Source organism: Pseudonocardia sp. CA-142604, assembly GCF_050948475.1.
Lineage (GTDB): Bacteria > Actinomycetota > Actinomycetes > Mycobacteriales > Pseudonocardiaceae > Pseudonocardia > Pseudonocardia alaniniphila.
The window spans coordinates 2,283,080-2,394,863 of record NZ_CP192045.1 but is presented as its reverse complement, the minus strand read 5'-3'; the positions used below and the strand labels follow the sequence as shown (position 1 = coordinate 2,394,863).

Genomic DNA, 111,784 nt, shown 5'->3' with positions numbered 1-111,784 from the left:
ACCACCTTCCTGCTCGCGGGCCGCTACTTCGAGGCGCGGGCGAAGCGGTCCGCCGGATCCGCGCTGCGGGCGCTGCTGGCGATGGGCGCCAAGGACGTCGAGGTGCTGCGCGACGGCGAGGCGCGCCGTATCCCGGTCTCGGAGCTGGAGGTGGGCGACACGTTCACCCTCCGGCCGGGCGAGATCGTCGCCACCGACGCCGTCGTGATCGACGGCAGCTCGGCCCTCGACCTCAGCATGGTCACCGGCGAGCCCGTGCCACAGGAGGTCGTCCCCGGCACCGCGGTCGTCGGCGGCGCGGTGAACTCCGGTGGACGGCTCGTGCTGCGTGCCACCCGGGTCGGGGCCGACACCCAGCTCGCGCGGATGGCGCGACTCGTCCAGCGGGCGCAGGAGGGCAAGGCAGGCGCGCAGCGGCTGGCCGACCGCGTTGCCGGGGTGTTCGTGCCCGCGGTGCTTGCCCTCGCCGTGCTCACCCTGATCGGCTGGCTCCTCACCGGGCACCCGGTCGGGCTGGCGGTCACCGCGGCGGTGGCCGTGCTCATCGTGGCCTGCCCGTGCGCACTGGGCCTCGCCACGCCCACCGCGGTGCTGGTCGGCACCGGCCGCGGCGCCCAGCTCGGCGTGTTCATCAAGGGCCCGCAAGCGCTGGAGGCCACCCGCGTCGTGGACACGATCGTCCTCGACAAGACCGGCACCCTGACCGAGGGGCGCATGCGGCTCGTCGACGTCCGCACCGCTCCCGGCGTCACGCGCTCGCGGCTGCTCGCCATGGCGGGCGCGGTCGAGGCGGCGTCGGAGCATCCGATCGCGGCGGCGGTCACCACGGCGGCCACGGCCGAGCTCGGGACCCTTCCCGCCGTCACCGAGTTCGCGGCCCAGCCGGGTCTGGGCGCCCACGGGCTCGTCGACGGCGAGCGGGTGGTCGTCGGCCGAGCGAAGCAGTTCGCCGAGCACGGGCTGCGCGTGCCGGAGGACGTGGAGGCCGCCCGCGACGAGCTCGAGACGCGCGGCGTCACGGTCGTCCTGGTCGGCTGGGGCGACGCGGCACAGGGCCTGCTCGCCGTGGCCGACACGCTGCGGTCGACGAGCGTGGCCGCGGTCGCGGCGTTGCGGCGGCTGGGGCTGCACCCGGTCCTCGTCACCGGTGACAACGCTCGCACGGCGGCCACCGTCGCCGCCGAGGTGGGCATCGACGACGTGGTCGCCGAGGCGCTGCCCGAGGGCAAGGTCGAGGTGATCCGGAAGCTCCAGCAGCAGGGCCGGAGCGTCGCCGTCGTCGGTGACGGGGTCAACGACGCCGCGGCGCTCGCGGCGGCCGACCTCGGCATGGCCGTGGGCGACGGCACCGACGCCGCGATCGAGGCCGCCGACATCGTCCTCGGCCGCGAGGACCTGCTCGTCGTCGCCGACGCCGTGGAACTCGCTCGCCGCACCCACCGCACCATCCGCGGCAACCTCTGGTGGGCGTTCGGGTACAACACCGCCGCTCTGCCGCTGGCGGTGCTGGGCCTGGTCAGCCCGCTCATCGCCGCTGCGGCGATGGCCCTGTCGTCGGTGTTCGTCGTGTCGCACAGCCTGCGTCTGCGGCGCTTCCGGCCCACCGCGGGTGGCACGCTGTGACGACGTCCGACCGGCATCGCGTGACGACGCGGGATCGGCCCGGCGTGATCATCCCGGATCAGCGCGGCGCGGCGATGCCGGGCGGGTCCATGCGGGCGGCTCTGATCCTCGGGGTGGCGGTCTCGGCCGTGCTCACCGGCGCACTGCTCGCTGCGCTCGCTCCCAGCGTCGCCGTGCAGTACGGGCTGCCGGACCTGGGCCCGATCGTGGACGCCGGGCTGCCGGCCGCCCGGGTCGTCGCGGTGGGCGCGGCCGCGCTGAGCATCGGGAACCTGCTGCTCGCGGCGGTGCTGGCCCCCGGGGACGTGCACGGTGTCGTCTCTCCCAGCGGCTACGCGGGCCTGCGGGCCGCGGCACGCTGGGCGCTCGTGCAGGCCGTGGCGTCTGCCGTGGTCACGGGGTTGCTCGTCGCGGAGAACAGTGGCGTCCCACCGCAGACGCTGGCGGGCCGTCTCGACGTGCTCGTCGTCGGCGTCGGTCAGATCCAGCAGGCGGGCGGCTGGGCGGTCTCGGCTCTCGCCGCGCTCGCCGTCGCGGTGCTCGCGGCCCTCGCGCTGTCGTGGCGCAGCGCCGTGGGGCTGTTCGTGCTGGCCATGGCCGCGCTGCTGCCCGTCACCCTGACGGCCGCCACGAACGCCGAACGCTCCCACGACATCGCCGGCGACGCGGTCACCCTCCACGTGCTCGCCGCCGTGCTGTGGCTGGGCAGTACAGCCGCCACCGCGGTGCACCTTGCGCGGCGCGGTCCGGCCGCCGACGTCGTGCTGCGCCGCCATCGCACCGTCGCCCACGGTGCGCTCGTCGTGGTCGCCGCATCCGGCGTCGTGTCGGCCGCGTACGCGCTCGCGCCGTCCGACGTGTTCACGAGCGGGTACGGGTGGCTGGCCGTGGTCGGAGTGCTGGCGGTGCCGCTGCTCGCACTCGCCACGCACCGGCTCGCTGCGGTCGGGCCGGGGATCGCCGGGCGGCGGGCGGCGCTGCGGGTCGTCGCCGTGGAACTGGTGCTGCTCGCACTCGCCTTCGCGACCGGCACGGCGTTGACGCGGGTGCCGCCGCCGAGCGAGACCGGCTACGAGGCCACCCGGTACGTCTACCTGATCGGTTACGACCTCCCCGCACACCTCACCGCGGCCGATCTCGCCATGCGCTGGCGGCCGGACCTGGTGTTCGGCCCGCTCGCCGTGCTCGGGGCGGTCGCCTACCTGATCGGGGTGCGCCGGCTGCGCCGGGCCGGCGGCGAATGGCCCGCCGGGCGCACGGTCGCGTGGCTGGCCGGCTGCGTCACCGTGCTGGTCGCCACCTGCTCCGGCATCGCCACGTACGGCGCGGCCGTGTTCAGCGTCCACATGGTGGAGCACATGCTGCTCGCCACCCTCGCGCCGGTGCTGCTCGTCCTCGGCCACGGCGTGACTCTCGCCCTACGGGTGGCGGAGCCCGGCCCGGCCGCCCGTCTCCTCGGGATCCTCGACAGTCCGGGGGTCCGGTTCGTTCGCCACCCTGTGGTCGGCTGGCTGGCGGTCGCGGCCACGCTCTTCGGGCTCTACCCCACCGGGTTGTACGCCGCGATCGTGCAGGAGCACTGGGCGCACCTCGCGATGAACGTCGCGTTCTTCGTCACCGGCCTCGCGCTGTTCTGGCCTGTCCTCGGCCGTAGCCTGCCCAGCCGCGCTCTCCCTGCGATCGCGCGCATCGTCATGGTGTTCGCGGTGATGGCGCTGCACGCAGGGTTCTCGGTGTGGCTGCTCGGCCTGTCCGCGCCCGTGGCCGGCGGCTTCTACGGCGCGCTGCAACTGCCGTACGTCCCGAACCTGCTCGCCGACCAGCGGCTCGGCGCGGTGCTGGCGTGGGTGCTCGCGGAGCTCCCGGTGATCCTCGCGGTGCTTGCTCTCGTCGCCCGCTGGGCCCGCGACGACCGCGCTCCCCGCACCGAGCCCGAGACGTCCTACCCGGACCGGTTCCGGCACCAGCGGCTGGAACGGTTCGTGGCCCGCGAACCCGGCTGACGCACACGAGAACCCCGTCGGCGCTCTACGTCTGGCTACTCGGGATCAGCCCCGATGAGGCGCAGCGGCAGTGTCTCGAAACCGCGCAGCGAGTTGATGAGCACCCTGCGGGCGGCGACCCGTCGCCGCAACAGGGCCGCAACAGGGATGCCGAGCCGAGAGTCGCCGTCCTGTCCGAGGCGTGGTCGGGAACTCGTGATCATCATTTCGGGCCCCGCTGCAGGGCATGACCCGGTTCTCGACCCCGAACCGGTGATCATGGGGACGGAGAGTCGGCCCCGGCGGCGCAGCTCGCGGTCGCCGCTGCATAGTTGCCGAGCAGCCACCCGCGGATCTCGGCCCCGTGGGCGCCGAGCGCGGGCGGCGGCAGGCGGTAGGACGCAGCCGTGTCAGTTCCCGTGCCGGGTGACAATCGTGCCGAGCTGCGGGCTGTCGCCGGGTTCGGTCCAGGTGCCCAGAAGGTCCAGAGCATGCCGTGCGGGCGACGCCGGTGCGGCGAGGAAGACGATCAGCATCTGGTCGGGATCGCCGGGGAAGGTCATCGCCTCCGTCTCCAGGTGGATCTCCCCGACCTGGCCACCTTCGACGAGCACGGGCGACCGACCCGGATCACGAGCTTCTTCAACAGCATGCTCCCGTTCACCACGTTGCGGGAGCGCGCAAAGCTGGCCTTCGACGATCTGCCTGCCGAGGCCTGGGACGTGCCTCGCCTACCGGCTGACACCGGCGAGTATTCGGCCAAGCCCAACTTCGCGTACAGCCCGGCACTCAGTTTCGACAGTCCGGTCCTCCGCAAGAACGTTTCTCCCGAGCCGGTGTCGAGCCGGGTTCTCGGACACGCGACCTCGGTCTACGGGGCGAGGCAGTGGAACGAGTTCAGCCTGGTCCGCGGCGAAAAGCGCATCGGCTACTTCGACGGCGACATCAAGGGGCGGCCGGTGTCGATCGCGTGCGTCCTGAGGTTCGACGAGGGCAACCTGGCTGACATCACCGCTTGTGCGCGGCCCTGGTCGGCGGCCCTGGCGATCTATTCCCGCATCAAGGGACGGCTCGGCGAGGAACTCGGCCCCGAGTACTTCTGGGCGGCACAGCCGGACTACGAGTCCTATCTCTGAGCCCCGCGGTGCCATCTAGCGGCTACACGCTCGTGTAGCGTACTGTCCGTGCGTACAGCAAGTCGTTCGCGCGTGCAGGGGGAAGTGTGGCGTCACCGGGAATCGATCCTGCGGACCTGACCGCACGCGCTCGCATCAGGGACGCCGCGCTGCTGCACTTCGGTGAGCACGGGTTCGACCGGGCCACGATCCGTGGGATCGCCGAGACGGCAGGCGTGTCGTCCGGGCTGGTACGCCACCACTTCGGCTCGAAGCAGGCCCTGCGCGAGGCGTGCGACGCGCACCTGGCATCGGTGATCCGCCGGCTCAACGACCAGGTCCGGTCCGACTACACGACCAGCCGCGTCAACCACGTGGCCGGCGCCCGCGCTGCGATGGCGCCCTACCAGCGCTATATGGCGCGTGCCCTGGCGGAGGGATCCGCTACGGCGCTGTTCGACGTGATGGTCGAGCTGAGCGAGCAATGGCTCGCGGAGGCCGACGCCGCCCGGCCCGATCCTCCCGGCGTCGATCGCCACACGCGAGCCGCGGTGATCACCGCGATGGCCTTGTCCGTCCCCGTCCTGCACGAGCACCTGTCGCGCGCCATCGGCGTCGAGGTGTTCAGCCCGGACGGCGACCTGCTGCTCGCGCGCACGCTGATCGACATCTACTCCCACGCCATGCTGAGCACGGAGGACGCGGCCAAGATCCTGGCCGCTCTCCCCGAGCCCCGGAACACCTGAGAACCACCACCACAGCCAAGGGGGGCACGTGGAAAGGATCATTCGAAGTTTCGAGGAACTGGGCCGCGACGACGTGGACGTCGCCGGCGGCAAGGGCGCGAACCTCGGCGAGCTCACACGGGCCGGGCTGCCCGTGCCGCCGGGGTTCGTGCTGACCACGACGGCATACCGCGAGTTCGTCGCGTCGAGCGGGATCGGCGACCAGGTGCTCGGCCTCGCCGCGTTGCCCGCTGACGCGGAGCCCGGAGCGTACGAGGAGCCGTCGGCACGCATCCGCGAGCTGTTCCGCTCGGCGGCGGTGCCCGACGCGGTGGCGAAGGAGGTGCTCGACGCCCGGTTGCTGCTCGGTGACGCACCGGTCGCTGTCCGCTCGTCGGCCACCGCCGAGGATCTCGAGGGCGCGAGCTTCGCAGGCCAGCAGGACACCTACCTCAACGTCCGCGGCACCGACGCGCTGCTGGTGGCCGTCCGGGACTGCTGGGCGTCGCTCTGGACGGCGCGGGCGATGGCCTACCGGGCACGCCAGGGCATCGACCCGTCCGCCGTGGCTCTCGCCGTCGTCGTGCAGCGGATGGTCGACGCCGACGCGGCCGGGGTCATGTTCACGGCCAACCCCACCAACGGACGGCGCAACGAGACGGTGGTCTCGGCCGCGTGGGGCCTCGGCGAGTCCGTCGTCAGCGGTTCGGTGACCACCGATGACGTCGTCGTGGAGATGCCGAGCGGTCGGGTGCGCTCCCGCACCACGGCGGAGAAGGCGGTGATGACCGTCGCCACCGAGCAGGGCACCGAGGAGCACGCCGTGCCGGCGGCGCAGCGCGCCCGCCAGGTGCTCGACGACGACGATGCCGCCGCCCTGGCCCGGCTGGGCGCTCGGATCCAGGACCATTTCGGCGCGCCACAGGACGTCGAGTGGGCGCGGGCGGGCAGCGAGGTCTGGATCGTGCAGGCCCGGCCGATCACGGCGCTCCCCGAGCCGGAGGCCGACGCGCCCACCGACTGGTCGGTGCCGGACCCCAAGATCGCCTACTACATGCGAGCGAGCATCGTCGAGCAGCTGCCCGACCCGCTCTCGCCACTCTTCGCCGACCTCGTCGACTCCTCGGTCACGCGGTCCCTGCAGGCCCTCTTCCGCGAGTTCCTCGGTGCGGACGTGGTGCGCGACGGCGACGTCAGCATGCCCACGATCAACGGCTACGCCTACTACCGGTACACCCGCGCGGGGCTCACGCGGCTCATGCTGCGCAGCCCGGCGGTCCTCAAGGTCCTGACGACGTCCGGCAACAAGGGCGCGCAAGCACGGTGGCGCATGTACTCCCACCCGCGCTACCAGCAGGTCGTCGAGCGCTGGAACGCGCGACAGCTGGACGGGCTCACCGTGCCCGAACTGCTGGCGGGCGTCGGCGAGCTGCTCGACGCTGGCACGGAGTACTACACGGCGGTGCAGACGATCATCCCGATCGCCGCCGGCAGCGAGGTGACCTTCACGCAGTTCTACGAGCGGCTCGTCCGCAGGGCCGGGGACCCACCTGCCGCGACGTTCCTGCTCGGCTTCGACAGCGCGCCGATCCGGGCGGAGAAGTCGCTCTACGACCTCGGGACGTGGGTCCGCGAGCACCCGGGCCTCGCGGAGTACCTGCGCACGACGGCGTCGCCGGACGTGGTTGCTCTGCTCGACGGCGGCGGAACACCCCCCGGCGTGGAAGCGGCGACCTGGCAGGACTGGCGGAGCCGGTTCCAGGCGCACCTCGACCGCTACGGGCACACCGTCTACAACCTCGATTTCCGCAACGCCGTGCCGGCCGACGACCCCGCCCCGCTGCTGGACACGCTCCGCTTCTACCTGGGCCGGTTCGATTCGTCGTCGGCCGGCGCGCCGAGCGGCGGTGGCCCCGACCCGTACGAGCGGCAGCGCCGCACCAGCGCGCGCCGTGAGGAGGCGACGGCGGCCGTGCTCGCGCGGCTGGACGCGCCGCGGCGCGCCACGTTCACCCGGCTGCTCCGGTGGGCGCAGGGCATCGCACCGGTCCGCGAGGACGCGCTCGCCGACATCGGCCTGGCCTGGCCGCAGCTGCGCCGGATGCTGCGCGAGCTGGGCGAGCGGCTCGTGGCGGCCGGGACGATCGACCGCGCCGACGACGTGTTCTGGCTACGCCGCGACGAGGTGCTCGGCGAAGCCGCACCGCTCGGCGAGGCCGTCGAGGAGCGCAAGGCCCTCTGGCGCGGGCAGCGGCGGGCCACTCCGCCGCAGATCCTGCCGCAGGGCACCTCGTGGGACCGCTGGGAGAGCCTCATGCCCGCGGCGTCGGCCGACCAGGCGGGCCCGGTCCTGCGCGGCACCGGCGCCAGCGCAGGGCAGGTGACGGCCGCTGCTCGCGTGCTCGGCGGCCCGGAGGACTTCAGCCGGATGAGGCCGGGGGACGTCCTCGTCGCGAGCATCACCACCCCGGCATGGACGTCGCTGTTCGCCATGGCGTCCGGCGTGGTCACCGACGTCGGCGGACCGCTCTCCCACAGTTCGATCGTCGCTCGCGAGTACGGCATCCCGGCCGTGCTCGGCACCGGTGTGGCCACCCGGCGCATCGCGGACGGCTCGCAGATCCGCGTCGACGGCGACGCGGGCACGGTGACCCTGCTCGACGAGGCCGGGGACGACGCAGCACCGCCCGCGGGCGATCGACCGGCGTCCCGGCGGCGACCGGCGCTCGCCGCAGTTGCAGTGGCCGGCGCGGCGGCACTCGTTCTCGCCCGCCGTCGGCGGCGCCGCCGCTGAGCCAGGCCGCACACCCTGACGCTCACCGCACACGTGCACCGTGTGCGGTGAGCGTCGGGTGTGGCGGCTACTTCGTGCGGTACTCGGTGGGCACGTCCTCGAGGATCACGGTCTTCGACTCGAGGTAGGGCAGCAGCCCTTCACGGCCGCCCTCGCGTCCGATCCCGGACTGCTTGAACCCGCCGAAGCCGATGCTGAGCTCCATGCGGAACGCGTTGTGTCCCACGGTGCCGGACCGCAGCTGCCGGGCGACGTGCCGCGCCCGGTCGACGTCGTTGGTGAACACCGAGGCGTTGAGCCCGTAGATCGTGTCGTTCGCGATCGCGACGGCGTCCTCCTCGTCCTCGGCCGGGATCACGGTCAGCACCGGGCCGAAGATCTCCTCGCGCGCGATGGTGGACGAGTTGTCGACGTTCGCGAACACCGTGGGCTCGACGAAGAACCCGCGGTCCAGGTGCTTCGGCCGGCCACCGCCCGTGGCCAGCACCGCTCCCTCCTCGATCCCCTTCGCGATGTAACCCTCCACCCGGTCGCGCTGGCGCCGCATCGCCAGCGGGCCCATCTGGGTGCTGTCGTCGAACGGGTCGCCGACCTGCACCTGCGAGAAGGTCGAGGAGAGCGCCTCGACGAGCTCGTCGTGGCGCTTGCGGGTGACGACGATGCGGGTCAACGACGCGCACACCTGGCCGGTGAGGCGGCACTCGGCACTCGAGAGCACCTCGGCCGCCCGGCCCAGGTCCATGTCGTCGAGGATCACCGCAGCCGACTTCCCGCCCAGCTCGAGCGTGAAGCGTGCGATCCGCTCGCCGCACAGCGAGGCGATGCGCCGCCCCGCCGCCGTCGACCCGGTGAACGCGATCTTGTCGACGCGGGGGTCGCGCACCAGCAGTTCGGAGACCTCGCGATCGGCCGTGACGACGTTGAGCACCCCGGCAGGCAGACCGACCTCCTCGGCGATCTCCGCCATGAGGTAGCCGGCCCCCGGCGCCTCGGGAGAGCACTTCAGCACCACCGTGCACCCGGCGAGCAGCGCGGGAGCGAGCTTGTGCGCGGTGAGCGCCATCGGGGCGTTCCAGGGAATGACCGCCCCGACGACCCCGACGGCCTCACGAACGAGCAGCCCGAACTTGCCGCCGGCCACGGGCTCCCTGGGCGTCTCGAACGGATAGTCCGACGCGAGGTCGGCGTAGAACTCGTAGGTCTTCGGGATGCCGCCGATGCCGGCCCGCGCCGCCGCGTAGAGGATGCCGGACTCGCGCGGCCAGATCTGGCTGGCGTCCTCGGCCCGCCGGCCGATCGCCGCGGCGATCGCCCGCAGGTACCCGGCGCGCTCCTCGTGGGTCATCCGCGGCCAGGGGCCGCTGTCGAAGGCCCTCCGGGCCGCCGCGACGGCCGCCGAGATGTCGGCCTCCCTGGCCTCCGCGACCTGGAAGAACAGCTCCTCGGTGGCCGGCTCGATCACGTCGATCATGGCGCCCGACGAGGGGGCGGCCCACTCTCCGTCGATGAAGAACCGGTCCGGACGCCGCAGCGGCGCCCTCGTGTCACTGGTGACGCTCATGCCCGATCTCCCTCCGGCCAGACATCACCGCTCCTACGGAGCCATCTGGCAATCAGACCCGCATCTGCGGAATCCATCCGAGAGTAGACGGCGTGCGCCCGCCCCGTCAGGACTCAGTCGTGATCACGCAGCGAGCCGGGGCCGACCACCCGCCGAGCCCATCGCGGCCATCCGGGTCGCCGGAGACGAGCCGGGCGGAGTCGTCCACCCGGGAGGACGCCGCCGGGGACGAGGTGCGACCGGACACGTTGGGATGCCGCGTCATGCGGCGCTATGTAGCGTGCCGAAATGGCCAGGGCCACCCGAGACATTCTGCTCGCCACGCTCCATCGCCACCTTCCCGAGATAGCCGATCACGTCTCCGAGGCGGCGCTTGCGGCGATTCCCGCATATGCCGAGTTCGACGAGGACCTCCGGTGCCCCACGAGCCTTGCCGTGCGGAGCTTCATCGAGCATGTGGAGGGGAAGCGCAACGAGATCGACCACTCACTCATCGAGTACGCACGCCAACTCGCCCTGCGCGGCGTCGACGGTGCAACGCTCGCCCATTGGTGGCGGGTCGTGAACCATGAGCTCTGGGTCTGGCTGACCACGAGGTGCCCGACGGAATTCGATCTGCAAGGCGACGGGCTGGCCGTCTGGAACGAGTTGCTCGACATCCACGAGCGTTATGTGGGCGCCAGCATGGATGCCTTCTTCGAAACCCAGAGCGAACTGCGCGCGAGCGAACTCGCATGCCGTCACGCATCGCTCGATGAACTTCTCGACGGTCGGGCGTCGGATCAGACCGCCACCATGCTGAAGGTGCTGGGCATCCGGTCGGAGAAGGTGCTCATCGCCCGGTTCTCGTCCACCGGCACAGGACCGAACGACCCGGCCGAGCCGTCATCGAGGTTCGAGCCGTTGATCCGGGACATCCAGGCACACACCCGTCGCCTGCCGTGGACGGTGTCCGACGGACGCCTGATCCTCTGCCTGCCGCACGACGAACACACAAGGGAGAGCCTTGCGAGGCTTGCGGATCGACTCGAGCCCACCGTGCGCGTCGGCGTCAGCCGGCCGTGGCCCATCACCGGAAACCTCGCGGTACCCAACAGACAGGCCGAGCTTGCTCTCCGGGGAGCCGGCCCGACGACGCGTCTGGTGGACTTCGGCGCGCTCTCGCTCGTGCAGATCGCCGCGCTGCAGGTCGATCTGAAAGCCGAGGACGTTCCCCCTGCGCTCGACACGCTCCTGGCCGAGGACGCCAGGTCAGGCCACGAGTGGGTGCGCACCGCCGAGGCTCTGACGCAGTCCCACGGAAGCATCTCCGGTGCCGCCAGTGCCCTGCAGGTCCACGCGAACACCATCTACTACCGGATCACCGCGGCCCGCAGCGTCAGCGGCCTCGACCTTCGCAACCCGACGGTCCTGGCAGACATCCAGTTCATCCAGGCCTGCCGCACCTTCGGGACCTACGACGGCGCGGGGCCAGTCGCTCCGCCCGACTGACCACGGCAGCCGGGGACGGGGTGGGGGCCTCGTCCCCGGCTGCGTGGTCTCGAACCACGGACGCGACAGCGTCAGTGGCCTCGGCTACGGGGAAAGGGACCCAGGAACCTCATCCCGGGCACGAGAAAGGAGCTCTTCAGCGGTGTCGAGCATCCGGCCCGTGTCGGTGAACCACTTCTGGAGATTGAGATCGATGATGACCTCGTCCGCGCCGAGCGCGATCGCTGTGGCGATGTCCTCGACAACCTCGTCGAAGGTGCCGATGAACGGCACGCGATCCCGGCCCTGCGGCTGCGGAGTGAACGTGACGTTCCCGACGACGATGTGCTCCATACGGTCCACATCACGGCCGTGCTGGGCGGCCAGGTCACGGATCTCGTTCCAGGTCCGGGCGGTGGCCTCGAGCCCGCCCGCGTCCGCGACCGACAACCAGCCGTCGGACCGTGTGGCGATGCGCTTCAGTGTCGACGCCGTCGCGCCTCCCCCGAACATCACCGGGATCTTCGAAACCGGCTTGGGCAGCACGAGGGCGTTCTCGATGACGGCGCGCCTACCCCGGTAGGTGACCGGGTCCGGGCCCCAGACCGCGTCGAACACGTCCAGCAGCTCGTCCACGAAACGGCCGCGGTCCGCCCGCGTGGTCCCGGTCGCCTGCAGCTCGTCGGTGGACCAGCCGCTGCCGAGACCGGCGATCAGCCGGCCGCCGCTGATCTGGTCGATCGTGGCCAGGCTCTTGGCCAGCTGGAAGGGTGCGTGCGCAGGGGCCACCAGCACGGCGGTGCCCAGCCGCGCCTTCGTCGTGACGACCGCGGCGGCCGTGAGCACGGCCAGTGGGTCCGCGGCCTGTTGCTGGGACTCCTGCCAGGGCTGGCCGAAGTAGCTCTCCCTGGGCTCGATCGGAAAGAGCACCCGCTCATACGTCCACAGACTCGTGTAGCCCGCGGCCTCGGCCCTCCGGGCCGCCTTGACGATGTCGTTCTGCAGGTTCACTCCCGTGCGCTGCGGGAGCCGAAGGCCTAATTTCATCGGTCGCTTCACTCTCCGGTCCGGTCTCGGACGCTTGTCAGGCAATCTGCAACGTGGTGACCACGGGTACGGCTCGGACCAGCGTGTCTCGTATGGGCGAGCGGCGTTCGACCACGGCGATCAGCTCGCGAATCTCCTCGGGGGCGTGCCCCGGCGCATCCAGCGTCACCTGCACGCGTACCTCGCTCGCCCCGACCGGCGCATCGGATGCGAGCCCCAGGAAACCCCGGAGGTCGAAGTCGACCTCGACCTCCACCGACATCGAACGGACGCCGATTCCCAGGGCTGTCGCATTCGTGACCAGCGTCGCTGTGTAGCAACCGGCGAGGGCCTGCGCGACGTACTCGCCGGGCGAAGCGGCGGTGTCCGCGCCGAGCAGCGAGGTCGGCTCGTCGCTGGACATCGTGAACCGCCCGGTCCGCGACGCGTCGGTCGCATCACCCTGGCGAAGCTTTCCGGTCGTGGAGTCGATCCGAAACCCACCAGCCCACTGACCCGCGACCGCGAATGTGACCCGGGCCAGTCCCGGATCATTACGTACGGCATCGGTGGTGGCCTCGACGGCCTGCCGATCGATCATTTCATGTTCGCCCATGGTGTCCTTCTCGTTCGCGGTCGGGGAACCTTTCACCACAACTCTGCTAGCGGGCTGAATTGACGTCACTGGAGACCGTCCAAGAATTTTCTCCGCCAGACTGTGGGATCACACTGTCCGGTTTCGGAGGCGGGACGCTGTGCCGGCGCCCGGAACCCGGCGAGCCAGCGCTGGCCGCGAATGTGACCGCTCCGGCAGTCTGACAGCGGGGGACCGCCGCACCGGAGGGGATTACATGGTCGTCGATTCGGTCAGGGAGCGCTGGGAGACATTTTCCCGATCACCGTTCCTTCCGGGCACGGTGATCATTTTTGTCGCCGCCATCGCGGCAGGCCTGTTCGCCGGTGCATACACCTACGCGATGGCCGATCCGACCCCGCACGACATTCCCATCGCCGTCACGGGCACCTCGACCTCCGAGGCCACGCACGTCGCGTTCGTCGAAGGCATGGACCGGGCAACCGGCGCCTCACTGCGCCTGCAGCAGTACGACTCCTACGAGCAGGCCCGGGAGGCCGTCGACCGGCAGGAGGTCTTCGCCATCCTGCAGCTGCGGCCGGAGGGTCCCGAGCTGGACGTGTCCAGCGCCTCGGGTGCCACCGTCGCGCAGCTGCTGGCGCAGGTCACACCCGCGGTCAGCGCGTCCGTGGGCGCCCACTTGACCGTGCGGGACATCAACCCTCTGCAGCCGGGCGATCCGCACGGACTGGCCATCTTCTACATCACGTTGGCCTCGGTGGTGGTGGGCTTCGTGGGAGCGACCCAGCTCACCGTGCACGCGGCCCGCTTGGGGCCCGGACAGACGCTGGCCTTCACCGCGGGCTATGCCGTACTGGGCGGACTGGCGATCATCGCGCTCGTCGACTGGGTGCTGGGAACCCTGCGGCTGCCGCTCCCCGAGTCCTGGCTGATCCTGTCGCTGACGATGTTCACCTGCGGCGTGGTCTTCCACATGTTCACCTCCCTGATCGGGCGGTGGGCGATCGCGCCGACGTGGGTCCTGCTGGTGATGCTCGGCAACGCCTCGTCCGGCGGTGCGGTGGCCTGGCCGCTGCTGCCGTCGCTGTTCGCCGCCGTGGGCCAGTGGCTGCCACCCGGCGCCGCGGTGAACGCCCAGCACACGGCCATCTACTTCGGCGCGAACCAACACGCGTTCCCCTTCATCGTCCTCATCGTGTGGGCGGCTGTGTGCTCCGCTGTGTTCGTGTACCGCTGCCACCGAAAGCAAGCGCAGAGGGGTTGACGTCAGGCATGCATATCGCCGTCGCCGTCGTGGTGGGGCTGGCCGGCGCGGCCTGTGTCCTGCTGACACTGGTCTCGGCCGTGAAGACCGTGGTCGTCCCCCGCGCCACCCCCGTCCTGATCACCCGGTGCGTGTTCGCCGGAGCACTCGCGTTCTTCACCCTCGCGCTCCGGCGCCGCCGCGACTACCTGTCCCGTGACCGGGTCATGGCCCTGTACGCACCCTTCGGCCTGCTGGCGCTTCCCGTGGTGTGGCTCGCGCTCGTCGCTGTCGGTTTCATGGCGATCTACTGGGCGTTGGGCGCGCACCCGCTCTGGGAGGCGTTCCTGGAGAGCGGCTCCTCCCTCCTCACGCTCGGCTTCCGCACGCCCGCCGACACGGTCGGTGCGATCCTGACGTTCTCCGAGGCGATTCTCGGGCTGGGCCTGCTCGCGCTGGTGGTGTCCTACCTTCCGTCCACGTACTCCTCGTTCTCCCGCCGCGAGCTCATGGTCACCTCGCTCGACACCCAGGCCGGAAGCCCGCCATCGGCGGCAGAGCTGCTGGAACGGCTGGCACGCATCGACGGGATCGGCGAGCTCGACGCCTTCTGGCAGGAGTGGGCCCGCTGGTTCGCCGACATCGCGGAGACGCACACGTCGACGCCGACGCTGGTGTTCTTCCGCTCGCCGCAACCCGAGCGGTCGTGGGTGATCGCGGCAGGCACGGTGCTCGACGCGGCGGCGCTCGTGTCGTCCACCCTGGACGTGCCCAATCAGCCGTCTGCGGCGCTCTGCATCCGTTCCGGCTACCTGGCGCTGCGGAACATCGGCGACTTCTTCGCCATGCCGTACGACCCCGACCCGGCACCGCACGGCCCCATCTCGGTCACGCGCGCCGAGTACGACGCCGTGTGCCGACGGCTGGATGACGCCGGTGCGACTCTCAAGCCCGACCGCGACCAGGCATGGCGGGATTTCGCGGGCTGGCGGGTGAACTACGACGCGCTTCTGTTGCGCTTCGCGTCGCTGTGCATGGCCCCGCCCGCGCCGTGGTCGTCCGACCGTGCCATTCCGTTCCAGCGCCTGCCGATCGCACGTCGCCGGTCGCGGCCCCGTATCTGACCCGAGCCCGGCGGCGGTCCCACGTTCTCAGGCGCTGCGCCTGGTCCGGATCGTGCATCAGCACGCCTTCCCTTTCCTCGCCCTCATGGGCCACAGGACATCACACAATGATCCTGTAATAGCTCGCGCCATTCCTGCCACAAGCAGCGCGAGCACCGTCCTCCACAGATAGAGGAACGATTCCGTGGTGATCGCCGTCATGCCGTCCGCTGCCGGCGCGCTGCGACCGTGGCCACGGCGATGTCGATCTCGTCCGCCCTTCCCGGCCCGCCGCTGCCCGGTGCCGGGCTCCGGCCACGCCCACTCCCACCGTGGACCCGGTATGAGCCGGAATCGATGTGAGCCGACTCGTTGTCCGAAGATATCCGAGCTGACGTTTTCAGAACGATTCATCCGACCCGTCACCCTCCGATTCACACGAGAGGTCCGAAAAAGCCGCTCACAACAGTCTCACAGAATCTCGAGTGGTCCTTGACACTCGAATAACAGGGGATGCACCGTGTGCGACATGCACAAGACGACGACGTCGAACATCGGCCGGAACGATCCACCCCCGCGGGACGTATCCGGACGCAGAGGAACGCGTTACCCGGTGCCACCCGCATTTCCCGAGCGAGGTGGAATCGGTTGACCGCACCAGGTGGTGCCATGCCTGTCGAGCCGTCCGCCGAACGGATCGTGGATCAGGCCGCCGCGTACGCGTCGCCTGCCCTCATCGCGCTTCGCGACCGGCTGCTCGTGGCGTTGGCCTTCGCGTCAGGGATCTACGAGGCGATCTGCTTCCTCTCCTTCGGAAAGGTCTTCACGGCGTTCCAGACCGGAAACATCGTCTTCCTCGGGCTCGGTATCGCAGGAACTCGCCCGCCCGATGGGCCCGACACAGTGCGGGTGATCATCTCTCTCGTCGCGTTCGCGGTGGGGGCGATGGCGGCCGTGCGGATCCTGCAGGCGTTCGACGGCGACGACGAGGTGGAGGACCACGAGGTCTTCCAGGTGTGGCCGCGCCGCGTGTCCATCGCGCTGGGGGTCGGCCTGGCCGTGCAGGTCGCCTTCCTCGCCGTATGGATGGCCTCCTCGCTGACGAGTAGCGCGGAGAACATCCTCGTCGCGCTGAGCGCGTTCGCGATGGGCGTCCAGATGAACTCCATCCGGTTCCTCAGGGTGCCGGGCGTCTCCACCACGGCCGCAACCGCCACGTTCATCAGCCTGGCAACCGGTATCGCGACGTGGTCCCACAAGGCCCCCGCGGCACGCCGGCTGACCGGGGTGGTCGTGAGCATGGCCGTGGGTGCCGCCGTCGGAGACTGGATGCTCAACCACGCGCATCCCTATGCACCACTCCTTCCGGTGCTCGTGATAGGGGTCGTGATCGTGATCGCGACGATGGCGCTGCGGCAGGAACCCGCACAGCTGCCGACGCGTACCCGCTGATCGTGACGACGGTTCTCAGGCGCTGTGCCTGGTCCGGACCGTGCGTCCGCCGAGGAACGACCACGTCAGCACCCAGGCGGTGCCGAGCGTCAGCGCGAGGGCGAGCGGGACGTGGACGGAGAGCACTCCGACGTCCCCGAGATAGGCCTGCAGCAGGCCGATCAGGAACACCACGGCACTGACCACGGTGGGCCAGATCGACCCACGCGTGGCCCGCCACAGCATGACAGCCGAGATCAGCATGAGCGCCGACAGCACGTGGAAGGCGATCGCACCGGCGCCGTGCACGCCCTCGGCAGCTCCGGTGCCGCTGAGGATCTGTCCGGCAGTCGCACCCTGGAAGAGGACCTCGATGGTGCTCAGGACCGCCGTGACCTGCAGCGCGGTCCGCGCCCCGGCCCCGGATCTGCGAGCTGACTCGATCTGCGACATCAGTACACCCTTCATTTCGCCGGACGATCCGGCCATCCCCCACTACGCCGTGGCAGCCCGCCCGGTTCAACACAGATGCCCGCGAGAAGAGGAAGCACGACGCAAGCTCGCCGGGGCCGCCCGGCGGGCGTCCCCTTCCGCCGGCCGCCGATGGACGTGTGCACTGCTCAGGAGGTCAGGAGCTGGGTCTTCTGCGAGGTGAACTCCTCATCGGTCAGGACGCCTGCGCTTCGCGCGTCACCGAGGCGCATGAGCAGGTCGAGCTTGCTGCTCATCGCCGAGATGCCCTCCGGCGTCATCGGCTGGTTGGCCGGGGGCTTCGCGACGGTCGCCGGAGCGGCCTCCCCGTCCTCCCTCGGTGGGGCGTCATTCTTCGCGCCATCGTTCTTCGCGCCAACCCCCGAGCGGGCCGCCGAGGGCGGGAGCACCGCCGAGGAATCGGCGTCGCCGCCCGCCGTCACGCCGCCGTTCGTGGTGACGGGAATCGGGCTCGTCTCCTCGGCGGAGGCGGTCTCGGATCGGGCGGCCACGGCCAGTACGAGCTCGATCAGCCCGATGTACAGGGCGACGCATGCCACGACCCAGATGAACACCGACAGGGACGGGGCGGGCCACAGCAGCAGAACCAGGGCTCCGACCGCGATCCCGGCCCACCGGACCGCCCGCAGGTTGCGCCGGAGGAACGCCGCGAGACGGGCGAGCCGCTCCGGCAGGTTCATCCCGTCGACGAACGCCCTGGTCTCGTCCGCGATCCGGGTCGGCCACGACCGCGTCGGCTCGGCGGCTTCCCCGTCCGTCCCGGCCACCGAAGCGGTGGCTGCCCGCGCCGTCCAGCGCTGCTCGGCCTTGGCACGGGCGGCGTCGTAGCCACGCCGGACGGCCCGGACGATCCCGGTCCGTCCCCAGAGCAACGTGAAAGCCGTGATTCCGGCCATGATCAGAACGAGCCAGAGCGTCCAGCTGCGCAGGCTGGCGGTGACGCCGTCATAGACCGCGTTGGCGACCTCGACGTTGGCAGGCTTCACGTCACCGAGCAGAGGTCCGCGGATCAGGACGAGGGAGAAGACGAGAAGCAACGCGATGACCCCGGTGGTCACTGCCCAGGCCCGAAGCGTCCGCATGCGCTGGCGCGACACCGCCAGGGCCCCGGCGAGAATGCCGAGCGCGACCAGGCCGACCCACAGCCACAGCGACTTCAACACGTCGATCGCCGTGTAGACGCGAGGAGCCTCCTGCGGGGTGAGCACGGTGAAGCCCACATCGTCCGGGATCAGGTTGATCACCTGCCCGGCCAGGCCCGTCCGGTCCTCGGCCGGTATCCGTGCCTTCGCCTGCCCCAGCGTGAGCCCGACCGGTTCGCCGTTCAGTATCTGCGTCTGAGCGGTACGCAGGGCGGCGCCGGTCAGCCCGGCGAACCGGGGTGAGGTCAGGATCAGCTCCACGCCCCTGGACAGCAGGTTCCTCGTTCCCTCCTCCACGGAGGGCCGGAACACCTGCAGCCTCGGCGGAAGCACCGAGACGGCCTGGTCGATGGCCTGTTGGATCTCGGGCTTGGCCATGATCGTGTCGACCACCTGGGTCTCCACCCGGGCGGAGACGGTCGGATCGGTGATGATCCTCTGACCGTTCGCCACGAAGACGTCCGTGTTCACCACGTTGTGGCGTGTCCACAACGACGTGCTGGACAGCACGAGCAGCAGCGCGCTGACGAGTACCAACAATCCCACGCCGAAACGACGCATCGGTGTCACCTCCGGGCGCCAACGGCTGATGGCGCGAAACGCCCCGGCCCGGGCCGGCTCCCGATACCGACACGGGAGACGAGCTCGGTGAGGCGCGCTGACTGTTACGCCCGCACGCCGCACGCGCATCACCCACGACGGGGGATGCGACATTTGCCGGTGATCAATTTTCGATGCGGAACAGCCCACCCCGATAGGGCGTTTCACCTGCGGAGGTGGGCACAACGACTCCCGAAGAAAAGATCTGCATCGGTTGCGGCGAGGGGATGCCCGAGGAACGGGCAGAACTCGGCTACCGCTACTGCACCAAGGATTCCTGCCAGGCCCAGTACCACCGCGGTCTGGCCGTCACAGCCTTCGGGTTGAACAAGAGCGGCGAGACATTCGTGGTCGCCGACGCCGACGAGATCCGGCGCCGGGGCGAAGCCGGGGAGTTCAGGAAGAAGGACTCCGGTGTGGGGCTCGACTACCGCCCCACCGGGGCTCCCGCCGCGCCGCGTCCGCGAGTGCCGCAGCAGCGGCGCAGGCAACCGGCGCCGCGGCGACCGTGGACCGCGGAACAGGAGAAGATCACCCGGCTCTATCACGACATGGGACTGAGTCCGCGGCAGATCGTCGCGCGGGCTCGCGAGAACGCACCGCGGCTGCAACTGACGGAGGCTCTGGTCGTCAAGATTCTGTCGTCGCTCCCCCGATGATTCTCGCGCGTGTTCGCGGTCTCACCTCCGAAGCGACCGAGCGCATCGGAGGACGAGCCGTGAACGACACCGACCGCTGTCACACCCTGGAGCCGGACGAGATCGATTCGGCCGTGCGAACCCAACGGCTGAATCTGTGCGACTACCTGGACGGGTTGGACGACTCCGAATGGACGGTTCAGTCCCTGTGCTCCGCATGGACCGTGCGTGAGGTGGTCGCGCACCTGACGCTCACCACCAGAACCACGATCCCTTTCATCATCACGTCCGCGATCAAGGCCCGGGGCAGCTTCGACCGCATGGAAGAGAAGATGGCACGTGACCGGGCAACACGATTCACCACCACAGAGCTCGTCGAGCAGTTGCGCGAGAGCGCCGATTCGTCCCGCAGGACCGTCGGCAGCGGCCCCATGGACCCCCTGGTGGACCTGCTCGTTCACGGCCAGGACATAGCCCGCCCGCTGGCACGGCCGTACGAGATGCGGCCGGACCTCGCGCTACCGGCGCTGGCTTACGTCGTGCCCAACCGCTTCCTCGGCGGCCCCAAGCGGGTGGCGGGGCTGACGATGGTCGCAACAGACGTGGAGTGGTCGACGGGCGACGGACCGGAGGTAGCGGGAACAGCCGGGAACCTGCTCCTGGCGGCCGCCGGACGATCCGCCGCCCTGGCGCACCTGGCGGGCGCAGGCGTCAACCGCCTCACCGAGCGCCTCAGAGCAGCGTGAGGCTGATCAAAAGTGGGGGGTCCGATGTTGGACGACGAGAGTGCTGACGTTATTCCGTGGCCTTCGGATGACCGGCACCAGCGCTGACCACCCAGACGATCCGGCGCTCCCAATCAGGGCAATACCAGATCCGGCCGCCCGCCGTCACCTCGTACTGCCACTGCTCGAGCTCTCGACCACCGATCTGACGGCTAGCCAACGGACCGCGCAGCCGATGCTGTCGCGACGGGTTCTCCGGGCGGGTGGGGCGCTCGGTCAACACGACCCAGGCCTCCCACGTGTTGGCCCGCGCCGCGCGACACAACTCCTCCCATCCCTTCGCAGCCTCCGACGTAGCGAAACGTGCTTCACACGCCTCAGGACCGGCCGGCGGCGCCACACGGTCACCCGGCTTCGCCGGCAACGTCAGGATCCCTCTGGGGCCGGAACCGGCCCGAAGTCGTCGTCGAGTGGCCGGCTCAGCTCTTCGACAAGCGCGGGATCCGCGTAGATCGCGGCCGTGGCCTTCCATTCGACGATCACCTGCGTCAGCACTGACCACCGGCCCAACTCCGCAGAGGCCTGAACGGCTCGGACGAAGTCGGCGGCGAATCGGCGACGATCATGTTCCGGCAGCAGATCCGCCCACGGGAACTCCTCGGTCAGCGTGTCGCTGGCATCCTCGACCGAGAGGTGGGCCAGCGCGTTACGCAGAGCCCGCGCTGCGGTGAGCGCACCCTCGGCGGCGGAGCTGGCGCTGTCCTCGCGGACCAACAGCAACGGCACACCGTCCCGTCGCCTGACCCGGACATCACCCTGGTCAGCAAGCGCTGCCACCCCTTTGGGGTCGCGCTGTAACTCGCTCCACTGCACCTCAGTCGTCACACACACCATTCTGAACTTTTTCAGAACTCCGTGCAAGTACCGCCAGGCACACCGCTGGTCTTCGTCAGCGGGTCGACGTCGGCATGGACGCAATGCAGGCAGACATCCTGGTCGGGCTGGTGGGCGCGGCAGGGTTCGAACCTGCGACCGCTCGGGTGTAAGCCGAGTGCTCTTCCGCTGAGCTACGCGCCCGGGAGCCCGGTGACCCGGGCTGATCGAACTGGGGAAGGTCAGGCGGCCAGCTCCGCCACGGCCTTCTTCCAGCCCCCCTGGTCGCGGGCATCACCGGGCTGGTTGACCTCGCTGAACCGCACGATGCCGTCCTTGTCCACGAGGAACGTGCCGCGCAGGGCCATCCCCCGCGTGTCGTTGAACACGCCGTACGCCGTGGCGACCTCGCCGTGCGGCCAGAAATCAGCCAGCAGCGGGAAGTCGTAACCTTGCGCATCCGACCACGCCTTGAGCGTGAACGGGTGGTCGACGGAGATCGCGAGGATCTGCACGTCGTCGTTCTGGAAGTTGGGGAGGTCGTCGCGGACGGAGCACAGCTCGCTCGTGCAGATGCCGGAGAACGCGAAGGGGTAGAAGACCACCAGGACGCTGCGCTTCCCCCGGAACGACGAGAGCGTGACCTCCTGGTTGTTCTGGTCCTTCAGGCTGAAGTCAGGGGCCTCGGTGCCGACCTCGGGCGCCATGGGCTGGTCTCCTCGGATTCGAACGATGCGGTCATGGCGAGCCTAGTCCCGCCCCGCCCAGCCGTGACCGGGCCTTCCCCAGCACGGACGGTCCGGAGTTGATAGTGCGCGCCGAAGACTGGTTCCTGTCCGACGCGGAGCGGGGCAATCCCGCCCACCGGCTGCCCGCGTGGACCTCCGGCAACCGGGTGGTGCCGCTCGTGCACGGCGCTGCGTATTTCGCCCGTCTCGTCGAGGTCCGCGCCCTGCAGCCGGGCCCGGACGGGGAGCGGTCGGTGGCACGTGGGTACGCGAAGGCCCTGAGACGGGCGGAGCGGCTCGTCTATCTCGAGGACCAGTACATGTGGTCCCCGCCCATCGCCCGGCCCCTCGCGGACGCTCTGCGCCGCAGTCCGGGGCTGCATCTCGTGGTGGTCGTGCCGCGCCACCCGGACGTGGACGGGCGCCTCGCGCTGCCGCCCAACGTGGTCGGCAGGCTCCAGGCGATCCAGGTCTGCCGAGCGGCCGTCCCCGACCGGGTGCACGTGTGCGACCTCGAGAACCACGAGGACACACCGGTGGACGTCCACGCCGAGGTCGCCGTCATCGACGACACCTGGGCCTGCGCGGGCAGCGCCAACCTCAACCGGCGCTCGTGGAGCCACGACAGCGAACTCTCCGTGGCCGTGCTCGACGAGACCCGCGACGAGCGGGAGCCCACCGCCCTGGGAGGCCACGGCGACGGCGCCCGCGCCTTCGCCCGCAACCTACGGCTGGAGCTCCTGCGCGAGCACCTCGACCGCGCCCCGGGCGACGACGAGGACCTCGTGGACCCCGACGACGCCGTACGCGCCGTGAACGCCGCTGCGGGCGCCCTGGACGCATGGCACGGGGACGGGCGGGTGGGACCACGCCCACCCGGCCGCCTACGCCGCCACGAACCCGAGCGCATGCCGCTCCGCACGAAGCTCTGGGCCGTGCCGGTCTATCGCCTCGTCTACGACCCGGACGGGCGCTCGTGGCGCGACCGCCTGCACGACCGGTGGTGACCGGCCTGCAGACATCTGCGCGGTGGGGTCACCGCCGCGACTTCGCCGCCTTGGGTGCCACGAGCCGTGATCCCGTCCAGCCTTCGCTGACCGTGATGTTGGACGTCTGCGCCAGCCCAGCCGTGGGCGCAGCCTCGGCGATCTCGCTGGGATCGACGTGCCCGGGGCGCCCCGTCTTCGGGGTGAGCACCCAGATCACGCCGTTGTCGGCAAGCGGGCCGATGGCGTCGACCAGGGCGTCGACGAGGTCGCCGTCGCCCTCTCGCCACCACATGAGGACGAGGTCGACAACCTCGACGGCGTCCTCGTCGAGCAGTTCGTCCCCGGCTCTCTCCTCGGCGGCGTCACGCACCGCTTCGTCGACGTCTTCGTCCCAACCGAGTTCCTGGACGACCATGCCCGGCTCGACGCCGAGCTTGCCCGCGATGTCGGACGTGCGTCCGGCATCATCCGCGGCGACCACGCGTGTACCTCTTTTCCTCGTGCCTCACCCGGGCGTACAGCCCGGGGCCTGCTCATCGGGTTGCGGAATCCGAACACGACGACTCACCGACGCGCAACCACTCGTTACGAGATCGCATGCCGAGGGGCACGATAGGGGATACCTCAGACGTCTACTCGGCACGAGCCACCAGGGAGAACCCCTTGACCCGGCAGACCAGCGACAGCACGAACCATGATCCCACGCAGCCGCGGCGGGTCCACGTCATCCGCGATGGGCTCGCTGCGCACCTGCCGGACATCGACCCCGAGGAGACCGCGGAGTGGCTGGACTCCTTCGACGCGGTGCTCGATGCCGCGGGCCAGCAACGTGCGCGCTACCTCATGCTCAGGATGCTCCAGCGGGCACGGGAACGCCACGTCGGCGTCCCCTCACTGACCAGCACCGACTACGTCAACACGATCCCCACCGACCGCGAGCCGTGGTTCCCCGGCGACGAGGAGGTCGAGCGCACCTATCGGCGCTGGATCCGCTGGAACGCCGCCATGACGGTCCACCGCGCGCAGCGGCCGGGCATCTCCGTCGGCGGCCACATCTCGTCCTACGCGTCCTCGGCCACGCTCTACGAGGTCGGTTTCAACCACTTCTTCCGTGGCAAAGACCACCCGGGCGGGGGCGACCAGATCTACATCCAGGGCCATGCGTCCCCCGGCATCTATGCCCGCGCGTACCTCGAGGGGCGGCTGTCGGAGGATCGGCTCGACGGGTTCCGGCAGGAGCTGTCGCACGGCGGGCCGGGCCACGGCCTCCCGTCCTACCCGCACCCCCGGCTGATGCCGGACTTCTGGGAGTTCCCCACCGTCTCGATGGGGCTCGGCCCCATGAACGCGATCATGCAGGCGCGGTTCAACCGCTACCTGGGCGACCGCGGCTTCTCCAACACCGACGACCAGCACGTCTGGGCGTTCCTCGGCGACGGTGAGATGGACGAGCCGGAGTCACGCGGTCTCATCCAGATCGCGGCCACCGAGGGACTGGACAACCTCACGTTCGTGGTCAACGCCAACCTGCAACGCCTCGACGGGCCGGTGCGGGGCAACGGGAAGATCATCCAGGAGCTGGAGTCGTTCTTCCGCGGCGCCGGCTGGAACGTCATCAAGGTGATCTGGGGACGTGAGTGGGACGCCCTGCTGCACGCCGACCGTGACGGCGCGCTCATCAACCTGATGAACAACACCCCGGACGGGGACTACCAGACCTACAAGGCCAACGACGGCGGGTACGTCCGCGACCACTTCTTCGGCCGCGACCCGCGCACGAAGGCGCTGGTGGAGCCCATGACGGACGCCGAGATCTGGAACCTCAAGCGCGGCGGCCACGACTACCGCAAGGTGTACGCGGCCTACGCGGCGGCGCTGGAGCACAACGGGCAGCCCACGGTCATCCTGGCGAAGACGATCAAGGGTTACGCCCTCGGCTCGCACTTCGCGGGGCGCAACGCCACGCACCAGATGAAGAAGCTCTCGCTCGACGACCTGAAGAACTTCCGCGACTCCCAGCGCATCCCGATCTCGGACAAGGCGCTGGAGCAGAACCCGTACCTGCCGCCGTACTACCACCCCGGCGACGACGACCCGGCCATCCAGTACCTGCGTGAGCGCCGGCGCGTGCTCGGCGGCAACCTGCCGTCGCGCCGCGTCACCGCGAAGCCGCTCGTGCTGCCCGGCGACAAGGTCTACGACGTGGTCCGCAAGGGCTCGGGCAAGCAGGAGGTCGCCACCACCATGGCGTTCGTCCGGCTGGTGCGGGAGCTCGTCAAGGACAAGGAGATGGGCGGCCGGTTCGTCCCGATCATCCCCGACGAGGCACGCACGTTCGGGATGGACTCGATGTTCCCGACGCAGAAGATCTACAACCCGAACGGGCAGCAGTACACCTCGGTGGACGCCTCGCTCATGCTCGCCTACCGCGAGTCCGAGCAGGGCCAGCTGCTGCACGAGGGAATCAACGAGGCGGGGTCCGTGGGCTCGTTCACGGCGGCCGGCACGTCGTACGCCACGCACGGGCAGCCGATGATCCCGATCTACGTCTTCTACTCGATGTTCGGCTTCCAGCGCACCGGCGACTCGATCTGGGCGGCGGCGGACCAGATGGCCCGCGGGTTCCTCGTCGGGGCCACGGCCGGACGCACCACGCTGACCGGTGAGGGCCTGCAGCACAACGACGGCCACTCGCTGCTGCTCGCGGCCACCAACCCGGCCGTCCTGGCGTACGACCCGGCGTTCTCCTACGAGGTGGCGCACATCGTCAAGGACGGGCTCCGGCGCATGTACGGCGAGGGCTCCCCCGACGACGAAGGCACCCTCGGCGGCGAGAACGTCATCTACTACCTGACGGTCTACAACGAGCCGTACGTGCAGCCTGCCGAGCCGCAGGACCTGGACGTCGACGGCGTGCTGCGCGGGATCTACCGCTACGTGGGCAGCCCGCGGGCGGAGGGGCCGCAGGTGCGGCTGCTCGCGTCCGGTGTGGCCGTGCCGTGGGCTCTGCGGGCCCGCGACATGCTCGCGGAGCAGTGGGGCGTCGGCGCCGAGGTCTGGTCGGTGACCTCATGGGGCGAGCTACGTCGCGACGGGGTCGAGGCCGAGCGGCACAACCTCGTCAACCCTGAGGAGACGAAGCATGTGCCGTACGTCACGCGTGCCCTCGGCGACAGCGGCACACCGGTCGTGGCGGTGTCGGACTGGATGCGGGCCGTGCCCGACCTGATCCGCCAGTGGGTACCGGCGCCGTTCACCACGCTCGGCACCGACGGGTTCGGGCTGTCCGACACCCGTCCGGCGGTGCGGCGGCACTTCAACGTCGACGCCGAGTCGATCACGGTGGCCGCCCTCGAGGCGCTCGCCGAGCGCGGGGAGTTCGACCGCGGGCAGGTGGCGGAGGCGGCGGCCAAGTACCGGCTCGACGACCCGCAGGCCGCGGGGCCGCAGACCACCGACAGCGGCGTCGCCTGACGACGTCCTGCCCCGAGGTGTGATGCACGCCTCGGGGCAGGGCGCCCTCGCGCGCACCGTCGACACTGCGTGAACGGCCCGTCGCCCAGGGCGTGCGAGCCGGTCGCCCGGTTGCGCCACTCTCCCCTGACGCACCACCCGGACGGCGCCTCACCTGCGGCGCCATGACAAACACACAGGTCATTGGCTCTCGGCAGCGGGGCCGGAACACGATACGCTCCGCGCGATGCCGAGCCCGCGTGATCGGGAACGGCGTCCCGACCCGGGCGCGGACCGTAGCGGCCAGGCGGCGCGATGCTGGGGGCGAGTGCCCCAGCACCAGGTACGAGGAGAGCAAGAATGGCAGAGGGCACCGTCAAGTGGTTCAACAGCGAGAAGGGCTACGGCTTCCTCGCTCCTGACGGTGGTGGCGCGGACGTGTTCGTGCACTACTCAGCGATCCAGACCAACGGTTACAAGAGCCTCGACGAGGGCCAGCGGGTGTCGTTCGACATCGAGCAGGGCCAGAAGGGTCCGCAGGCAACCAAGGTCACTCCGCTCGGCTGAGACCGAGCTGCCGGATCAGCTCATCCGGTAGCTCCCGCGGCGCTCCTGCGCCCCACCCCGCGCGCTCCGGCCCACGACACGCCATCGGACCGGAGGCGTTGACCGACATCCGTTGGCCATCGAACGGCCTGCGGCGGATCGCCTCGCCCTCGATCGGGTTCACGGCATCTCGGCCCACCCCACTTCCGGCGCCATGCGCGCCTTCCGTGGGCACGCGACTGCCCGTGTTCCCCCGGACGGGGGTCACGATCCGATATCGCGCGTGCCGTTGTGTATCAGACGGTAGCGGTCTGCCCACGCGGTCACACGACCGGGTGCGGTTACGCGTCCGCGCCGGCTACAGGGCGCGTACGCAGGGTCAGGACGCGGGGAGCCCCATGAGGTCGGCCAACGAGTCCATCTCCACGCTCAGCAGCGTGGAGGCCTGGTGGCCCATGCCGACGAACTTGCCCTGGACCTCCAGGTTCACGACGCCGTGCAGGCGCACCCACACGATGAGTGCCCCGGTGAGCGCCGTGGCGGGGTCCGCTCCGGGTGCGTACGCCCGCACCCAGTCGGCCACCGGCTCGGGCCCGTCGACCCAGCCCTGCACCTGTTTCCTGAGCTCCGTGGCGGCGGGCCAGGTCCGTCCCTCGCCGAGCGCGGGGAGGAACGGGCCGAGCACGGCCTTGGCCCGGTCGATCGTCTCCGGAGGGGAATCGATCGTCGGCTTGGGCATCACCGTCAGCAGCTGGTACAGGTGCGGTGCGGCGACGGCCCACTGCCGGTAGGCCTCGGCCAGGCGGTGCAGACGCTCCCGAGCGGGCAGGTCCGTGATGCGCTCCGCCTCGGCGTGCACCGCGGCTGCCGCGTCGGCGTAGCAGTCGAACACCAGTTCCGTCAGCAGGTCGTCCCGGCTGCGGAAGTATTTGTAGAGCGCAGGGCCGGTGACACCCAGCTCCTTCGCAACGGCGTTGAGACTGAGCGCTGCGGGCCCGCCGATGCACATCTGGGCCAGTGCGGCCTGCTTGATCTCGGCGCGCACCTGGTCTCGATAGCGCTGCCGCGGGCTGCCGTTGCCAACGGTCATCCGGTCACCCTCCTCCGGGTGCTCGATCCGACGTCGGTGAAGCTGAGGACATCCTTAATGCTTGTGAGAACGTCTGGCCACGGCAATGGACCGTCGCCGAACGGGCGTCGAACAACCGTGCGCGGCACCGGCAAAGGTGATACGGACAGTCACCCCAAGCCCGTGTGCATCTCCCAAAGGAGCACCTCTGCCCCTCCCGGACCAGCCACAATATGTTGTCCGTCACCGACAGTAATACGCGCGGCGTCCCCAGCCGAGAGTTCGCCTGCTGCTTCCAACTGGACCACTCCTCGTGTCACGAACACGTGCACGAGTGGTGCTCGCGGCACCATCACCATGGCACCCGGGGTCATGCGGGCGGCGTACATCGCCGCGTGTTCCTGCCGGAGGGAGACTGCGCGGTCCTGCGCGTGCTTCCGCATCCCCGACGCCACGACGAGCAGCTCTCCGGTCTCGAGCGCGGAGCCGATGTCGAGCTGTTCGTACCCGGGCGGGCCCGCCGATGAGCCCGGAAGCACCCACATCTGTACGAGGTGCACCTCCCGGGTTCCCTCGGCGTTGCGCTCGGAGTGGACGACCCCGGAGCCTGCGCTCATCCGCTGCGCCGTGCCCGGCCGGATCACCGCGGAGTGCCCGGTGTCGTCCTCGTGCCGAAGAGCGCCCTCGAGCACCCACGTGACGATCTCCATGTCCCGGTGCGGATGCGGCTCGAAACCGCTGCCGGGCGCCAGCACGTCCTCGTTGTTGGCCATCAGCAGGCCGAAGTGCGTGTTGGCCGGGTCATAGTGGGCGCCGTAGGAGAAGCTGTGGCGTGAGTCGAGCCACGCGGTCCGGGTGCGCATCCGGTCACCTGCCCGCCGCACCTCCACCGACGCGGCGAGGGGCGTGCCCATCCGAGCCTCCTGTCGCGGAATGCCTGCGCCAACGCCCGTCGGTCCCACGGTGTTCCTACCGGCGTGCGATGCTGCCGAGCGTGGCACGCGGCGGAGCGAGCACGGAGGCGGCGCGGTCCGGATCGGCCGCCGTCTCCCCGGCCACGCTGCGCAAACTCGAGCTCGCCGCCGGCGACCTCGCGCTCGCGTGCCTGGTGGCGATGGAGGAGCACCAGCCGTGGTTCGCCCGGCTGCCGGCCGAGCAGCGCTCGGCGGTGCTGTTGGTCACCCAGACCGGCGTGGCCAACTTCGTCGCCTGGCTCGGCGAGCGGGGGCAGTCGATCCGGCTCACCGCGGAGGCCTTCCGCATCGCCCCGCGAGACCTCGCCCGGCGGCTGAGCCTGCGCCAGACCGTCGACCTGGTCCGCATCGCCACGGACGTCTTCGAGCGGCACCTCCCGCCGCTCGCCGCCGACGAGGACGAACGGCACGCCCTCGTCGAGGGGGTCCTGCGCTTCGGCCGCGACATCGCCTTCGCCGCGGCAACGGTGTACGCAGGCGCGGCCGAGACCCGCGGCGCGTGGGACGCCCGGCTCGAGGCCCTCGTCGTGGACGCCGTGGTGCGCGGCCCGGACGCCGACGGCGGGGCCGACGACGCGCTCGTCTCCCGGGCCTCCACGCTGGGCTGGGACCCGGACGTGGCGGTGCGGGTGGTGGCCGGCAGCCCGGCCCCCGACACGGCAGCCGAGCGCCTCGGCGAGCTGCGCCGTCAGGCGGCCAGGGCCGGCCGCTCGGTGCTGGTGGGGGTGCAGGGCAGCAGGTTGATCCTGCTGCTGTCCGAGCCGCCGGCCGGGAGCGGCCCGGGTAGCGACACCGGCGAGGACATCGGCGGCCTCGTCGACGCCTTCGGAGCGGGCCCGGTGGTGGTCGGCCCGGTGGCAGGCGAGCTCGCCACCGCCCATTGCAGTGCCCGCGACGCGCTCTCCGCGCTGCGTGCCGCGCCGGGATGGCCCGATGCCCCGCGCCCGGTCGCCGCCGACGACCTGCTGCCCGAGCGCGCATTGCGGGGCGACACGGCGGCCCACCGCAGGTTGGTGGAGTCGATCGTCATCCCGCTCGAGACGGCGGGCGGCGAGCTTCTGCACACGCTCGCCACGTACCTGGAGGGCGGCGGGGCACTCGAGGCCTGCGCGAGAACACTCTTCGTGCATCCCAACACCGTGCGCTACCGGCTGCGCCGCGTCTGCGACCTCACCGGCCGCAGCCCGTTCGACCCGCGCGATGCACTGGTACTGCGCACCGCCGTCATCGCGGCGAGGCTGACCCTCGGGCGAGATCCGGGGGCTTCGGCGTGAGGTGCGCAACGCCTACAACGCAAAGGGAATGGGCGGTGACTTACCCGACGAGTGACCGGAGCTGCGTTGGAGGAAACCTCCAAATCCCAGGGCCGGAGTTGGTGCGTGCCGGTATCCCCGTGGCGTCCGCCGCCGGTGTTCCCTGGTTCTCGTGATCGCGTTGCTCGCACCTGGTCAGGGGTCCCAGACTCCTGGCATGCTCGCCCCCTGGCTGGATGATCCAACGGCAGCGGAGACGCTCGCCAGATGGTCCGCCACCACCGGCCTCGACCTCGGCCATCTCGGCACGGACGCCGACGCCGAGGAGATCAAGGACACGGCCGTCACCCAGCCGCTGGTCGTCGCCGCCGCGCTGCTCGCCGCCGCCCGGCTCGCCGGGCGCGCGGAGCTGCCCGCCGCCGCGCCCGCCGCGGGTCACTCCGTCGGTGAGCTCGCCGCAGCCGCCGTGGCCGGAGTACTCACCGCGGACGCCGCCGTCGCGCTCGCCGCCGTGCGTGGGCGCGCCATGGCCGCCGCCTGCGCGCTCGAGCCCACGGGCATGAGCGCGGTGCTGGGTGGGAAACCCGACGAGGTGCTCGCCCGGCTCGACGAGCTCGGCCTCGACCCGGCCAACCGCAACGGCGCGGGGCAGATCGTCGCGGCCGGCCCCGTCGCAGCGTTGGCGGCACTCGCCGAGAACCCGCCGGAGCGGGCCCGCGTGAAGCCCCTGGCCGTGGCCGGGGCCTTCCACACCCGGTTCATGGCGCCTGCCGAGGAGACGATGCGCTCCCACGCGGCCGAGGTCTCCCCCGCCGACCCCACCCGCCCCCTGCTGTCCAACGCCGACGGCACACTCCTCTCCGACGGGGCAGAGGCGCTGCGTAGGCTGGTCGCCCAGGTCACGCGGCCGGTGCGCTGGGACTCCTGCATGGCCACCCTGCAGGAGCTGGGCGTCACCGCCGTGATCGAGCTGCCGCCGGCCGGTGCGCTCGTCGGCCTGGTCAAGCGCGACCTCAAGGGCACCGCGACCGTGGCCCTCAAGACTCCGGACGACCTCCAGGCGGCCGTCGACCTGATCACCGAGCACGCGGGGGCAGAAAAGTGACGAAGCTGAAACTGGCATCCACCACGGCGGGCGCCCGGATCCTCGGGCTGGGCAGCGTCCAGCCCGACAACGTCGTCACCAACGACGACCTGGCCCAGCGGATGGACACCAACGATCAGTGGATCCGCGAGCGGGTGGGCATCGAGAGCCGCCGCATCGCGGAAGAGGGCACGCTGCTGGTCGACATGGCCGCCGAAGCCGGGGCCCGCGCCGTCAAGGACTCGGGGCTGACGCCCAATGAGATCGACACGGTCATCGTCGCCACCTGCACCATGCCCACCCCGATCCCCAACGCCGCCGCGCAGACCGCCGACCGCATCGGCATCCCCGCGCCGGGAGCCTTCGACATCAACGCCGCATGTGCGGGGTTCTGCTTCGGGATGGGCACGGCGGCCGATCTCGTGCGCGGCGGCAGCGCACGCAACGTCCTCGTGATCGGGGCGGAGAAGCTGTCCGACTGGCTCGACTGGACCGACCGCTCGACGGCGATCATCTTCGCCGACGGGGCCGGCGCCGCCGTCGTCGGACCGGCCTCCGACGAGGCCTCCGTCGGCGTCGGGCCGCTCGCTTGGGGCAGCGCAGGTGACATGTCCCAGACGATCCACATCAAGCCGGACAACAACGCGCTCGCCCAGGAGGGCCAGGCGGTCTTCCGGTGGGCCACCACCAAGATCGCACCGGTGGCACTACGGGCGATCGAACTCGCGGGGCTCACCCCGGCCGACATCGACGTCTTCGTGCCGCACCAGGCCAACCTGCGCATCGTCGACGCGGTGGCCAAGCGGCTGCGCGCCAAGGGCGCCCGCGATGACATGGTGGTGGCCGACGACATCCGGCATTCCGGCAATACTTCGTCGGCGTCCATCCCTCTCGCGCTCGACCACATGCGCGCTGACGGGCGGCTGCGTTCGGGCGACACCGTGCTCCTCGTAGGCTTCGGCGCGGGCCTGTCCTACGCCGGCCAGGTCGTCGTCTGTCCCTGACCTCCGATCCGACGACTCCAGTTCCCACCAGAAGGAGAACCACCGTGGCTGACAACACCGAGATCCTCAGCGGCTTCGCCGAGATCGTCGAGGAGGTCGCAGGCATCGACCCCGCCGAGGTGACCGTCGAGAAGTCCTTCGTCGACGACCTCGACATCGACTCGCTGTCGATGGTCGAGATCGCGGTGCAGGCCGAGGACAAGTTCGGCGTGAAGATCCCCGACGACCAGCTGGCCGAGCTGAAGACGGTCGGCGACGCGGTGGACTACATCGCGAAGAACCAGTGAGGCACCTGCACGCGGCCGTTCCTGCGGAGGCAGCATGAGTACAGCTCCCGACGTCGTCGTCACCGGGCTCGGTGCGACGACCCCGCTCGGCGGTGACGTCGCGTCGACGTGGGAGGCGCTGCTCGCCGGCCGGTCCGGCGTCCGGCGCATCGACGACGCCGACCACGAGTGGGTGGAGCGCCACCAGCTGCCTGTGAAGATCGCGGCGCCGCTGGCGGTGGCACCCACCGAGGTGCTCCCCCGCGTCCAGGCGCGCAGGCTCGACCGGTGCGAGCAGGTGGCGCTGGTCGCGGCCAAGGAGGCGTGGACCCAGGCCGGTCTCGGCGACCGCGACAACATGCAGGTGGACCCCGAGCGGCTCGCCGTCGTGGTCGCCACCGGCATCGGCGGCGCGGTCACGCTGCTCGACCAGGACGACCTGCTGGAGAACAGCGGGCTGCGCAAGGTCTCACCGCTCACCGTGCCGATGCTGATGCCGAACGGCCCCGCGGCCTGGATCGGCATCGAGTACGGCGCACAGGGCGGCGTCCACGCCCCCGTCTCGGCGTGCGCCTCCGGTGCGGAGGCACTCGCGTGGGCGCTGCGGCTGCTGCGCGGCGGCGAGGTCGACGTGGTCATCGCCGGCGGTGCGGAAGCCTGCATCACCGGCATCACGGTGGCCGGCTTCGTGCAGGCACGCACGCTCTCGCAGCGCAACGACGAGCCGGAGCGGGCCTCCCGTCCGTTCGACGTCGACCGCGACGGGTTCGTGCTCGGTGAGGGCGCCGGGATCATGGTGCTCGAACGTGCCGACTTCGCGGCGGCACGCGGGGCCACGGTGCACGGCAGGCTCGCCGGTGCCGGGCTCACCTCCGACGCCTACCACATCACCGGCCCCGAACCGGAGGGCATCGGGCAGTCGCGGGCCATCGCCAAGGCGGTGCGCGACGCCGGACTGGAGGCGATCGACGTCGGCCACGTCAACTGCCACGCCACGTCCACAGTGGCCGGCGACGTGGGTGAGACGCGCGCGGTGCGCAAGGCCCTGGGCGACCACCCGGTGCTCACCGCACCGAAGTCCGCGCTGGGTCACATGGTGGGTGCGGCCGGGGCCGTGGAGAGCATCATCACGCTGCTCTCGGTCAAGGAAGGCGTGATCCCCGCGACGCTGAACCTCGAGAATCTCGACCCGGGTGTCGAGCTCGACGTCGTGGCGGGTGAGCCGCGCAAGGTCGACCTCGAAGCGGCCGTGTGCGACTCGTTCGGGTTCGGCGGCCACAACGCCGCCGTCGTCTTCACCGGAGCGTGAGCGAGAGCGTTGCCCCGCCCGAGGCGACGGCAACGCTCTTTCTCCCGCCTCACCCCACCTGGTGCAGCCAGGTGACCGGGGCGCCGTCACCGGCGAACCGGAACGGCTCCAGGGCGTCGTCCCACGCTGAGCCGAGCAGGTCGTGCATCCGGGTGGGCAGCTGGCTCGCCGGCACCTCGGAGAGAAGGGCCCGCAGCCGGTCCTCCGCCACCACGATGTCGCCGTTTGCGCTCGTCCGCCCGGACCACAGACCGAGCGTGGGGACATGACAGAAACGCTCGCCGTCCACGCCGGGACTGGGCTCCTCGGTCACCTCGAACCGAAGCATCGGCCAGGCACGCAACGCGCCCGCAATCGCGCCACCGCAGCCGGCCGGACCCGTCCAGCTGCATTCCGCCCGCATCTGACCGGGCACCGCCGGTTGGGTAGCCCACTGCAGGGACACCTTCGTCCCGAGCACGCCTGAGATCGCCCACTCGACGTGCGGACAAACCGCAGTCGGCGACGAGTGGACGAAGACCACGCCGCGTGCGTTCACTGCAGACCTCCAACGTCGACGAGGATCGTCTTCCCCTACGTCCTCGCGCCGTGGCAGCCCGCTCATGCAACCGGATCGTTCCCGGTTTTGTTGTGGTGATCAGTCTGCACGAACCTGCGACGACACGGCCAGCACGCCGCGACGGGTGGGCGTGTCGTGCGACGAGCGACAGATCCGTGACGCTGCGCTATCGAATTACCCCCGTGTGGTAACTCATCGCTGCGGAAGAGGCCCACCATCGAGGTACATGTTGTCCTCGAGAACCGCTCGGCGTGACACCCGAAGGGGAATGTCCCCGGCCCCACGGCGGAATCGATTCCCGGTGATGACCACATCGGTCATCACCGCGGAGGGCGAATCCTGCTGCACCGTGTATCGGCCGCCACCGAGGACGTTTCCCCTGATCACCACGGGGCCGTCGGCACGCCGACCCGCCTTGTCGGGCGCCAGCAGCACCGCACTCGCCCGCCCGGGACCGTCACCGAGCTCGATCCTGTTGTCCTCGACGACGACATTGCCGCCCGTTCCCCGGAGCACCAGCGCGTGAGCATCGCCACCGGGCGCCGGTGCGAAGTCGTGCACGTTGCTATTGCGGAGCCGCGCCCCTTCGCCGAGCCGGGCGCCGTCATGCGTTACACCGACGATTTCCACCCGTTCACCGCTCCACCGGTCGCCGCCTATTGCCGCCTCGGGGAAGTCGCCGGTAAGCGTCACGTCCTCGATTCGCACCGAGCCCGCCGCCGTGGTGACGATTCCGTAGGGAGTGGCACCGTCGCCGGTCACACGACTGCGACGCACCACCACATCAGGGGCGTCCACCACGATCCCGCCGTGCACGTCCCATCCGTCCAGCACCGCACCGGCAACGGACAGCGTGATCGAACCACCGGAACAGAGCTCGCCGATCCCGGCGGGAAGACCGACGCTGCCCCGCTCCGGCGGGTTGTAGGGGCCGGCGGCATCGCACCCGACGGCAGCCGTCGGGGCGAGCGTGACGCTGGGGCCGGGACCACCGGGGAAGGTGCCCCCCTCGGTGGCCACGATGACGGCGGACACGGCGAGCACGCACGCCGCGAGGGCGAGCCCCGCACGCACGAGAACCCGACCCTGCCCACCCAACCCCTGCACGGCGCGAAGCGTACGACCGGAGCATTTCGCTGTCCCCGCCGGGTTCTACAAAGAGTGAATTGTTATCACGTTGTGTAGTGAGCGATGCCGTTCTCCTCGCCGGCTGTCACAAGCCCGCGCTCAGCCAGCAGATCGAGATGGACCGAGGTCTCCAGCGTCGCGAGCATGGCGTTGAACGGGTCGAGCTCGTCCAGGCGCCGGTCACGGCGGGTCCAGGGCAGCGCCTCCGCCACCTCGTACGCCGTGGAGCGCCCGTCCTGTACGGCGCTGAGGGTCGCGTCGAGTCGCTTGGCGTGGTGTGCGAGCAGTTCGTCGACGCGCTCGTGCACGCGCATGCCGACCGGGCCGTGCGCCGGAAGCATCGCCGCATCCGGACGCGCCCGTACGAGCTCGAGCGAGGCGATGAAGTCGGCCAGCGGGCGGGGCGAGGTCACCGCCTCGAACCCGATCGAGGGCGTGATGCGCGGCAGCACATGGTCGCCGGAGAAGAGCAGACCGCCGCTTTGGTCCGCGAAGACCACGTGACCCTGCGTGTGCCCGGGCGTCGCGAGCGCCTGCAGCACCCGTTCCCCGCCCGCGGCGGCGGCCAGCACGAACTCCGCGCCGTCCTCGATCCAGTCGTCGGGGAACTCCCACACCGTGCTGTCGTGGGGCGCCTCCCCTTGTGCCGCGATCTTCGGGAGCAGGGCCTGGCCGCCGGCGCGCCGCAATCGCCCCAGGTGGACCGGGCCTCGCCGATCCGGCCCGTTGATCACCTCGAGCGCGGGCTGCTCTCTACGCCCCAGCGCCACCCGCATGCCGAACTCCCGCCGCAGCACGACGGCCTGGGTGTAGTGGTCACGGTGGACGTGGGTGACCAGGAACCGGCGCACATCGCCCAGCCCGGAGTCCAGCTGGGCGAGCGCGCTGCGCAGAAGATCGTCTGCGCGGGCCAGCGCCCATCCCGAGTCGATGAGCGTCCACCCGTCGCCGTCCGCCACTACATAGACATTGACGGCGCGGAGCCCGTCGTTCGGGAGCGGCAACGGGATGCGGTAGACACCGGGGGCGCAGCGGAACACTCCCGGAGCGGTCCAGTCACCGTCCGGTTCATCGTCGGGGATCACGCCCGCGACGATAGGCGTCTTGGCGTCACGGTGCGCGACGCCGCCCGGCCGGCCACGTACCCCCGGCGAGCGCGCCCCACTTTTTTCAAGACCACTCTTCAGTGAACCTCGACGTACCCGAAAGTGTCGCAACCGTCCGTTAGTGTCCATCTCATTGCGATCAACAGCCCCCGTTCGGGGGCCACGAAGGAGGATGCGCACGATGGCTGCTGACGGAATGCGACACCCAGATCTGATGGGGGCGCCGTTCCTCACCGTGGCCGAGATCGCCCAGCGCATGCGGGTGTCGAAGATGACCGTGTACCGGCTCGTGCACAGCGGAGAGCTACCAGCCGTGCGTTTCGGCCGGTCGTTCCGTGTGCAACGGGCGGCTGTGGAGGAGCTGATCCGCGCGGCGCGCTACGAGGCCGGTCGCGACGCCGTCGACGCCCACACCGCCGCCGCCAGGGCGAACTGAGGTCCGGCCAGAACACGCCGCGGGCCGACCGGCACGGGGCAAGGACGCGGAGCCCGGTTCTCTGCGCACGACCCGCACCACGGGGCAGTCGCTACCTGGTGGGGCGTGCTCGGCGTGCAACGATTCCCGCCCGCTGCCCCCACGGGGCGATGCCGTGGCAGCACGGCGCAGTGGCGCGAGCTGGTTGGCGCAGCGGAGCCGAGGAGCGCACACGCGGCTGACTGCACGGTCGCGGGATCTCCGTTTTCGTCGGTGGCCGTCGCTACCGTCGCCCTCCACGTGACTCACCACCTGGAGGCCCCGTTGCTCGACCATGTCTCGATCCAGGTCACCGACGTCAATGCCGCAGCGGCGTTCTACCTGCGGGTCTTCGCACCCGTGGGCGTCCGCGAGGCGATGCGCTTCGACCGTGACGGGCAGTCCGTGGTCGGGCTGTGCGGAGCGGACGGCCAACCGCGGTTCTGGCTCGGGCCCGCGGGCACCTCGGCGGATCGGGAAGTGCATCTCGCCTTCTCGGCTCCCAGCCGCGCCGCGGTCGACGACGTGCATCAGGCAGCCGTGGCGGCCGGTGCCCAGATCCTGCACGCGCCGAGGATCTGGCCGGAGTACCACCCTGGCTACTACGGCGTGTTCCTCAGGGATCTCGACGGCAACAACGTCGAGGCGGTGCACCACCAGGCCCCGTGACACAAGCACGACGGCGGCGTGGAGGCCGGCTCGTCACGCACCGGTGTCCAGTCGGGCCTTCGCGCCGGCCGGCCGGGTGCGCCCCAGGCCGGGCAGGAACCGGCCGGTCCTGGCCGTGTAATGGGTGTAGGTGTCGCCATGGACGCGGTGCAGGTAGGGCTCCTCGACGACACGCACCTGGATCTGGACCGCGCCGATGAGGCAGGCCAGCGCGAGGATCGCGACGACGGTGGGGGCCATCAGCGCGACGCCGGCGCAGACCGCAGCCATGCCGGTGAAGATCGGGTTGCGGATCGAACTGAACAGCCCGCTGCTTATCAGCTCGGTGCGTTCGGTGTCGTCGACCCCGATCCGCCAGGAGGACCCCATCGCGGCTTGGGCGAGCAGCACCACCACCAGCCCGGCCAGGCTCACGACGAGCCCGGCGGCGGCGAGCGCGGGGTGCGCGGGCAGCACCGGCGCGGTGATGCCGGTGAGCACCAGCACGGGTGCCGCGAGCCCGAGGACGAGCGCGATGGGGAACAGCACGCCACCCCACCAGGCCGGCGATCCCGGTCGGCCGGAGATGCCACGGAACCCGCTCGTGCCGGTCCGGCGGATCTGCAGCCAGGACCGCGCCCCGAACGCGAGCACCAGGCCGGCCACGTAGAGCAACAGGGCCACCCAGGCCCAGCCCGCCGGGCTCATCGGGTCTCCCCTGTGCAGCAGGTGTCGGTGCAGCCCGGAGCGCATCGGCAGTCGCTATCGCTGCCCGCGCCGCCATCGCGTTCATCGAGGTGGACGGGCGAGCAGCAGGTCTCGCCGCGCAGGGCTTGGCGGCCTTCCCGGACCGCGACGACGGCTAGGCCGAGAGCGACCACGGGGTCGGCCCACCACCAGCCGAACGTGGAGTTGAGAACGAGCCCGACCAGGACCGCCGCGGACAGATAGGTGCACAGCAGCGTCTGCTTGGAGTCCGCAACCGCGCTGGCCGAGCCCAGCTCCCGCCCGGCCCGGCGCTGGGCCCAGGACAGGAACGGCATGACGACCACACTGACCGCGACCAGCACGATGCCCACCAGCGAGTGCTCGGGCCGCTCGGCACCGATGAGGCTGCGCACCGCCTCGACCGAGACGTAGGCGGCGAGGGCGAAGAACGAGCCCGCGATCACCCGCAGCGCCACCTTCTCCCGCCGCTGCGGGTCGGGGCCGGCGAACTGCCAGGCCACCGCCGCGGCGGAGCTGACCTCGATCACCGAGTCCAGCCCGAACCCGATCAGCGCGATGGAGTCCGCGATCGTTCCGGCGGAGATCGCGACGACCGCCTCGATCACGTTGTAGGTGATCGTCGCCGCGACGAGCCACCGGATCCGCCTGCGCAGCACGTCCCGCCGGACGGACATCACTCCTGGGACGCTCACGGCACCGCCTCGGCCGCGTCCACCACCGCGAGCTCCGAGGTGCCGGCGGGCTCGCCGTAGACGGGGCAGAGCGCCACCGCCTCCCCGGTCTCGACCAGCAACGCCTCCGCGCTGCGCAACAGGTCGATCAACTCGGGCCGGGTCAGCGAGTAGAACGACTGCCGCCCCTCGGCGCGGTAGTCGATCAACCGGCAGTCCCGCAGACAGGCCAGGTGCTTCGACACCGTCGACTGCGCCAGCCCCAACGCCCTGGTCAGATCGACGACCCGGGCCTCACCCTCGGCCAGTCGCCGAACGATGGCCAACCGCGTCGGATCACCGAGGGACCGGAACAACGCCACGGCCGGCCCGAGATCCCGCCCGCAACAATCCATCGCCACGGGGCGATGCTAGCGCCACATCGTGATCGATTGGAAGCCCGCTCAGGCAACCTTCGCAAACAGGACGAAGTGGTGCTTGTACGATCCGGCCATCGTGATGCACAGCCGGATCCCCGATTCCGCCAGATCCGTGGCGAAGCGTTGGAGCCTGCTCGCCGTCATCGCGCTGGTGATCCTGACTCAGGCCTTCACCTGCCAGGCCGTCCTCGCCTCTCCCTCGGTCCCGGCCGCCGCGATCTCGTGCCAGGGCGACACCGGGCACGACGTCGTCTGCGAGTTCGGGTCTGCCTCTGTCGCCGGTCGCGACACGAGGCGCGACGATCCCGCGGCCCAGGTGGCGTTGCTCGTCGCTCTCGTCACGATCACGGCCGCTGTGGTCGCACGACTCCTGGCCGCCGCCGGCCCTCAGGAGTGGGCACCGCGAAAGTCGCTTCGAGGTCGGCACCGGCTCGTGGCCCTCTGCATCACACGTGTCTGATCAGACCAGAGGCATCCGGACGACCAACCGCGCCGGCACCAGATCATCTGCCTGATCAATCCGCTGGTCCGCGTTTTCGCGCGACGCCTCATGAGCCCCGCTCCAGACCCTCCACAGCCGTTTCCGCTGACCGAAGGCAAGCCTGTGACCGGCACCCATGTGATTCGACGTCGACGTTCCCTGGTCCGCCGCAGCGGCCTCTGCGTTGCGGCTGCCCTCGTGCTGATCGGTTGCGGAACGGGGACCAATGCCGTCGCCGTCGGCGACTCGTTCGAGTTCGTTGCTCCCGGAGGCCAGACGAGGGTCTTCTACGATCCCCCGGAAAGCCGGGGCCGGGCAGGCGAGATGTCTGCGGAGAGCGTGACCGAGCCGGGCGAGCGCATTTCGCTGTCCGACTTCGCCGGGCAGGTCGTCGTCGTCAACATCTGGGGCTCCTGGTGCGGTCCGTGCCGAGAGGAGGCGCCCGCACTACAAGAGGTATACGACGCCACCCGGCCATCGGGTGTGACCGTCCTCGGCGTCGCTGTTCGCGACGATCAGCAGGCAGCGGGCGACTTCATGCGTAATTGGAAACTGTCCTACCCCTCGCTGTTCGATCAACCGGGACGCACGCTGCAGGCTTTTCGCGGCGTCCCGCGCAACACCATTCCGTCGACGCTCGTCCTCGACCGGTCGCATCGGGTCGCCGCCGTCTTCCTGACGACGGTCCGGGCATCCGAACTGCTCTCGGTCGTGCATCGGGTCGCCGCCGAACCCGCGTGAGCGGCGTCGCTCGTTTCCTCCAGAGAGGCCAACCATGACCAAAAACCTCAAGGTCACCATCACTGTCGCCGCCGTTGCAGCGGCCGTACTCGCTCTCGTCCTTCTCGTGAGCCGGCCCAGCACGCCGGCACCGGAGAGCGCAGAAGCATCCGCAGGCTCCCCCGTCTCGTCCGAGGTCCTGGTTCGGGAGAACAGCCACCGGCTCTCCACGGCGGCCGACGGGAGAGTGACGCTCGTGGAGTTCCTCGACTTCGAGTGTGAGGCCTGCAGAGCCGCGTTCCCGATCGTCGAACAGCTCCGCAACGAGTACGCAGGCCGAGTCACCTTCGTCACCAGGTACTTCCCCATCCCCAGCCACTCGAACGCCGAGAACGCGGCGGTAGCGGTCGAGGCTGCGGCCCGGCAAGGCCGGTTCGAGGCGATGTACCAGCGGATGTTCGAGACCCAGGCCCAGTGGGGCGAGCAACAGGAATCCAAGGCCGACGTCTTCCGCGGCTTCGCTGGCGACCTGGGACTGGACATGGCTGCGTATGACCGTGCGATCGCCGATCCGGCCGTTCTCGAGCGGGTACTCGCCGACAAGCGCGACGGGGAGGCCGCCGGAGTCCAGGGCACGCCGACCTTCTTCCTGAACGGCGTGCAGCTCAGGGTGCGGTCCGGAGACGACTTGCGTGCAGCGATCGACCTTGCTCTCAGCCGGTAGGGGTGAGTCGACGTGACTTCCACCGATGCGGACGCCCGCGATGCGCGCGCTACCGCTCAGTGTCACGGAAACGTCGGGGACACCGCCCTCGGCACATTCCTGTCACGCGCCACCGCGTGGATCCTGACGGCGGGCGGCGCGCTCGGCACCGCCGCCGCATTCGCGCTCATCCTCGACCGCATCTCGCTCCTGAAGGACCCCGACTTCGTACCCAGCTGCAGCATCAGCCCGCTGCTGTCGTGCGGTTCGGTCATGACATCGCCACAGGCCGAGGTTCTCGGGTTCCCCAACCCACTGATCGGCTTGGTCGCGTTTCCCATCGTGACCACCGTCGGTGTCGTCACGCTCGTCGGCGGCACCGTTCCACGATCGGTGTGGCTGGGGCTGCAGTTGGGCACTGCCGCGGGCCTTTTCTTCGTGCATTGGCTGATCGGCCAGAGCCTCTACAGCATCGGCGCCCTGTGTCCGTACTGCATGATCGTGTGGGTCGTGACGATCACGATGTTCTGGTACGTCACCGTGCACAACCTGACCGCAGGACACCTACTGATCCGAGCGAGGTGGCAACAAGCGGCAGCCCACATCGCGCGTTACCACAGCGCGATCCTCAGCCTCTGGTTCCTCGTGATCGTCGCGTTGATCGCCGTCCGATTCTGGCCGTACTGGGTGGGGCTGGTCTCGTGACGTCCGACGTCATCCTCCGGTCCGGGCCGCACGGCGCAAGGTGAACGCTGCGAGCCGAACGGTCAGCGCGTCGAGCACGAACCCGGCGAACGACCAGAGGCCCACCGTGTTGCCGTGCGCACCGCCGAAGCCCACCAGCGGGCCGATCAACGGCACCAAGAAGCTCGCCACTCCTATCGCCCCGACGATCGCAGCGGCCAGCATGATCTCGCGGCGAGGACTGACGAGCAGGGCGACGACGCCGGCCACAGCGGCCGCCGCAAGCAGCCACGACACGACGTTCGCGACAGGACCGGCAGCGCCCTCCAACGCCATCACGAGGTGCACCGCACCGGTTGCGGCCCAGGCGGCGGCTACGACTTTACGGCCACCGCTGGGCAGCGGAGCGTGATCGGACATGGCGGACATCTTGCCCTTCGCGTCTCCGGACGGAACGTGAGCGGCTGAGAGTGAACGGCACGGTACTCGAGGCCGTGGACGACAACCGCCCACGCTAGTCGACCCGCCCGCGCTGCACGGCCGACCCCGAGCGCCGCCTTCAGCGCGCGTAGAATCGAACATTCAGGACGAAATACCGTAGGAGAGTGACGCATGACGAGGCTCACCTTCGCCATCGGCGGGATTCTCACCGCGTTGGGGATCGTCGCGTACGTCGTGACCGGAGCCGCCAGCATCACCGCGCTCATCCCGACGTTCGTCGGCGTCCTGCTGCTGGTCTGCGCCGCCCTCGCGCGCAAGCCGGCGCTGCGCCCCCATAGCATCCACGCAGCACTGGTCATCGCCGTGCTCGGTGCAGGTGGATCGCTCATGAACGTGGTCAAGCTCGGCGAGGTGTTCGCCGGCACAGCCCAGCGCCCGTCAGCGGTCGTCGTCAGCACGATCATGTTCGTTCTGCTGGTGATCTACATCATCATGGGAGTGCGGTCCTTCATCGCCGCACGCCGCTCTCCGGCATCCACAGAACGCCTCTGAGTCTCATTCTCGATGTGAGGCGCGACGATCGTCGCCGGATCAGGCTCGGGCAAGCGCCCCCGACCCCGGTGCCGATCCGCTCCGGACGTCTCGGATTTCCTGAGCCGGGTTCCCTCCCCACATCGCGTTCTGCGGCACCTCCTCGCCCTTCATGAGGAACGAGTCGGTCGCGACCGCTGCTCCGTCGCCGATCGACGTGCCGTAGTGGACGAAGGCGCCGACCCCGAGCGTGCACCCGGTGCCGATCGCGATGTGGTCGGACTTGAAGGTGCCGTCCTCCTGCGAATGGCATTGGATCTTGCTGGACGCATTGAGTGTGCAACCATCGCCGATGGTGACGAGGGTGCGCTCCGTTATCATGGCACCGTCGTCGAAGACCCCACGACCGATCTGCACGCCGAGCAGGCGCCACACCACGTTCTTGAACGGGGTTCCGTTGAACACCTGGATGTAGGCAACCGCGGGCACCTTCCAGAATCGTTCGTGGCGCCAGAAGGCAGGGTCGTAGATCGAGCAGAACCGGGGCTGCAGCTTGCGGAAGCGCGCGACGATACGCTCGATCAATACCCAGTAGGCGATGGTGAACAGAAGCGTGACGGCGCCGAGCAGCCCGATTACGACCTCATTGCCCCCGTCGTAGAACTCCAGGACACCGGCAAGGAGAAGAGCGAGTCCGAGAGCGTACATCCAGCGGACCAACAGATACAACGCCATGGTGACGACGTTGTGCCTTCTCTTCGCGGCGAGTCGACGATGCAGTCCTCCATCTGTGACCATGTCGTCGTACATGCCGTCCCGCTGGACAGTGCGCGGGATCTCGAAGCTGGGCGATCCCAGAAGCCCGGTGTTCTTCCGAATCTCGCCGGCGACGGGCACCATCACCTTCGTGGCCAGGAGACAGTTGTCGCCGACGGTGCTCTGCGCAGGGTAGGGGATGTTGTTCCCGAGAAAGCTGTTCGACCCGACCGTCGCCCGGGAGAGACGGAAGGACGTGTTGGAAAACTCCGCATTGATGATCGACAGGCCATCGGCGACCACCGTGCCGCTACCGACACCGACCAGATATGGACTCTCGTGCCGCACGTCCATGCCGAAGTTCGACCCGGTCTGCACCACCGTCGAAAGATCGTAGCCGATCCACCGCAGATAATGGACGACGAGGTTGCTGTCCCCGAATAGCCAGGTGAAGAACCTGACATTGGTCATTCGCGCAATCGCCTTGTGGATCCCGTAATGGAAACCGTAGAGCGGGTAATCCCGATCGGGCTTGATCATGAGATTCAGCAGGCGTGGCACGGAGCCGACGACGAGGAGACCGAAGATCACGAAGCCGAAGAAGAGCACCGTGCCGGCGATCAAGGTGTCGATGTAGTACGTCCACACCGAGAACGCTGCCGACGCCGGGGTCAGGAGCGCATTGAGCTGCGGAACCTCGACGAGCAGCAGGATCACGCCACCAACGGCGAGCGGAACGTACACGGCCAACGCGATCAGCAGTTGCGCGAACCCGTACAGAGCGCTTCTCAGGCTGCCACCGCCAGTGCGAGTGACCGTGCAGTAATCGACGTCGGCCGGCTGCGCAGGGGACCCGTGCCAACGCTCGCCGGCCGGCACCGCTTGCCCAGCATGCAGCGACGAGGAATGGCCGAGCTGAGAGCCGTCGCCCATCGACACATCGATATCGACCACTGTCATCTCACCGACGAACACGTTCTCTCCCAGCGTGACCACGCCGGTCTGAATCACGCCATTGTGAGCGCGGTAGCAGGAGATGAACGAGTCCTTGCGGACGACCGTACCTGCCCCGATCGTGAGCAGGTCGGTGCAGACAGGGAGGTTGCGGGAGAAGATCGCGACACCACGGCCGATCTTCGCGCCCAGCGCCCTCAAGTAGAGGTTGAGCAGTGGCGACGCGGTGCTCGATCGTGATCGGCCGCCGATGACCACGAGCAGCGGGTTTGATCGGATCAGGGTCTTGACGATCCAGAATCGGAGGTAGGCCAGGCTCCACACGCGGATCTCCCGGGGTTTCCAACGCCCGATCAGTATCCATTTCGCCACGATCGGAAGCGTGCACACGCCGACGAAGGCCGCCCCGCCGAACAGGACCGACCGCACGTAGATCTCTCCCACACCGGCGGCAGCCGAGATCCAGTTGTAGCCCAGGTCGCCGACGACACCGACGAGGTAGGAGTATCCGAGGAAGACGAGCAACTGAAGCGCTCCGCACAGGATGTACTCCGATCTGCGCGTGGGTGCCGTTGCCTCGGTGGACTCCGAAGGCGCCGCCTCGCCGGGAACGATTGCCGCCTCCTCGCTGAGCACCACGTTCCTTTCCAGGTCTTCTTCGAGAGGAGAAGCGACGTGCGGGACGAGCGCTTTCGTCAGATCACGTACCGTCGGATGGCGGTAAATTTCCTTCATCGAGACGCTGGGGAGGTCCTGTTGCTTCCTCGCCCACGCACAGAACCGTGCCATCACCATGGAGTCGGCACCGAGATCGTCGAAGAAGTTGGCGTCCACTGCCACTCTCTCGACGTTCAGGATGCCGGCCAACTTCTCGGCGAACGCCTCGCCGATGTCGAGTCTCGAAACGATCCGCCCATTGTGAATGGGCAACGGCTCGGTGAGGTCGGCCGGCAAGCCCTTGGTAAGATTCTCCACCGCATGAGCTCCTCTGGAAGAGATCGAGAAATCCCCCCGCGTTACGGATCCGACACGCGCCCTCTCCTGCCTCGCCTCGGAAGTGCCACATTTCACGATGCCCAGCCCGATCGGGCCGACCAGCGCAGGCTGCTGCAGGTGGCACAGAGGCTTGCTCTACCCACCGTAGGTTCGAGTAACGCTCAACAGTTAAGCGTCTGGTAAAACGATCACAAACATGCATTTACCTGTCAGGCCGTGAGATCTGTCCCCCGATTGCATGTAATGAGGCCAGCCGGCGTAACCCGCCCGGGCGTCCGTGAGCGACATGACCGTTGCGCCTGCCATAGGGTCTCGGCCGCGTACGCCGGCGTCATCGCACCCGCAGCACCCGAAATGGGGCTCGGTGCCCGCGTGCTGTGACGGCGATGGCCCCGCCGGCCGGGTCGAGGAGCCGAAGGAGGTCGAGTCCGTGCGCACTCGGATCGTCGGCCTCGCGGTCTGGATCTCGGTTCTGGCGATCGGGCTCTTCGGGGTGCCGTTGGCCGTGGCCGTGCATCAGTACGCGCTGCAAGCGGAACGGGACGAGCTTCTCCTGCTGGCCGATACCATCGCCACGGCGCTGTCGCCGTACGTACCTGACAGCGTTCCTCTCCGCAAGATCCCCGGACCGGGCTCGGTCGAGGTGGGGGTCTACGACGCGGCCGGCAGGTGGCTCGGCGGCGCCGGCGCCTCCGGCCCGCAGCCGGAGCTGGCGCGGGCCCTCGCTGGTGGGGTGGCAACGGGTTCCGATAACGGCAAGCTGATCGCCGCCGTACCCGTCCTGCACGAGGACGACGTCCTCGGGGCCGTACGCGTCGCGACCTCTCGCACCGCCGTGATGACCAGGGTCGCGCTGGTGTGGACCGGGATGGCGACGCTCGCGGCGGTGGCCGTGGGTGTGGCGTGGCTCGTCGGACGCCGCCAGGCTCGCCGCCTGGCCGGTCCGCTGGAGGAACTCGCCATCGCAGCCCGTTCTCTGGGCGACGGCGACTTCAGTGTGCGCACCCGACGAGGCGGAATCCACGAGATCGACGCGGTCGGCGCTGCACTCGATGACACAGCCGTCCGGCTGGACGATCTGCTTGCCCGGGAACAGGCGTTCTCCACTGACACCTCACATCAGCTGCGGACCCCGCTCGCGGGTCTCCGGCTGCGCCTCGAGGCCGCCCTCGAACAGCCGAACCGGGACCCGCGGCCCGCCATCGCCGCGAGTCTCGCGGATGCCGATCGGCTGGAGACCACCATCAACGAACTTCTGGCCCTTGCTCGTGACTCACGTCGGACCGGGCCGGACCCTGTCGATCTGAGCGCGCTTCTGGAAGAGCTGACTCCGGAGTGGCGTGAACGACTTGCGCTGCAGAACCGAGACCTCCGCGTCAGCTTCGAGGGCTCCGGGGAGGAGCCCCTGGGCTCTACGGCCGCGATCCGGCAAGTACTCGCAGTCCTCATCGACAACGCGATGACTCATGGCGCGGGCACGGTTGACGTCACAGTGCGCGATGCCCCTGACGCCGTGGCGATCGACGTGTCGGATGAGGGCTCGGGCATCCGCGAGCCCACGGATGTGTTGTTCGCCCGCAGGGCGGAACGGCACAGCGGAAATGGAATCGGTCTCCCATTGGCCCACCGCCTTGCCCAGGCCGAAGGTGGGCGGCTGTTGCTGGCCGGCCGGACCCCGCCGACATTCACTCTCCTGCTTCCGGCCGCGGGAAATCCGGATGACCACGGTCGAGCTCGGGCCGTCGGGGCCGATCAGCAGCCAGGCGCGGTGGCGGTCCCCCTTCACAAGGGCTGATCTCCAGCATGTATCCGTGGCCCCGAACGGTGACGATCTTCGGAACACGGACCGCCGCAGATGCGGCTCTCCCCATCTTCCGGCGTAGCGCAGCGATGTGAACGTCGAGCGTTTTGGTCGGGCCGAACCAGTGCTCGTCCCAGACATCCGTCATCAGTGTCTTCCGGCTCAGCGCCGCCGCGGGCTCCGCAACCAGGCGGGCGAGCAGGTCGAACTCCTTAGGACGCAGCTGCAGCTCCCGCCCGGCGACCGTCGCACGACGACGGGAGAGATCGACGATCAGGTCACCCACGGGTCGCACAGATCGGCCCGGCCCCTCGTTGCGACGCAAATGCGCGCGAACACGGGCAAGCAGTTCGCTGAGCCGGACCGGCTTGAACAAGTAATCATCGGCCCCCGCATCGAGTCCGACCACGACATCCATCTCAGCCGATCGGGCCGTCAGCATGACGATCACGCAGGCGGGCTGAGCGTGGCGCAGCTGTCGGCAGACCTCGATACCGTCGATGTCCGGCAGGCCGAGGTCCAGCAGCGCGAGGTCGAATGGCGTCACCGACGCCTGGGCGAGCCCCTTCTCTCCGAACCGCTCCCACACCACCTCGTGACCGCGGACACGGAGACTCGATGTCAGAACTTCTCCGATTGTCAGATCGTCCTCAATGAGGAGCAGGTGGCCGGTCATGGGGATACTGTCGCAAACGACAGTGTTATTCCGCTGTATCAGAACCACTGATCTTCAGCGTGTTCACAGGTACAAAGGGAGACACTTAAAGTCGGGGATTCCTGGCTCTCCGGCGCCCGAATGCGCCGACTGGGTCATTGAGCCCTTGCCAACCTGCTTCGGGACGCGATGATCAGTGTCTGAACGGCTCGGACAAGCACGGTGGGCCGGCTGGGGCTGGAGCGGATCTTGCAGAGCACCTTCCAGCTCGTGAGCTTGGCGGTCACCCGCTCGCCTGGTCCTGCGGGTGTGGGCGGTGTTGACCTCCTTCTGCGCGACCGAGAGTCGGCGGTAGCGGCCGGTGTCAGGATCGAGGCGGCGTCGCCGTTGCGGCGCGGCCACGTTCGGGCCGGCACCCTGGTATCCGGTGTCGGCGACCGCGTGTACGTCGGCGGTGTGGATCGCGTCGATGATTCCGTGCTCGCGGGCGGCGCTGATGTCATGACGAGCTCCGGGCAGGGTGGGTGAGACCCTGACCAGCCGGCCCCGGTCGCTGTCGCTCAAGCACAATCTTCGCTCGAGGCTGCCGTTGCGATCACGCGCTGGTTCGACCGGCCCAACCTCGGTACGGACCGTCTTCGGCGAGCCACCGTTGCGAGGTTTCCTGTACGTGCCGCCGCACGATCACCCTTCTCATGTCCGAGATGCTCGGACATGTCCTCGTTCAAGGCAGTTTGCAGTACCGTTTGAGTATTCGCCGCTGGTCAGGCAGGTGGTGGCGATGTGATCGGCGCGGCCGGATCCGGCTGGTGGCGGTAGGTGGCTCGGCATGTCCAGCCGGACGGTTCCCCGCGAGCCCTCTGGCTGTGAGCGTGCGGCGCTGGTGGGCGTCTGGTGAGGAGGCGGCGTGGCTGCCGCTGGGGCGGAGGCCCGATGGTTACTCGGTTAAGCGACCGGATCGCCGGGGAGCAGGCGGCGCTGCGGCGGGTGGCGACGCTGGTGGCCCGGGCGGCGCCGCCGGAGGAGGTCTTTGCCGCAGTCGCTGAGGAAGCCGGGCGACTGCTGGGCGCCCACCACGCGTGGATGACCCGGTACGAGCCCGATGGCGCGGCAACGCTGGTCGCCACGTGGAGCAGCACCGGCGCCGCCGTCCCCGCCGGCACCCGGCTGAGCCCCGGCGGGCGCAACGTGTACACGCTGGTATTCCAGACCGGCCGTCCCGCGCGGATCGACAGCTCCACCGACGCCCCGGACCCCGTCGCCGACCTCGCCCGTGAGTTCGGTTACGGCGTGGCCGTGGGCGTGCCGGTCAGCGTCGAGGGCCGCCTGTGGGGCGTCATGATCGTCGCATCCCCGCAAGGGGAGCCGCTGCCGGCCGACTCCGAGGCATGGCTGGCTGGGTTCACAGAGCTCGTGGCAACCGCGATCGCCAACTCACAGGCGCGGGTGGAGCTGCGCTGGTTCGCCGGGGAGCAGGCGGCGCTGCGGCGGGTGGCGACGCTGGTGGCCCGGGCGGCGCCGCCGGAGGAGGTCTTTGCCGCAGTCGCTGAGGAAGCCGGGCGACTGCTGGGCGCCCACCACGCGTGGATGACCCGGTACGAGCCCGATGGCGCGGCAACGCTGGTCGCCACGTGGAGCAGCACCGGCGCCGCCGTCCCCGCCGGCACCCGGCTGAGCCCCGGCGGGCGCAACGTGTACACGCTGGTATTCCAGACCGGCCGTCCCGCGCGGATCGACAGCTCCACCGGCACCTCGGGGCCGGACTGTGAGGTCGCCAGCGAGCTGGGCGTCCGAACGGCTGTCGGCGTGCCGGTCAACGTCGCGGGCCGCCTGTGGGGCGTCATGGTCGTGTCATCTACGCAAGAGGAGCCGCTGCCGGCGGGCACCGAGGCCCGGTTGAGCGGGTTCACCGAGCTGGCCGCGACCGCCATCGCCAACGCCGAGGCCCATGCAGAGCTGGCCGCCTCCCGGGCGCGGATCGTGGCCACCGCCGATGCCACCCGCCGGCGGATCGAGCGCGACCTGCACGACGGCGCCCAGCAGCATCTGGTCTCCCTCACTCTGCAGCTACGAGCCGTGCAGCCGGCCGCGCCGTCCGGGGTCGGTGAGCTGGTGCGGCAGCTGGACGAGGTGGCCACTGGGCTGGTCGAGGTGCTGGAGGAGCTGCGCGAGATCGCCCGCGGCCTCCACCCGACCATCCTGGCCGAGTGCGGACTGCGCTCCGCGATGAAGGCGCTGGCCGACCGCTCTGCGGTCCCGGTCCGGCTGGACGTCCGGGTGGAGGGGCGGCTGGCCGAGCCGGTCGAGACAGCCGCTTACTACGTGGTGGCCGAGGCGCTGACCAATGCGGCCAAGCATGCGCACGCCACCGCCGCCGAGGTCCAGGTGGCCGCAGGTGAGGGCGTGCTGCACGTGCGCGTCCGCGATGACGGCTGCGGCGGCGCCGACGTCACGCGCGGCTCCGGTCTTACCGGCCTCAAGGATCGCGCCGAGGCGCTCGGCGGTCGCCTGGCGCTGCACAGCCCGCCCGGAGAGGGCACCACCCTTCAGGTCCAGCTCCCGGTGGAGCAGGCCGGCCCCACCGCGGCAGGTGCGGCAGGCCCTGCCGCCGCAAACAGCGCGCAAGCGGTGCCACCGTGGTGAACCCGGACGCCGGCGCCCTGCTAGGCGGTGTCGGCGGCTGCCGGGAAATCACCGGCGGTAAGAGCGTCGATGATGCCGTGCTCGCGGGCGGCGCCCATGTCGTGCCGCGGGCCGGGCAGCGGCGGTGAGATCCCACGGTCATCCCCGACGGGTAGGACAGCACCTCGAAGCTCCTGGTTGGACGGACTGATCTCAGCAATCGCCCGTCTACCAGGAGCTTCACCCATTCCGGTCGTGCCACGCCGCACACGCCCTGACCTGCCCGTCCGTCAGGTTGGCAAAGACTCATTGCCGTGGTCGACACCTCGTGGAGGAGTGCCCGATCAAGCGATCCTCCGAGGAGCCGTCCAGACCACCCTCGTCGCGTGCGACGACGTCACCGCCAGCGGGCCTGGAGAGCGCTCTGGTGCTCGCCCAGCGAGCGCTGGCGCCGGGAGAAGCGTCCGGGGGTCGGACGTGCCCACCGCCAGCCGGGCCAGGTGCCGGAGCCCGCCGTCACCGATTTCGCCCCGCACGTGGCGCGGGCGTCGGGCGTCGCCGTCGACGCCTGCTGACGAGCGGCGATGCCCGGACGGAGCGCGTCCCGGTGCATGGCGTCCCCCACTCGCGCGTGCGGGCAGAGGCGCGGGCCCTTCGGCTGCCGCTGCGCACCGTCGCTCTTCGCTGGCCGTGCCCGAACGACGTCTACCGGACGCGCCTGCGAGCCACTCTCGCGAACGGCAGGGTCGAGTGTTCGGTGACCTGTTCCTGCGCGACATCAGGACCTTGGAAGACCCGGGCCCCAGCGCGAACCCACGGCCGGCGAGTCGCTGGTTGTGAGCGCACACCCCCGAGTCATGCGTCGGCGTGCCCGGGTACGGGCCTGCCGGATCTCCACCTGCACGCGCTCCACCATGAACACCCAGCGACTTGCGGCTGCCGAGGCTACGTTCTGCCCGTATGAGCAGCGGCGGCGCTGGGAGCAGCCAGGAGCTCCTGCGTGGCGCCGTGCTGGCCGGACTGACCTCGTTGCTCACCGCGGCCGGACACCTCGCCGGCGGCGGCACGATTCCCTCGCTTGCGCTGCTGATCCTGCTGTTCCCGCTGCTCACAGGGGTGTTCGTAGCCCTCGCTCGGCACATCGCCGGCGTGGTGGGCACCGTCGTACGACTCGCTGCAGGCCAGCTCGTCCTGCACTACCTGATGGTGCTGATGCACCCGACCCACGCTGTGGCGGATCCGGTGGCGCTGTCGAACTGGCGGATGCTCGGGATGCATGCCGCGGTCACCGTCGCCACCGCCGTGGCGGTGCGGCACGCCGACGCAGCGGTGCTCGCGGTGGGTGCCGTGCTGCGCCGGGTGGTGCCACGGCGGCTCGTCCTACCGGCCGTGCAGTGCCCGCTGCCGACATTGGTCGTGGCCGAACCCGCAGTCACCGCGCACCTGGCACGAGCTCTCTCTGTCGCGCATATTCGCCGCGGGCCTCCGGCGGGATCTGCGGCGCTCCAGCATTGAGCGCTTCGCACCCTGCCCCTCAGTTCCGATAGCGCGCCCGTCTCCGGAGTCATCCATGTCCAGCCACTCCACAGCGGAATTTCCCTCGTCGGAATGTTCTGCGGGCCGAACGTCACGTCGCGCCGTCCGGCGTGTCGCTACTGTCGTCACCGTCGCCGGAGCAGTTGCCTTCGTCGGCGCCACCCCGGCCTTTGCCCACGTCACGCCCCAGCCCGACACTGCGACGCAGGGCAGCGAAACCGTCATTGCTTTTCGTGTGCCCGATGAGTCCGATGTCGCAGACACCATCGCCCTGTCGGTCACCATGCCCACCGATCATCCGATCACCTCGGTGTCCACCACGCCCGTTCCGGGCTGGAACGCGACCACGAGAACGGTCCCGCTCAACCCGCCGGTGCAGGCCGACGGTGAGACGCTCACAGAAGCCGTCGGCTCGGTCACCTGGACCGCGGCTCCCGGTAACCGCATCGCGCCCGGGCAGTACCTCGAATTCCCCCTCCTGATCGAATTCCCGACCGGTGTCAGCGAGGTGATCTTGCCGACCAGTCAGACTTACGACAACGGTGAGGTCGTGGACTGGAACCAGCCGCCGAATACCGACGGCTCCGAGCCCGAGCGGCCAGCCCCGAGGATCACGCTGACCGCCGCCGGCCCGACTGTGCACGATCAGAGCGCGGCTCCTGGGAGCGAGAACGGTCCACGTGCTGGCCAGACGGATGCCACTGCTCGTTGGCTCGGCGGCGCCGGACTGCTGCTCGGAGCCCTCGGTCTCGGCGTAGGTGTCGGCGCCGTCCTGCACGCCCGCCGCGCAGCGAAGAGAAACTGAACCCCGGCGCGATCGAACTCCGTCCGCGCACTCGGCCGCCGCGGCGTTGGAGCGGCTCCAGGAGGCACGATGAAATATGGTCGAGCCAGACTCCGATTTCGACGCCCCTGGGCACTCTCGACGCTCGCGGTGGCTCTCCTCGGTCTTCTCGCGACTGGATGCCGAGGTCCGGAACTCGCGAGCTTTCCGGGGCCTCCCGAGGGGGTTCGCCTGATCGCCGAAGAATTCCTGAAGCCTGACGCAAATCCGCTGGCGCTCACCATGGCTCTCGAACCAGCAGACGAGGACTACGCCGCTGTCTTCGACGAGGAGACACTGAGCGCCGCACGGCTCCATTACGACGGATTCTGGGCGACGCCGTCGTGGATCGTGTCCCCCGCGCCGGGCCAGACCCAGTTCAGGATCGAGATGGCGACGAGCGAACAACTCGCGGCCGGAACGGGCGCTGCGTCCCAGTTCCCGGGCGGTTACCGAGCGATTGCGCCGCATTTGAGACCAGGATTGACGATCTATGAGATCATCTTCGTCGCACCCGGCCAAACCAACGGCGTGATCCTCGACGGCCTGGTGTACGTCAACGGGAAATGGCGAATATTCCCCGCCCCATGGCGCGTGCTCACCGTGAACGAACCCGGCCACCGGCACTAGCCCGTCTCCGAGGCCAGCTCTGCCTTCGCGGGCCGACATCCGACCGCTTGACGGGTTCGTCGATGCCGGCTGAGGCTAACGCGGGTCGACCGCGGGGCGGCTCTTCATTTGCGGCCCGAACTGAGATGTGACCGCCGGTGTGGAACCAGCGACCGGCAGACGACGACCTCTTCTACCGACAGTAGAGGAGGGTGATTTGTTCGCATCCCACGCCCTGATGATCGCGTTCACGGTCGCGTTCGCCGTGACGGGCCTGTACTCACTGGTTCGGTTCGCCGGGCTGGTCTCCGGTGCCTCGACCGACGGTGACCGTGTCGCCGAGCTGACGCACCTGCTGATGAGCTTGGCGATGATCGCCATGACGTGGGCATACAGCGGCGGTCCGGACACCGCGAGCGGGATCCTGCAGATCGTGGTCTTCGGCCTGCTCGGGCTGTGGTTCCTGGGCCGTATCGCCGGACCCGACCACGGACACGGCCGCAGCGCGACGGCCTACCACCTCGTCATGTCGGCCGCGATGGTGTGGATGGTCGCCGCCATGCCCGTTCTGATGAGCGGATCCGGCATGCGCATGGACATGTCGGCGGGAGGCGGCGCGCACGCTGACCACGCCTCGATGGCGGGCATGGACGACATGCCGGGAATGCACGGCGCGAACGGCCCTGGCGGGATGGATATGAGCGGCATGGGCGGGGCGCCGACCTGGGCCCGTGTGATCACCTACGCGTTCGTCGTACTACTGGTCGCTGCGATGGCGATGTGGTCGTCTCGGCTGTTCCGGCCGGTTGTTGCGCAGGTCTCCGTGTCCGAGGTCCGGTCGTCCGTACCGGCTTCCGGCACGGCGACAGCCGTCCTCACTCGAACCGCATCATCCGGTGTCGCACAACTGACCGGACCCCGGCTCGACGCCGCTTGCCACCTGTTGATGAGCCTCGGCATGGCCGCAGCGCTGCTCGCAATGCGCTGAGCAGCCTCCTCCCGTTCCCGACCCGATCGATGGGCCGCTCCGTCGCGGCCGGTCCGTCCGTGTCCCCTCCCCCCGACCAGAAGGCCGGCGATGTCCGAGATCCTCGACCACTCGACACCAGGCGGTTCCGCGCCACGACCGCCGATGTCGACACCCCCCATGGCACCGAACTCGTCAGCCCCACAATCACGCGGACGCAGGGCCTGGTGGTGGTCCGGATTACGGCCGCTGGTGTTGCGGCTGCATTTCTATGTCGGGCTGTTTGTCGGGCCGTTCCTGCTGGTGGCCGCGGTGACGGGGCTGGCGTACACCGTCACACCTCAGCTCGAGCAGCTCGTACACCACCAGGAGCTCACCGTCCCGATCCGGGATCAGCGAGTGGACCTGCAACGACAGGTCACCGCGGCGGCCGCCGCGGTGCCCGGCGGCACGATCACCGAGATCCGGCCGCAGAGCACCCCCGACGGCACCACGCGGGTCTCCTTCGATGCGCCCGGAGTCCGCGACGGATACACGCGCACCGCCTTCGTCGACCCCTATACCGGCGAGGTCCGCGGCGTGCTGGACACATTCGGGGAATGGCTCCCGGTCCGGGCATGGTTCGACGAGCTGCACCGCACCTTGATGCTCGGCGACGTCGGCCGCGTCTACAGCGAGCTGGCCGCGAGCTGGCTCGGCGTTCTCGCGCTGAGCGGCCTCGCTCTCTGGTGTGTCCGCCGCCGGAACCGTCTCCGGGTCCGCCGCACGCTGCTGCCCCAGGGATCGGCGCGAGGCCTCATCCGCTTGCGCTCCTGGCACGGGTCCGTCGGGCTATGGGCGGCCATCGGAATGCTGTTCCTGTCCGCGACCGGCCTGACCTGGTCGCAGTTCGCCGGCAACAACGTCTCCGATCTGCGGGAGGCCCTGAACTGGTCGACTCCCTCGGTCAGCCAGGCCCTGTCCGGGGGCATCGCCGACCACGGTTCGTCCGTCACCGATCCGGCGCAGATGGCCGGCACGGCCGACCGTGTGCTGACCGCAGCCCGAGCGGCCGGGCTGTCCGACCCGGTCGCCATCACTCCCGGCGACGGCGAGGCCTGGGTCGTCAAGCAGGTGCAGCGGTCCTGACCGGAGAAGCAGGACGCCGTCTCCGTCGACCCCGCGACCGGCGCGATCGTCGCCGAGCTGCGCTTCGCGGACTGGCCGCTCGCGGCGAAGCTCGCCCGCTGGGGCATCGATGCACACATGGGCCTGCTCTTCGGCGTCGCCAACCAGATCATCCTCGCCGTCCTCGCCCTCGGCATCGTCTGCCTCGTCATCTGGGGCTACCGAATGTGGTGGCTGCGCCGCCCCACCCGCAGGGCCGCGATGCCCGGCCCGGCCGGGAACCAGCGACCGGGCGCCGGCGCCGTACTCGCGGTGGGGCTCGTCGCCGTGGCCGCCGGCATCTTCCTGCCGGTCCTCGGCGTGTCCCTGCTCGCGTTCCTGCTCGCCGACGCCATGTGGATGCACTACAGATCCCAGCCCGCAGGACCGGGCATGTGACAGCCCGACGAAGGGACGCTCGTCGCAGCACCCGACCTGGCTCCCGGGCTACGCGCCTCTTCCTGCTGGGCCCGTCGACCAGCAAGCCCTCGTGATCGTCGTACAGCAGGCGCAGGAGGTGACGGTGGCAGCGGCTGCGTGAACGTTGCAGTCGCTGCCGTCGCCGCTGTGTGCGGTCGTGCTTGACGCAGGTCTCATGCGGAGCCTCACGCGCACTTCTGGCAATTGCAGTTAGCTTGCAATAATGTCTGCTCCTGGGGCTGATGTCGTCCGATCGGGCTGAGACCTGAAGCGCTACCCGCTCGTCGGGCCGCCTCGCTGGCAACAGCCTTCCCGCGACTCGACCTCGGGAACGGACCATGGAATCTCACGAGGACAGCCACCAGCTGCTCGTCACCCCGGCTGCGACCGCCGACACGTTCGACCGCACCACGGCACGGCGGGCGCCGATGATGATCGTTGATCGGGTTCGAGCCCTGATGCGCGCGGGACTGCTGGTCGCGGGAGATCGCCTACCGTCGGAGCGCGAGCTCGGCGACCGGTTCGGTGTCAGTCGGGTCACCGTGCGGGAGGCCCTGCGCACGCTGGAGACGCACGGGCTGGTCACAATCCGGGTCGGCATTCAGGGTGGTGCGTACATCACGTCCCCGACCGGCGTCCGGGTCATCGAGAGCATCGCTGACGTGCTGGCCCTCTCGGTGAACGAGGCCGCAGACGTGGTGGAGGCGCGGCAGGCATTCGAATTGGGGATCCTGCCGGTCGTGTGCGAACGCGCAGATCAGAGCGACATCGAGGACCTGTTCGCAATCTGCGATCGCTCCGAGGCAGTCGTCCCGACGAACGGCGACCTGGGATCTCTCTCGGCCGAGTTCCACATTCGAGTTGCACGAGCGAGCCACAATGCGGCGATCGAGCTGTTGGCTCTCTCGTTCTACAGCCCCCTGCTCATGATGCCGAAACGGGCCAGCGGCCCCCCGGAGACCGGGGAGTTTCGAAGCTTCGTGAGTGCCGTCGCCGAGAAGAACGTGCGCGGCGCAGTGACCATCATGAACCGCCTCTTCGCTCACGGTGGCCGAGAAGGTCGGATTCGCCCTGATCGCGCCGGTCATCACGACCTGCTCTGATCAGGCGGCGGTCAACGGGACGGCTCCTGCGTCGTCAGCTCCTGAGTTCCGGTCGTGGAGAGATCGGCCCATTCGAGGGTGCGGTCGGCCACCACGTCGAGCAGAGGTCGATCGTGGGATATCGCAAGCACTCCGATTCCGGCCGAACGTGTCTCGGCGAGAAGCAGGTGCCAGATCCGCGCCTGCGTGACCGCGTCCAGGCTGGCGCTGATCTCGTCAGCGATGATGAACCGCGGCCGGGCCAGCAGAGCGCGTGCGAGGTTCACCCGCTGCAACTCGCCCCCGCTGATCTCGTGCGGGAACCGATCGAGCCACTGCGGCGCGACGAGGGCGTGGTCGAGTCCATCGATGTCCGTCCGCGACGCACCGGTCTCCGCGAGGATCTCGCGAACGGTCCACCGTGGATTCACGGCCCGTTCCGGGTGCTGCAGCACGAGCTGCACCGGATGCGCGCGCCGCGCGTGGTCGTCGGGGCGAGCGGGTGCGCCGTCGACGGTGACGCTGCCACGGTCGGGCTGGGCGAACCCGGCCAACAGGCGACCGAGGGTGCTCTTGCCCGTGCCGCTCGGGCCGCGCAGGCCGACCACCTCGCCGTCCTCGATGCGAAGGGACACCCCGCGCACGATCCAGGGCAGCCTGGTGTCGTAGCGGAACCACAGGTCGTCGGCGTGCAGCATCAGGCCTCCGTGGCCGCTCGGAACCCGTTGTCCGGCAGCGCCTGCCAGAGCGCGCGGCTGTGGGGATGGACGAGCAGGGATCCGTCGCCGCTGAACGACTGCGGGTCGGCCACCTCGATCGTCCGGCCGTCGTGGCAGATCACGATCCGGTCGGCGATCTCCAGCGCACCGCGCAACTCGTGGGTGATCAGGACAACGGCACAGCCGGAGTCGGCCAGCTCCCGGAACTCGGCAAGGATCGCTCGGGCGGCAGCCGGCTGCAGGCCGGGGGTCGGCTCGTCCGCGAAGATCAGACGGGGACGGCTCATCGTGGCCATCGCGACCAGGACCCGGCGGATCATGCCGCCGGAGAGCTCGTGCGGGTAGCGGCGCAGCACTTCTGGTCCCAGTCCGCGCCGCTCGAGGGCCTCCTCGGCCGCCCGCCGCGGATCAGCGAGGCCGGCCAGCCGGGCCGAGCGCCGTACCTGGCGTCCGATCGGGGCGACGGGGTCGAGGAAGGACACCGACTGCGGAAGCAGCATGATCTCGCGCCCGGCGAGCCGCCGGCGGGCGTCCTGGTCCGCGACCGTCCCGTCGAACACGACCGTGCCGGATTCCTGGACGTTCGGCGGGAGCAGGCCGAGCACGGCATGGGCCAGCAGGCTCTTGCCCGCCCCGCTCGCTCCGACCAGCGCCACCACCTCCCCCGCGTCGGCCGTCAGGTCCATCCCGGCCAGCGCTGTGACGACCCGGCGGTGCAGGCCCCGCTCGTACTGGACGAAGGAGACCCGGAGATCGTCGACGCGCAGCAGCGGTGCGTTCACAGGTGGTGGCTCCTCGGGTCGAGGAGCACGCGGCAGTTCTCGCCGATCGTGTCGACCAGCTTGACCACGACGAGCAGGCACAAGCCGGGTAGCACGGCGAGCCACCACGCGCCCGCCGTCAGGTAGCGCATCGACTCGGCGAGGAGCACCCCGATCGACGGTTCGGCCGGGTCCACCCCGAGACCGAGGAACGACAAGGCCGCCTCGTGCAGGATGGCGTGCGGGAACAGCAATACCGTCCCGACGAGGAAGTGGCCGGCCAGGTGCGGCACCAGATGCCGGCGCGCGATCCAACCCCGGCCCTTGCCGAGGCTGCGGGCGACCGCCACGTAGTCCGACGAGACGACCTCGGCGGCCTTCCCACGCAGCACCCGCGTGAGGGTGGGCCAGTGCGTCACCGCGACGGCGATGATGACCGCCTGCGTGCCGCCACCGAACGCGAAGGCCAGCAGGATCAGCAGCACGAGGTGCGGCAGGGCCAGGAACAGGTCGACGAGCCAGGTCACGGCACGGTCGACGAGCCTCCCGCCCACCGCGGCTGCGCAGGCCAGCGCCACAGCGATCAGGGCCGAGATGACCGCCGCGGTCGTGCCGACCACGAGGCTCAGCCGCAGCCCGGAGAGCACCCGCGCAAGCATGTCGCGCCCGAGCCGGTCGGTGCCGAAGACGTGCTCCCACGAGGGGCCCAGGTTGCGGTCGGTGAGGCTCGTGGTCTGTGCGGCATCGGTCGCCAGGGTGCCGGCCACCACGACGGCGAGAACGACCACCAGCGACAGTCCGATGTATGCCAGAGTCCGGCGGCGACGGTCGGAGAGCAGCCCGGTCCGGCCGGCGATCACGGTGTGCGCGGTCATCGGGTTCCCTCGCCGAGGGCCGGTCGGTCGACGGGCAGGCTCGGGTCGGTGCGCCTCGCCCGGTGGGTGCCTGCCGTTGCGGGGTTCCGTCGCACCCGTGGATCCAGCCGAGCGTGCACGAGGTCGCCTGCCGTGTTGCCCGCGAAGACGAACACCGTGGTGAACAGGGCGATCCCGAGCAGTAGCGGGACGTCCTGTCCCAGCGCGGCCGCCGTGGTGGCCGCTCCCAGCCCCGGGTAGGAGAAGACCTGTTCGGCGAGCACGGAGCCACCGAACAGCTCGCCGAGGGAGGCGAACTGGAGCAGCAGAGCGGGCGCGGCCGCGTTGCGCAGCACCCGGTGCACGACGAGCCCCGGCGTCGACTCACCCTGCGCCCGTGCGAACGCCACGTAATCGCCGGCCATGGCTTCGATCACCGCGTGCCGGGTGTGCAGAACCACCGGGGCGATCCCGACGATGGACAGTGTCACGGCCGGAAGGATCAAGTGGTGCAGCCGATCGAGCAGGTTCACCTCACCGGTCAGTGTTCCGACCGGCACCGCGCAGCACAGCGGCGTCCACTGCAGCGACACCGAGAACACGTAGAGCAGGAGCAGCCCCACCCAGAACGTCGGCGCCGAGGCCAGGGTGTAGGCCCACCAGCAGGTCACGCGGTCGGCCAACCGGCCACGGCGGACCCCGGCGAGCACCCCGAGCCCGAACCCGATCACCCCGGACAACAACCAGGCCACCGCCATCAACGCGAGGCTGGTCAGGAACTTCTCGCCGATCACGTCGGCGACCGGCTGGTTGAAGGTCGAGGACCAGCCCAGATCGCCCTGCACGATCTGCCCGAGCCAGGCGCCGAACCGCTCCATCGGTGGGTCGTCGAGACCCCAGCGCTCGGCGATCTGCGCCCGCTGCTCCGGCCCGATCGCGGCCACGTCGGCGCCGACGTAGGCGTTCACCGGGTCGACCGGGGAGTTGACCATCAGGATGAACGAGGCCGTGGCCACCGCGACCAGCAGCAGTGCCAGCCGCCCGAGGCGGGAGAGAACGAACCGGCCCGTCGCCGCCCATCTCGCGGACGGGCCGGTGTTCAGCAGGTCCAACGCCAACCGGTGATTCCGGCCGTGATCGGCCATCCGTGCCCGTGCGGCTCGATCTGAGGCTTGCCGATGTCCAGGCACTCGTCGACGTAGTAGGTGTGCTGCAGGTTGACCAGCCACGCCCACGCCGCATCGCCCGCCGGTCCGAAGCCCTGACCGTTCGCATCGAGTTGCGCGGCCTTCCAGAACGCCGTGGCAGCCTGCGGGTCGGTGGCGCCCAGAGCCGCGTCGAGGTTGGCGTCGACGCTCGGGTTCGCGTAGAAGCCGGGATTCCAGTATTCGATCCCGGCCTGCTTCGAGGAGTACAGGTTGTACATCTCGGTCGGGTCGTGGCTCCCCCAGCCGAACAGCACCGCGTCGGCATGCAGCCGCGAGTCGATCACATCCCAGCTGACACCGTTGGTGGCAACCTCGATACCGACCGGGCGGAGCATGTCGGCGGCCGACAGCGCGAGCCCCTGGCGCAGGGTGTCCTCCGCCGGGTACAGCAGGCTGAACGCGGCCCGCACTCCTCCGCGCTCACGGATGCCGTCGCCGTCCGTGTCGGCCCAGCCCGCCGTGTCCAGGATCGCGCTCGCCCGCGCCGGGTCGTAGCCGGTGATCGCTGATCTCGGCTCGTACCAGGGCAGCCCGTCCACCGGACCGGTTGCCGGCGATCCGTAGCCCTCCAGCACGCCGTCGACAAGGGCCTGCCGGTCGATCGCGTAGTTGACAGCCCGACGGATTGCGAGATCGGCGGTGACGTTGTTGCCGATCGGCTGACCGTCGGCGGTGGTCTGCCCGGTATCGGGGACGTTGGGGAACATGATCCCCCGGTTGTCCACCGACGTCACCGGCACGAGCCGCATCCCCGCCACCGTGGCGGTGGCCAGCGACGACGGCACCGCCGCCATGTCCACCTGACCCGCACTCGCGCTCGCCATGGTGGCGTCCTCGCCCGTGAACACGAAGACGATCCGTTCGAACGCGGGCTTCGTGCCGTAGTAATCGTCGTTGCGCTCGACGATCAGCTGCTGGCCCTGGTCCCACTGGACGAACCGGAACGGGCCGGAGCCCACCGGGTTGCGGGCGTAGTCGGGACCGTGCGCGTGCTGCGGCACGATCCCGAGCGAGACCAGCCGGTTGACGAACGTGCTCTGCGGCCGGATCAGCCTCAGCTCCACCGTGTCGCCGTCGATCGCAACGGCCTCCCGCAACACCGTGACGTCGGTCAGGCCACCGCTCCTGCTCGCTGCGGTGAAGCTGTACGCGACGTCCTGAGCGGTGACCGGCGAACCGTCCGTGAACCTCGCGTCGCCACGAACGTCGACCGTCCACACGAGACCGTCCGGACTCACGGTGTATCCGGTGGCGAGATCGTTGACGATGTTCAGGTCTGCATCGCGTGTCAGCAGCGTCGACTGGAACAACGGCGAGCCGTAGCGGCCCCAGCCGAGCGTGGGGTCGTAACCCTCCTCGGACTCGCCCCCGATCGCCAGCCTCAGCTCGGTAGGAGCGGGTCCGCCACCGGACGGACTCCCTCCACCAGCGCAGGCCGAGGCCACCAGCACGACCACCATGAGCGCGAGCATCGCGCGCGTCACCCGCAACAGCCCGACAGCCGGCATGCAACTCCCCCCAGACGACATCACCACGCAACGGAGAGCGTCGGCAGGACGGGACCCGGATCGCGCAGCCCACCGAGCCACTCACAGAGCGAGCGGGACTCGCCGCTGCACGACGAGCCCCGCACACGCTCCGATGTCGAGCTGCCAGAACGATCACCGGAACAGGCCCCGATGCTCTCAGCTCCAAGCAGCTGTTGCAAGTTCTTGGCAACTACCTTGCGCTGGCGAATTGAGGTGTGATCGCCTGTGCCGAGGCGGCAGGTGTCGGCCATGGCCGCGCCGGGTGCGGGCCGTCGAACGAGAGGACTGCAGCGCTGCATTTCCGGCCGGCCGGACCTCAGGATGTGCCACTACCGGCTGCACTGAGCGCCTGAGCTCCGCCGTTGGCGGCCTCAGGATGCAAGCAATAGGTTGTTGCCAGCTACTTGTGACTGATGGCGACGACTCGAACTGCCGGAGGACCCGACATGGCCCAGTACACGCTTCCCGATCTCCCCTACGACTACAGCGCGCTGGCACCGCACATCGCGGCCGAGATCATGGAGCTGCACCACTCCAAGCACCATCAGACCTACGTGACCGCGCTCAACGGCGTGCTCGACAAGCTCGCCGCAGCCCGCGACAGCGGGAACTTCGACGCGATCGTCGGGCTCGAGAAGACACTCGCGTTCAACCTGGGCGGGCACGTCAACCACTCGATCTTCTGGAACAACCTCTCGCCCGACGGCGGCGACAAGCCGGACGGCGAGCTGGCCGCGGCCATCGACGACGCGTTCGGAGGCTTCGACGCCTTCCAGGCCCACTTCACCTCGGCCGCCACCACGATCCAGGGCTCCGGCTGGGCCATCCTCGGCTGGGACGCCCTCGGCAGCCGGTTGCTGATCCACCAGCTGTACGACCAGCAGGCCAACCTCCCCGCCGGCCAGATCCCGCTGGTCATGCTCGACATGTGGGAGCACGCTTTCTACCTGCAGTACAAGAACGTCAAGCCCGACTACGTCAAGGCCTGGTGGAACGTCGTGAACTGGGCCGACGCCCAGAACCGCTTCCAGGCTGCACGCTCGGGCGCAGGCAGCCTGATCACGGTCTGAACGCCTGGCTGCCGGGTGGCCCCTCGGCGTCGGTCGAGGCGCCACCCGCACGCCGCACAGGCCTTGCTGGGCATCGATGTCGTTCTTGCCCACCGGAGGCGGCGGGAGCGGCCAGACGCCACCCCCACCACCCGCCGGTTCGCGCCACTCAGCTGCGACGGGAAGTGGCATCCAGCAGCGCGCTTCCGCCTGCTTTCAGCTGCAGCCGCTGGTGGAGCCGCAGCCCTCGCAGAGGTAGCAGGAGCCCGCCGGACGCATCTTCGTGCCGCAGGTCATGCACAACGGCGCGTCGGCGGCCTTGCCCAGCCGCAGCTCCAGCAGCTCGGTGGAGCTGCCGACCTCGACCGGAGCGGGCGCAGCGCCCGGGGTGTGCTCGGCCTCCTCGGCCGCCGGTGCGGCGTCGACCGAGGACCGCAGGCCCTCCACGTCGACCTCGCCGTAGCTCGTGGAGTAGTCGGTGCCCGCCACCTGCTTGGTGCGCTCGTCGGCGGAGAAGATGCCGAGCTGCGCGCGCTTCTCGTAGGGCAGGTGGTCCAGCGCGAGCCGCCGGAACAGGTAGTCGAGCACGCTCGTAGCAATGCGGACGTCCGGGTCGTCGGTCATGCCGGCGGGCTCGAACCGCAGGTTGGAGAACTTCGAGACGTAGAACTCGAGCGGGATGCCGTACTGCAGGCCCACCGAGATCGACATCGAGAAGGCATCCATGACACCGGCCAGCGTGGACCCCTGCTTGCCGAGCTTGACGAAGATCTCGCCGAGCCCGTTGTCCGGGTAGGACCCTGCCGTCAGGTAGCCCTCGGCGCCGCCGACGGTGAAGGAGACCGTCTCGCTGGGGCGCTTCTTCGGCAGCCTGCGGCGCACCGGACGGGCCTCGACCGGGGCGGGGGCCTCGGCCTTCTCGGTGGCCTTGGCCGACTTGCCCGCCGAGAGCGGCTGGCCGACCTTGCAGTTGTCCCGGTAGATCGCGAGCGCCTTCAGGCCGAGCTTCCAGCCCTCGAGGTAGATCTTCTCGACGTCCTCGACGGTGGCCGCCTCGGGCATGTTGACCGTCTTGGAGATCGCCCCGGACAGGAACGGCTGCACCGCGGCCATCATCCTGACGTGGCCCATCGGCGCGATGGACCGCTCGCCCATGGCGCAGTCGAACACCTCGTAGTGCTCGTGGCGCAGCCCGGGCGCGTCGATGACGTGGCCGTGCTCGCCGATGTACTCCACGATCGCCTCGACCTGCTCGTGCTGGTATCCCAGCTTCACGAGCGCCCGCGGCACGGTCTGGTTGACGATCTGCATGGAGCCACCGCCGACCAGCTTCTTGAACTTGACCAGCGCCAGGTCGGGCTCGATGCCGGTGGTGTCGCAGTCCATCATCAGGCCGATGGTGCCGGTGGGGGCGAGCACCGAGGCCTGTGCGTTGCGCCAGCCGTTGCGCTCCCCGATCGCGAGGCACTCCTTCCAGGTGCTCGTTGCGAGCTTGTGGACCGGGCTGCTCGCCGGGAAGGTGCGGACGTCGTCGTTGGCCGCCGCGTGCTTGCGGATCACGCGCTGGTGCGCCTCGGCGTTGCGGGCGTAGCCGTCGTAGGTGCCGACGACGCCGGCGAGCTCGGCCGAGCGCTTGTACGCCGCACCGGTCATCAGCGAGGTGATGGCCGCGGCGAGGGCCTGGCCGCCCTCGGAGTCGTACGCGTGGCCGGTGGCCATCAGGAGTGCGCCGAGGTTGGCGTAGCCGATGCCCAGCTGACGGAACTTGCGCGTGGTGTCGGCGATCGGCTCGGTGGGGAAGTCGGCGAAGCAGATCGAGATGTCCATCGCGGTGATGATCAGCTCGACGGCCTTCCGGAATCGCGCCGCGTCGAACTGGCCGTTGTCGCCGAGGAACTTGAGCAGGTTCAGCGAGGCGAGGTTGCAGCTGGAGTTGTCCAGGTGCATGTACTCCGAGCACGGGTTGGAGGCGGAGATCCGGCCCGACTCGGGACAGGTGTGCCAGTCGTTGATCGTGCCGTCGTACTGGATGCCCGGGTCGGCGCACTCCCACGCCGCCTGCGCGATGGTGCGGAAGAGCTTCTTCGCCGGAACCCGGTCGATGACCTCTCCGGTCATGCGGGCACGCAGCCCGAACTTGCTGTCGGCCTCGACTGCGCGCATGAACTCGTCGGTGACACGCACCGAGTTGTTGGCGTTCTGGTACTGCACCGACGTGATGTCGCTGCCGCCGAGGTCCATGTCGAAGCCCGCGTCGCGCAGCACGCGGATCTTCGCCTCCTCCTTGGCCTTGGTGCTGACGAACTCCTCGATGTCGGGGTGGTCCACGTCGAGGACGACCATCTTCGCCGCTCGGCGCGTGGCGCCCCCGGACTTGATGGTGCCCGCGCTGGCGTCCGCCCCGCGCATGAACGACACCGGGCCGGAGGCCGTGCCGCCCGAGGACAGCAGCTCCTTGGACGAGCGGATGCGCGAGAGGTTGAGCCCCGCGCCGGAACCGCCCTTGAAGATCAGCCCCTCCTCGCGGTACCAGTTGAGGATCGACTCCATCGTGTCGTCGACGGCGAGGATGAAACAGTTGTGCACCCGCAGGCCAGCGGCGAGAAACTCGCCGGACTCCGTCTGGATGTCGTAGACCTCCTGCTCGCCGCGCTCCTCGATCCGTGCGATCTCGAGTCGCTTCACGGCGCGAGCCGGGAGACCGGGAAGCTCGAACGACGCTTCGAGCTTCGCCGCCTTGACCGGGTCGATGAACCCGATCTCGTCGGCGAAGGCGCGGCGGTCGCCGGCGTTCTGGATGCGGATGCTCCACAGGTCGTGTCGATCGGGCCGAGGGTCGGCCTTGCGTCCGACGCGGGCGAAGATCCCGAACCGGCCGAGCAGGGTCTGGACACCGCGGATCAGCCGCTCGCTGATCATGTCCATTCCGACGAGCGTGGAGCTCTCACGCCTCGACACGTATCCCTCCGCCTGGAACAGGCTGCGGAGGTAGCAGGCGACGACAGGCAGCGGAGCCGTGAAGAGATGGGCGGGCACTGTCATCTCGACACCGCGCGTCCGCAGCCCCCAGCGATCGACGAACTCGGAGAGCACGTCTCCGTAGAGGCGTGTGCGCCGGCAGTCGAGCGAAGTGTCCTGAGTGGCCACCTTGCGCTCGTGGCGGTGCACCCCCGGGAACACCGCGTCGAGGGCAGCTCCGACCCAGGCCCGCTCGGCCTCGGTGACCGTCATCGCCTCGATCGTGAGCGATCGGTTGGTGCCCGTCTCGTACCGGCCGACGAACCCGTCGCTCTGCAGCCAACCGGCCAGCGACGCCTCCGCGAGCTGGGCGACCTCGATCACCGACTCGCCGTACGAGTGTGTGCGGTGCCATTCAAGCTGGTCGCCCGGGCGCAGCGTCCCTGCCTCGACCCAGCGGCCCGTGCCGGGCCCGGTGCTCTTCCACACCACGTGGTCGGGCGTGACGTCGAGCTGGTGGCCCGCCTTCGTGTGCAGCCGGATGACCTCGCGCACCCCGTTGGCCTTGGTGGCGACGACGCTGGTGAGTCCGTGCGCGTCGAACACCTTCGTGCCGACGGCGTCGCGCTCGACCAACTCGCCGATCGGGACGAGGCCAGCCGGAGTGCTGACCATGGCGTCGTACGGAAGACAGGCGCTGACCTGCTGCGGAGAGTTCGTGCCAACGTTGAACCACACGGGCGAGTTGAAGCTGAACACCTGGTGCAGCAGCATCCAGGTGAGCTCCTGGGCGAAGACCTCGGCGTCCTCCTCGGTGGCGAAGTAGCCGTGCTCCAGGCCCGAGCGGTGGTAGACGCCGACGACCCGGTCGATCAGCTGCCGCAGGCTCGACTCGCGCTGGGGCGAGCCCGCAGCGCCACGAAAGTACTTGCTGGTGACGATGTTGGTGGCGTTGACGGACCAGAAGTCGGGGAACTCGACGCCGCGCTGCTCGAAGTTGACCGTGCCGTCACGCCAGTTGGTCATGACGACGTCGCGGCGCTCCCAGCTGACCTCGTCGTAGGGGTGGACACCTGGCGTGGTGTAGATCCGCTCGACGGTGAGGCCCGCCGCCCTGCCCGACTTGCCCTGGGCTTTCTTCCCTCGCCCTGACGCGGTTCCGACGGTCTCGGTCATGCTCTCCCTCTCCTGCGCGCTGCCGGTGGCTGGGTGCACCGGCGCGCGTTGCGAATGCTTCGGCTTGCTGTGCGGGGTGTGCAGATGTGTTCTCGGTCGGTGCCCGGACGGCGGCGACTCGGATGGAGCGAGGCGCCGGGGTGCGGGACTTCAGTCGGCGGCTTGACCGCTGCCGGGCGTGCGGAGCTCGGCGATCTCCTTCTCGAAGTCCTCGATGGACGAGAAGGAGCGGTACACGCTCGCGAATCGGAGGTAGGCGACCTCGTCGAGCTCGCGCAGCGGGCCGAGGATGGCGAGTCCAACCTCGTGGCTCGGGATCTCGGCGGTGCCGCCCGCACGGACGGCCTCCTCGACGCGGTGGGCGAGCTTCTGCAGCGCGTCCTCGTCGACGGGGCGGCCCTGGCAGGCTCGGCGGACTCCGTTGACGACCTTCTCGCGGCTGAACGGCTCGGTGACCCCGCTGCGCTTGACGACGGCGAGCACGGCCTCCTCGACCGTGGTGAACCGACGACCGCACGCCGCGCAAGACCTTCTGCGCCGCGTGGCCTGGCCGTCGTCGACCTCACGGGAGTCGATCACGCGACAGTCCGAGTACCGGCAGAACGGGCAGCGCATCGGACCGATCCCTTCCCCACAGTTCTCCCGGCGTGACCGCCGCGAGACCCACCCCCGTGAACGAACAACACGAGTGTAACCACAACATGTAGGGGCGGGGGAAGCCGGAGGCCCCATACGTGCCGCCATCTGTCCTCCTAACGAGTACGAGCAGTACTCGGTGCGGCGCGGCGGACGCCGAGGGTCAACCCTGTGGCACGCGCAGTACCTGGCCGGGGTGCAGCTGCACCGAAGTGAGGGAGTTGGTGGTGACGATCCGCTCCGTGAGCGCCGCCAGCTGGGGCCCAGACGCCGTAGGCGCCACGCCACGAGCCACCTCCCAGACGGTGGCCTCGGGCCCCACCGTGACCGTGGTGGCGACCGCAACGGCCGGGCCACCACCCACGTCGGCCCGGGACTGGGCCACGACGCCGCCCAGCTGCCCGAGGCCGACCACGACCGCCGCGGCGACCACGGTGAGACCCGTGGCGGCCAGCGCACGGCGCACCCTGATCCGAAGCGGCAACCCAGCCCTGCCACCCAGTACCCGCCGCGCCAGGAGCCGCTGCCCCGACGAGAGCAGCCGCACTGCAGGCAACGCCGGACCCGGCAGTGCGGCCGGCCGCACGACGACCGGCACCGCCACCGGGCGCACCGGGCGCGGGCCACGCGACCCCCGCCGCCGCCCGTGCCATGCGGACCCGCCGACCCTCCCGCGCTCGGCGGCGCGAAACCGCCGCCCGGCCCACACAGCGGCGGCATCGCCCGGGCCGTCCGGCCGGTCTTCCGGCTCGACGACGCGAGAGCGCAACCACTGCACCCCCGGCGGCGTCAACGTCGCCACCCGCCCGTCACCCGACGTCTGAAGGCGTCCCCCACCGGAACGAATCTCGGCCGGCCGCCCGATCCCGTCGTGCTCGTTCATCGCCGCCTCGCCTCTCAACGTTGTGCCAATCAACGCCGTGCTCGTCGAGCAGCCCCACCGCTGCCCGCGCGACTCAAACAACCGTTCGAACGAACGTCTGTGCGATGTCTACCACCGGGCACCGACAGAATCGAGAAAAGTGGGCGTGTCGTTCGAACATGCGTTTGGCGGAGGACGGGATCGGGGCTACCGTCGTGCCGACCACAACGGACACCGCGTCGCAACCACGCCAGCGCGAGAAGGCCGCCGGCAGCGACCACGGAGGAGGCACGACGAATGGCACGGGACGAGCCCGGCACCGGGGCCGGTAGCGAGGCCGGCCCGGACACACCCGGCGGCGTCAACGCGACGCTGAACGGCAGGTCGGCACAGGTCAGCACGTTCCCCGACCCCCCGACCAACCCGGCAGGGCTCACCCCCCGCCAGCGCAAGGTGCTCGAGGTGATCCGCGACTGGGTCGAACGGTTCGGCTACCCGCCGAGCGTGCGGGAGATCGGTGACGCCGTGGGCCTCACCTCCACCTCCTCGGTGCACCACCAGCTGCGCACCCTGGAACGCAAGGGCTACCTGCGCCGGGATCCCAACCGCACGCGCGCTGTGGACGTGCGGGGGCCGGACGACGCGCCGGTCAGCGACGACGTCGTGACCGCGGGCACGGTCACCACCGAGAGCACCACCTCCGACGAACTCCGCCCGGCACCCGCCTTCGTGCCGCTCCTGGGCAACATCGCGGCCGGTGGACCGATCCTCGCCGAGCAGGCCGTCGAGAGCGTGTTCCCGCTCCCCCGCGAGATCGTCGGCGAGGGCACGCTCTTCCTGTTGAACGTCCGTGGCGACTCGATGATCGAAGCCGCGATCACCGACGGCGACTGGGTGGTCGTCCGGCAGCAGCCCGTGGCCGAGAACGGCGAGATCGTCGCCGCGATGATCGACGGCGAGGCCACGGTCAAGACATTCAAGCGGCGCGACGGGCACGTGTGGCTGATGCCGGCCAACCCGGCGTACGACCCGATCGCGGGCGACGACGCCACCGTGCTCGGCCGTGTGGTGGCAGTTCTGCGCAGGCTCTGACAGCAGTGAGGCAGCGGCCGGGAGCTACAGGTCCCGGCTCAGCGACGGCGCAGGGCGATCGCCCCCGCCAGCATCAGAAGAACCCCCGCGACGGCGCCTCCGCCTAGGGCGGCAGGCAGCCACGGCGGGGTGGGCTCGTCCGCCGCCTCCGGCGCGCGGACGGGCGCCGAGGGACCGTTGGCCCCAGGCCGGCCGGCAGCGAGTGCCACCGCTCCCGGCACGGCGCGAAGCTCACCGGTGGTTCCGCGGCTCTCCGACCCGGACAGCAGCGTGCCGTCGCGGTCGAACGCCAGCGCCTCACCTTGCGGCTCGTCGGGCAGCGGCACGCGCACGGGCGTGCCGCTGAGCGCGCCGACGAAGTCGCCTCGGGACACGGGGTAGAGCCAGGCGTCGGTGTAGGTGCGCAGGGCCACCACCGAGCCGTCCACACTCACCGCGGCCCCGGTCACCACGCGCGATCCGATCTCTCCGACCGGTCCGCCCTGCGTGTCGGACGACGGCAGCGTCACCTCGCCGACGCGTATCAGCGGGGTGGGTCCGGCTCCCTCGGGCACCTGGGCAGTGCGGTACACGCCGGCCGGGCGCCCCACCTCCTTGGTGATCACGACAGGGCGGCCACGCGCGTCGATCAGCAGGGCCTCCGCATCGTGCGGGCCGTCGGGGTAGGTGAGCCGGTGCAGCCGGCTCTCCCCCTGCGGCGGCAGCACCACCACGGCGACGGTGTCGCGGCTCAGCTCGTTGTCGCCGATGTCGGCCACCCACAGGGACTCGTCCGGGCCGACGGCCAGATCCTCGGGGTCGAACGGGTTCACCCCCGCGCTCCGCGAGTCGACCACGGCACACGTGTCCGGGTCGATCTGGTGCAACTCGACCCGGGTGCCCCCGTCGCTCATCGCCCACAGCGCGTTGCTCGCGACGGCCAAGCCCGACAGCTCGGCGAGCCGCGGATCCTCCACGGCACACTTCACCTGCGGAGCGGCTGGTGGACCGGCCAGGGACACCGTCAGGACCCCTGCCATGAGCAGTCGGATCAGTGTGCGGCGCCGTCCTCGAGGGGGACACCGGCGAGAGCGAAGGGCAGCACGGCGGTGGCCAGCTCGGCACCGACCCTGGCGCGCAGCCGGGTGCCGTGCGGGGTGTGATCCTCAGCCAGCACCTCGCCCTCCGAGTGGATCCGGGCCACCAGCGAACCCTGTACGTAGGGCACCAGGAGCTCCACGTCGACCTCGGGCCGCGGCAACAGCTCGGCGAGCCGCTCGCGCAGCTTCTCCACTCCGTCGCCACGACGGGCCGAGACGAACACGGCGTCCGGGAGCAGGTGGCGCAGCCGCGCGAGCTGCAGGTCGCCTGCTGCGTCCGTCTTGTTGACGACGAGCAGCTCCTTGGGCATCGTGCCCGCGTGCTCCTCGCCGATCTCGACGAGCACCTGGCGAACCGCCTTGATCTGGTCCTCCGGGAGCGGGTCGGACGCGTCGACCACGTGCACCAGCAGGTCGGCGTCGGCCGTCTCCTCCAGCGTGGACCGGAACGCCTCGACGAGCTGGTGCGGCAGGTGCCGCACGAACCCGACCGTGTCGGTCAACGTGTAAGTGCGTCCGTCGGCGGTGGAGGTGCGGCGCGTGGTGGGGTCGAGGGTGGCGAACAGCGCGTCCTCGACGAGCACACCGGCGCCCGTGAGCGCGTTGAGCAGGCTCGACTTGCCGGCGTTGGTGTAGCCGACGATCGCCACCGACGGGACCTCGTTGCGGTTTCGGGAGCCGCGCTGGGTGGCCCGCACCTGCCGCATCCCGGCGATCTCGCGCCGGAGTTTCGTCATGCGATGGCGGATGCGGCGACGGTCGAGCTCGATCTTGGTCTCACCAGGGCCACGGCCACCGATACCGACGCCGCCCGCGGCACGGCCACCGACCTGGCGCGACAGCGACCCACCCCAACCACGCAGGCGCGGCAGCAGGTAGGACAGCTGCGCGAGCTCCACCTGCGCCTTGCCGTCCTTGGAACGGGCGTGCTGGGCGAAGATGTCGAGGATCAGGCCGGTGCGGTCGATCACCTTGACCTTGAGCTTCTCCTCCAGCTGACGCAGCTGGCCGGGCGAGAGCTCGCCGTCGCAGATCACGGTGTCGGCGCTCGCGGAGACCACGGAGTCGCGTAGCTCGTCGACCTTCCCGGTGCCGATGAAGGTGGCCGGATCGGGCTTGGAGCGGCGCTGGATCAGGCCGTCGAGCACCTGGGAGCCCGCGGTCTCGGCCAGGCGCGCCAGCTCGATGAGCGAGGCCTGGGCCTGCTCGGCGCTGCCTTCGGTCCAGACCCCGACGAGCACGACGCGCTCGAGGCGCAGCTGCCGGTACTCGACCTCGGTGATGTCGGTGAGCTCGGTGGACAGCCCCGCCACGCGGCGCAGAGATGTGCGCTCCTCGAGATCGAGGTCGCCTCGGGTGGCGTCGGCGGAACGAGCGTCGGCGCCGTAACGGCGCGGCTCACCAGTGGTGGCGGACAGGACGGGTTTAGTCATCGTGGGATTCATGCTCCCATGCCAACGCCCCGGCTGTCTGGTTTGTTTCTACGCGGAACATCGCGTGTCGGATGCGGTCAGCTGCTCACCCGAGCGGGTTCCTGGCCGGCGGCCTCCCACCAGGACCTGGTCAGCTCTCCGTGGGCCACGAGAACGGCAGGTCCGTGCAGCACGGTGGTGGCGGCCTCGACGGTGACCCGGAGGCGGCCACCGAGGGTGTGCACGGCCACCGTGCCGGTGTGGCGGCCGGTGTCGCGCAGCGCGGCCACGACTGCGGCGACCGTGCCGGTGCCGCAGGAGCGCGTCTCCCCCACACCCCGCTCGTGCACGCGCATCGTCACCTCTCCGTCGGGACCCCCGCCGGCCGCGACGAACGGGGAGACGAATTCGACGTTGACCCCGTGCGGGAACAGCGCCCGGTCGTAGCCGGGGGCGGCGGTGAGGTCGAGCGCGGCGATGTCGTGGCCGGTGACGCACGCCAGGTGGGGGTTGCCGACGTCAACGGCCACGCCGGGGAAGAACGCGCCGTCGACGCTCGCGGTACTGGACTCCCCGACGATCGCGGGCCCCATGTCCACCGAGATCTCACCGTCGGGGCTGGTGGGATCCATCCGGACGACGCGCACGCCGCTGCGGGTGCCCACCGGCGTCTCGCTGCCGCTCAGCCAGCCGGCGTGGGCGAGGTAGCGGGCGAAGACGCGCACGCCGTTGCCGCACATCTCGACAACCGTGCCGTCGGCGTTGCGGTAGTCCATGAACCACTCGACGCCCGGCACCGGCGCGGGTGCGTCCGTCAGCGCCGCCCAGCGCACCACGCGCAGCACGCCGTCGGCGCCGAGGCCGCGGCGGCGATCGCAGAGCGCGGCGACCCTGGCGGGCGTGAGGTCCAGGGTGGCGTCGGGGTCGGGCAGCACGATGAAGTCGTTCTCGGTGCCGTGGCCCTTGCTGAACTGCACGTCACGAGCCTACTTGGGCCGTGAGCACGGCCATGGCGCGGCCGAGCAGGCCGGGGGCGGCGGCGTCGAGCCAGTGGATGCGGGAATCGCGACGGAACCAGGAGCGCTGGCGGCGCACGAACCGGCGCGTGGCGCGAACCGTCTCCGCCGCGGCGCAGGAGTGGTCTCCTGCGCCGTCGAGAGCGGCGATGACCTGCTGGTAGCCCAGCGCACGTGACGCGGTGAGCCCGTCACGCAAGCCCTGGTCGAGCAGCCCGCGGGTCTCGTCGACGAGCCCGGCGGCGAACATCCGCACCACCCTGCGGGCGACGCGGGCGTCGAGGTCCGCGGTGTCGCGTTCCACCCCGAGCAGCACCGCGCCGTAGCGGGGCGCACCGCCTGCGGGCAGCCGCGCCGGGAACGGGCGGCCGGTCAGGGCGATCACCTCCAGGGCCCGCACGATCCGCCTGCCGTTCGTGGGCAGCACGACCGCGGCCGCCTCCGGGTCGACCTCGGAGAGCCGGGCGTGCATGGCCTCGGGCCCACGCTCGTCCAGCTCGGCCTGCAGCGTCGCGCGCAGCTCCGGATCGGTGCCGGGGAACTCCAGCTCGTCGACGACGGCCTGCACGTACAGGCCGGAGCCGCCGACGAGCACCGCGGTGCGGCCGGCCGCGCGAAGCTGCTCCACCACCTCCCGCGCCGCGCGTTGGTAGGCCGCGACGGACGCGACCTGCGTGACGTCGAGGACGTCGATCAGGTGGTGCGGGATTCCGGCGCGTTCGGCGGGCGAGAGCTTCGCCGTGCCGATGTCGAGGCCGCGGTAGAGCTGCATGGCGTCGGCGTTGACGACCTCACCGCCCAGCTCCGCCGCCAGCGCGAGGCCCAGGTCCGACTTGCCCGTCGCCGTCGGCCCGACGACGGCGACCAGTGGTGGCGCGCTCACCGCAACGGCGCCCAGACCGCCACGTGGTAGGCCACGCCGTACGGGATCGACGAGTGCAGCAGCTCCCCGCGCCACCGGCCGCCGGCGGTCGCGGCGGCGAGTACCTGCCACGGTGCGCGACCAGCTGCGAGCAGCGCGGTGGCGAGTCCGGCGTCGAGGTGCGCCAGCACGTCGGTGTCGGCGTCCCGCAGGGCCGCCGCGACGGCCGCGTCGAACGGACCCGCGCGCTCGTCGAGCAGGCCGGGGAGCCTCTCGTTGTGGGTCGCGGCGCCGTCCCCGACGACGAGCAGGCCGACCGGCTCCGGGTCGGCCGCGGCCTCGGCGGCGAGCGCGGCACCGAGCGCCGCACACGAGGCCGGGGTTTCGCCGGGAGCGACGAGCTCACCCCGGATGCTGGCCGGGACGCCCGCGGCCGCCGCCATCCATCCGGCGATCAGCAGCGGCAGCGGGAGCTCGGGGTCGATCGGCGCAGCGGCCGAGGCGGGATCGAGCTGCACCGTGACGTCGACTCCGAAGCCGGCGAAGCTGCCGCGGGCGGGCGGCTTGATGGTGCGCCTGCCACACGCATCGGCGCCCACCACGATCCACCGCGGCGAGGCCGCCCCCAGAGACACGGCCGCGCCGACGCACGCCGCCCGTAGCTCCGCGGTCTCGGCTGCCGCGCCCGTCGCCAGCTCGGGAACGAGCAGGGGCGGTTCGGGCACTACGGCAACCAACGACAGCACCATAGAAGCCTAGGCTGCAGTACTCGACCAGCGCGTTCGGGCGCGACTCGCCGATCGGTACAGGCCGCTGGCTGCGCAGCGCCCGCGCGGGTTGTTCCGGTCGGCCCGCCGAACTGTTTCAATCGCGGGACGACCAGCGGTCACGAGGACCGGGAACGGTCGCTGTGCACGGCTCCGCCCACGGGCGGGGCGCCCGCCGTCCGCGGCGGGCCGGAGCAAGGAGGACGACGGTGTCGGAGCAGCAGGGGACGGAAACGCCACACACGGCCACAGAGGGCGAGGCCACCGGGCCCGCCGCCGAGGTCGAGCAGGCGGCAGCGGTGCAGCCGACGGCCCAGGAGCAGTCGGTTCCGGCAGGTGATGCGGACGCTGATCCAACCGGCGCTGACGCCGCCCAGACCCCGGCCACTCAGACCCCAGCCGCCCAACCTCCGGCAGCCCAAGCCCCGGCAGCCCAAGCCCCGGCAGCACGGCCATCGCCGCTGGAGTTCGGGCACGGTCGCGGCTCAGGCGCCGGGGCCGAACCCGGAGCCAGCGCCGAGGCGGCAGCCACGCCCCCGGCCGAACCTGCTCCCGTTACCGAGCTGGTCCCCACGCCTGCGCCCGAACCGACGGCCACCCCGGCAACCGAGGCGACTACCGCCCCGGCCGAAGCCGGCGCCGAGGCAACAGCCGCAGCAGCGACCGTGCAGGCGGCCGAGCAGACGGACACACCGGCAGCCGCACAGGACGCCACGCCTGCGTCCGAGCCGACGGCAACTCCGGCGCCAGCCGCTCCGGCGGCTCCGGAGCCGCCCCGGCCCGCGCCACCCCGTCCGGGCCCGCCCGCGACGCCTGCCCCGCCGCGGCCCAGCCCGGCCGCGGTCGCCGGCACAGCGCACCCGAGCCCGGCCGACGTCCCGAGCGCGCCGCACCCGAGCCCGGCCGACGTCGCCAACGCACCGCACCCGAGCCCCACCGACGTCGCCAACGCGCCGCACCCGCCACCGGTCGTCGCACCGGCGGCTGCGAGCAGCACGGCCACGGACGCGCCGGTGCCGGTCGCCCAGCCCTCCCCCGTCGCCAGCGCGAGCGTCGATCCGGGCCGCTGGGGCCGGGTGGACGCGGAGGGCACCATCTACGTCCGCACGCCCGACGGGGAACGGGTCGTCGGGTCCTGGCAGGCCGGGGCGCCCGAGGAGGGGCTCGCCCACTTCGCCCGCCGGTTCGACGACCTCCTCACCGAGACGGAGCTGCTCGCGGCCCGCCTCGCCGCCGGCGGTGGCGATCCGAAGCACGCGCTGAGCAGCGCCAAGACGCTGCGCGACGGGCTGGACGAGGCCACCGTGGTCGGCGACCTGGTGGGGCTGCGCGACCGGCTCGACGAGCTGATGGCACAGGCCGAGGAGGCCGTGACCGCGGCGAGGTCGGCCCGTGACGCCCAGCGTGCCGCCGCCGTGGCCCGCAAGGAGGAGCTCGCCGCGGAGGCCGAGACGCTCGCCGCCGAGGCCACGCAGTGGAAGCAGGCCGGCGACCGGTTCAAGGCGATCCTCGACGAGTGGCGCTCGATCCGGGGCATCGACCGCAAGACCGACGAGCAGCTGTGGAAGCGGTTCTCGAAGGCCCGCGAGTCGTTCAACCGTCGCCGCGGCTCGCACTTCGCCGACCTCGACCGCCAGCGCGCGTCGGCGAAGGCCCGCAAGGAGGAGCTGGTCGTCGAGGCGGAGAAGCTCAGCGACTCCGACGACTGGGGGCCCACCGCGGCCCGCTTCCGCGACCTCATGGCCGAGTGGAAGGCCGCAGGTCGCGCCCAGAAGGACGCCGACGACGCGCTGTGGCAGCGGTTCCGCACCGCGCAGGACGCGTTCTTCGCGCGCCGGTCCGGCACCTTCGCCGAGCGGGATGCCGAGTTCTCCGCCAACGCGGAGGCGAAGCGGGCCCTGCTCGCCGAGGCCGAGAAGATCGACGTGTCGGATCCGGGCGGAGCCCGCGCCGCACTGCGCCGCATCCAGGAGCGCTGGGAGGAGATCGGCAAGGTTCCGCGCGACGACATCCGGCCGCTCGAGGCAGGTCTGCGGGCCGTCGAGGAGAGGGTGCGCGATGCCGCCGAGCGGCAGTGGCGACGCACCGATCCCGAGGCCGAGGCGCGGGTGGCGCAGTTCCGCGAGCGGGTGGCTCAGTTCGAGGCGCAGGCGGAGAAGGCCCAGGCCGCCGGCGACTCACGGCGCGCCGAGCAGGCGCGGAGCCAGGCCGAGCAGTGGCGCGAGTGGCTCACCACCGCGGAGCAGGCGGTGCGGCAGCGCTGACGGACCGCCCGGGGGGCCTCGCGCTCCCCGGGCCACCGGGCCCAGGCCGGTGGGTCAGAGACGTCCGGCGATCCGCACCCAGCACACGGTGAGCGTCACCATGGCGAGCACCGCCAGCACGAGCCCCACACCGGGCCCGGTGGCGCCCACCGGCGCCCCGACCTGCCGGGACCAGATCGCCCACACCCCGGTGACCACGGAGATCCCGCAGCCCACCGCGGCCAGCCAGGCCAGTCCCCACCACCGGGTGGCTAGCGCCAGTGAAGAGACGACCAGGCCGAAGCCGAGCGAGGTGTAGGTGAACAGGCGCGGCAGCACCCCGAGCCTGGGCTCGAGGCCTGCGAACACCTCCCACCCGCGGATCGACCCGGTCCACGGCAGCATCAGCGCCCCGATCAGCACGAGTATCGCGATCGACACGGCAAGCGCGGTGGGGCCAGGGTCGATCTGACGCTCGATGCGCCTGCCCGCCCGGTCCAGCTCCTGGTCGAGGGCCGCCAGCTCCTCGGGGACCTTCCGCTCGTTCATCGCTCTTCCTCCCTCGCCGCTCGATGGCCGCGCCCGATCAGTTCGTGCGTCGCTCACGTGCGGGTGCCGCATCCGGGTGCGGCCGCCACCGGCTCCGGGGCGCCGAAGACCGGCAGGCCGAGCGTGGTGGGGGCACCGCCGGGCCGGGTGCCCGCCTCGTGCGCGTCGCCGGCACGCGTGCGCCGGTGGGACAACACAGGACCGTCGGCCACCAGGTGGTGCGGTGCCCCGTACCCGATGGCGACCTCGACGACGTCGCCGGGCCGGATCGCGGCGGAGCCCGCCTCGCCGGGGGCGAAGTGCACCAGCCGCCCGTCACGGGCGCGGCCGCTCATCCGGCGGGTCGCGCCGTCCTTGCGTCCTTCGCCCTTGGACACCAGCACCTCGACGATCTGGCCCTCGAACGCCCGGTTGGCCGCCCAGGAGATCTCCTCCTGGAGGGCGACGAGCCGCTCGTACCGCTCCTGCACGACAGCCTTGGGCAGCTGGTCGGGCAGCGTGGCGGCGGGTGTGCCGGGCCGGGGCGAGTACTGGAAGGTGAAGGCGTTGGCGAACTTGGCATCGCGAACGACGTCGAGGGTGGCCTCGAAGTCGGCATCGGTCTCGCCGGGGAACCCGACGATGATGTCGGTGCTGATCGCCGCGTGCGGGATGGCGGCGCGCACCTCGTCGATGATCGACAGGTAGCGCGCCGAGCGGTATGAGCGACGCATCCGTCGCAGCACGTCGTCGGAGCCGGACTGCAGGGGCATGTGCAGCTGCGGGCACACGTTGGGCGTCTCGGCCATCGCGGCGATCACGTCGGAGGTGAAGTCGCGGGGGTGCGGGGAGGTGAACCGCACCCGCTCGAGGCCGTCCACGTCGCCGCAGGCCCGCAACAGCTTCGCGAAGGCGCCCCGGTCGCCGAACTCGGCTCCGTAGGAGTTGACGTTCTGTCCGAGCAGGGTCACCTCGAGCACGCCATCGGCCGCGAGCGCGGAGACCTCGGCCAGCACGTCACCGGGCCTGCGGTCCTTCTCCTTGCCCCGCAGCGACGGGACGATGCAGAACGTGCACGTGTTGTTGCAGCCGACCGAGATCGACACCCATCCGGCATAGGCGGACTCCCGCCTGCTCGGCAGCGTGGAGGGGAAGACCTCGAGCGACTCGGCGATCTCGACCTGTGCAATCGCGTTGTGCCGCGCCCGCTCCAGCAGGACGGGCAGGGCGTGCACGTTGTGCGTGCCGAACACGACGTCGACCCAGGGAGCACGCCGGACGATCTCGGAGCGGTCCTTCTGCGCGAGACAGCCCCCGACCGCGATCTGCATGCCGGGCCGGGCGTCCTTCACCGGACGGAGGTGGCCGAGGTTGCCGTAGAGCCGGTTGTCGGCGTTCTCGCGGACGGCGCAGGTGTTGAACACGACGACGTCGGCCTCGTCCGAGTCGGACTTCGTGTACCCCGCTGCCTCGAGCAGCCCGGCCATCCGCTCGGAGTCGTGCACGTTCATCTGGCACCCGTACGTGCGGATGGCGTAGCTACGGCTCACAGATTGAGGGTAGGCCGCCGCCGGGCGGTCGACCGCATCGGCCGGGCACGGCAGGATGCCCCCGTGGCGGGGGGGCGTGATGTGGACCGGCGTTCCGTGCTGCGCTGGCTCGGCGCTCTCGGCCTGCTGAGCACGCTTCCCGCCTGCTCGTCGCCCTACGCCGGTACGCGGCTGGCCCTCGCCACGGGCGGCACCCAGGGCGTCTACTTCGCGCTCGGCAACGCACTCGCGGACGCGTGGCAGCAGAAGCTGGGGCTCGAGGCCCGGCCCGCTGTGCTCTCGACGGCCGGTTCGGTGGACAACCTGCGGCTCCTCGCCGCCGGGGCGGCCGACGTGATCTTCAGCCAGGTGGACACGGCCGCCGACCAGCTGGAACGGTCCGCACCCGGTGATCCGCGCGCCCCGCGCGCGCTCGCCCGGATCTACGACGACGTCGTGCACGTCGTGGTCAGGGCCGCCTCGCCGGCCACCACGCTCGCCGGCCTGCGGGGAGCCAAGGTCTCGCTCGGCGCCCGCGACTCGGGCGTGTACGTGATCGCCACGCGGCTGCTGAGCGTGGCCGGGCTGAACCCGGACACGGACCTGCAGGCCGAGCAGCTCGGGATCAACGAGTCGGTGGCCGCGCTGGAGAGCGGCGCGATCGACGCGTTCTTCTGGTCGGGCGGGGTGCCCACCGACGGGATCAGCCGGCTCTCACAGGCCCTGCCGATCCGGCTGCTGGACCTCGAGGACGTGGTCACGCCGGTGCGCGAGGCCTTCCCCGCGTACGCGCCCGGCACCGTCCCGGCCGCGACCTACGGCATCCCCGCGCCCGTCACCACACTGCTCGTGCGCAACTTCCTGCTGGTGGCGGCCGCGATGCCGGACGACCTGGCGAACGCGCTGGTGAGAGGGCTGTTTGAGGCGCAGCCGGACCTTGCCGTGGCGAGCCCGGCGGCTCTCACCATCGATCCCCGCGCCGCCATTGGCACCCAGCCGGTGCCGTTGCACCCTGGCGCGGAACGGTTCTTCCGCATGACGAAGGCCATCTGAGCTCAGCCGTCCGCGAGGTCCCCGGGCTCCTCCGGGAGCACCCGGCGCAGCCGTGCGATCACCTGCAGGCCGCCGCCCTCGGGGAGCTCCAGCTGAAGCCCACCCCCGGCGACCTCGACGGTGCGGGCGGCGATCGCCAGCCCCAGCCCGGAGCCCTCGACGTTGCTCTGGCCCGGGCTGCGCCAGAACCGGTCGGTCGCCCGTTCCAGCTCGTCCGGTCCGAGGCCTGGGCCGGTGTCCCGCACCGCGATCTCGACGTGGGAGGAGGTCACCCCGGTGCGCACGGTGATCGCGCCTCCCGGCGGCGAGAACTTCACCGCGTTGTCCAGCACGGCATCGAGCACGGTCTCGATCGCCCCGACCGGCGCGGCCGCACTCAGCCCGTGCTCTCCGCAGCGGACGAGCCGCAGGCCGGTGTGCTCCGCCAGCGGACGCCAGGCCTCGATCCGGTCCGCCACGGCAGGATCCACCTCGACGACCACCACGGGCGCGGTGCGTTCGGCCCGCGCCAGCGCCAGCAGCCCGTCGAGCAGTGTCGAGAGCCGCTCGGCCTCCTCCAGCGCGGCGATGTGGTCCTCCACGGCGGCCGCGTCGACCCGCCCCTCCAGGTTGGACAGCCGCAGGCGCAGGGCAGTGAGAGGGTTGCGCAGCTGGTGGCTCGCATCGGCGACGAAGGCCCGCTGCGCCGAGTACGCCTGCGTCACCGTCTCGGCCATGCGGTCGAAGGAGACCGACAGCCTGCGCAGCTCCGGTGGTCCCGACCCGTCGGCCACCGGCTCGGCGTCCGCCCCGGCGAGCACCGCGGCGGCGACCCGTCCGGTGCCCTCGTCGAGCCTGCGGACCGGGCGCAGGATCCACCGCACGATCGGCAGCGCGACCAGCACGGCCAGCACGAGCGCGAGCAGCCCGGCGGCCGCCACCACCGACCACACCCGCACCTCCTCGGCACGCAGGGCGTCGGTCGGCGAGACCGTGACAGCGGCCCCGCGGACCTCGGCATCGACCAGCACCGGCTCGGCGAGCACCAGCGGCCGGTCGTCCCACGGCAGCAGCGGCGGGTACGACTCCGAGCGCCGGTTCGCCAGCGCGAGCTCGACACGCCTGCGGCCTGCGTCGTCGAGCACGGGCGGCGGCTGCCGCGAGGTGGCCACCACCCGGCCGCCCCGATCCACCACCATCACCGCGACCCCGTAGACGGCGTCGTAGCGGCGTAGGTCGGCCTCCAGGCCCGACGTGTCCGCCTCGGTGATCGGGCGCTCCGCGAGCGAGGCGTAGAAGATCGTGTCGGTCAGCCGGTCGGTGAAGAGCTCGAGCTGGTTCGCCTGCGCGTTCGTCAGGGCCAGCGGCACACCCAGCCCCACGGCCAGCATGCCGACCAGGAACAGCACGATCACCAGGAGCCGGGCGCGCACCCCTACTCCGTGCCGTTGAAGGAGGGGCCGTTGTCGGGCACTCCCAGCCGGTAGCCCACGCCCCGCACGGTCTGCACGAGGTCGGCGCGGCCGAGCTTGGTGCGCAGCGTGGCCACGTGGACGTCGAGGGTGCGGTTGGCTCCTGCCCAGGTGCGGCCCCACACCTCCGCCACGATCCGGCTGCGCGGGCACACCGCGCCGCCCGAGCTCGCGAGCAGCGCGAGTACCTGGAACTCCTTGCGCGTGAGGTTGACCGGCCTACCTGCGACCGTGACCGAATGGCGGTGCAGGTCCACACTGACGTCGTCGATCACCACCACGTCGTCCGGGCCCGCGGATCCCGCGGCCGGGACGACCCGGCGCCGGCGGTAGACAGCATGTACCCGTGCCAGGAGCTCGCCGATGTCGTAGGGCTTCACGAGGTAGTCGTCCGCCCCGGAGTGCAGGCCGAGGATGCGGTCGTCGACCTCGCCGCGAGCCGACACCACGATCACGGGCACCTCGCTGACCGCCCGGATCTCCCTGCAGACATCTACGCCGTCGATGTCGGGCAGACCGAGGTCCAACAGCACCACGTCGACCCCGGCCAGATGGTCGACCACCCCGCGGCCGTGCGCGAGCCGCGTGGTCGTCATCCCGTTACGGTGCAATGCGGGCCGCAGTGCAGCCGCCACCCGATCGTCGTCTTCAACCAGCAGGATGTGCAATTCCCCCACACCTTCTCGCCGAGCGTTATCGGAGCGAAACCCTATGGGTTGCTCAAGGTGCTGGACTGAGTCGTCCGCATCGTCCTAGCGTCCCGCCATGCCCGGAGGCCTACAGTGACCAACACCGCCATGATCCGCATGGCGTCCGTCGACAAGCACTTCGGCGAGCTCCACGTCCTGCGTGACATCAACCTCGAGGTCGACAGCGGCCAGGTCGTGGTGGTGCTGGGCCCGTCAGGATCCGGCAAGTCCACGCTCTGCCGGACGATCAACCGGCTCGAACCGATCGACAGCGGCATCATCGAAGTTGATGGTAAGCGCTTGCCGGAGGAGGGCAAGGGCCTCGCCGCACTGCGCGCCGACGTCGGCATGGTCTTCCAGAGCTTCAACCTGTTCGCCCACAAGACGATCCTCGAGAACGTCACCCTCGGGCCGACCAAGGTCCGCAAGGCGTCGAAGGCCACCGCCGAGAAGGACGGTCTCGCGCTGCTCGAACGCGTGGGCATCGCCAACCAGCGGGACAAGTACCCCGCCCAGCTGTCGGGCGGCCAGCAGCAGCGCGCGGCCATCGCCCGCGCGCTCGCCATGAAGCCCAAGGTGATGCTCTTCGACGAGCCGACATCCGCCCTGGACCCGGAGATGGTCCAGGAAGTGCTCGACGTGATGACCACACTCGCAGCAGACGGCATGACGATGCTGGTCGTCACCCACGAGATGGGCTTCGCCCGCCGGGCCGCCCACCGGGTCGTGTTCATGTCCGACGGCGAGATCGTCGAGGACGCGGCGCCCGACTCCTTCTTCTCCAACCCCTCCTCCGACCGCGCCAAGGACTTCCTCGGCAAGATCCTCACGCACTGACAGGCCGCTCGCCCGGCCCGCACGGCCTCGTTACTCGCACCGACGGAAGGACCTGCACCACCATGCGTCTCGCTCACATCACCCGGATCGCCGCAGTCGCGGCGGCCGTGGTGCTCGCCGCCACCGCCTGTGGGGACCAGTCGTCCTCACTCGGGGGCTCCTCGGGTGCCGCGCCGTCGGTCGCACAGGGCGCCTCGTTCCCGGCCGGTTCCACGATGGAGGCCCTCAACAAGGCACAGACCATCCGGGTCGGCACCAAGTTCGACCAGCCGCTGTTCGGCCTGAAGGGGCTCGACGGCAACCCCGCGGGCTTCGACGTCGAGATCTCCAAGATCATCGCGGCGAAGCTGGGCATCCCGGCCGACAAGATCACCTACACCGAGGCACCGTCCGCCGTGCGCGAGGAGGTGATCGAGCAGAACCGCGTCGACATGGTCGTCGCCACCTACACGATCAACGACAAGCGCAAGGAGCGGATCAGCTTCGCCGGCCCGTACTACGTCGCGGGCCAGGACCTGATGGTGAAGAGCGACAACACCACCATCACCGGTCCGGACTCGCTGCGCGCCGCGAACGCCAAGGTCTGCTCCGTGTCGGGCTCGACCCCGTCGGAGAACATCAAGAAGTACATCGACCCGGCGAACCTCACGCTGTTCGACGTGTACTCGAAGTGCGCCGACGCGCTGCGCACTGGTCAGGTCGACGTGGTCACCACCGACAACGTCATTCTCACCGGCCTCATCGAGCAGTCGAACGGGGCGTTCAAGCTCGTGAACCACAAGTTCACCGAGGAGCCCTACGGGATCGGCATCAAGAAGGGCGACGTCGCCTTCTGCGAGTTCATCGACCAGACGCTCAAGGAGGCGGAGGCCGACGGCAGCTACAAGGCCGCCTGGGACTCGACCGTCGGGAAGGTCACCCCGGAGGTCCCGCCGCTGCCCGCAGCCGGCGCCTGCAGCTGATCTCTCCGGAACCGGGGTGCCGACCATGCCGGTCGGCACCCCGGTGCCGTTCCTCGGTGCGAAAGGGGTGTCGTGGGCGTCATCGTCGAGCAGTTCCCGCTCTACGCGCAGGGTTTCCTCCAGACGCTGCGCATCTGCCTGTTCTCCGCAATCGGTGCGCTCGTTCTGGGCACGATCCTGGCCGGCTTCCGGGTCTCACCGGTGCCACCGCTACGCATGGTCGGCGCGGCCTGGGTCACCGTCTTCCGTAACACCCCGCTCGCCGTGGTCCTGTTCGCTGTGGCGTTCGGGCTGCCCGAGCTGGGTATCAACGGGTCCTACTTCTACTTCGGCGTCATCGGGCTGACCTGCTACACGGCAGCCTTCGTCTGTGAAGCCGTCCGCAGTGGCATCAACTCGGTGTCCGCGGGGCAGGCCGAGGCCGCACGTGCGATCGGCCTGACGTTCAGCCAGTCGCTGTCGCTGATCGTGCTGCCCCAGGCGCTGCGCACCGTCGTGCCCCCGCTCGGCAGCGTGATCATCGCCATGATCAAGAACTCGGCCATCGTCGGCGCGTTCGGCGTCGGCGGCGACCTGTTCGCCAACGGCGTCCAGCTCACCTCCGCCCAGGGCTACGCCGCGGCCGGCGTCCTGACCGGTGTGCTCCTGGGCTACCTGCTCCTGACCATCCCCGGCGGCATCCTGCTGGGCGTACTCGAGCGGAAGGTTGCGGTGGCTCGATGACCACCTCCGTCCTCTACGACGCACCGGGGCCCGTCGCCCGGCGCCGCACCTTGATCTCCAGCAGCGTCGCCGGCGTGATCGTGCTGGTCGTGATCGCTCTCGTGATCATCCGGCTGGCGGGCCAGGGCCAGTTCTCCGGTGAGCTGTGGGGCCCGCTGATCAACCCGTTCAACTCCGACTTCGCGGCGGTCTGGCGGCTGCTCGGCGAGGCCTTGGTCGCCACGCTCGTGGCTGCGGCGCTCACGCTCGTGTTCTCGCTGGTGATCGGCACGCTCTTCGCGGTCAGCCGCATCACGGCGAACCGGTACTACCGCTGGCTGGTCGTCGGGGTGATCGAGTTCCTGCGTGGCGTGCCCGTGGTGATCGCGATCTTCTTCGCGGCCAGGGTGCTGCCCGAGGTGGGGCTCGACCTGCCGATCCTGTGGTACCTGGTCATCGGGCTGACCGCCTACAACTCGGTGATCATCGCGGAGATCATCCGGGCCGGTGTGGCGTCACTGCCGCGGGGCCAGGCCGAGGCGGGCTACTCCCTCGGGCTGACCAGGGGCCAGGTGCTCTCCTCGATCCTGCTGCCGCAGGCGTTCCGGGTGATGCTCCCGGCGCTGATCAGCCAGCTCGTGGTGATCGTCAAGGACACCTCGCTGGGCTTCATCATCAGCTACGAGGAGTTCGTCCGGACGGCGAACATCATCATCCAGACGCTGCACAACCCCATCCAGATCTACGCGATCGTCGCTCTGATCTTCATCGTCATCAACTACGCCCTCGGCAAGCTCGCGGAGTACGTGGAGCGCAGGCTCTCGCGGGCGAGGCGCACGGCCGCGGCACCGGCCGACCCGGCGCTGATGGACACCGGGGGCGCCACCGGCGGAGCGTGACGCCCTGCGGCGACCCTGAGCACGCTCAGAGGTTCTCCACGACCACCGGTTCGATCCCCTCGTCCGCGGGCAGCTCGAAGCCGAGCACCTGGGCGTAGAAGCTCAGCTCGGCGTCGAGCGCCCGGCGGATGTTCTCCGCGCGCCGGAAGCCGTGCTGCTCCCCGTCGAAAAGCAGGTAGGCGACGGGGAGCCCGCGCTTGCGCAGGGCCTCGACGATCAGCTCGCTCTGGTTCGGCGGCACGATCTCGTCCTCGCTGCCCTGCAGGACGATCAGCGGGCGGTGGAAGCGGTCGACGTGGTGGATCGGCGAGCGCTCCTCGTACACCTGGCGGGCCTGCGGGTACGGGCCGACGAGCCGGTCGAGGTAGCGACTCTCGAACTTGTGGGTGTCGGCGGCCAGTGCCGCGAGGTCGGCCACGCCGAAGAGGTCGGCGCCCGCCGCGAACGGCGTGTCCTCGCGGGCCAGCGCCGCGAGCGTCGTGTACCCGCCGGCCGAGCCTCCGCGGATGCACAGCCGGTTGCGGTCGACCCGTCCCCGCTCCGCCAGCCACTGCGCGGCCGCGATGCAGTCGGCGACGTCGATCACGCCCCACTCGCCGAGGAGCTGCTCCCGGTAGGCGCGGCCGTAGCCGGTGGAACCGCCGTAGTTGACGTCGACGACGGCGAACCCGCGGCTCGTCCAGTACTGGAGGGCGAGGTTCAGCACGGGCACGGCCGCCGACGTCGGACCGCCGTGGATCACCACGATCAACGGCGGCCGCTCGCCCTCCGGGCCGTGGTACTGCTCGTGCGCCGGCGGGTAGAACAGCGCGTGCGCCGTGCGCGGCGTGCCCGCGCCGTCCACCGACGGGAACGAGACCGGCTCGGGCACCGACAACATCGACGGCCCGATGCCCAGGTCGCGTGGCGGGCGCAGGACTTCCAGTGCACCGGTGGCCAGGTCCACGAGGTACACCCCCGGCTCCGCCACAGGGCCACCGGCGATGACGGCCACCGTGCCGGGACCGGCCGGCTGCACCGCCGTGATCACCGAGAACCCCAGGTCCAGCTCGGCGAGTGAGCCGTCGGGCTCGCGCACGACAAGGGCGTCGAAACCCGAGCGGCGGCGCACGAACACCACCCGGGCGTCGAGGAGCACCGTGTAGTAGGCCGACCCCAGGCCGAACCCCACCGAGCCGATCTCGGCCTCCTCGCGCACCACGGGCTGGATGTCGGCCCCGGGCACCCAGCGGTAGAGGTTCCACCAGTCGGTGCGGTCACTGATGAACCACAGTGAGCCGTCCTCGTTCCACCGTGGCTCGAACACCGACTCGCCGTGGCCGCCCGCCACCACCGTCTCCTCGCCCGTGCGAAGGTCGCGGACCAGCAGCTGCGTGTCGTCCCACGGCATCGACGGGTGGTCCCACTGCACCCAGGCGAGCGAGCTGCCGTCGGGGCTGATCCGGGGCGAGGCGACGAAGTCCGGACCGGTGACGAGCACCTCCGGCTCGGACGGGGTGTGGGCCGCGATCCGGACGATCTCGTTGCGCACGTCGACCGCCGAGCTGCCCGCGTGGTGCTCCCGGATGCAGGCGATCCAGGTGCCGTCGGGGGCGACGTCCCCCTCGGCGTAGCGGTCCGCGCGCGGCGAGGCCGGCTCCGGGGTGAGCGGTTCGGGGTCGGCCCCCGGGGCCATCCGGTACAGCCGCTGGTCGGCCCAGTCGCTGAACCACACGATCCCGTCGCGCACCCACCAGGCCGCGCCGCCGTACTCGTGCACCGCGGTGCGGGCGTCGCGTCCGGCGGGCAACAGGTCGGCGGTGGTGCCGTCCGCCGAACGGCGCACCAGCTGCGTTCGTCCCGCATCGGTGGGCCGCCCCTCGGACCACACGATGTCGGCCCCATCGACGGCGAGCCCGGAGAGCCGCACCGACGCGGCGACGACCTTCTCCGAGGTGATGGGGGTCGGCCAGGAACCGTAGGGACGCTCGATCGTCGGCACGGCCCTCACGCTAGTAGGACGCCGGATGAGAGAGCTGTCACGAGGCCCTCATCACGTGCTCACCGCCGCCGCCGAATCTCGTACGAGTCGTCCCGCGCCGCGGGACCCGAACGACGGAGTACATCATGCGCACACCGAAGAGCAGGACGTTGAAGGCCGCTGCCGTCGGCATCGGCGCTGTCGGCATCGCCGCGGCGATCGGCGTCGGTACGGCCGGAGCGAGCACGGCGCCTGCGGAGATCCTCCCGGTGTCGAGCTCGAACTTCTCCAGCAGCTCCTCCGACAACTGCAGCTCGGACTCCTCCAGCAACACGAGCTCCAACTCGTCCGGGAACTCCAGCTCGAACTCGTCGAACAACTCCAGCTCGAACTCCTCGGACAACTCGAGCTCCAACTCCTCCAGCAACACGAGCTCGAACTCGTCGAACAACTCCAGCTCGAACTCCTCGAACAACTCCAGCTCCAACTCCTCCAGCAACTCCAGCTCCAACTCCTCCAGCGACGACGACTGACCGTCCGCCGCGGCGGCCCTCGCCCGGGCTGCCGCGGCCCGGCCCGACCAGGAGGTCAGGGTGAAGCGCAGATCCGCGACCATCGCGTTCCGCTGTCGCGCCGAGGACGCCGGGGTGATCGCCGAGCCCGTCCCGGCCCGCACGGTGCTCCCGGGGTGGCTGCGCCGCCTGCCCGGCGTGGACCCCGAACGGCTCAGCGCCACGAACGACGGGCTCACCGTCAAGCGGTGCATGCCGTTCCTCGACGCGCTGGGCGCCGGCTGGATCCTGCCGCTCGCCGCGACGGTCCGGCTGGAGATCAGCGACGGCGGCCGCACCGTCAACGCCGGCTGGGAGTTCGACCGGGAGATGGTGAGCACCCACGCTCCGTTCCAGGTCGCAGGCAACCCGTTCGAGCCGCGGCCACCGATGAAGTTCCACAACCACTGGACGATCCGGACCGCGCCGGGCTGGAGCTGCCTGTTCCTCCCGCCGCTGAACCGCCCGAACGACGTGGTGCAGTTGTTCGCGGGACTCGTCGACACCGACGTCTACACCGCGCCCGTGAACCTGCCCTTCATCGCGACCGGCGCCGACGGCGTGCACACGCTGCCGAAGGGGACGCCGCTCGTGCAGGTCGTCCCGTTCCGGCGGGACACCGGCCTCACGGCCTCGATCGGACCGGAGACGGACGACGAGCGGGATACGAGGCGCCGGGTGCACCGCAACACGCAGGCGGGTGACGGCTGGTACCGCAGGATGGCCCGGGCCCGCCGATGACGGCTCAGCGCACCCGAGCCCGCAGCGCGGTCCGCAGCACCCCCAGGGCCTCCCACAGCGCGCCCCGGCGCACCACGGGCAGCACGGCGATCGCCCCCGAGAGGCCCGGCCACCAGCGCACGGAGCCGTCCGGGCGCACGATGCCCAACGCGGGGGCCGCGCAGGCCCTCACCGACGCGGGAAGTGCAGGGTGGATGGCGGCCAGCTGAGGATCGCGGCAGGACCGCACCCGCACCGGTACGCGCAGCAGGTCGGGCAGCTCCCGCGCGATCCGGGAGCAGGCAGGGCAGGAGACGTCGTAGACGACGACCACCTCGGCGGTCTTCACCACCCGAGCATCGCAGCGCCCAGCGTGCCCACGCAGGTCAGGGCCAGCATCGGCCGCGCCACCCGCTCCGACCGTGCCCACACCGCGCTCCAGGCACCGTCGTCGCTCCAGGCGTTGGACAGCAACGGCATCGCGAGACGTCCGAGCGCGAAGCCCGCGGCCAGCGCGAACGCGGCCGGGAACGGCACGATGAATACGATCGCGACGAGCGTGAGATGCGGCAGCGCCGAGGGCGAGTACGTGCGCATCCCGGTGCCCATCTCGAAACCGAACTGCAGCGCACCCCACTGCCGCAGGTGCTGGACGTCCTCCGGGACGAGCCGGGCGTTCTGGGGCACCGGGAACCGCAGCAGCCCGCACTCCCGCAGCAGCACCGGCACGGCGGCCAGGCCGAACAGGACGTCCCGGACCACCTCGGGCAGCAGCGCGTGCGGCAGCGCGCCGAGCACCGCGGCCGCGAAGGCCACCAGCACGGCACCGAGCAGCAGGCCGGTGCCGAAGAACCGGACCACGGGCTTGTCGCGCCAGACCGACGCGCTCAGCAGGAAAGCTGAGTTGTGGCTTCAGGTGCTGCCCGAGTTGGCGAACCCGGCCGCGGCACCCGCCACAGCGACGAGCAGCAGCAACGCGCCCGCAGCCGCGAGCTCCCGTTGGGCTGTGACGGCGACGAACGCGCCGAACACCCCGACGAGCAGCAGCAGTACCGCCGCGGTGATCGGGTGCAGCAACCACCGGGGGCGCGATCTGGCGGGGATCATCAGATGGACCTCATGCCCGGCCCGACGAGCGAGCCGACCGGGCCCGACTGGCCACGCGTTCCCGACGTGATCGGCGATCCTGCCGGGACGACCGTGCTCGCCGGTGTGGCCGTGGCTGCCGGGGTCTCGGTGGCCGTGGGGGCCGGCGTGGCCGTCGTGTCGGCGGCGCCCGCCGCCGCCTCGGTCTCCGGCGGCAGCTCGCAGGCAGCGATCGTGACGCCCCGGTAGCTGTCGCCCTCGGCGTACCACACCTCGGTGACCGCGTCGGAGCAGCGGTAGCCCTTCCAGCGCCAGCCGTTCTTGCCGTGGCAGCTCGTGGTGAGCCGCGTGGACTCGTAGGCGTCGCCCTCGATCTCGTAGGTGCCCTCACGGTGGTACCCCTCGGAGCACGGGTACGAGCCGCGGCGCCAACCGCCGTAGCACAGCGCGGAGCCGTCCTCGGGCCAGTTGTTGGCCTCCTCGTCGTAGGACTCCGGCGTGCACTCGAGGTGCTCCGACTTGTCGTCCTCCTCCTCCGGGTCCGCGGACGCCTGGCGTCGGCTGAGGTACCAGTCGAGAGGCACCAGCGCCGCCGCGGCCGCGCCGATCACCAGCCCGCGCAGCACCGCTCGTCGGCTGGGCCGGATGGCGCGGATGCGCGCAACCACAGCGCTCGGGCGGGCCTGCACGGGTGGTGCGAACGCCGTGGGGATGTCGTCCAGGCGCGTCATGCGCGGGTCACCTCTCGTCCTCCTGGGTGCTGTCGCCCGGGGTCGTGTGTCTGCGTCAGGTCCCGGACCAGCGCACCCAGGTCCGTGTCGGCGTAGACGAAGCTGCGGTGGGTGACGACGCCGGCGGCGTCGACGGCGAGCAGGGTCGGTGAGTACCCCTCGAACAGGTCGGCCCTCGCGTCGACGTCGGCGATCATCTCGGCGCCGCCGCCGGGGAGGGCGGCGAAGTCGTCGGTCCGGTCCGCCAGCGCGACGAAGCGGATGTGCTCCTCCTGCTCACCGGCCGTCGTGATGGCGTCCCACACGTTGTGGCAGAGCCCGCAGTCGGCGTCGAGCACGGCGACGACGGCCGCTCGCTGCCCGGAGCGCGGACGGACCGCGGCAGGCGCCGGGCGTCCGACGAGCGGTGCGTAGCCGGACAGCTCCGCTGTGCGGCTCGCCTCCAACGCACGCACCCGCGCGTACACCGCGACGAGCGCCACCAGCACGAAGAGCGAGACGAGCAGCGCGAGCAGCGCCACGGCCAGTGCGACGGACACGGCTCAGCCCCTCCAGATGCCGCGCAGAGCGGCGAGTGCTCCGACGACCTGCTGCTCGGCCATGGGGGCGACGGGCCGGCCCGACTCCGGTCCGTGCAGGACGAGGTCCATGGCCGCGCTGTCGCCCGCGAACAGGTAGCGCCACTGATGGGGGGTGCCGACGACGCGGGCGGCGTCGACGGGGTTGAGCTCCCGGCCCGCGCGCCACAGCTCCCCGCCCGGCAGGGCGAGCCCGGCCCACTCGGGCAACGTCGGCAACACGTCGGTGGAGCGCCGCACGATCAGCGTGGAGCGGTCGTTGCGCCCGATCAGCGCCACGTCGCCCTGACTCACGAGCAGGTCGGAGGTGGGGGTGAGGGTCGCTCCGGTCGGCGAGTCGGCGAACCGGAACGTGCTCAGCAGGCGGCCCAGACCGGCGTCGTCGGGAGCGGGACCGCCGAACCACGTGGTGGCCTCGTGGTACGGCCCGGCGAGCACGAGCGCGGAGTCGGAGCGGTTCGGCGCCTCGAAGACGACGGCGTCGAAGCCGCGCATGGACAGCCTGCGTTCCCGTGCGCCCCGCAGGACGCGGCGCGGGATCACGCGATGCTCCCCCGCCGGGGCGAGGAAGAACTGGCGGGCGATCCGGGGCCCGTTGAAGCGTGTGTTGCCATACCAGCGGTACTCGCCGAACTCCGCCGGAAGGGTCAGGTCGACAGGAGCGCCAGAGGGCGCGATTCGGGAGACTCGTGTCTGTCCGGTGGTCTGCACCGGTCCCGCTGCCGGGACTGCCGTCATGCCTGTTCCTCCACGTACCAAGGTGGAACAGCCAAGGCGGCGTCCCGCTCGGATAACGAAAGCGCAACCGTCGCGATACGCGATTGCCCGACTGCGGAGCGTAAGCATCCGGGTGAAAGTCGGCGGGGCACTGTGCGGTTATACCCGTCCAAAGGAGGGATGCGTGCCATGAACGATTCGCCCGATGGTTCTAATCAGAACGCCGAATCGCCCAAACGCCAGAATTCGACAGGGCCATCCGGGGGCGTCGAGCCGCTGGACGCGGAGATCGTGGACGACGCGACGGCGCCGCCCCCACAGCCACCCGCACCCGACTACGACGATCGGGGCGTCCCGAGCCTGGACTACGTCCGCGAGAAGATCGAGACCCGTTACGCCACCTCGATCGGCGCGGCCGAACTGGCCGAGAACACCCCCGAGGCCCGCAGCGTCGAGGAGCAGGAGGCCGAACGCGAGCGCGCGGCCAAGGCAAGGCTGGAGGAGATCCGCCGGAGCATGGGCCGCTGAACCCCTCCCGGATACGGCAGAGCCGCCTTCACGCAGTGCGGGCGCGTGAAGGCGGCTCCGCCGCAGTCACCGGATGATCAGGCGCCTGCGCGCTTGAAGATCTTGCTGCCCAGCCAGACCAGCGGGTCGTACTTGCGGTCGACCACGCGTTCCTTCAGGGGAATGAGCGCGTTGTCAGTGATCTTGATGTGCTCGGGGCAGACCTCGGTGCAGCACTTGGTGATGTTGCAGAAGCCCAGACCGTGCTCCTCCTGCGCCTCCTGCTTGCGGTCGGCGACGTCGAGGGGGTGCATGTCGAGCTCCGCGATCCGCATCAGATAACGCGGGCCTGCGAAGTTCTCCTTGTTCTCCTCGTGGTCGCGCACCACGTGACAGGTGTTCTGGCAGAGATAGCACTCGATGCACTTGCGGAACTCCTGGCTCCGCTCGACGTCCACCTGCTGCATCCGGTACTCACCGGGCTCCACGTCGGGCGGCGGCGCGAAGCTCGGCACCTCGCGGGCCTTCGTGTAGTTGAACGACACGTCGGTGACGAGGTCGCGGATCACCGGGAACGTCCGCAGCGGCGTGACCGTGATGGTCTCGGTCTCGGTGAAGGTCGACATCCGGGTCATGCACGCCAGGCGCGGCTTGCCGTTGATCTCAATGCTGCACGACCCGCACTTGCCGGCCTTGCAGTTCCACCGGACCGCGAGATCGCCCGCCTCGGTCTGCTGCAGCCGGTGGATGATGTCGAGGACGACCTCGCCCTCGTTCACCTCCACCGGGTAGTCGACGAGCTCCCCCTTCTCCGAGTCGCCCCGCCACACCCTGAAGTGGGCGTCATAGCTCATTTCGCAGCCTCCCCGGCTCGGTGTCCGCCCAGCTCCTCGCCGGTGTAGTACTTCTTCAGCTCGTCCATCTCGAACAGGTCCAGCAGCTCGGGCCGCATCGGCACCTGCTCCTTGCGCTCCAGCTCGACGTTGTCCTCGCCCAGGGCCGAGAGCACCAGCAGCACGTGGCGCCAGTCGGAGTCCATCACCGGGTAGTCGTCGCGGGTGTGGCCGCCGCGGCTCTCCTGGCGCTCCAGGGCCGCCTTCGCCACGCACAGCGAGACCAGCAGCATGTTGCGCAGGTCGAGCGCGAGATGCCAGCCCGGGTTGAACTCCCGGTGGCCCTCGACGCTCACCGTGCGCGTGCGCGTGGCGATGTCCTGGAGCTTCTTGAGCGCCATCTCCATCTCGTCGGCCTTGCGGATGATCCCGACGAGCTCGTGCATCGTCTTCTGCAGCTCCAGCTGCACCACGAACGGGTTCTCCCCGCCCTCGGTGGCCGACGAGAACGGCAGCAGCGCCCGTTCCTGCGCAGCCGCAACGTCGTCCATGCGAACGGCGGGGCGCACCCCGGCGAGCCCCTCGACGTACTCCGAGGCACCCAGCCCGGCGCGGCGGCCGAACACGAGCAGGTCCGACAGCGAGTTGCCACCCAGCCGGTTGGAGCCGTGCATCCCGCCTGCGACCTCACCGGCCGCGAACAGGCCCGGCACCGTGGACATGGTGGTGTCCGGATCGACCTCCACGCCGCCCATCACGTAATGGCAGGTGGGGCCGACCTCCATCGGCTCCTTGGTGATATCGACGTCCGCCAGCTCCTTGAACTGGTGGTACATCGACGGGAGTCGCTTCTGGATCTCCTCCGGCGACAGGCGCGAGGCGATGTCGAGGAAGACACCGCCGTGGGGGCTCCCGCGCCCGGCCTTCACCTCGGAGTTGATCGCGCGCGCCACCTCGTCACGGGGCAGCAGCTCCGGAGGACGGCGGTTGTTGTCCGCGTCGGTGTACCAGCGGTCGCCCTCCTCCTCCGTGGTGGCGTACTGGTCCTTGAAGACGTCGGGGACGTAGTTGAACATGAAGCGCTCGCCCTCGGAGTTGCGCAGCACACCGCCGTCGCCGCGCACCGACTCCGTGACCAGGATTCCCTTCACCGACGGCGGCCAGACCATGCCCGTCGGGTGGAACTGCAGGAACTCCATGTTGATGAGGGTGGCGCCCGCGCGCAGGGCCAGTGCGTGGCCGTCGCCGGTGTACTCCCAGGAGTTCGAGGTCACCTGGTAGCTCTTGCCCACCCCGCCCGTGGCCAGCACGATCGCCGGCGCGTCGAACCGGACGAACTTGCCGGTGCTGCGGAAGTAGCCGAAGCAGCCCGCGATCTTCCCGTCGGCCTTGAAGAGGTCGGTGATCGTCGTCTCGTGGAAGACGCGGATGTTCGCCTCGTAGTCACCGGTCTCGCGGTAGTCCTCCTGCTGCAGCGACACAACCTTCTGCTGCAGGGTGCGGATCATCTCCAGCCCGGTGCGGTCGCCGACGTGTGCGAGGCGCGGATAGGTGTGGCCACCGAAGTTGCGCTGGCTGATCTTGCCGTCCTTGGTGCGGTCGAACAGCGCACCGTAGGTCTCGAGCTCCCAGACGCGGTCGGGTGCCTCCTTGGCGTGCAGCTCGGCCATCCGCCAGTTGTTGAGGAACTTCCCTCCGCGCATGGTGTCGCGGTAGTGCACCATCCAGTTGTCGTTGGGGTTCACGTTCCCCATCGACGCCGCGCAGCCGCCTTCCGCCATCACCGTGTGCGCCTTGCCGAACAGCGACTTGGAGATGATGGCGGTGCGCTTGCCCTTCATTCGGGCCTCGATCGCGGCGCGAAGGCCCGCTCCACCGGCACCGATGACGACGACGTCGTACTCGTGGCGCTCGATGCTCTCGTTCCCACCCTGTCCGGTGGTCTGTTCCGTCGTCACAGTGTTCACCCCACGATCCGCAGGTCGGAGAACCACCCGGCCGAGACGGCCATGATGTAGAAGTCCGTAATGGCCAGGGAGGCCAGTGTGGTCCAGGCGAGCTGCATGTGCTTGCCGTTGAGCCGGGAAACCTGGACCCACAGCTTGTAGCGCACCGGATGCTTCGAGAAATGGTTCAGCCGGCCGCCGATGATGCTGCGACACGAATGGCACGACACCGTGTACGCCCAGAGCAGCACGACGTTGATCAGAAGGATGATGTTGCCCAGGCCGAGCCCGAAGCTTCCGTCCTCCTTGATGAAGGCCTTGATCGCGTCATACGTGTTGATCACGGAGATGATCGCGGCGAGGTAGAAGAAGTAGCGGTGCAGGTTCTGGCCGAGAAGCGGGAAGCGCGTCTCCCCGGTGTACCGCGCGTGCGGCTCGGCCACGGCGCAGGCGGGCGGCGAGAGCCAGAAGGCCCGGTAGTACGCCTTGCGGTAGTAGTAGCAGGTGAGCCGGAACAAGAGCAGGAACGGCAACGTTAGAGCGGCGTAAGGCAGCCACCACACGTCGGGCAGGAAGCGTCCGAAGTGAGCGGCCTGCTCCACGCAGCCGTTCGACACGCACGGCGAGTAGAACGGGGTGAGGTAGTTGTACTGCGGTACGAAGTACCACTCCTGCATGAAGGCGCGCACAGTGGCGTAGACGACCCACAGGGCGAGGCCGACGAAGTTGGCCAGGGGCGGCAGCCACCACCGGTCGGTACGGAGCGTTCGTTCCGCTATCTGCGCCCGGCCTGTGGACGCATCTGTGGTGGATGACACGTCAAGAAGTCCTCATCTTCTGCGGGTGAACCGACGCCAGCCGCAGAAGCCGCGGCGTCGGGACGTCTGGATCTCGCGGGAGCCTACGACCTTCCGACCAACGGGGCTCGGCGGGCTATGGGTCGAATTCCCCCATCGTGATGCGATTCACTCGGCGCATTCCAATCGCGGACAGGGAAGAACCACGTTCCTGCTCTGAGCTGCAGGAACGTGGACCCGTAAGGCGGCGGGAATCCGCTTTCGAGATCGTCAGGCCGAGCGGCGCCCTCCCGCTGTCGCGTGCAGATAGTCACGGTTCAGCTGGGAGATCACATCGAGTGGGATCTCCTTCGGGCACGCCACCGCGCATTCACCGGTGTTCGTGCAGCCCCCGAAGCCTTCTGTGTCGTGCGTCTCGACCATGCGCACCACGCGGTCGGAGCGTTCCGGCTGCCCCTGGGGAAGTTCACCGAGGTGAGTGATCTTGGCGCCGAGGAACAGCGAGGCACTGCCGTTGGGACACGCGGCGACGCACGCCCCGCAACCGATGCACGCGGCGGCGGTGAACGCGCGGTCGGCATTCGCCTTCGGCACGGGAGTGGAGTGCGCCTCCGGTGCGGCGCCCGTCGGGGCCGAGATGTATCCGCCCGAGGCCACGATCCGGTCGAGTGCGCTGCGATCGACGACCAGGTCGCGCACCACCGGGAACGCGGCCGCCCGGAACGGCTCGATGGTGATCGACTCGCCGTCGCGGAAGTGCCGCAGGTGCAGCTGGCAGGTCGTCGTCGCCTTCTGCGGGCCGTGCGGCTCGCCGTTGATCACCATGCTGCACGCGCCGCAGATGCCCTCACGACAGTCGTGGTCGAACGCGACGGGCTCCTCGCCGTCGAGCACGAGCCGCTCGTTGAGCACGTCGAGCAGTTCGAGGAACGACATGTCCTCGTCGGCGTCGTCGACGCGGTAGCCGACCAGCCGGCCGCGGTCGTCCGGGCCGGTCTGGCGCCAGATCTTGAGATTGAGCTTCACTTGTAACTCCGCTGGCTGGGAATGACGTACTCGAAGTGCAGGTCCTCCTTGTGGAGGACCGGGGCCTCGCCCTGGCCCGTGTACTCCCAGGCCGCGACGTAGGAGAAGTGCTCGTCGTCGCGCAGCGCCTCGCCGTCCTCGGTCTGGCTCTCCGCCCGGAAGTGCCCGCCGCAGGACTCCGAGCGGTGCAGCGCGTCGAGGCACATCAGCTCGGCGAGTTCCAGGAAGTCGGCGACGCGCCCGGCCCGCTCCAGCGACTGGTTCAGCTGCGCGCCGGTGCCGGGCACCTTCACGCTGCTCCAGAACTCCCTGCGCAGCTCCGGGATGCGGTCCAGCGCCTTGCGCAGGCCCGCGTCGGTGCGCTCCATGCCGCACTGGTCCCACATCAGGTGTCCCAGCTCGCGGTGGAACGAGTCCACCGTGCGGGTGCCGCCGATCGAGAGCAGCGTCTCGATCCGGCCGGTGACCTCCTGCTCGGCGGCACGCACCTCGGCCGCGCCGGGATCGACCGGGCGGAGGTGCGACGCCGCCAGGTAGTTGCCGATCGTGTTGGGCAGGACGAAGTAGCCGTCGGCCAGGCCCTGCATCAGCGCCGAGGCACCGAGCCGGTTGGCGCCGTGGTCGGAGAAGTTCGCCTCGCCGACGACGAACAGGCCCGGGATGCTGCTCTGCAGGTCGTAGTCGACCCACAGGCCACCCATCGTGTAGTGGACCGCCGGGAAGATCCGCATCGGCACGACGTACGGGTCCTCGCCGGTGATGCGCTGGTACATCTCGAACAAGTTCCCGTACTTGGCCGCCACGGCCGGGCGCCCGAGCCGGTTGATCGCCTCGGCGAAGTCGAGGTAGACGCCGAGACCGGTGGGCCCGACACCGCGGCCCGCGTCGCACACGTTCTTTGCCGCACGGCTGGCGACGTCGCGGGGCACCAGGTTGCCGAAGCTCGGGTACTGGCGCTCGAGGAAGTAGTCGCGCTCGGACTCGGGGATGTCCCCGGGAGCCCTCGTGTCACCGGCCTTCTCCGGCACCCAGACGCGGCCGTCGTTGCGCAGCGACTCGCTCATGAGCGTGAGCTTCGACTGGTGGTCGCCACTCACGGGGATGCACGTGGGGTGGATCTGGGTGTAGCAGGGGTTGGCGAACAGCGCCCCCCGCCGGTGCGCGCGCCAGCTGGCCGTGACGTTGCAGCCCTTGGCGTTGGTGGAGAGGTAGAAGACGTTGCCGTAGCCACCCGAGGCGAGCACCACGGCGTCGGCGAGGTGGCTGCGCGTCTCCCCCGTCACCAGGTCGCGGGCGACGATCCCGCGTGCGCGGCCCTCGACCATGATCAGATCGAGCATCTCGTGGCGCGAGTACATGTCGACGTTGCCCGCGTCGATCTGCCGCTCCAAGGCCTGGTAGGCGCCCAGTAGCAGCTGCTGACCCGTCTGGCCGCGCGCGTAGAACGTGCGCGAGACCTGCGCGCCACCGAACGAACGGGTGTCGAGCAGGCCGCCGTACTCACGGGCGAACGGCACGCCCTGCGCGACGCACTGGTCGATGATCTGCACGCTGATCTCGGCCAGCCGGTGCACGTTCGACTCCCGGGACCGGAAGTCCCCGCCCTTGACCGTGTCATAGAACAGCCGGTAAACGCTGTCGCCGTCGTTGCGGTAGTTCTTCGCGGCGTTGATCCCGCCCTGCGCGGCGATGCTGTGGGCCCGGCGCGGGCTGTCCTGGTAGCAGAACGAGCTGACGTGGTAGCCGAGCTCGGCCAGGCTCGCCGCGGCGCTCCCCCCGGCGAGCCCGGTGCCGACGACGATGACCTTCATCTTGCGCCGGTTCGCCGGGTTCACCAGCTTGACGCCGAAGCGGCGCTTCTCCCACCGCTCCTCGATCGGCCCGGCGGGCGCGACGGTGTCGGCCACCGGGTCGCCGACCGTGTAGTCCGTGTAGACGCTGGTCATATCAACGCACCAATCCGGTCAGGATCGAGAACGGGACGGAGAGGAAGCCGACGGTCAGCAGGACCGCGACCACGAGGGCGACGCCCTTGATGGTGTTCTGGGCGGCGGCGCTGGAGCGCCCCAGCGTCTGCAGGCCGCTCCACAGGCCGTGGCGGACGTGGAATCCGACCGCGATCACCGCCACCGTGTAGGCCACCGTCGCGTACCAGTGGCTCGGCGCGAAGTCGGCCACGAGGTTCGAGTGGACGTCGCCCTCGACGAACTGCGGGTTGAGCGTGCCGGCCGTGAGGTCGAGGAGGTGGTAGATGATGAACAGCAGGATGATCACGCCACCCCAGCGCATCGTCCTCGCGGCGTAGCTGCCCTTAACCGGCTGGCGGTGGGCGTACCTGATCGGACGGGCCCGGCGGGCGCGGCGAGCGAGGATCGTGGCCGAGACGATGTGGGCCACGATCGCGACCACGAGGACCACCCGCACGATCCACAGCAGTGTCTGCATGGGCAACGCCGGCTCGCCGACGGTGCGCAACCAGGCCGCGTAGGTGTTGATGGCCTCGGCGCCGAGGAAGATCTTCAGGTTTCCGATCATGTGGGCGATCAGGTAGAGCAGCGCGAGGGCGCCGGACACCGCCATCACGAACTTCAGCTGGACCGACGAGGGCCGCGGCGTGTGCCGCACCCGCACCGCAGGCCGCTCTCCCACTGTCACCATGGGGTCAGGGTGCGTAGTCGGCGGCCCTGACGTCCAATGCATCGAAACGGGATCGTCGATAGACGTACGCTATATACGTGACACTTCAGCAGCTCGCGTACTTCGTGGCCGTAGCCGACGTGGGCAGCTTCACTCGTGCGGCGGAGTCACTGGGAGTGGCCCAGCCCACCCTGTCGCGGCAGCTCAGGGCTCTGGAGGACGAACTCGGTTCGCCCCTTGTGGACCGCAGCAGCCGCGACGGGCTCGCATTGACCCCCGCGGGTGAGGCCGTACTGCCGTTCGCGCGGCGCATGCTCGCCGACGCCGACGGCGCCCGCACCGCCGTGGCCGAGATCGTCGGGCTGCTCCGCGGGCGCGTGCGGGTCGGAGCGACGCCGTCGCTGTGCATCGGCGTGCTGGCCGACGTATTGCGCGTCTTCCACGAGAAGTACCCCGACGTGCGGCTGGAGCTGGTGGAGAGCGGCTCGCACCCGCTGGTGCGCTCACTCGTACGTGGCGAGCTCGACGTGGCGCTGGTGATCGTGCCGCCGCGAGGGATCGACGCAGCACTCGACACCGAGCCCTTGTTGCGCGAGCGCCTATCGGTGGCGTCCCCCACATCGGAACGTGCGCCCACGTCACGCAGTTCGATGACGGTGAAGGAGCTGGCCCGCCGGCACCTGGTCGTGCCGCGACAGGGTTACGACCTGCTGGAGGCGACCCTGAAGGCGTACGCCGACGCCGGTGAGACGCCCCAGTTCGCGGTGGAGGGCGGCGAGATGGACGCCGTGCTGCGGATGGTGGAGGCCGGCACCGGCGTGGCGGTGGTGCCGGACCTCGTCTTCTCGAGCAGGCCGCGACTGCGCCGCACGGTGCTCACGCCCCCGCTGTACCGGACCGTCGCGCTGGCCCGCCGCGCCGATCTCGCCCCGACCCATGCCATGCGCGCGTTCCGCGACACCCTGCTGTCCTTCCTCGCCGTGGTGTCGGCGGGCGACGGGTTCCCCGGCGACGTTCAGGTGCTGCGGCGCCCCGAAGCGCTGACACCTGCCTCAGCCGCGCCCCCGGATTAGCCTGCGAGGCATGGCCGACTCCGACATCCGCTTCTACTTCGACCCCGTCTGCCCGTTCGCCTGGATGACCAGCAAGTGGGTGCGGATCGTGCAGGCCCAGCGGGACTACTCGGTCGACTGGCGGTTCATCTCGCTACGGCTGCTCAACTCCCACATCGACTACGGCGCGCACTTCCCGCCGGAGTACGAGGCCGGGCACACGGCCGGTCTGCGGTTGCTGCGGGTGGCAGCCCGCACCCGTGCGGAGCACGGGCGTGGCGCCGTCGGCCGGCTCTACGCCGCGCTGGGTGCGCGGATCTTCGAGCGTGATCCCGCCCAGGACGACGCTGCCGAGCGGGAGCACCGGGGTACCAGGGAGTTCGTGGAACCGGTGCTCGTCTCGATCGGCCTGCCGGCCTCGCTGGCCGACGCGCTCGACGACCCGTCCTGGGATGCCGAGATCCAGGCCGAGACCGACGAGGCACTCGGGCTGACCGGCAAGGACGTGGGCACCCCGATCCTGCATTTCGAGCCCCCGGAGGGGGTCGCGTTCTTCGGCCCGGTGATCAGCAGGCTCCCGGACGACGAGCAGGCCGCGCAGCTGTGGGACCACGTCGTCGCGCTCGCCCGTTTCCCGGGGTTCTCCGAGCTGAAGCGAAGCCTGCGCGAGAGGCCCCAGCTGCGCGCCTTCGGCGTGAACGAGGACGAGGTGGGCAAGCAGGAGGACTGGCACGGGGGCAGCCGCCGGCAGAAGCACGGCTGAACCCTCACGGCACACACCTCGTGGCCGCCGCACACATGTCATGCCGTGTGTGCGGTGGCCACCAGGTGTGTGCGGTCAGATCCGGCGGGAGCGGATCAGTCGTCCGGGGGCTCCGCGCCGTCGAGCTCCTCGACGTCGGCACCGTGCTCGGCGAGGGCCTCCCGCACCACCCGGTAGGCCACCGCGGCGCCGTAGCCCTTGCGGGCGAGCATCCCGACGAGCCGGCGCCCGGCCACCGTCTGCTGCTCGGCGGACGCCACTTTCAGTGACCGCAGCTTGCGGTCGACCAGCTCACGCGCCCGCCGCTCCTCGGACTCACCGTCGACCTCGGCCAGCGCCTCCCCCGCGACCTCGTCGGCGACCCCCTTGCGGCGCAGCTCCACCGCGATCGCGCGCCGCGCCAGGCCGCGGTGCGCGTGCCGGGAACGGACCCACTGACCGGCGAAGGCGGCGTCGTCGATCAACCCCACCTCGTCGAACCGTTCGAGCACCGCGCCGGCGGCGTCGTCGGGAATGCCCTTGCGTCGCAACGCCTGCGCGAGCTCCTGCCGGGTGCGCGCCCGGTCGGTGAGCAGCCGCAGGCAGATCTCCCGCGCCATGCTCACCGGGTCGGCGTCGGGCTCACTGCCGGACCGGCGATCCGTTCGCCCCGTCGTACCGGCATCACGATCACCGGGCTCCGACGCGGACCTCCCCCTGCGCTCGGCCCGATCACCGCGCGCCGAGCGCCTGCGGCGGCCGGCTTGCTCGGCCCACTCGCCGTTCTCGTCGCCGTCAACAGGGGCGGCCCCGTCGATCCGGGCGGCTCGGTTGCCGCGATCGGCCCGCTCAGCCGCGGCAGCCCGATCGGCGCGCTCGGCCCGGGCAGCGCGGCTGCCGCGATCAGCCGGACCGGCCCGATCTGCCTGGTCGGCCCCATCTCCGCTCCGGCGCCACCGATCCCGCCCGCGTCCACCATCCGCGCTCGTGGTGCCAGCCCGCCGACCGGACGCTCGGCCTCGAGCCGCCGTGCCGAGCTCGGCCACCGGTACCTCGCGGCTGGTGCCCGCGAGCTGCGCGGCGTCGAAGAGGGCAACCGGAACGGCTCCGGGCTCCTGCACACCCTCGACCGCCACATCCTCGCCGGATGGATCGTCGGCCGATCCGGGGTGGGATGCGAACGAAGCGACCGGAGCGGTGGCATCGGGCCCGTGCAGGTCGGTGAGATCGGCCGCCGGACGGGCCGGCTCAGCCGGATCCGGGAGATCCAGCCGGGCCACCGGGGCGGGACCGGTTTCCTCGATGCCGAGCCCGTCGAGCCGGACGACTCGGGCCCCGCTCTGCTCCTGCGGCGAGTGCTCCGGCACCGTGCTCAGAAGTCGACCGGCGCAGGCAGCTTCTCGGCCTCGGCATCGAGCTGAGCGCCGATGCCCAGCTTCTCCTTGATCTTCTTCTCGATCTCGGCCGCGACGTCGGGGTTCTCGCGCATGAACTTGCGGGCGTTCTCCTTGCCCTGGCCGAGCTGGTCGCCCTCGTAGGTGTACCAAGCGCCGGACTTACGGACGATGCCCTGCTCGACACCCACGTCGACGAGCGATCCCTCACGGCTGATGCCGACGCCGTAGAGGATGTCGAACTCGGCCTGCTTGAACGGCGGCGCCACCTTGTTCTTGACGATCTTGACCCGGGTGCGGTTGCCGACCATGTCGGAGCCGTCCTTGAGCGTCTCGATCCGGCGGATGTCGAGCCGCACCGACGCGTAGAACTTGAGCGCCTTGCCACCCGTGGTGGTCTCCGGCGAGCCGAACATGACACCGATCTTCTCGCGCAGCTGGTTGATGAAGATCATCGTGGTGCCTGAGTTGCTCAGGGCGCCGGTGATCTTGCGCAGCGCCTGGCTCATGAGCCGGGCCTGCAGGCCGACGTGGCTGTCGCCCATCTCGCCCTCGATCTCCGCACGCGGCACGAGCGCGGCCACCGAGTCGACGACGATGATGTCGAGCGCGCCGGAACGGATCAGCATGTCGGCGATCTCGAGGGCCTGCTCCCCCGTGTCGGGCTGGGAGACGAGCAGGGCGTCGGTGTCGACGCCGAGGGCCTTGGCGTACTCCGGGTCGAGCGCGTGCTCCGCGTCGATGAACGCGGCGATGCCACCCGCGGCCTGCGCGTTGGCCACAGCGTGCAAGGCGACGGTGGTCTTTCCGCTGGACTCAGGGCCGTAGATCTCCACGACACGGCCGCGGGGCAGGCCGCCGACGCCGAGAGCGACGTCGAGGGCGATGGACCCGGTGGGGATGATCCCGATGGGCGGCCGGGTGTCATCACCGAGGCGCATCACCGAGCCCTTGCCGTGGTTCTTCTCGATCTGGGCGAGCGCGAGTTCGAGAGCCTTCTCGCGGTCGGGTGCGGGGGTCATCGCCGGTCTCCACCTCGGTGCTCGGACGGTTTGTCGGTACTGGCGTCGACGGTAGAGGGCGCCACCGACGATTCGCGGGAGCGGTCGGGATGTGTGGACAGCCGCACCGCCATGTGGACAGCAGCGTAGCGAACGTCTGTTCGATCGGGGTAACGACACGCCGGGCGGCTAAGCTCCCGCGCCCGGCGGCCGCCGAACGAGAGCGGGCTCAGCGACGGGCCGGCGGCACCTCGTAGACCTCGCAGACGGCCCTCCACACGTCGCGTGGATCGATGCCCGCCTCGAGCGCCTCCTCCACGGTGCGCCCACCGAGCTCGGCGAACACGTGATCGTGGGACACCGCGGCGGCCCGGGCGGCCCCGAACTCGCCCGCCATCAACTCCCGGAAGTACGTCAGTCGCACCCAGACCACGGTAGCTGGGACGCTGCGAGGGTGACGGATCTGCTACCTCCGCTGTGGGCCACGCTCCGCGGGGCACCCGAGGAACTGCACCGGCTGCACGTCACGGGGCCGCCGACGACCCTCACGTCGACGTTTCCGGTCACCGGTGCCGGCGTGGCCGCGGTCGGCGCGAGCCTGCTCGCCGCCACGCTCGGCACCGGCCGACGGGTGAGCCTCGACACCCGCGAGCTCGCCGTCGCACTGCGCAGTGAGCGGTACGTGCGCCGCGACGGACGGACGCTCGGCAACCCGTTCGACCCGCTCTCGGCCTTCCACCGCACCGCCGACGGGTGGCTCCGGCTGCACGCCAACTACCCGTGGCACCGCGCTGCCGCCCTGCAGGTGCTGGGCTGCACCGAGGAGGAGGTGCCTGCGGCGATCGCCGGGTGGGCCGGGGTGAAGCTGGAGAACGCGCTGCACGACGCCGGCGGCATCGGCGCGGCCGTCCGCACCGAGGAGGCCTGGCGGGCCGAGACGGGCCCTCCGCCCGCGCACGTCGAACACCGCATCGTCGGCGACGCGCCGGCCCGCCCCCTCCGCAGGCCCCGCGTGCTGGACCTGACCCGTGTGATCGCGGGCCCGGTCGCCACCCGCACGCTCGCCGTCCACGGCGCCGACGTGCTGCGTCTCGACGCACCCGACCGGCCGGAGATCCCCCTCCAGTCCGCCGACACCCTGCCGGGCAAGCGCAGCGCGCTGCTCGATCTCGGCTCCGGGCGGGACGTGCTGGAGCGGCTGCTGGCGGGTGCGGACGTCGTGGTCACCGGATACCGCCCCGGCGCCCTCGACCGCTTCGGGCTCGCGCCCGAGGAGCTGGCGCAGCGGCATCCGGGCCTCGTGATCGTCACGCTGTCGGCGTGGGGGCACCGTGGTCCGTGGGCCCACCGGCGCGGGTTCGACAGCATCGTGCAAGCCGCGTGCGGGATCGCGGTGGCCGAGGGCGAGCCGGACGCACCAGGCGCGCTCCCCGCCCAGGTGCTCGACCACGCCACCGGCTACCTGGGCGCCGCGGCTGCCCTGCTGGCGCTCGCCCGGCAGCGCCGTGACGGCGGCAGCCACCACATCCGGCTGGCGCTGGCCGCCACGGCAGCCTGGCTGCAGGGCCTGCCGCGCCGGGGCGCGGACGCGGCCGTGGAGGTCGACCCGGCCCCCTACCTGCAGGAGCTCGACGCGTTCACGATCGCCCGTCCACCCGGCACGGTCGACGGAGAACATCTGGCATGGCGGCCACCCGCTTCGTCCTTCGGCACCGCGTCACCGGGCTGGCTCGACGAGTAGCGTTGTGTCCGTGACGTCCGTGATGTCCGTTCTTGCGCAGGACCCCACCGGGATGTCCTCACCGCTCGGCAGGCTCGTCGTGCTGGCCGGGCTGCTCGCGTCGCTCACGCTCCTGCTGCGCTGGTGGTGGCAGAACCGCAAGCGGTAGTGCCGCTCCTCGCCTCGGGTGGAACGATCATCGTGTCGCCCGAGGTGAGGAGCTCCCGATGGGATCCACGGCCATCGTCAACGACGGCCAGCACCTGCACCACACCGACCACGGCGGAAGCGGACCCGTCGTCGTCCTCCTGCACAGCTTCCTGATGGACGAGCGCATGTTCGCCTCGCAGATCGCGGCACTGCGCTCGGAGTTCCGGCTCGTCACGGTGGACGAGCGGGGTCACGGCGGCACCCCCGCCGACGCCCCCTTCGACTACTGGGACGTCGCTCGCGACGTGCTCGCCCTGCTCGACCATCTCGGCATCGACAGCGCCGCCGTCGTGGGCACCAGCCAGGGTGGCTTCGTCGCCCTCCGGATGGCGCTACTGGCGCCGGACCGCGTCACGGCCCTCGCCGTCATGGGCTCGTCGGGAGCGGCCGAGGACCCCCAGGTCGCCGCGGCCTACCGGCAGCTCGCCGAGAGCTGGGCGGCGAACGGGCCGAGGGAGGAGCTGCTGGACACCGTCGCCGGCATCTGCCTGGGCTCGATGCCGGCCGACGGCTGGAAGGAGACGTGGCGGGGCGTTCCCGGTGATCGGTTGCTCCGCATCATGACCACCCTCGTCGAGCGCGACGGCGTCCTCGGCCGGCTCGACCGCATCCGCTGCCCGGCGCTCGTCCTGCACGGCTCGGCCGATGCCGCCTACCCCGTCGCGCGTGCCGAGGAGCTCGCGGCAGCGATTCCGGGCGCCGAGCGGATGGTCGTGGTCGAGGACGGAGCGCATTTCCTGAGCCTGACCCACGCGGAGGCCGTCAACCCGCACCTGCAGCGGTTCCTCGCCGCGCACGCCTGACGCGAGCGGCTCCCGTCAGACCGCCTTCAGGAAGCCACCGTCCACCACGAAGTCGGATCCGGTGGTGCTCGCGGACCGCGGCGAGACGAGGAGCGTGATCACGTCGGCCACCTCCTGCGGGTCGACGAGGCGCCCCGTGGTCAGGTTCATCATCTCCGGGGCGAGCTTGTCCATCACGTCGTTCCGGTTGCTGCCGGCCACACCCGCGAGGATGTCCGCGGCCCCGCCCTCCTCGGTCCACCAGGCCGTACGCACCGGACCAGGCGACACCGTGTTCACCCGGATCCCTTGCGGGCCGAACTCCTCCGAGAGCGTCACGGTGAGGTTGTTCAGGCCGGCCTTGGCCGCCGCGTAGTCGACGTTCATGGCCCCCGGCTGGCGCGCGTTGCCCGAGGACACGTTGACGATCGCCCCACCGCCTCGCTCCAGCATCAGCGGGATCGCGGCGCGCACGGCGCGGACCACGGAGAAGAGGTTGAACTCGAACATCACCTGCCAGTCGGTGTCGGTGGGAGCGAGGAAGGAGAAGCGCGGCAGCCGCACTCCGGGCGGCGGTCCACCGGCGTTGTTCACGAGGATGTCCAGCCCGCCGAACACGTCCGCCGCGTGGCGGACCGCACGCGCGGGTGCCTCGGGGTCGGTCAGGTCGGCCGGGACGTGGACGAGGTCGGGCCCGACGAGTGCGGCGAGCTCCGGAGTGGTCGTGCGGGAGGCGACCACGACGCGGGCGCCCTCCCCGAGCAAGGTGCGTGCGGTGGCCAGCCCGATCCCCTTGCTACCACCGGTGACGACCGCGATCTTGCCCTTCAGGTTCAGTTCCATGATCACAGCATCGGCGGGGTCGGCCGGACGTTCCGGCGGTCTTCGGACACGGCATGGCCGCGTCCGAAAACCGCGATCCCCGGCTCAGCCGTGCTCGGCCACGTACCGGTCGGGGTCCTTGTCCTCGCCCGAGAGGCCGCGCGCGCCGGGGTGCTCGCCCACGAAGCGCTCGAACCTCTCACCGAGCTCCTGGCGCAGCTCCACCGACGCAGCGCGCAGGAAGTCGGGGATGTCGTCGCGCTCCTCCTCGGCCAGGTGCTCGTCGTTGGCCTCACGGGCGTCCTGGATTCCTGCCCACCATTCGTCACTGCCGGCCTCGGCCGCCGCCGACCGCCGGATGCCGTCGCGGATCTCGTCGTGGTCGTTGATCGCGTCCTTCGTCTCGTCCTCGCTGCCCTCGACGTTCTGCAGCAGGGCCGGGTAGAAGTGCTCCTCCTCCGCCGAGGCGTGGACCTCGAGGTGGGCCGAGAGCTCGCGCCACAGCTCGGCGGCGGCCTGTGGGTCGTCGCGCAGCTCGGCGAGCCGGGCGAACCGGCTCCGGAACGTCTCGTGGTCGTCCAGGATCAGGCGGATGACGTCGGGCACCGGGCCTCCTCGAGGCAACTCATGATCATGGGGAGAGCAGGAAAGCAGTTTCCGTCATCCGACGCAGCCCGGCAGCATGAAGCCATGACCGTGATCGCGGTGCCGTTCCACCTCGACGAGCACCTTCCGGGTCTGGAGCTGCCACTTCCCCCCGCGCGCACCATCGCTCCGGACCTGCCACCCGGTGCGCCCTGGGAGCGGATGGCAACGCTCTACGAGGAGGTCGCCGAGGCCGTCGCCGCGGACGTCACCGCGGGTCGGGTCCCGCTCGTGATCTCCGGCGACTGCACCACCTCGCTCGGTGTCGTGGCAGGCCTGCAACGCGCGGGGCTCCGTCCGGCACTCGTCTGGTTCGACGCTCACGGCGACGTCCAGAGCCCGGAGACGTCGGCGTCCGGCTACATCGGCGGTATGCCGGTCCGTCAGCTGGTGGGCGGCGCGGACCGGACGGTCGCACAGCGCCTCGGGCTGGCCGACGTGCCCGAGCAGGACGTTCTGCTGGTCGACGCGCGCGACCTGGATCCGCCCGAGGAGGTCTTCCTCGCCGGTTCGGCGATCCGCCGCGTGCGGGTGGACGACGTCGCCGGTATCGCCGTCGGCGGCCCTGTCTACCTGCACATCGACGTGGACGTGATCGATCCGCGCGACCTGCCCGGCCTGTTGTTCCCCACGCCGGACGGACCCCGCTTGCCCGCCGTCGCGGCCGCGGTACGTCACGTCCTGGCCGCCTGCGAGGTCGCCGCCATCGGGCTGGCCTGCACCTGGAAGCCGGGCAGCGGCGCCGACCGGGTCCTGGCGGGACTCGCCGGCGAGCTCAGCGCGGCGATCTGAGCCGGCTGCCCCCGGCCGCGGGCCCGGCCCGCCCGGATTGTCGGGGGGCTGCCGCATCATGGGTGGCGTGAGTGCACTCGACGGCTTCTCCGCCGCCACCCGTGAGTGGTTCGGCGGCGCCTTCGTCGCGCCCACCGCGGCGCAGGAGGGCGCGTGGAGTGCCGCTCAGGCCGGCAAGCACGCCCTCGTCGTCGCGCCCACCGGTTCGGGCAAGACGCTCGCGGCCTTCCTGTGGGCGCTCGACCGGCTGGCCACCGGACCGCCTCCCGAGGAGCCGAGGCACCGCTGCCGCGTCCTGTACGTCTCGCCGCTCAAGGCCCTCGCCGTCGACGTACAGCGCAACCTGCGCTCGCCGCTGGCCGGCATCCGGCAGGCGGCGCAGCGCCTCGGGCTCCCGGTGCCCGACATCGCCGTCGGGATGCGCACCGGCGACACCCCGGCCGACGAGCGCCGCCAGTTCGCCCGCACCCCACCCGACGTCCTGGTCACCACACCGGAGTCGCTGTTCCTGATCCTCACCTCGGCGGCGCGCGAGTCGTTGCGCGGGGTCGAGACCGTGATCCTCGACGAGGTGCACGCCGTGGCAGGCACCAAGCGTGGTGCCCACCTCGCGCTCTCCCTGGAGCGCCTCGACGAGCTGCTCGAGAAGCCCGCCCAGCGGATCGGGCTCTCGGCCACCGTGCGGCCCATCGACGAGGTGTCCACGTTCCTCGCCGGCGCGCGTCCGGTCGAGGTGGTGCAGCCGCCCATCCCGAAGACGATCGAGGTCGCGGTCGAGGTGCCGGTGCCCGATCTCGCGGCCCTCGACGAGCGTCCCGCGCCGGGCAGCTCCGACGAGGAGGTCATCGGATCGGCGGCCGGCACGGCCGAGCGGCCGTCGATCTGGCCTGCCGTGGAACGGCGGCTGCTCGACCTCGTCCGCGCCCACCGGTCCACGATCGTGTTCTCCAACTCCCGCCGGCTGGCCGAGCGGCTCACCGCACGGCTCAACGAACTGGCGGCCGAAGAGCTGGAGGGCAAGATCCAGGAGCTCGACGCCCTGCGGAGCGACAACGGAGCGGCCACCAGCGCCTTTCCGGCCGAGGCGATCGGCCAGTCCGGCGTCGGGAGCGGCGCCGCGGCCACGGTGGCGAAGGCCCACCACGGGTCGATGTCCCGCGAGCAACGCACCCTCGTCGAGGAGGAGCTCAAAGGCGGCCTGCTGCCATGCGTCGTGGCCACGTCCAGCCTCGAACTGGGCATCGACATGGGCGCGGTCGACCTCGTCGTGCAGGTGGAGGCGCCGCCCAGCGTCGCATCCGGCCTCCAGCGGGTCGGGCGTGCGGGCCACCAGGTCGGCGCTGTCTCCCGGGGCGTCGTCTTCCCCAAGTACCGGGGCGATCTGGTGTCCTGCGCCGTCGTCGCCGAACGGATGACGTCCGGCGCGATCGAGTCGATGCGCTACCCGCGCAACCCGCTCGACGTCCTCGCGCAGCAGATCGTGGCGATGGTGGCGATGGAGCCCTGGCAGCTCGATCAGCTCGCGCAGGTCGTGCGCCGGGCCGCGCCGTTCGCCGCACTGCCCGATTCCGCGCTCCACTCGGTGCTCGACATGCTCGCCGGGCGCTACCCGTCCGAGGAGTTCGGCGAGCTGCGCGCACGGATCACGTGGGATCGCGTCACCGACCAGTTGCAGGGCCGTCCCGGTGCGCAGCGGCTGGCCGTCACGTCGGGCGGCACGATCCCCGACCGCGGGCTGTTCACGGTCACCACACCCGGCGGGGCCGACGGCCGCGGCTCGCGGGTGGGTGAGCTCGACGAGGAGATGGTCTACGAGTCGCGGGTCGGCGACACGTTCCTGCTCGGCACGTCGAGCTGGCGGGTGGAGGACATCACCCACGACCGCGTCATCGTCACGCCCGCCCCTGGCCAGCCGGCCCGCATGCCGTTCTGGAAGGGCGAGTCGATCGGACGCCCGCTGGAGCTGGGCCGGGCGGTCGGGGCGTTCGTGCGCGAGATGTCGGCGCTGCCCGACGACGCCGCCCGGGAGCGCGCCACCGCGGCCGGGCTCGACGAGTGGGCCACCGACAACCTGCTCTCCTACCTCCACGAACAGCGCGACACCACGCGCCACGTGCCCAGCGACCGCACCATCCTGATCGAGCGGTTCCGCGACGAGCTGGGCGACTGGCGGATGGTGGTGCACTCACCGTTCGGGTCCCAGGTCAA

The 111,784-nt window shown here is 70.5% G+C and carries 112 protein-coding genes, 1 tRNA gene and 2 pseudogenes (2 of these 115 cut by a window edge); 55 read left to right on the top strand and 60 right to left on the bottom strand.

Translation table 11 applies throughout. The annotated features are described in order from the left end of the window. Both ACQPZQ_RS10920 and ACQPZQ_RS10915 read left to right on the top strand, forming a co-directional pair. Window positions 1-1,623 carry the 3' portion of a heavy metal translocating P-type ATPase gene (locus ACQPZQ_RS10920; RefSeq protein ID WP_433299122.1) on the top strand. Its footprint begins 585 nt before the window's first position, so only the last 1,623 of its 2,208 coding nucleotides appear in the window; the start codon falls outside the window, past its left edge; the stop codon is at window positions 1,621-1,623. 20 nt (window positions 1,624-1,643) lie between these two features. Further along, complete coding sequence (locus ACQPZQ_RS10915; RefSeq protein ID WP_433294654.1) at window positions 1,644-3,626, top strand: cytochrome c oxidase assembly protein; 1,983 nt, start codon at window positions 1,644-1,646, stop codon at window positions 3,624-3,626. A gap of 35 nt (window positions 3,627-3,661) precedes the next feature. On the opposite strand, the gene ACQPZQ_RS10910 is transcribed toward ACQPZQ_RS10915, so the two are convergent. Together ACQPZQ_RS10910 and ACQPZQ_RS10905 are read right to left on the bottom strand one after the other, a co-directional pair. Beyond that, window positions 3,662-3,832 carry a hypothetical protein gene (locus ACQPZQ_RS10910; RefSeq protein WP_433294652.1) on the bottom strand — a complete coding sequence of 57 codons (171 nt, stop codon included), beginning with the start codon at window positions 3,830-3,832 and terminating at the stop codon, window positions 3,662-3,664. A 183-nt stretch (window positions 3,833-4,015) separates the two neighbouring features. After that, window positions 4,016-4,219, bottom strand: coding sequence for a hypothetical protein (locus ACQPZQ_RS10905; RefSeq protein WP_433294650.1), 204 nt, complete (start codon window positions 4,217-4,219; stop codon window positions 4,016-4,018). Here ACQPZQ_RS10905 and ACQPZQ_RS10900 point away from each other — a divergent pair. The 3 genes from ACQPZQ_RS10900 to ACQPZQ_RS10890 all read left to right on the top strand — a co-directional run bounded on the left by ACQPZQ_RS10900 (window position 4,184) and on the right by ACQPZQ_RS10890 (window position 8,239). Further along, window positions 4,184-4,741: a hypothetical protein gene (locus ACQPZQ_RS10900; RefSeq protein WP_433294648.1), complete on the top strand. Its 558-nt coding sequence runs from the start codon at window positions 4,184-4,186 to the stop codon at window positions 4,739-4,741. The genes ACQPZQ_RS10905 and ACQPZQ_RS10900 overlap by 36 nt on opposite strands. Before the next feature lie 86 nt (window positions 4,742-4,827). Next, on the top strand, window positions 4,828-5,466 hold the full coding sequence (locus tag ACQPZQ_RS10895) for a TetR/AcrR family transcriptional regulator (protein ID WP_433294646.1): 639 nt from the start codon (window positions 4,828-4,830) through the stop codon (window positions 5,464-5,466). A gap of 28 nt (window positions 5,467-5,494) precedes the next feature. Further along, window positions 5,495-8,239: a PEP/pyruvate-binding domain-containing protein gene (locus ACQPZQ_RS10890; RefSeq protein WP_433294644.1), complete on the top strand. Its 2,745-nt coding sequence runs from the start codon at window positions 5,495-5,497 to the stop codon at window positions 8,237-8,239. A gap of 67 nt (window positions 8,240-8,306) precedes the next feature. Here the strand turns inward: ACQPZQ_RS10890 and ACQPZQ_RS10885 are convergent, their stop codons facing one another. Further along, window positions 8,307-9,800 (bottom strand): aldehyde dehydrogenase, encoded by a 1,494-nt coding sequence (locus ACQPZQ_RS10885; RefSeq protein WP_433294642.1) that lies wholly within the window; start codon window positions 9,798-9,800, stop codon window positions 8,307-8,309. A gap of 288 nt (window positions 9,801-10,088) precedes the next feature. On the opposite strand from ACQPZQ_RS10885, the gene ACQPZQ_RS10880 reads away from it, so the two are divergent. Continuing rightward, a complete protein-coding gene (locus tag ACQPZQ_RS10880) occupies window positions 10,089-11,291 on the top strand; it encodes a PucR family transcriptional regulator (protein WP_433294640.1) in 1,203 nt (400 codons plus the stop codon). Between the two features lie 84 nt (window positions 11,292-11,375). Here the strand turns inward: ACQPZQ_RS10880 and ACQPZQ_RS10875 are convergent, their stop codons facing one another. Beyond that, a complete protein-coding gene (locus tag ACQPZQ_RS10875) occupies window positions 11,376-12,281 on the bottom strand; it encodes an LLM class F420-dependent oxidoreductase (protein ID WP_433294638.1) in 906 nt (301 codons plus the stop codon). 73 nt (window positions 12,282-12,354) lie between these two features. Then, entirely contained in the window at window positions 12,355-12,912 is a 558-nt protein-coding gene (locus tag ACQPZQ_RS10870) for an OsmC family protein (protein ID WP_433294636.1), read from the bottom strand. A 235-nt stretch (window positions 12,913-13,147) separates the two neighbouring features. Here ACQPZQ_RS10870 and ACQPZQ_RS10865 point away from each other — a divergent pair, with 235 nt between their 5' ends. From ACQPZQ_RS10865 to ACQPZQ_RS10855, 3 genes are all read left to right on the top strand, one after another. Beyond that, window positions 13,148-14,155, top strand: a complete 1,008-nt coding sequence (locus ACQPZQ_RS10865; RefSeq protein ID WP_433294634.1) for an ABC transporter permease — start codon at window positions 13,148-13,150, stop codon at window positions 14,153-14,155. An 8-nt stretch (window positions 14,156-14,163) separates the two neighbouring features. After that, window positions 14,164-15,258 carry a hypothetical protein gene (locus ACQPZQ_RS10860; RefSeq protein WP_433294632.1) on the top strand — a complete coding sequence of 365 codons (1,095 nt, stop codon included), beginning with the start codon at window positions 14,164-14,166 and terminating at the stop codon, window positions 15,256-15,258. Between the two features lie 648 nt (window positions 15,259-15,906). Continuing rightward, window positions 15,907-16,689, top strand: coding sequence for a YoaK family protein (locus tag ACQPZQ_RS10855; RefSeq protein ID WP_433294630.1), 783 nt, complete (start codon window positions 15,907-15,909; stop codon window positions 16,687-16,689). Window positions 16,690-16,704: 15 nt separating this feature from the next. Here the strand turns inward: ACQPZQ_RS10855 and ACQPZQ_RS10850 are convergent, their stop codons facing one another. Together ACQPZQ_RS10850 and ACQPZQ_RS10845 are read right to left on the bottom strand one after the other, a co-directional pair. Next, window positions 16,705-17,121 (bottom strand): hypothetical protein, encoded by a 417-nt coding sequence (locus ACQPZQ_RS10850; protein WP_433294628.1) that lies wholly within the window; start codon window positions 17,119-17,121, stop codon window positions 16,705-16,707. Window positions 17,122-17,288: 167 nt separating this feature from the next. Beyond that, window positions 17,289-18,863, bottom strand: a complete 1,575-nt coding sequence (locus tag ACQPZQ_RS10845; RefSeq protein WP_433294626.1) for a hypothetical protein — start codon at window positions 18,861-18,863, stop codon at window positions 17,289-17,291. Between the two features lie 215 nt (window positions 18,864-19,078). Here ACQPZQ_RS10845 and ACQPZQ_RS10840 point away from each other — a divergent pair, with 215 nt between their 5' ends. Further along, window positions 19,079-19,561: a hypothetical protein gene (locus tag ACQPZQ_RS10840; RefSeq protein ID WP_433294624.1), complete on the top strand. Its 483-nt coding sequence runs from the start codon at window positions 19,079-19,081 to the stop codon at window positions 19,559-19,561. 59 nt (window positions 19,562-19,620) lie between these two features. After that, window positions 19,621-20,286, top strand: coding sequence for a maleylpyruvate isomerase family mycothiol-dependent enzyme (locus tag ACQPZQ_RS10835; RefSeq protein WP_433294622.1), 666 nt, complete (start codon window positions 19,621-19,623; stop codon window positions 20,284-20,286). A 405-nt stretch (window positions 20,287-20,691) separates the two neighbouring features. Here ACQPZQ_RS10835 and ACQPZQ_RS10830 read toward each other — a convergent pair whose 3' ends face one another. From ACQPZQ_RS10830 to ACQPZQ_RS10820, 3 genes are all read right to left on the bottom strand, one after another. Then, on the bottom strand, window positions 20,692-21,150 hold the full coding sequence (locus tag ACQPZQ_RS10830) for a hypothetical protein (protein ID WP_433294620.1): 459 nt from the start codon (window positions 21,148-21,150) through the stop codon (window positions 20,692-20,694). Window positions 21,151-21,267: 117 nt separating this feature from the next. Beyond that, window positions 21,268-21,342, bottom strand: a tRNA-Val gene (locus tag ACQPZQ_RS10825). 38 nt (window positions 21,343-21,380) lie between these two features. Next, entirely contained in the window at window positions 21,381-21,845 is a 465-nt protein-coding gene (locus tag ACQPZQ_RS10820) for a peroxiredoxin (RefSeq protein WP_433294618.1), read from the bottom strand. Window positions 21,846-21,949: 104 nt separating this feature from the next. Here ACQPZQ_RS10820 and ACQPZQ_RS10815 point away from each other — a divergent pair, with 104 nt between their 5' ends. Further along, window positions 21,950-22,873, top strand: coding sequence for a phospholipase D-like domain-containing protein (locus ACQPZQ_RS10815; RefSeq protein ID WP_433294616.1), 924 nt, complete (start codon window positions 21,950-21,952; stop codon window positions 22,871-22,873). Window positions 22,874-22,901: 28 nt separating this feature from the next. Here the strand turns inward: ACQPZQ_RS10815 and ACQPZQ_RS10810 are convergent, their stop codons facing one another. Continuing rightward, window positions 22,902-23,336: a DUF3052 domain-containing protein gene (locus tag ACQPZQ_RS10810; protein ID WP_241042264.1), complete on the bottom strand. Its 435-nt coding sequence runs from the start codon at window positions 23,334-23,336 to the stop codon at window positions 22,902-22,904. Between the two features lie 182 nt (window positions 23,337-23,518). Between ACQPZQ_RS10810 and aceE the strand changes: the two genes are divergently transcribed. Both aceE and ACQPZQ_RS10800 read left to right on the top strand, forming a co-directional pair. Continuing rightward, complete coding sequence (gene aceE / locus ACQPZQ_RS10805; protein ID WP_433294614.1) at window positions 23,519-26,329, top strand: pyruvate dehydrogenase (acetyl-transferring), homodimeric type; 2,811 nt, start codon at window positions 23,519-23,521, stop codon at window positions 26,327-26,329. 339 nt (window positions 26,330-26,668) lie between these two features. Then, the gene (locus ACQPZQ_RS10800) at window positions 26,669-26,875 is read left to right on the top strand and encodes a cold-shock protein (protein ID WP_075941971.1); all 207 of its coding nucleotides are present in this window, start codon (window positions 26,669-26,671) and stop codon (window positions 26,873-26,875) included. A 358-nt stretch (window positions 26,876-27,233) separates the two neighbouring features. Here the strand turns inward: ACQPZQ_RS10800 and ACQPZQ_RS10795 are convergent, their stop codons facing one another. Together ACQPZQ_RS10795 and ACQPZQ_RS10790 are read right to left on the bottom strand one after the other, a co-directional pair. Continuing rightward, window positions 27,234-27,944, bottom strand: a complete 711-nt coding sequence (locus tag ACQPZQ_RS10795; protein ID WP_433294612.1) for a TetR/AcrR family transcriptional regulator — start codon at window positions 27,942-27,944, stop codon at window positions 27,234-27,236. A 149-nt stretch (window positions 27,945-28,093) separates the two neighbouring features. After that, window positions 28,094-28,837 carry a pirin family protein gene (locus tag ACQPZQ_RS10790; RefSeq protein WP_433294610.1) on the bottom strand — a complete coding sequence of 248 codons (744 nt, stop codon included), beginning with the start codon at window positions 28,835-28,837 and terminating at the stop codon, window positions 28,094-28,096. A gap of 80 nt (window positions 28,838-28,917) precedes the next feature. Between ACQPZQ_RS10790 and ACQPZQ_RS10785 the strand changes: the two genes are divergently transcribed. The 5 genes from ACQPZQ_RS10785 to ACQPZQ_RS10765 all read left to right on the top strand — a co-directional run bounded on the left by ACQPZQ_RS10785 (window position 28,918) and on the right by ACQPZQ_RS10765 (window position 33,813). Further along, window positions 28,918-30,171 (top strand): PucR family transcriptional regulator, encoded by a 1,254-nt coding sequence (locus tag ACQPZQ_RS10785; RefSeq protein ID WP_433294608.1) that lies wholly within the window; start codon window positions 28,918-28,920, stop codon window positions 30,169-30,171. 151 nt (window positions 30,172-30,322) lie between these two features. Then, window positions 30,323-31,255: an ACP S-malonyltransferase gene (locus ACQPZQ_RS10780; RefSeq protein WP_433294606.1), complete on the top strand. Its 933-nt coding sequence runs from the start codon at window positions 30,323-30,325 to the stop codon at window positions 31,253-31,255. After that, a complete protein-coding gene (locus ACQPZQ_RS10775) occupies window positions 31,252-32,238 on the top strand; it encodes a beta-ketoacyl-ACP synthase III (protein WP_433294604.1) in 987 nt (328 codons plus the stop codon). Before ACQPZQ_RS10780 ends, ACQPZQ_RS10775 begins: the two co-directional genes overlap by 4 nt. Window positions 32,239-32,282: 44 nt before the next feature. Further along, window positions 32,283-32,525, top strand: a complete 243-nt coding sequence (locus ACQPZQ_RS10770; protein WP_241042257.1) for an acyl carrier protein — start codon at window positions 32,283-32,285, stop codon at window positions 32,523-32,525. A 34-nt stretch (window positions 32,526-32,559) separates the two neighbouring features. Next, window positions 32,560-33,813, top strand: coding sequence for a beta-ketoacyl-[acyl-carrier-protein] synthase family protein (locus ACQPZQ_RS10765; RefSeq protein WP_241042256.1), 1,254 nt, complete (start codon window positions 32,560-32,562; stop codon window positions 33,811-33,813). A gap of 49 nt (window positions 33,814-33,862) precedes the next feature. Here ACQPZQ_RS10765 and ACQPZQ_RS10760 read toward each other — a convergent pair whose 3' ends face one another. The 3 genes from ACQPZQ_RS10760 to ACQPZQ_RS10750 form a co-directional block, all read right to left on the bottom strand. Further along, the gene (locus ACQPZQ_RS10760; RefSeq protein ID WP_433294601.1) at window positions 33,863-34,351 is read right to left on the bottom strand and encodes a DUF3145 domain-containing protein; all 489 of its coding nucleotides are present in this window, start codon (window positions 34,349-34,351) and stop codon (window positions 33,863-33,865) included. Window positions 34,352-34,564: 213 nt separating this feature from the next. After that, entirely contained in the window at window positions 34,565-35,479 is a 915-nt protein-coding gene (locus ACQPZQ_RS10755) for a hypothetical protein (protein ID WP_433294599.1), read from the bottom strand. 65 nt (window positions 35,480-35,544) lie between these two features. Continuing rightward, entirely contained in the window at window positions 35,545-36,585 is a 1,041-nt protein-coding gene (locus tag ACQPZQ_RS10750; RefSeq protein WP_433294597.1) for an MBL fold metallo-hydrolase, read from the bottom strand. Between the two features lie 202 nt (window positions 36,586-36,787). Here ACQPZQ_RS10750 and ACQPZQ_RS10745 point away from each other — a divergent pair, with 202 nt between their 5' ends. Then, a complete protein-coding gene (locus tag ACQPZQ_RS10745; protein WP_241042252.1) occupies window positions 36,788-37,042 on the top strand; it encodes a helix-turn-helix domain-containing protein in 255 nt (84 codons plus the stop codon). A 279-nt stretch (window positions 37,043-37,321) separates the two neighbouring features. Next, window positions 37,322-37,729, top strand: coding sequence for a VOC family protein (locus ACQPZQ_RS10740; protein WP_433294594.1), 408 nt, complete (start codon window positions 37,322-37,324; stop codon window positions 37,727-37,729). Window positions 37,730-37,762: 33 nt separating this feature from the next. Here ACQPZQ_RS10740 and ACQPZQ_RS10735 read toward each other — a convergent pair whose 3' ends face one another. From ACQPZQ_RS10735 to ACQPZQ_RS10725, 3 genes are read right to left on the bottom strand one after another with little or no spacing between them, the layout of a single operon-like run. Next, on the bottom strand, window positions 37,763-38,416 hold the full coding sequence (locus ACQPZQ_RS10735) for a methyltransferase family protein (RefSeq protein WP_433294592.1): 654 nt from the start codon (window positions 38,414-38,416) through the stop codon (window positions 37,763-37,765). Further along, entirely contained in the window at window positions 38,413-39,111 is a 699-nt protein-coding gene (locus ACQPZQ_RS10730; protein ID WP_433299120.1) for a cation transporter, read from the bottom strand. The genes ACQPZQ_RS10735 and ACQPZQ_RS10730 overlap by 4 nt, the downstream gene beginning before the upstream one ends. 14 nt (window positions 39,112-39,125) lie before the next feature. Continuing rightward, window positions 39,126-39,503, bottom strand: coding sequence for an ArsR/SmtB family transcription factor (locus ACQPZQ_RS10725; RefSeq protein ID WP_433299118.1), 378 nt, complete (start codon window positions 39,501-39,503; stop codon window positions 39,126-39,128). A gap of 136 nt (window positions 39,504-39,639) precedes the next feature. On the opposite strand from ACQPZQ_RS10725, the gene ACQPZQ_RS10720 reads away from it, so the two are divergent. The 4 genes from ACQPZQ_RS10720 to ACQPZQ_RS10705 all read left to right on the top strand — a co-directional run bounded on the left by ACQPZQ_RS10720 (window position 39,640) and on the right by ACQPZQ_RS10705 (window position 42,136). Further along, on the top strand, window positions 39,640-39,987 hold the full coding sequence (locus ACQPZQ_RS10720; protein WP_433294590.1) for a hypothetical protein: 348 nt from the start codon (window positions 39,640-39,642) through the stop codon (window positions 39,985-39,987). Between the two features lie 345 nt (window positions 39,988-40,332). Then, window positions 40,333-40,749 (top strand): TlpA disulfide reductase family protein, encoded by a 417-nt coding sequence (locus ACQPZQ_RS10715; protein ID WP_433294588.1) that lies wholly within the window; start codon window positions 40,333-40,335, stop codon window positions 40,747-40,749. A gap of 34 nt (window positions 40,750-40,783) precedes the next feature. Beyond that, complete coding sequence (locus tag ACQPZQ_RS10710) at window positions 40,784-41,452, top strand: DsbA family protein (protein ID WP_433294586.1); 669 nt, start codon at window positions 40,784-40,786, stop codon at window positions 41,450-41,452. A gap of 12 nt (window positions 41,453-41,464) precedes the next feature. Next, the gene (locus ACQPZQ_RS10705) at window positions 41,465-42,136 is read left to right on the top strand and encodes a vitamin K epoxide reductase family protein (RefSeq protein ID WP_433294584.1); all 672 of its coding nucleotides are present in this window, start codon (window positions 41,465-41,467) and stop codon (window positions 42,134-42,136) included. Window positions 42,137-42,145: 9 nt separating this feature from the next. Here the strand turns inward: ACQPZQ_RS10705 and ACQPZQ_RS10700 are convergent, their stop codons facing one another. Next, complete coding sequence (locus ACQPZQ_RS10700; RefSeq protein ID WP_433294582.1) at window positions 42,146-42,535, bottom strand: hypothetical protein; 390 nt, start codon at window positions 42,533-42,535, stop codon at window positions 42,146-42,148. 192 nt (window positions 42,536-42,727) lie between these two features. Between ACQPZQ_RS10700 and ACQPZQ_RS10695 the strand changes: the two genes are divergently transcribed. Beyond that, window positions 42,728-43,108, top strand: coding sequence for a hypothetical protein (locus tag ACQPZQ_RS10695; RefSeq protein WP_433294580.1), 381 nt, complete (start codon window positions 42,728-42,730; stop codon window positions 43,106-43,108). 39 nt (window positions 43,109-43,147) lie between these two features. Here ACQPZQ_RS10695 and ACQPZQ_RS10690 read toward each other — a convergent pair whose 3' ends face one another. Continuing rightward, window positions 43,148-45,772, bottom strand: coding sequence for a Pls/PosA family non-ribosomal peptide synthetase (locus ACQPZQ_RS10690; RefSeq protein WP_433294578.1), 2,625 nt, complete (start codon window positions 45,770-45,772; stop codon window positions 43,148-43,150). Window positions 45,773-46,223: 451 nt separating this feature from the next. On the opposite strand from ACQPZQ_RS10690, the gene ACQPZQ_RS10685 reads away from it, so the two are divergent. Beyond that, entirely contained in the window at window positions 46,224-47,588 is a 1,365-nt protein-coding gene (locus tag ACQPZQ_RS10685) for a sensor histidine kinase (protein WP_433294576.1), read from the top strand. On the opposite strand, the gene ACQPZQ_RS10680 is transcribed toward ACQPZQ_RS10685, so the two are convergent. The 3 genes and pseudogenes from ACQPZQ_RS10680 to ACQPZQ_RS10670 form a co-directional block, all read right to left on the bottom strand. After that, window positions 47,479-48,270 carry a response regulator transcription factor gene (locus tag ACQPZQ_RS10680; RefSeq protein ID WP_433294574.1) on the bottom strand — a complete coding sequence of 264 codons (792 nt, stop codon included), beginning with the start codon at window positions 48,268-48,270 and terminating at the stop codon, window positions 47,479-47,481. The two genes, ACQPZQ_RS10685 and ACQPZQ_RS10680, sit on opposite strands and share 110 nt — an antisense overlap. A gap of 63 nt (window positions 48,271-48,333) precedes the next feature. Then, entirely contained in the window at window positions 48,334-48,813 is a 480-nt protein-coding gene (locus ACQPZQ_RS10675; protein ID WP_433299116.1) for a transposase family protein, read from the bottom strand. A gap of 12 nt (window positions 48,814-48,825) precedes the next feature. After that, window positions 48,826-49,001, bottom strand: a pseudogene (locus tag ACQPZQ_RS10670) (transposase); the annotation flags it as partial. Window positions 49,002-49,182: 181 nt separating this feature from the next. On the opposite strand from ACQPZQ_RS10670, the gene ACQPZQ_RS10665 reads away from it, so the two are divergent. From ACQPZQ_RS10665 to ACQPZQ_RS10620, 10 genes and pseudogenes are all read left to right on the top strand, one after another. Beyond that, a complete protein-coding gene (locus ACQPZQ_RS10665) occupies window positions 49,183-50,892 on the top strand; it encodes a sensor histidine kinase (RefSeq protein WP_433294572.1) in 1,710 nt (569 codons plus the stop codon). Continuing rightward, complete coding sequence (locus tag ACQPZQ_RS10660; RefSeq protein WP_433294570.1) at window positions 50,886-51,020, top strand: hypothetical protein; 135 nt, start codon at window positions 50,886-50,888, stop codon at window positions 51,018-51,020. Before ACQPZQ_RS10665 ends, ACQPZQ_RS10660 begins: the two co-directional genes overlap by 7 nt. Before the next feature lie 237 nt (window positions 51,021-51,257). Further along, entirely contained in the window at window positions 51,258-51,446 is a 189-nt protein-coding gene (locus tag ACQPZQ_RS10655; protein ID WP_433294568.1) for a hypothetical protein, read from the top strand. 385 nt (window positions 51,447-51,831) lie between these two features. Next, window positions 51,832-52,386: a hypothetical protein gene (locus tag ACQPZQ_RS10650; protein WP_433294565.1), complete on the top strand. Its 555-nt coding sequence runs from the start codon at window positions 51,832-51,834 to the stop codon at window positions 52,384-52,386. Window positions 52,387-52,441: 55 nt separating this feature from the next. Then, the gene (locus ACQPZQ_RS10645) at window positions 52,442-53,212 is read left to right on the top strand and encodes a YcnI family copper-binding membrane protein (protein ID WP_433294563.1); all 771 of its coding nucleotides are present in this window, start codon (window positions 52,442-52,444) and stop codon (window positions 53,210-53,212) included. A gap of 69 nt (window positions 53,213-53,281) precedes the next feature. Continuing rightward, on the top strand, window positions 53,282-53,860 hold the full coding sequence (locus ACQPZQ_RS10640) for a hypothetical protein (RefSeq protein ID WP_433294561.1): 579 nt from the start codon (window positions 53,282-53,284) through the stop codon (window positions 53,858-53,860). A 196-nt stretch (window positions 53,861-54,056) separates the two neighbouring features. Beyond that, window positions 54,057-54,827: a DUF5134 domain-containing protein gene (locus tag ACQPZQ_RS10635; protein WP_433294559.1), complete on the top strand. Its 771-nt coding sequence runs from the start codon at window positions 54,057-54,059 to the stop codon at window positions 54,825-54,827. Window positions 54,828-55,058: 231 nt separating this feature from the next. Next, entirely contained in the window at window positions 55,059-55,934 is an 876-nt protein-coding gene (locus ACQPZQ_RS10630) for a PepSY-associated TM helix domain-containing protein (protein ID WP_433294557.1), read from the top strand. A gap of 42 nt (window positions 55,935-55,976) precedes the next feature. Beyond that, window positions 55,977-56,351 (top strand): annotated as a pseudogene (locus tag ACQPZQ_RS10625) (PepSY domain-containing protein); the annotation flags it as partial. 359 nt (window positions 56,352-56,710) lie between these two features. Then, the gene (locus ACQPZQ_RS10620; RefSeq protein ID WP_433294555.1) at window positions 56,711-57,475 is read left to right on the top strand and encodes a FadR/GntR family transcriptional regulator; all 765 of its coding nucleotides are present in this window, start codon (window positions 56,711-56,713) and stop codon (window positions 57,473-57,475) included. 11 nt (window positions 57,476-57,486) lie between these two features. Here the strand turns inward: ACQPZQ_RS10620 and ACQPZQ_RS10615 are convergent, their stop codons facing one another. Genes ACQPZQ_RS10615 through ACQPZQ_RS10595 form a run of 5 tightly spaced genes read right to left on the bottom strand, consistent with a single transcriptional unit; the run spans window position 57,487 to window position 62,504 of the window. After that, entirely contained in the window at window positions 57,487-58,152 is a 666-nt protein-coding gene (locus ACQPZQ_RS10615) for an ABC transporter ATP-binding protein (protein ID WP_433294553.1), read from the bottom strand. Further along, window positions 58,152-58,955 (bottom strand): ATP-binding cassette domain-containing protein, encoded by an 804-nt coding sequence (locus tag ACQPZQ_RS10610; RefSeq protein ID WP_433294551.1) that lies wholly within the window; start codon window positions 58,953-58,955, stop codon window positions 58,152-58,154. Before ACQPZQ_RS10610 ends, ACQPZQ_RS10615 begins: the two co-directional genes overlap by 1 nt. Further along, window positions 58,952-59,809, bottom strand: coding sequence for an ABC transporter permease (locus ACQPZQ_RS10605; RefSeq protein WP_433294549.1), 858 nt, complete (start codon window positions 59,807-59,809; stop codon window positions 58,952-58,954). The genes ACQPZQ_RS10610 and ACQPZQ_RS10605 overlap by 4 nt, the downstream gene beginning before the upstream one ends. Continuing rightward, on the bottom strand, window positions 59,806-60,900 hold the full coding sequence (locus tag ACQPZQ_RS10600) for an ABC transporter permease (protein ID WP_433294547.1): 1,095 nt from the start codon (window positions 60,898-60,900) through the stop codon (window positions 59,806-59,808). Before ACQPZQ_RS10600 ends, ACQPZQ_RS10605 begins: the two co-directional genes overlap by 4 nt. Then, window positions 60,888-62,504, bottom strand: coding sequence for an ABC transporter substrate-binding protein (locus ACQPZQ_RS10595; protein WP_433294545.1), 1,617 nt, complete (start codon window positions 62,502-62,504; stop codon window positions 60,888-60,890). Before ACQPZQ_RS10595 ends, ACQPZQ_RS10600 begins: the two co-directional genes overlap by 13 nt. Before the next feature lie 467 nt (window positions 62,505-62,971). Between ACQPZQ_RS10595 and ACQPZQ_RS10590 the strand changes: the two genes are divergently transcribed. Further along, the gene (locus ACQPZQ_RS10590) at window positions 62,972-63,595 is read left to right on the top strand and encodes a superoxide dismutase (RefSeq protein ID WP_433294542.1); all 624 of its coding nucleotides are present in this window, start codon (window positions 62,972-62,974) and stop codon (window positions 63,593-63,595) included. A gap of 195 nt (window positions 63,596-63,790) precedes the next feature. Here ACQPZQ_RS10590 and ACQPZQ_RS10585 read toward each other — a convergent pair whose 3' ends face one another. The 3 genes from ACQPZQ_RS10585 to ACQPZQ_RS10575 all read right to left on the bottom strand — a co-directional run bounded on the left by ACQPZQ_RS10585 (window position 63,791) and on the right by ACQPZQ_RS10575 (window position 69,227). Further along, window positions 63,791-67,708 (bottom strand): vitamin B12-dependent ribonucleotide reductase, encoded by a 3,918-nt coding sequence (locus ACQPZQ_RS10585; RefSeq protein ID WP_433294540.1) that lies wholly within the window; start codon window positions 67,706-67,708, stop codon window positions 63,791-63,793. Window positions 67,709-67,858: 150 nt separating this feature from the next. After that, a complete protein-coding gene (gene nrdR / locus ACQPZQ_RS10580) occupies window positions 67,859-68,323 on the bottom strand; it encodes a transcriptional regulator NrdR (protein WP_241042226.1) in 465 nt (154 codons plus the stop codon). 184 nt (window positions 68,324-68,507) lie between these two features. Continuing rightward, complete coding sequence (locus ACQPZQ_RS10575) at window positions 68,508-69,227, bottom strand: hypothetical protein (protein ID WP_433294537.1); 720 nt, start codon at window positions 69,225-69,227, stop codon at window positions 68,508-68,510. A gap of 276 nt (window positions 69,228-69,503) precedes the next feature. On the opposite strand from ACQPZQ_RS10575, the gene lexA reads away from it, so the two are divergent. Further along, a complete protein-coding gene (gene lexA / locus ACQPZQ_RS10570; RefSeq protein WP_433294535.1) occupies window positions 69,504-70,298 on the top strand; it encodes a transcriptional repressor LexA in 795 nt (264 codons plus the stop codon). Between the two features lie 38 nt (window positions 70,299-70,336). Here the strand turns inward: lexA and ACQPZQ_RS10565 are convergent, their stop codons facing one another. The 5 genes from ACQPZQ_RS10565 to ACQPZQ_RS10545 form a co-directional block, all read right to left on the bottom strand. Then, the gene (locus ACQPZQ_RS10565) at window positions 70,337-71,254 is read right to left on the bottom strand and encodes a hypothetical protein (RefSeq protein ID WP_433294533.1); all 918 of its coding nucleotides are present in this window, start codon (window positions 71,252-71,254) and stop codon (window positions 70,337-70,339) included. Window positions 71,255-71,328: 74 nt separating this feature from the next. Next, window positions 71,329-72,822, bottom strand: coding sequence for a GTPase HflX (hflX, locus tag ACQPZQ_RS10560; protein WP_433294531.1), 1,494 nt, complete (start codon window positions 72,820-72,822; stop codon window positions 71,329-71,331). Window positions 72,823-72,887: 65 nt separating this feature from the next. Continuing rightward, complete coding sequence (dapF, locus tag ACQPZQ_RS10555) at window positions 72,888-73,766, bottom strand: diaminopimelate epimerase (RefSeq protein ID WP_433294528.1); 879 nt, start codon at window positions 73,764-73,766, stop codon at window positions 72,888-72,890. Between the two features lies 1 nt (window position 73,767). Then, window positions 73,768-74,688 (bottom strand): tRNA (adenosine(37)-N6)-dimethylallyltransferase MiaA, encoded by a 921-nt coding sequence (miaA, locus tag ACQPZQ_RS10550; RefSeq protein ID WP_433294526.1) that lies wholly within the window; start codon window positions 74,686-74,688, stop codon window positions 73,768-73,770. Then, window positions 74,685-75,416 (bottom strand): hypothetical protein, encoded by a 732-nt coding sequence (locus tag ACQPZQ_RS10545; RefSeq protein ID WP_433294524.1) that lies wholly within the window; start codon window positions 75,414-75,416, stop codon window positions 74,685-74,687. The genes miaA and ACQPZQ_RS10545 overlap by 4 nt, the downstream gene beginning before the upstream one ends. A gap of 1,031 nt (window positions 75,417-76,447) precedes the next feature. Here ACQPZQ_RS10545 and ACQPZQ_RS10540 point away from each other — a divergent pair. Further along, the gene (locus ACQPZQ_RS10540; protein ID WP_433299114.1) at window positions 76,448-77,698 is read left to right on the top strand and encodes a DUF349 domain-containing protein; all 1,251 of its coding nucleotides are present in this window, start codon (window positions 76,448-76,450) and stop codon (window positions 77,696-77,698) included. Between the two features lie 54 nt (window positions 77,699-77,752). On the opposite strand, the gene ACQPZQ_RS10535 is transcribed toward ACQPZQ_RS10540, so the two are convergent. Both ACQPZQ_RS10535 and miaB read right to left on the bottom strand, forming a co-directional pair. After that, on the bottom strand, window positions 77,753-78,226 hold the full coding sequence (locus tag ACQPZQ_RS10535; RefSeq protein ID WP_433294522.1) for an Rv2732c family membrane protein: 474 nt from the start codon (window positions 78,224-78,226) through the stop codon (window positions 77,753-77,755). 53 nt (window positions 78,227-78,279) lie between these two features. Beyond that, the gene (gene miaB, locus ACQPZQ_RS10530; protein WP_433294520.1) at window positions 78,280-79,755 is read right to left on the bottom strand and encodes a tRNA (N6-isopentenyl adenosine(37)-C2)-methylthiotransferase MiaB; all 1,476 of its coding nucleotides are present in this window, start codon (window positions 79,753-79,755) and stop codon (window positions 78,280-78,282) included. 63 nt (window positions 79,756-79,818) lie between these two features. Between miaB and ACQPZQ_RS10525 the strand changes: the two genes are divergently transcribed. Beyond that, the gene (locus tag ACQPZQ_RS10525; RefSeq protein ID WP_433294518.1) at window positions 79,819-80,787 is read left to right on the top strand and encodes a TAXI family TRAP transporter solute-binding subunit; all 969 of its coding nucleotides are present in this window, start codon (window positions 79,819-79,821) and stop codon (window positions 80,785-80,787) included. A 2-nt stretch (window positions 80,788-80,789) separates the two neighbouring features. Here the strand turns inward: ACQPZQ_RS10525 and ACQPZQ_RS10520 are convergent, their stop codons facing one another. Both ACQPZQ_RS10520 and ACQPZQ_RS10515 read right to left on the bottom strand, forming a co-directional pair. After that, window positions 80,790-82,199 (bottom strand): sensor histidine kinase, encoded by a 1,410-nt coding sequence (locus ACQPZQ_RS10520; RefSeq protein WP_433294516.1) that lies wholly within the window; start codon window positions 82,197-82,199, stop codon window positions 80,790-80,792. Between the two features lie 2 nt (window positions 82,200-82,201). Continuing rightward, window positions 82,202-82,906: a response regulator transcription factor gene (locus tag ACQPZQ_RS10515; RefSeq protein ID WP_241042214.1), complete on the bottom strand. Its 705-nt coding sequence runs from the start codon at window positions 82,904-82,906 to the stop codon at window positions 82,202-82,204. 129 nt (window positions 82,907-83,035) lie between these two features. On the opposite strand from ACQPZQ_RS10515, the gene ACQPZQ_RS10510 reads away from it, so the two are divergent. The 4 genes from ACQPZQ_RS10510 to ACQPZQ_RS10495 all read left to right on the top strand — a co-directional run bounded on the left by ACQPZQ_RS10510 (window position 83,036) and on the right by ACQPZQ_RS10495 (window position 86,327). Continuing rightward, window positions 83,036-83,764, top strand: a complete 729-nt coding sequence (locus ACQPZQ_RS10510) for an amino acid ABC transporter ATP-binding protein (protein WP_433299112.1) — start codon at window positions 83,036-83,038, stop codon at window positions 83,762-83,764. Between the two features lie 62 nt (window positions 83,765-83,826). Next, entirely contained in the window at window positions 83,827-84,726 is a 900-nt protein-coding gene (locus tag ACQPZQ_RS10505) for a glutamate ABC transporter substrate-binding protein (protein WP_433294514.1), read from the top strand. Between the two features lie 72 nt (window positions 84,727-84,798). Further along, window positions 84,799-85,449, top strand: a complete 651-nt coding sequence (locus ACQPZQ_RS10500; RefSeq protein WP_433294512.1) for an amino acid ABC transporter permease — start codon at window positions 84,799-84,801, stop codon at window positions 85,447-85,449. Then, window positions 85,446-86,327 (top strand): amino acid ABC transporter permease, encoded by an 882-nt coding sequence (locus ACQPZQ_RS10495; RefSeq protein WP_241042211.1) that lies wholly within the window; start codon window positions 85,446-85,448, stop codon window positions 86,325-86,327. Before ACQPZQ_RS10500 ends, ACQPZQ_RS10495 begins: the two co-directional genes overlap by 4 nt. 25 nt (window positions 86,328-86,352) lie before the next feature. Here the strand turns inward: ACQPZQ_RS10495 and ACQPZQ_RS10490 are convergent, their stop codons facing one another. Continuing rightward, on the bottom strand, window positions 86,353-88,308 hold the full coding sequence (locus ACQPZQ_RS10490) for a S9 family peptidase (protein WP_433294509.1): 1,956 nt from the start codon (window positions 88,306-88,308) through the stop codon (window positions 86,353-86,355). 37 nt (window positions 88,309-88,345) lie between these two features. Further along, window positions 88,346-88,903, bottom strand: coding sequence for a hypothetical protein (locus tag ACQPZQ_RS10485; RefSeq protein WP_433294506.1), 558 nt, complete (start codon window positions 88,901-88,903; stop codon window positions 88,346-88,348). On the opposite strand from ACQPZQ_RS10485, the gene ACQPZQ_RS10480 reads away from it, so the two are divergent. Beyond that, window positions 88,881-89,579, top strand: a complete 699-nt coding sequence (locus ACQPZQ_RS10480) for a DUF6065 family protein (RefSeq protein WP_433294504.1) — start codon at window positions 88,881-88,883, stop codon at window positions 89,577-89,579. The two genes, ACQPZQ_RS10485 and ACQPZQ_RS10480, sit on opposite strands and share 23 nt — an antisense overlap. A gap of 4 nt (window positions 89,580-89,583) precedes the next feature. Here ACQPZQ_RS10480 and ACQPZQ_RS10475 read toward each other — a convergent pair whose 3' ends face one another. From ACQPZQ_RS10475 to ACQPZQ_RS10450, 6 genes are read right to left on the bottom strand one after another with little or no spacing between them, the layout of a single operon-like run. Further along, window positions 89,584-89,907 carry a hypothetical protein gene (locus tag ACQPZQ_RS10475; protein WP_433294502.1) on the bottom strand — a complete coding sequence of 108 codons (324 nt, stop codon included), beginning with the start codon at window positions 89,905-89,907 and terminating at the stop codon, window positions 89,584-89,586. Beyond that, entirely contained in the window at window positions 89,904-90,419 is a 516-nt protein-coding gene (locus tag ACQPZQ_RS10470; RefSeq protein WP_433294500.1) for a hypothetical protein, read from the bottom strand. The genes ACQPZQ_RS10475 and ACQPZQ_RS10470 overlap by 4 nt, the downstream gene beginning before the upstream one ends. A gap of 51 nt (window positions 90,420-90,470) precedes the next feature. Then, complete coding sequence (locus ACQPZQ_RS10465) at window positions 90,471-90,665, bottom strand: hypothetical protein (RefSeq protein WP_241040153.1); 195 nt, start codon at window positions 90,663-90,665, stop codon at window positions 90,471-90,473. After that, window positions 90,665-91,375, bottom strand: coding sequence for a hypothetical protein (locus ACQPZQ_RS10460; RefSeq protein ID WP_433294498.1), 711 nt, complete (start codon window positions 91,373-91,375; stop codon window positions 90,665-90,667). Before ACQPZQ_RS10460 ends, ACQPZQ_RS10465 begins: the two co-directional genes overlap by 1 nt. After that, the gene (locus ACQPZQ_RS10455) at window positions 91,372-91,914 is read right to left on the bottom strand and encodes a hypothetical protein (protein WP_433294496.1); all 543 of its coding nucleotides are present in this window, start codon (window positions 91,912-91,914) and stop codon (window positions 91,372-91,374) included. The genes ACQPZQ_RS10460 and ACQPZQ_RS10455 overlap by 4 nt, the downstream gene beginning before the upstream one ends. Window positions 91,915-91,917: 3 nt before the next feature. After that, a complete protein-coding gene (locus ACQPZQ_RS10450; RefSeq protein WP_433294494.1) occupies window positions 91,918-92,691 on the bottom strand; it encodes a hypothetical protein in 774 nt (257 codons plus the stop codon). Between the two features lie 168 nt (window positions 92,692-92,859). Here ACQPZQ_RS10450 and ACQPZQ_RS10445 point away from each other — a divergent pair, with 168 nt between their 5' ends. After that, a complete protein-coding gene (locus tag ACQPZQ_RS10445; RefSeq protein WP_433294492.1) occupies window positions 92,860-93,198 on the top strand; it encodes a hypothetical protein in 339 nt (112 codons plus the stop codon). Between the two features lie 77 nt (window positions 93,199-93,275). Here ACQPZQ_RS10445 and ACQPZQ_RS10440 read toward each other — a convergent pair whose 3' ends face one another. The 6 genes from ACQPZQ_RS10440 to ACQPZQ_RS10415 all read right to left on the bottom strand — a co-directional run bounded on the left by ACQPZQ_RS10440 (window position 93,276) and on the right by ACQPZQ_RS10415 (window position 100,437). Further along, window positions 93,276-94,031 (bottom strand): succinate dehydrogenase/fumarate reductase iron-sulfur subunit, encoded by a 756-nt coding sequence (locus ACQPZQ_RS10440; RefSeq protein WP_433294490.1) that lies wholly within the window; start codon window positions 94,029-94,031, stop codon window positions 93,276-93,278. Continuing rightward, window positions 94,028-95,968 carry a fumarate reductase/succinate dehydrogenase flavoprotein subunit gene (locus ACQPZQ_RS10435; RefSeq protein WP_433299110.1) on the bottom strand — a complete coding sequence of 647 codons (1,941 nt, stop codon included), beginning with the start codon at window positions 95,966-95,968 and terminating at the stop codon, window positions 94,028-94,030. The genes ACQPZQ_RS10440 and ACQPZQ_RS10435 overlap by 4 nt, the downstream gene beginning before the upstream one ends. A gap of 5 nt (window positions 95,969-95,973) precedes the next feature. Continuing rightward, a complete protein-coding gene (locus tag ACQPZQ_RS10430; protein ID WP_241040146.1) occupies window positions 95,974-96,774 on the bottom strand; it encodes a hypothetical protein in 801 nt (266 codons plus the stop codon). Window positions 96,775-97,023: 249 nt separating this feature from the next. After that, window positions 97,024-97,779, bottom strand: coding sequence for a succinate dehydrogenase/fumarate reductase iron-sulfur subunit (locus ACQPZQ_RS10425; protein WP_433294487.1), 756 nt, complete (start codon window positions 97,777-97,779; stop codon window positions 97,024-97,026). Then, window positions 97,776-99,725 (bottom strand): fumarate reductase/succinate dehydrogenase flavoprotein subunit, encoded by a 1,950-nt coding sequence (locus ACQPZQ_RS10420; protein ID WP_433294485.1) that lies wholly within the window; start codon window positions 99,723-99,725, stop codon window positions 97,776-97,778. The genes ACQPZQ_RS10425 and ACQPZQ_RS10420 overlap by 4 nt, the downstream gene beginning before the upstream one ends. A 1-nt stretch (window position 99,726) precedes the next feature. After that, on the bottom strand, window positions 99,727-100,437 hold the full coding sequence (locus tag ACQPZQ_RS10415; RefSeq protein ID WP_433294482.1) for a succinate dehydrogenase cytochrome b subunit: 711 nt from the start codon (window positions 100,435-100,437) through the stop codon (window positions 99,727-99,729). A 77-nt stretch (window positions 100,438-100,514) separates the two neighbouring features. On the opposite strand from ACQPZQ_RS10415, the gene ACQPZQ_RS10410 reads away from it, so the two are divergent. Then, window positions 100,515-101,489 (top strand): LysR family transcriptional regulator, encoded by a 975-nt coding sequence (locus ACQPZQ_RS10410; RefSeq protein ID WP_433294480.1) that lies wholly within the window; start codon window positions 100,515-100,517, stop codon window positions 101,487-101,489. A 10-nt stretch (window positions 101,490-101,499) separates the two neighbouring features. Continuing rightward, window positions 101,500-102,231: a mycothiol-dependent nitroreductase Rv2466c family protein gene (locus tag ACQPZQ_RS10405; RefSeq protein ID WP_433294478.1), complete on the top strand. Its 732-nt coding sequence runs from the start codon at window positions 101,500-101,502 to the stop codon at window positions 102,229-102,231. Between the two features lie 95 nt (window positions 102,232-102,326). Here ACQPZQ_RS10405 and ACQPZQ_RS10400 read toward each other — a convergent pair whose 3' ends face one another. Further along, entirely contained in the window at window positions 102,327-102,830 is a 504-nt protein-coding gene (locus ACQPZQ_RS10400) for a regulatory protein RecX (RefSeq protein ID WP_433294476.1), read from the bottom strand. Window positions 102,831-102,974: 144 nt separating this feature from the next. Between ACQPZQ_RS10400 and ACQPZQ_RS10395 the strand changes: the two genes are divergently transcribed. Then, window positions 102,975-103,631 (top strand): hypothetical protein, encoded by a 657-nt coding sequence (locus ACQPZQ_RS10395; protein ID WP_433294474.1) that lies wholly within the window; start codon window positions 102,975-102,977, stop codon window positions 103,629-103,631. On the opposite strand, the gene recA is transcribed toward ACQPZQ_RS10395, so the two are convergent. Beyond that, complete coding sequence (recA, locus tag ACQPZQ_RS10390) at window positions 103,583-104,626, bottom strand: recombinase RecA (RefSeq protein WP_241040139.1); 1,044 nt, start codon at window positions 104,624-104,626, stop codon at window positions 103,583-103,585. The two genes, ACQPZQ_RS10395 and recA, sit on opposite strands and share 49 nt — an antisense overlap. A gap of 208 nt (window positions 104,627-104,834) precedes the next feature. Then, window positions 104,835-105,029, bottom strand: coding sequence for a DUF3046 domain-containing protein (locus ACQPZQ_RS10385; RefSeq protein ID WP_241040138.1), 195 nt, complete (start codon window positions 105,027-105,029; stop codon window positions 104,835-104,837). 30 nt (window positions 105,030-105,059) lie between these two features. Between ACQPZQ_RS10385 and ACQPZQ_RS10380 the strand changes: the two genes are divergently transcribed. From ACQPZQ_RS10380 to ACQPZQ_RS10370, 3 genes are read left to right on the top strand one after another with little or no spacing between them, the layout of a single operon-like run. Continuing rightward, window positions 105,060-106,346, top strand: a complete 1,287-nt coding sequence (locus ACQPZQ_RS10380) for a CoA transferase (RefSeq protein WP_433294471.1) — start codon at window positions 105,060-105,062, stop codon at window positions 106,344-106,346. Between the two features lie 10 nt (window positions 106,347-106,356). Continuing rightward, window positions 106,357-106,494 carry a hypothetical protein gene (locus ACQPZQ_RS10375; RefSeq protein WP_241040136.1) on the top strand — a complete coding sequence of 46 codons (138 nt, stop codon included), beginning with the start codon at window positions 106,357-106,359 and terminating at the stop codon, window positions 106,492-106,494. A 58-nt stretch (window positions 106,495-106,552) separates the two neighbouring features. Continuing rightward, window positions 106,553-107,338 carry an alpha/beta fold hydrolase gene (locus ACQPZQ_RS10370; RefSeq protein ID WP_433294469.1) on the top strand — a complete coding sequence of 262 codons (786 nt, stop codon included), beginning with the start codon at window positions 106,553-106,555 and terminating at the stop codon, window positions 107,336-107,338. A 15-nt stretch (window positions 107,339-107,353) separates the two neighbouring features. Here the strand turns inward: ACQPZQ_RS10370 and ACQPZQ_RS10365 are convergent, their stop codons facing one another. After that, a complete protein-coding gene (locus ACQPZQ_RS10365) occupies window positions 107,354-108,160 on the bottom strand; it encodes an SDR family NAD(P)-dependent oxidoreductase (RefSeq protein ID WP_433294467.1) in 807 nt (268 codons plus the stop codon). An 84-nt stretch (window positions 108,161-108,244) separates the two neighbouring features. Continuing rightward, window positions 108,245-108,745: a hemerythrin domain-containing protein gene (locus tag ACQPZQ_RS10360; protein ID WP_433294465.1), complete on the bottom strand. Its 501-nt coding sequence runs from the start codon at window positions 108,743-108,745 to the stop codon at window positions 108,245-108,247. 84 nt (window positions 108,746-108,829) lie between these two features. Between ACQPZQ_RS10360 and ACQPZQ_RS10355 the strand changes: the two genes are divergently transcribed. Beyond that, window positions 108,830-109,576, top strand: coding sequence for an arginase family protein (locus ACQPZQ_RS10355; protein WP_433294463.1), 747 nt, complete (start codon window positions 108,830-108,832; stop codon window positions 109,574-109,576). Between the two features lie 58 nt (window positions 109,577-109,634). Continuing rightward, a protein-coding gene (locus ACQPZQ_RS10350) for an ATP-dependent helicase (protein WP_433294461.1) crosses the window boundary here: on the top strand, window positions 109,635-111,784 show its 5' end (the start). Its footprint extends 2,644 nt past the window's final position; 2,150 of the gene's 4,794 nt are visible here — the first part of the coding sequence; it begins with the start codon at window positions 109,635-109,637; the stop codon falls past the right edge of the window.

What these genes read in the sequence shown, in the direction of transcription:
- ACQPZQ_RS10910 (WP_433294652.1), bottom strand. Translation starts at nt 3,832, where the DNA reads ATGATGATCACGAGTTCCCGACCACGCCTCGGACAGGACGGCGACTCT.
- ACQPZQ_RS10885 (WP_433294642.1), bottom strand. Translation starts at nt 9,800, where the DNA reads ATGAGCGTCACCAGTGACACGAGGGCGCCGCTGCGGCGTCCGGACCGG.
- ACQPZQ_RS10880 (WP_433294640.1), top strand. Translation starts at nt 10,089, where the DNA reads ATGGCCAGGGCCACCCGAGACATTCTGCTCGCCACGCTCCATCGCCAC.
- ACQPZQ_RS10870 (WP_433294636.1), bottom strand. Translation starts at nt 12,912, where the DNA reads ATGGGCGAACATGAAATGATCGATCGGCAGGCCGTCGAGGCCACCACC.
- ACQPZQ_RS10865 (WP_433294634.1), top strand. Translation starts at nt 13,148, where the DNA reads ATGGTCGTCGATTCGGTCAGGGAGCGCTGGGAGACATTTTCCCGATCA.
- ACQPZQ_RS10860 (WP_433294632.1), top strand. Translation starts at nt 14,164, where the DNA reads ATGCATATCGCCGTCGCCGTCGTGGTGGGGCTGGCCGGCGCGGCCTGT.
- ACQPZQ_RS10855 (WP_433294630.1), top strand. Translation starts at nt 15,907, where the DNA reads ATGCCTGTCGAGCCGTCCGCCGAACGGATCGTGGATCAGGCCGCCGCG.
- ACQPZQ_RS10850 (WP_433294628.1), bottom strand. Translation starts at nt 17,121, where the DNA reads ATGTCGCAGATCGAGTCAGCTCGCAGATCCGGGGCCGGGGCGCGGACC.
- ACQPZQ_RS10845 (WP_433294626.1), bottom strand. Translation starts at nt 18,863, where the DNA reads ATGCGTCGTTTCGGCGTGGGATTGTTGGTACTCGTCAGCGCGCTGCTG.
- ACQPZQ_RS10820 (WP_433294618.1), bottom strand. Translation starts at nt 21,845, where the DNA reads ATGGCGCCCGAGGTCGGCACCGAGGCCCCTGACTTCAGCCTGAAGGAC.
- ACQPZQ_RS10800 (WP_075941971.1), top strand. Translation starts at nt 26,669, where the DNA reads ATGGCAGAGGGCACCGTCAAGTGGTTCAACAGCGAGAAGGGCTACGGC.
- ACQPZQ_RS10795 (WP_433294612.1), bottom strand. Translation starts at nt 27,944, where the DNA reads ATGACCGTTGGCAACGGCAGCCCGCGGCAGCGCTATCGAGACCAGGTG.
- ACQPZQ_RS10790 (WP_433294610.1), bottom strand. Translation starts at nt 28,837, where the DNA reads ATGGGCACGCCCCTCGCCGCGTCGGTGGAGGTGCGGCGGGCAGGTGAC.
- ACQPZQ_RS10765 (WP_241042256.1), top strand. Translation starts at nt 32,560, where the DNA reads ATGAGTACAGCTCCCGACGTCGTCGTCACCGGGCTCGGTGCGACGACC.
- ACQPZQ_RS10745 (WP_241042252.1), top strand. Translation starts at nt 36,788, where the DNA reads ATGGCTGCTGACGGAATGCGACACCCAGATCTGATGGGGGCGCCGTTC.
- ACQPZQ_RS10735 (WP_433294592.1), bottom strand. Translation starts at nt 38,416, where the DNA reads ATGAGCCCGGCGGGCTGGGCCTGGGTGGCCCTGTTGCTCTACGTGGCC.
- ACQPZQ_RS10730 (WP_433299120.1), bottom strand. Translation starts at nt 39,111, where the DNA reads ATGTCCGTCCGGCGGGACGTGCTGCGCAGGCGGATCCGGTGGCTCGTC.
- ACQPZQ_RS10725 (WP_433299118.1), bottom strand. Translation starts at nt 39,503, where the DNA reads ATGGATTGTTGCGGGCGGGATCTCGGGCCGGCCGTGGCGTTGTTCCGG.
- ACQPZQ_RS10715 (WP_433294588.1), top strand. Translation starts at nt 40,333, where the DNA reads ATGTCTGCGGAGAGCGTGACCGAGCCGGGCGAGCGCATTTCGCTGTCC.
- ACQPZQ_RS10710 (WP_433294586.1), top strand. Translation starts at nt 40,784, where the DNA reads ATGACCAAAAACCTCAAGGTCACCATCACTGTCGCCGCCGTTGCAGCG.
- ACQPZQ_RS10700 (WP_433294582.1), bottom strand. Translation starts at nt 42,535, where the DNA reads ATGTCCGATCACGCTCCGCTGCCCAGCGGTGGCCGTAAAGTCGTAGCC.
- ACQPZQ_RS10695 (WP_433294580.1), top strand. Translation starts at nt 42,728, where the DNA reads ATGACGAGGCTCACCTTCGCCATCGGCGGGATTCTCACCGCGTTGGGG.
- ACQPZQ_RS10680 (WP_433294574.1), bottom strand. Translation starts at nt 48,270, where the DNA reads ATGACCGGCCACCTGCTCCTCATTGAGGACGATCTGACAATCGGAGAA.
- ACQPZQ_RS10665 (WP_433294572.1), top strand. Translation starts at nt 49,183, where the DNA reads ATGGTTACTCGGTTAAGCGACCGGATCGCCGGGGAGCAGGCGGCGCTG.
- ACQPZQ_RS10650 (WP_433294565.1), top strand. Translation starts at nt 51,832, where the DNA reads ATGAGCAGCGGCGGCGCTGGGAGCAGCCAGGAGCTCCTGCGTGGCGCC.
- ACQPZQ_RS10645 (WP_433294563.1), top strand. Translation starts at nt 52,442, where the DNA reads ATGTCCAGCCACTCCACAGCGGAATTTCCCTCGTCGGAATGTTCTGCG.
- ACQPZQ_RS10640 (WP_433294561.1), top strand. Translation starts at nt 53,282, where the DNA reads ATGAAATATGGTCGAGCCAGACTCCGATTTCGACGCCCCTGGGCACTC.
- ACQPZQ_RS10620 (WP_433294555.1), top strand. Translation starts at nt 56,711, where the DNA reads ATGGAATCTCACGAGGACAGCCACCAGCTGCTCGTCACCCCGGCTGCG.
- ACQPZQ_RS10615 (WP_433294553.1), bottom strand. Translation starts at nt 58,152, where the DNA reads ATGCTGCACGCCGACGACCTGTGGTTCCGCTACGACACCAGGCTGCCC.
- ACQPZQ_RS10605 (WP_433294549.1), bottom strand. Translation starts at nt 59,809, where the DNA reads ATGACCGCGCACACCGTGATCGCCGGCCGGACCGGGCTGCTCTCCGAC.
- ACQPZQ_RS10595 (WP_433294545.1), bottom strand. Translation starts at nt 62,504, where the DNA reads ATGCCGGCTGTCGGGCTGTTGCGGGTGACGCGCGCGATGCTCGCGCTC.
- ACQPZQ_RS10590 (WP_433294542.1), top strand. Translation starts at nt 62,972, where the DNA reads ATGGCCCAGTACACGCTTCCCGATCTCCCCTACGACTACAGCGCGCTG.
- ACQPZQ_RS10585 (WP_433294540.1), bottom strand. Translation starts at nt 67,708, where the DNA reads ATGACCGAGACCGTCGGAACCGCGTCAGGGCGAGGGAAGAAAGCCCAG.
- nrdR (WP_241042226.1), bottom strand. Translation starts at nt 68,323, where the DNA reads ATGCGCTGCCCGTTCTGCCGGTACTCGGACTGTCGCGTGATCGACTCC.
- ACQPZQ_RS10575 (WP_433294537.1), bottom strand. Translation starts at nt 69,227, where the DNA reads ATGAACGAGCACGACGGGATCGGGCGGCCGGCCGAGATTCGTTCCGGT.
- lexA (WP_433294535.1), top strand. Translation starts at nt 69,504, where the DNA reads ATGGCACGGGACGAGCCCGGCACCGGGGCCGGTAGCGAGGCCGGCCCG.
- hflX (WP_433294531.1), bottom strand. Translation starts at nt 72,822, where the DNA reads ATGAATCCCACGATGACTAAACCCGTCCTGTCCGCCACCACTGGTGAG.
- ACQPZQ_RS10545 (WP_433294524.1), bottom strand. Translation starts at nt 75,416, where the DNA reads ATGGTGCTGTCGTTGGTTGCCGTAGTGCCCGAACCGCCCCTGCTCGTT.
- ACQPZQ_RS10535 (WP_433294522.1), bottom strand. Translation starts at nt 78,226, where the DNA reads ATGAACGAGCGGAAGGTCCCCGAGGAGCTGGCGGCCCTCGACCAGGAG.
- ACQPZQ_RS10510 (WP_433299112.1), top strand. Translation starts at nt 83,036, where the DNA reads ATGATCCGCATGGCGTCCGTCGACAAGCACTTCGGCGAGCTCCACGTC.
- ACQPZQ_RS10505 (WP_433294514.1), top strand. Translation starts at nt 83,827, where the DNA reads ATGCGTCTCGCTCACATCACCCGGATCGCCGCAGTCGCGGCGGCCGTG.
- ACQPZQ_RS10495 (WP_241042211.1), top strand. Translation starts at nt 85,446, where the DNA reads ATGACCACCTCCGTCCTCTACGACGCACCGGGGCCCGTCGCCCGGCGC.
- ACQPZQ_RS10485 (WP_433294506.1), bottom strand. Translation starts at nt 88,903, where the DNA reads ATGGTCGCGGATCTGCGCTTCACCCTGACCTCCTGGTCGGGCCGGGCC.
- ACQPZQ_RS10465 (WP_241040153.1), bottom strand. Translation starts at nt 90,665, where the DNA reads ATGATCCCCGCCAGATCGCGCCCCCGGTGGTTGCTGCACCCGATCACC.
- ACQPZQ_RS10460 (WP_433294498.1), bottom strand. Translation starts at nt 91,375, where the DNA reads ATGACGCGCCTGGACGACATCCCCACGGCGTTCGCACCACCCGTGCAG.
- ACQPZQ_RS10450 (WP_433294494.1), bottom strand. Translation starts at nt 92,691, where the DNA reads ATGACGGCAGTCCCGGCAGCGGGACCGGTGCAGACCACCGGACAGACA.
- ACQPZQ_RS10445 (WP_433294492.1), top strand. Translation starts at nt 92,860, where the DNA reads ATGAACGATTCGCCCGATGGTTCTAATCAGAACGCCGAATCGCCCAAA.
- ACQPZQ_RS10440 (WP_433294490.1), bottom strand. Translation starts at nt 94,031, where the DNA reads ATGAGCTATGACGCCCACTTCAGGGTGTGGCGGGGCGACTCGGAGAAG.
- ACQPZQ_RS10420 (WP_433294485.1), bottom strand. Translation starts at nt 99,725, where the DNA reads ATGACCAGCGTCTACACGGACTACACGGTCGGCGACCCGGTGGCCGAC.
- ACQPZQ_RS10415 (WP_433294482.1), bottom strand. Translation starts at nt 100,437, where the DNA reads ATGGTGACAGTGGGAGAGCGGCCTGCGGTGCGGGTGCGGCACACGCCG.
- ACQPZQ_RS10405 (WP_433294478.1), top strand. Translation starts at nt 101,500, where the DNA reads ATGGCCGACTCCGACATCCGCTTCTACTTCGACCCCGTCTGCCCGTTC.
- ACQPZQ_RS10400 (WP_433294476.1), bottom strand. Translation starts at nt 102,830, where the DNA reads ATGGCGCGGGAGATCTGCCTGCGGCTGCTCACCGACCGGGCGCGCACC.
- recA (WP_241040139.1), bottom strand. Translation starts at nt 104,626, where the DNA reads ATGACCCCCGCACCCGACCGCGAGAAGGCTCTCGAACTCGCGCTCGCC.
- ACQPZQ_RS10370 (WP_433294469.1), top strand. Translation starts at nt 106,553, where the DNA reads ATGGGATCCACGGCCATCGTCAACGACGGCCAGCACCTGCACCACACC.
- ACQPZQ_RS10365 (WP_433294467.1), bottom strand. Translation starts at nt 108,160, where the DNA reads ATGGAACTGAACCTGAAGGGCAAGATCGCGGTCGTCACCGGTGGTAGC.
- ACQPZQ_RS10355 (WP_433294463.1), top strand. Translation starts at nt 108,830, where the DNA reads ATGACCGTGATCGCGGTGCCGTTCCACCTCGACGAGCACCTTCCGGGT.